The sequence below is a fragment of the Bradyrhizobium sp. 14AA genome (genome assembly GCF_054185205.1).
Genome location: NZ_JAVAYM010000001.1, coordinates 513,558 through 626,780, shown reverse-complemented (window position 1 = coordinate 626,780; position 113,223 = coordinate 513,558). Strand labels below are relative to the sequence as shown.

Below are 113,223 nucleotides of genomic sequence, written 5' to 3'. Positions count from 1 at the left end.
CGGCAGGTGCATTCGGGTCCGGCTGCTGCTGCGCGCCCTTGTACATCTCGCGCGGCACGCCCTGCTCGAGGCCCGGCACGCCCTCGGGGAAGACTGGCTTGCGGTCGCCCGGAAGCTTCTTCTTGGTGTCGAGGAAGTCGAGCATGTCGCTTGGATCGAAGCTGGAGCAGCCGCCCAGGACGCCCGTGAAGGCGATCAGGACGGCGGCTGCGATCAAGCGTGGCGTGCGGCGCATCTTGGTGTCTCGTCTCGTGTCAGAAGACCGTCGTCAGCTTTTGGCAACGGGCGGCAGCAGAGCCGCCAGCGCCTCGGCGCGCGAGCGCAGGCCCGGCGGCGTTTCACCGTCCTCGGCGATCACGTCGAGCCATTTGCGGGCCGCAGTCATGTCGTTGTTGCGCCAGGCCGACAGCGCCAGCATCTCGCGGGCGCTGTGGCGGAACGTCGATTTGGGCGCGGCGGAAGGCTCCAGCCGCTGCTGCATGTCGGCATAGGACGCGCTATCGACCAGCAGGCCGGCGGCGCGGATCTTCGCCATATCCTGCCACTCGCCGCCAACGCTGCGGTCGGCAGCGATGTCGTCATACATCTTGGCGGCGGCCTTGGCGTCGCGGGGCGCCGCCTCGGCCGCGGCACGCAGCCGCGCCAGGGTGCGATAGCCCGAGGGAGCCTTGGCGGCGAGCTCGGTGAAGGCCTTCTCGGCCTCGGCATGCTTGTCCTGGTCGGACAGCTCGGCGGCCTTCTCGAAGGCCGCACCGGCCTCGGCGGCCTTCTGGGCCTCCAGGTACCGATAACCCTGCCAGCCGGCGGCGGCGGCCACCACCAGCACCATCAGGGCGATGAAGTAGATCGAATACTTGTCCCACAGCTTCTTGAACTGTTCGCGACGTACTTCCTCGTCGACTTCGTCAAATAATTCAGACACTTATGCTAATCCCATGCCCGTCCGGGTGCGCGCGCCAAGGCGTTCGCGTCAGGAATCCCGTCCCCCACGTGGCGGCGAGGTACCCTAACGATATGGCGGTGGCAAGGCAAAGCCAGCCCGATCAAGGCGTTAACCACCCGGAAGAGCCCGGACCCATCGGCCCGGGTCAGGTTGCCAGGAGCTCCCGAAGCTGCCGCTTCAGCACCTTGCCATTGGCGTTGCGCGGCAATGGCTCGGCCGTAATCGCCATGGTTTCGGGGACCTTGTAGTCGGACAGACGCTCGGCGCACCAGGCCCGCAACGCGGCGTCGGAGACCGGCGCACGCGTCACCACCACGGCGTGGACGCGCTCGCCCAGCACCGGACATGCCCTGGCGACGATCGCGCTCTCGACCACGGCGGGATGACCGGCCAGCACGGATTCGACCTCGGCCGAGTAGATCTTCAGACCGCCGCGATTGATCATGTCCTTCTGCCGGTCGAACACGCGGACAAAGCCTTCCGCATCGACCGAGCCGAGATCGCCCGAATGCCAGAACCCGCTCGTGAAGCTTTCGGCTGTGGCTTTCGCGTTGTTCCAGTAACCCTTGATGACGGAGGCACTCTGGATCCAGAGCTCGCCGATCGCGCCATGCGGCAGCTCGCGCCCGTCCGCATCCATCGCGACGATGCGCGCGCCGGGGCACGGCAGGCCGACGCTATCGATATGGCTCGCAGTCAGCTCGCCCGGCATGATCGTCGACGGCGACGTCGTCTCGGTCGCGCCGTAGCAATTCATCAGCTTCAAGCCGGGAATCGTCGCCTTGAGTTTCTCGATGGTCGCGACCGGCATCGGTGCGCCGCCAAAACCGCCGATGCGCCAGCTCGACAGATCGTAGCCGTCGAAATCGGGCTGGAGCAGACAGAGATTGTACATCGCCGGCACCATCACCGTGTAGGTGACGCGTTCGCGCGCGGCCAGCTTGAGGTAATCGACGGCCTTGAACTCGGGCATGATGATCAGCGCGCCGCCGCAGCGGATCATGGTCGTGATGTTGGCGACGACACCGGTGACGTGGCCGAGCGGCACCGCCGCGATCGAGCGGTCCGCGTCCGTCAATTGCAGGCAGGACACGAAGATCATAGAGGAATGGACGATGTTGCAATGGGCCAGCATCGCACCCTTCGGCTTGCCCGTCGTGCCCGAGGTGTAGAGGATCATCGCGGTGTCCTCTTCGTCGACCTCGACCGGGGCCGGCGCCGGCGGATTGTCGGCGAGCAGCGCGAAGCGCGACAGATGCGGATCGTCATCGACCGCGATGCGGTGGATCACATCGGGGACGTCCCGCGCCTCGGGCAGCCGCTCGGCGAGCCCCGCTTCGTGGATCAGGATCTTTGCGCCGCAATCGGAGAGCACATAGGCGATCTCCGGCTTCTGCTGGCGCGTGCCGAGCAGCACCGTGACCAGCCCCTCATGCGCGGCGGCAAACAGCAGCAGCGGAAACTCGATGCGGTTGCCGAGCAGGATCGCGACACGGTCGCCGCGTTGCAGGCCGAGCCTGCGAAAGCCCGCAGCGATCCTCGCCGCCTGTTCCACCGCCTGCCGCCAGCTCAGGCGGACATTGCCTGCGATCAGCGCTTCGCCATCGGCGTTGCGCGCGCAGGCATCCGCGATCATCGCCCACAGGCTCGCCGGCCGATCGCGGAAGGCGGGCACCATGCGGTCACCGAAGCGCGACTCAAGCCGCATCGACGGAAGTGCGTGCTGCGACCAGTCCATGGGCGGCCTCGTCAGCTCTTCTTCATCTCGTAGACGTGCTCCGGGCCCGGGAAGGCACGGCTTCTCACATCGTGCGCATAGCCCGCGATGGCTTCCTCGATCGCCGGCCCGAGATTGGCATAGCGGCGCACGAATTTCGGCGACCGCGGCGACAAGCCGAGCATATCCTCCAGCACCAAGATCTGGCCGTCGCAAGCTGCGCTCGCGCCAATGCCGATGGTCGGAACGGCGATCGATTGCGTGATCTTGCGCGCCAGCGGCTCGGCGACCGCCTCGATCACGATCGAGAAGGCCCCCGCCTCTGCGATCGCCCGGGCGTCGTTCTCGATCGGAGCCCAGTTCGTCTCCTCGCGGCCCTGTGCGCGGAACGAGCCAAGCGTGTTGATCGACTGCGGCGTCAGCCCGATATGGCCCATCACGGGAATGCCGCGCTCGGAGAGAAATGCCACCGTCTCCGCCATCCGCGTGCCGCCCTCGAGCTTGACCGCGCCGCACTGCGTTTCCTTCATGATCCGCACCGCCGACTGGAAGGCCTGCTCCTTCGAGCCTTCGTAGGAGCCGAACGGCATGTCGACGACGACGAGCGCCTGCCGAGAGCCGCGCATCACCGCGCAGCCCTGGAGGATCATCATGTCGAGCGTCACGGGCACCGTGGTCTCGAAGCCATGCATGACATTGCCCAGGGAATCGCCGACCAGGATCGCGTCGCAGTGCCTGTCGACCAGCGCGGCGGTGTGCGCGTGATAGGAGGTCAGCATCACGATCGGCTCGCCATTCTTGCGAACGCGGAGGTCGGGTGCGGTCTTGCGCTTGATGGCGGATTGGACGGACATTGTCAGGACCCCATGACGGGCACGCCGATCACGACCGGGTGGAACGCAAACGCCAGCGCCAAATAAGCCACGATTCCGACCGCGACCGCGATCAGATCGTTGGTTGGGCCGCCCACCGGGATCGGCGGCGCGCCGGCGTCCACGCGGTGCTTCAGCGAGATGCGGTCGTACACCGCCCAGCCCAGGAACGAGCCGAACAGGATGATGGAACCGAGATCGCCATTGGCGAGCAGATGCGCGGCGGCCCACAGCTTGATGCCGGCGAGCATCGGATGCTTCAGCGTCGCATAGATGCGGCCGCGCAAGTAAGAGGCGACCACGAGGATGACGGCGGGCAGCATCAGCGCGAGCGTGATGTGCTTCATTGCTTTCGGCGGATACCAGACGTCGATCCAGCCGGACGCGCGATAGTGCGCGAAGCCCCAGATAATCAGCGCGAGCCCTGCAAGCGAGACGGCCGCATAGAGGATCTTGTAGGTCCCCTCGCCCAGTCTCGCGATCGCCTGCGCGCGCGCGTCACGTTTCGTCGTGAAGGTATGGGCCGCGAAAAACAGCGCAAGCCCCAGGATCATGACCAGCAGACCCACGACATCCTCCCCTCAAGCAGCCCCAGCCTCTGAGGTATCATCGATTGGCCGCTGGTCGCAACTGATGGGCTACTTGCCGAGCTCGCGATTATCGACATAACGGATCGCGATCGGCCGTCCAGCCAAGGCGCCGCCGAGGCCGCCAGTGAATTTCAGCGGCAGGCAGGCCTTCAGCGATGAATTGATGGCGTTCAGATAGGTCGTCCGCGTGTCGGCCGGAACGCCGGCGGTCGCAAAGGTCAGGCGCGGCGGGCCGATCAGGCCGCCCGCCTTGTTGAAGCTGAAGCGCACCGCCATCTGCATGCCCGCGCGCGCGTTGTCCGCTGGCGGCGACCAGCAGGTGCGCAACTCGGCGAAGAGGTCGCCGATCGTATCGAGATCGTGATCGGGCTTCTGGTATTTGGCGCGATCGGCCTCCGCCGGCACGCTCTCGATGGTGAGCTGAAGGTTCTGGCCGTAGGGATAATCGATCTCGGGAATGCAGGGGCCTTCTTCGAGGGGACTGCAATAGGACGGCGTGCAAGGACGATAGTCGAGCACGCTGCACGGCTCGTGCGAAAATGGGATCGGATTGATCTGGCGGCGCTGCGCGTCGGCGACGCTAGCAGCCACGAGGGTTAGCAATAGAACCAAGATTGCGCGCAGCATGAAGAACACCGCGTTGAGTGACCACAATCAAATCGGGAGGCATTGAAGCGGCTTCAAGCCCATTTCACGTTCACATGCTCGCGTTCAACCCCGGTGTCGTCGTCCGGCTTGACCGGACGACCCAGTACGCCGGGGCGGTTGTGATGAGTCTCGATGTCTCTGGAATACTGGATGCCCCGCCTTCGCGGGGCATGACAGCGGAGGGTGTGGTTACGCACCCGAGTAGGCAGCTCCTACCCCTTCTTCTTGACGTCCTTGACGTTGGTGAACTCGATGCCCTCGGCGCGTTCCCTGGTGTAGCCGAGATAGAACTCGTTCCGGGCGAGATACACGGGATCGCCGTCGACATCGTCGGCGATGCTGGAGGTGTTGGCGGCGATGAAGGTATCGAGCTTCTTGCGGTCCTCCGAGGAGACCCAGCGGGCGAGTTGGAACTCGCTCACCTCGAACTCGACCGGCAGCGAATATTCCGCTTCCAGCCGCGCCTTCAGCACGTCGAGCTGCAGCGCGCCGACGACGCCGACCAGCGCCGGAGCGCCGTCGCGCGGGCGGAACACCTGCACCACGCCCTCTTCCGACATCTGCTGCAGCGCTTCCTTCAGCTTCTTCGCCTTCATCGCGTCGGTGAGCCGCACGCGGCGGACGATTTCCGGCGCAAAGCTCGGCACGCCGACGAAGTTGAAATCCTCGCCCTCGGTCAGCGTGTCGCCGATCCGCAGCGTGCCGTGATTGGGGATGCCGACGACGTCGCCGGCGAAGGCCTCGTCCGCCACCGAGCGATCCTGCGCGAAGAAGAATTGCGGGCTCGACAGCGGCATGCTCTTGCCGGTGCGCACGAGCTTGGCCTTCATGCCGCGGCTGAGCTTGCCCGAGCAGAGGCGCGCAAACGCGATGCGGTCGCGATGGTTCGGATCCATGTTCGCCTGGATCTTGAACACGAAGGCGCTCATGCGCGGATCGGTCGCCTCGACCTTGCGCTGGTCGCTGTCCTGCGCGCGCGGCTCGGGCGCGAACTTGCCGAGGCCTTCCAGGAGGTCGCCGACGCCGAAATTGCGCAGCGCGCTGCCGAAATAAACCGGCGTCAGATGGCCCTCGCGAAACGCGTCGAGCTCGAACGGTTTTGACGCTTCGGTAACGAGCTCGAGCTCGTCCTTCACCGCGGAGACGTCGAGATTGGCGTTGAGCTTGGCGAGCTCTGCGATCTCGATCTGCTGTGCCGCGCCGGTCTTGGCGCCGCCGCCTTCGAGCAGGCGCACGCCCCCATTGGCGACGTCATAGGTGCCGAGGAAGTCGCGGCCGCGGCCGACCGGCCAGGTCATCGGCGTGGTGTCGAGCGCCAGCGTCTTCTCGATCTCGTCGAGCAGCTCGAAAACGTCGCGGCTCTCGCGGTCCATCTTGTTGATGAAGGTGATGATCGGGATGTCGCGCAGGCGGCAGACCTCGAACAGCTTCCGGGTGCGCGCCTCGATGCCCTTGGCGGCGTCGATGACCATGACGGCGGAATCGACCGCCGTGAGCGTGCGATAGGTGTCTTCCGAAAAGTCCTCGTGGCCCGGCGTATCCAGCAGGTTGAACACGAGGCCCTCGAACTCGAAGGTCATCACCGAGGTCACGACCGAGATGCCGCGCTCGCGCTCGATCTTCATCCAGTCCGAACGCGTGTTGCGCCGCTCGCCCTTGGCCTTGACCTGGCCGGCCAGGTTGATGGCGCCGCCGAACAGCAGCAGCTTTTCGGTCAGCGTGGTCTTGCCGGCGTCAGGATGCGAGATGATCGCAAAGGTACGCCGCCGCGACACTTCAGCGGCAAGCGGGGAACGGGCCGGCGATTCGGCAGTGGTGGCGGCAATGTCGGACATGGCGGGAGCGTTTGGCAGGGAAAATGGGCCGGATCAAGCCTGATTTGGTGATTGCGGAGCCCTCTGGCCAGCCCCATATCGCCCTTTGGGAGGGACGGCCCTCCTTTTCACAAATCATTGCCCGCGGGGACGACCCTGCCTTGAATGGAGGGTTGTCGTGGCCTGGAGCATCCTGTTCGTCGCCGGTCTTCTCGAGATCACCTGGGCGATTGGCCTGAAATACACCGAGGGCTTTAGCAGGCTCGTTCCGTCGGTTCTCACGCTTGCCGCCATGGCCGGCAGCGTCATCCTGCTCGGCCTCGCCCTCAAATCGCTACCGATTGGAACCGCCTACGCGGTCTGGACCGGCATCGGCGCGGTCGGCACCGCGACGCTCGGCATCGTCCTGTTCGGCGAGCCCGCCACGGCCTTCCGGCTTGCCAGCATCGGGCTCATCGTCGCCGGGATTGTCGGGTTGAAGCTCGTTACTTGACGAAAATCTTGACCGCCCACCAGGTCAGCGCGGCGACCATCGCCGAGGCGGGCATCGTGATGACCCAGGCATAGACGATCGAACTGGCGACGTTCCAGCGCACCGCCGACATGCGGCGGGCGGCGCCGACGCCGACGATAGCGCCCGTGATGGTGTGGGTGGTCGAGACGGGAACGCCGAGGAAGGTTGCCATGAACAGAGTCGCGGCGCCGCCGGTCTCGGCGCAGAAGCCCTGCATCGGCGTCAGTTTCGTGATGCGCAGCCCCATGGTGCGCACGATGCGCCAGCCGCCCATCAGCGTGCCCATCGCCATCGCGGCCTGACACGACAAGACCACCCAGAACGGCACCGAGAATTCGCTGCCGAGATGGCCCTGCGAATAGAGCAGCACGGCGATGATGCCCATGGTCTTCTGCGCGTCGTTGCCACCATGGCCGAGCGAATAGAGCGAGGCAGAGGCGAATTGCAGGATGCGGAAGGCGCGGTCGACGGCAAACGGCGTCGACCGCACCGATGCCCAGGAGACGATCGCGACCAGCACCATCGCGAGCAGGAAGCCAACCAGCGGCGACAGCACGATTGCGATCACCGTTTTGGACAATCCGCTCCAGACAGCCGCAGAGATCCCGGCCTTGGCCACGCCGCCACCGAATAAGCCACCGATCAATGCGTGTGATGACGAGGATGGGATGCCCATCGCCCAGGTCACGAGGTTCCAGACGATCGCGCCGACGAGGGCCGCGAAGATCACCTGGGCATCGACGATCGCGGGATCGATGATGCCGGTGCCTATGGTCTGCGCGACGTGCAGCCCGAACACCATGAAGGCGACGAAATTGAAGAACGCGGCCCAGAGCACCGCGAATTGCGGCCGCAGCACGCGGGTCGAGACGATGGTCGCGATCGAATTCGCGGCGTCGTGCAGGCCGTTCAGGAAGTCGAACAGCAGCGCGACGGCGATCAGTCCGACCAGGACGGGAAGACCCAACGCAGCATCCACGGCGGCCCTGCCCTATACTTGCTCGATGACGATGCTGTTGATCTCGTTCGCGACGTCGTCGAAGCGATCGGCCACCTTTTCGAGATGGTCGTAGATCTCGACGCCGACGATGAAGTCCATCGCGCTGCCGTCGCGATGCTTGAGGAACAATTCCTTCAGCCCGATGTCGTGGAGATCGTCGACGCGGCCCTCGAGCTTGCCCAGCTCTTCCGTGATCGCGGTCAGCATGGCCACGTTCTTGCCGATCTCCTGCATCAGCGGCAGCGCACGCCCCACCAGATTGGCGCATTCGATCAGCAGCCCGCCGATCTCGCGCATCGGCGGCTCGAAGGCGCGAACCTCGAACAGCATCACGGCCTTCGCCGTCTGCTGCATCTGGTCGATGGCGTCGTCCATCGAGGTGATCAGGTTCTTGATGTCGCCGCGGTCGAACGGGGTGATGAAGGTGCGGCGCACCGCCGTCAGCACCTCGCGGGTGATGTTGTCGGCATCGTTCTCGAACTGGTTGACGCGCTGGCAATAGACCGGCGTCTCCTCGCCCCCGTTCAGCATGCCCTGGAGCGCGATGGAGCCCTGGATCACGGTCTGGGCGTGGCGGTCGAACAGGTCGAAGAACCGTTCTTCCTTGGGCAGGAAGGCGCGAAACCATCGCATCATGGGGATAGGCTACCGGTTGAAAATGGCCCGGCCCGAACGGGCCGTCATGAAACTGTCATAGACCATTTTCGATCCGCGCGCGTGTCATCTCACGCCCGCGGAGCCGGATCATCCACCACTTTCACGCACCAATGAAATTGGTGCGATATCAAGGGTTTAGAGCGATCTACGGAAGTAATGCGCGATTTCACCGATGACGCCGCGGCGGAAGGTGAGCACGCAGATTACGAAGATCGAGCCCTGGATCACCGTGACCCACTGGCCGAAGCCCGCCAGATATTGCTGCATGGCGATGATGGCAAAGGCGCCGACCACGGGGCCAAAGACGGTGCCGAGACCGCCGACCAGCGTCATCAGCACGACTTCGCCCGACATCGACCAATGGACGTCGGTGAGCGAGGCGTTCTGCGCCACGAACACCTTCAGCGCACCGGCAAAGCCGGCCAGCGTGCCCGACAGGATGAAGGCCAGGAACTTGTACTGGTCGGTCCGGTAGCCGAGCGAAATCGCGCGCTGCTCGTTCTCGCGGATCGACTTCAGCACCTCACCGAACGGCGAGTTGATGATGCGGTAGATCAGCAGGAAGCCGGCGAGGAAACCGACCAGCACGACGTAATAGAGCACCGTCGGCTTGGACAGGTCGAACAGGCCGAACATGCGCCCTTGCGGAATGCCCTGGATGCCGTCCTCGCCATGGGTAAACGGCGCCTGGAGATAGATGAAGTACAGCAGCTGCGACAGCGCCAGCGTGATCATCGAGAAATAGATGCCCTGGCGGCGGATCGAGATGTAGCCGGTGATGATCGAGAGCACGAAGGCCGCCGCGACACCGACGAGGATGCCAAGCTCCGGCGGCAGCGCCCACACTTTCAGCGCATGCGCGCTGCAATAGCCGGCCGTGCCCAGGAACATCGCGTGTCCGAACGACAGCAGACCGCCGTAGCCGATCAGCAGATTGAAGGCACAGGCAAGCAGCGCGAAACACAGCGCCTGCATCACGAAGAACGGGTAGATGCCGCTGAAGGGCACCGAGGCCAGCAGCAGCGCCATCACCACGAATACGATCATCTCGTCGCGCACCGCGCGCGGGGTTGCCTGCAGCGTGTCGTCCGTCAAGGCTGTCATATCAGGCCGCCCTTCCCGTCAATCCCGTTGGCTTCACCAAGAGCACCAGCACCATCAGCACGAACACGACGGTGTTGGAGGCCTCGGGGTAGAAATATTTGGTCAGGCCCTCGATCACGCCGAGCGCAAAGCCCGTGATGATCGAGCCCATGATCGATCCCATGCCGCCGATCACGACCACCGCGAACACGACGATGATGAGGTCGGCCCCCATCAGCGGCCGCACCTGGTTGATCGGTGCCGAGAGCACGCCGGCGAGCGCGGCAAGGCCGACGCCGAGCCCGTAGGTCAGCGTGATCATGCGCGGCACGTTGATGCCGAAGGCACGCACCAGCGTCGGATTTTCGGTGGCAGCGCGCAGGTAGGCGCCGAGCTGGGTCTTCTCGATCAGGAACCAGGTGGCGATGCACACCACCAGCGAGAAGACGACCACCCAGCCGCGATAGACGGGCAGGAACATGAAGCCCAGATTCATGCCGCCCTTGAGCTGGTCCGGAATGGCGTAAGGCAGGCCGGAGGAGCCGAAATAGTTCTGGAACACGCCCTGCACGATCAGCGCGATGCCGAAGGTCAGGAGCAGGCCGTAGAGATGGTCGAGCCCGGTCAGCCATTGCAGCATGGTCCGTTCCAGGATCATGCCGAAGATGCCGACCACGATCGGCGCAATGATCAGTGCCGGCCAGTAGCCGATACTGAGGTAGTCATTGTTGAGCAGGAAATAGGCGACGAACGCGCCCATCATGTAGACCGCGCCATGGGCGAAATTGATGATGTTGAGCATGCCGAAGATCACGGCAAGCCCGAGACTGAGCAGCGCGTAGAACGAGCCGTTGATCAGTCCCACCAGTAGCTGAGCGTAAAGAGCCTGCATCGATCCCGCACCCGGTCCCTTCGGCGTTCCCTGAAAGTCGCCCGCAGGCCTGATGGCCTGCGGGCGGTTATCTTACTTCTTCAACAGCGCGCACTTGCTCTCGGACAGCGGCGTGAAGGCCTGATCGCCCGGCACCGTGCCGACCAGCTTGTAGAAGTCCCACGGTCCCTTGGACTCCGAGGGCTTCTTCACCTCGAACAGATAGGCGTTGTGGATGGTGCGGCCGTTGGGCTGAATCTCGCCCTTGCCGAACAGATCGTCCTCGGTCGGCATCGACTTCATCTTCTCGACGATCTTGACGCCGTCATGCGGATTGCCGCCGAGCGCTTCCAGCGCCTTGAGATAGTGGCGTACGCCCGCATAGACGCCGGCCTGCACCATGGTCGGCGGCGCGTTGTTCTTCATCTTCTCGGCGAAGCGCTTGGAGAAGGCGCGGGTCTTGTCGTCCATGTCCCAGTAGAACGTCTCGGTGAAGTTGAGGCCCTGCGCGGTCTCGAGGCCAATCGCCTTGACGTCGGTGAGGAACAGCAGCAGCGCGGCGAGCTTCTGGCCGCCCTTGCCGATGCCGAACTCGGCCGCCTGCTTGATCGTGTTGGTGGTGTCGCCGCCGGCATTGGCAAGGCCGATGATCTTGGCCTTGGAGGCCTGCGCCTGGAGCAGGAAAGAGGAGAAGTCCGGCGTGTTGAGCGGATGCTTGACGCCGCCGACCACCTTGCCGCCATTGGCGGTGACGACCGCGCTGGTGTCGCGCTCCAGCGCCGCTCCGAAGGCGTAGTCCGCGGTCAGGAAGAACCAGGTGTCGCCGCCGGCCTTGACCAGCGCCTGGCCGGTGGTGTGGGCCAGCATGTAGGTGTCGTAGGTCCAGTGCACGGTGTTGGGCGAGCACTGCGCGTTGCTGAGGTCCGATGTCGCCGCGCCTGAATTGATGTAGACGCCGTTCTTTTCCTTGATGACGTTGTTGACGGCGAGCGCCACGCCGGAATTCGGCACGTCGACGATGACGTCGACCTTCTCGACGTCGAACCACTGCCGCGCGATCGCGGTGCCGATGTCGGGCTTGTTCTGGTGATCGCCCGAGATGATGTCGATCTTCCAGCCCTTCGCAGCGAGACCGGAATCTTCAGCGGCCATCTGCGCGGCAAGCGTCGAGCCGGGACCGCCGAGGTCGGCGTACAGGCCGGACTGATCGGACAGCGCGCCGATCTTGACGGACTTGTCCTGCGCGGACGCGACGCCTGCTGCGGCGAAGGTGAGCGCGGTGGTCAGCAGCAATGACGCAATCGACCTGGTCTTCATGCAACTTTCCTTTTTTTGAAGTCTTCTCTTTGGCAGTTCTAGACGCCGAGATAGGCGTGGAGCTTGTCCATGTTGGCGGCAAGCTCCGCATTGGAAAATCCGTCAATGATCTTGCCGTGCTCGACCACATAATAGCGGTCGGCAACGGTCGAGGCGAACCGGAAGTTCTGCTCGACAAGGAGGATCGTGAAGCCCTCCTTCTTGAGCCGCGCAATGGTGTGGCCGATCTGCTGGATGATGACGGGCGCAAGACCCTCGGTCGGCTCGTCCAGCATCAGGAAACTCGCGCCGGTGCGCAGGATGCGCGCGATCGCCAGCATCTGCTGCTCGCCGCCGGACAGCTTGGTGCCCTGGCTGTAGAGACGTTCCTTCAGGTTCGGAAAAAGATCGAATATCTGGTCGAGCGGCAGCCCGCCTGCGCGGACCACCGGCGGCAGCATCAGATTCTCCCGGACGTCGAGGCTGGAGAATATCCCCCGCTCTTCCGGACAGAACGCGATGCCCATCCGCGCGATCTTGTCGGAGGTGGCGCGGATGATGTCCTGGTTGTTGAACTTCACCGAGCCGGTACGCTTGCCGATGATGCCCATGATCGACTTCAGCGTGGTCGTCTTGCCGGCGCCGTTGCGCCCGAGCAGGGTGACGACCTCGCCCGCATTCACGTCGAAATTGATCCCGTGCAGGATGTGAGACTCGCCGTACCAGGCCTCCAGGTTGCGGACTTGAAGGATGTTTCCGCCGGTCGCGGCCTTGGCCGGAGCCTCGGCGATCGCAGTGTCAGGCATGACCGGCTCCCAGATAAGCTTCCTTGACGCGCTCGTCCTTGGTGAGCTCGCTGTAATGGCCCTGCGCGAGCACCTGGCCGCGCGTCAGCACGGTGATGATGTCGGAGAGATTGGCCACGACACTCAGATTATGCTCGACCATCAGGATGGTATATTTCGCGGAAATACGCTTGATCAGCGCCGCGATCTTGTCGATGTCCTCGTGGCCCATGCCGGCCATCGGCTCGTCCAGCAGCATCATCTCGGGGTCGAGCGCGAGCGTGGTTGCGATCTCAAGTGCGCGCTTGCGTCCATAGGCCATCTCGACCGCGGGCGTATTGGCAAATTCGCTGAGGCCGACATCGTTCAACAGTTCGCGCGCGCGTTCGTTGAAGCGGTTGAGCACGGACTTGGAGCGCCAGAAATCGAAGGAGCTGCCGTGCTGGCGCTGGAGCGCGACGCGGACGTTTTCCAGCGCGGTGAGATGGGGAAACACCGCCGAAATCTGGAACGAACGAACAAGTCCCATGCGGGCCACGTCGGCCGGCGCCATCGCGGTGATGTCCTGTCCCTTGTACAGGATCTTCCCGGCCGACGGCTTGAGGAACTTGGTCAAAAGATTGAAGCACGTCGTCTTGCCGGCGCCGTTCGGGCCGATCAACGCGTGAATGCTCCCACGGCGAACCTTGAGCGCAACGTCGCGGACGGCGAAGAAGCCCGCGAACTCCTTGGTCAAGCCTTCCGTTTCGAGAATGAACTCATCGGCCAAACAATTTTCCCCCTGCCCGCGCTAACCGCGTGGCTGTCCTTGTTGCTTCGGCTTTCCGGAGGCCTTGGAGCCTATCCGGAACGCCGCCTCCGGGCGCGGAATATGCCGGAGGTGACGGGGGTTAGGCAAGGCGGAAAGCTGAGCAGATCAGGCCTTCGGCTGGGATACAAATGCTCCCTTAGTCGGAGGTGTTTCGATGTCGTGCCTGCCCGGCCTCCCGGTTCGCGAAAGCACCGGTCATCAAGCCGTCGTTAACGGTCTTTCGTTCCGCGCGCCAGCCTTCATCAAAAATTTTCCGGCAAGCGGGATCATGCGCTGCCTTTCTACGTTCCGGGAATGTTGTTTTGGATTTCGCAAGCGCCGCCCCTTCCGTCGTCAAGTCGATCAGGCAGCGTGATCTCCTGAACACGTGGCTGCGACTTTATGCGCGTCAGCAGATCGCTCCGGCGATCTGGGAGTACCAGCCCGCGCGGCTCGACGATGAGCTGTCCGATCTCATCTATTATACGGTGGACATTTCGACGCCGACGCCGCGCCTCACCATCCAGAGCGAAGGCACGCGCATCTCGCGCGCCTATGGACATACCGGCAAGGGCGTTCTGCTCGAGGACTATATCGGGGCGCGACTCGCGCCGCTCGTGATGCCGATCTATCATGAATGCGTGGCGCGCGGACTGCCGGTCTACAGCGTGGCCGACGTCGACGACATCTACGGGCGTATCGTCGCCTATGAACGGCTGCTGCTGCCGTTCCAGACCAGCGGCCAGGTCTGCCACGTCATCGCTTCGGTCAAGACGTTCTGCGAGGACGGCGGCTTCGAGATCAAGGATCTGATGCGCGGAAATGACGCTCTGCCGCGCCCGAAATTGCTCGCCGTGATCGATCGCGATCTGTTTCATCGCGCCCCCGGCCGCATCGCGGCCGCCGAACTGGTCGAGTTCACGGACCAGCCGGATTCCGGCGTCGCCACCGAGACCATCGAGCTGAACTAGCCGTCGGCGCGACTTGTCAACGAGACTTGTCAGCGAGATTTGGCGCCGACTTCCTTGGCATAGATGTCCGGCTTGAAGCCGACCAGCAGCTTGCCGCCAATTTCCAGCACCGGGCGCTTGATCATCGATGGTTGCGCTAGCATCAGCGCCAGCGCCTTCTTCTCGCTCAAGCTTTCCTTGTCGGAATCGGGAAGCTTCTTGAACGTCGTGCCGGCGCGATTGAGCAGCGTCTCCCAGCCGACCTTGTCGCTCCACTGCTTGAGCTTGTCCTTCTCGACGCCCGCCGCCTTGTAGTCGTGAAACGCGTAGGCAACGCCGTGGGTGTCGAGCCAGGTCCGCGCCTTCTTCATGGTGTCACAGTTCTTGATGCCATAGATGATGTTGGGCAAGACCAGTTCCTCGCGCATGCGTGATGCTTCGGCTGCGGCGTTGTACGAAACTCCGGTTCGCGCGACAATATTGCGAACGACGTCAACTCGCCGAACGGACACATTATGCACGCCACTCACGATCCTGCTGCGGCTGCCTCGCCGACCATCGACTTCAACGCCTTCCTCGCGGTCGACATCCGTGTCGGCACCATCGTCGATGCGAAACCGTTTCCGGAGGCGCGCAAGCCGGCCTGGCGGCTGTGGATCGACTTCGGCCCCGTGATCGGCGTACGCAGGAGCTCGGCACAGATCACGGAAAACCATCCGCTCGAGGCTCTGGTGGGACAACAGGTCGCGGCCGTCGTCAATTTCCCCCCGCGCCAGATCGGTCCCGTCGTCTCGGAGGTGCTGACGCTCGGCTTTCCCGATGCCGAGGGCAAGGTCGTGCTGGTGCAGCCGAGCAAGCCCGTGACGAACGGCGGACGGCTGTTCTAGCGGCGCACGATCGCGGGCCGCAGCGTCGCCGCCGTCGAGGTGTTCGCAACGACATAATCCTCCTGTTTCCCGGCTCCGCACGGCCCGGACTTGACTGAAATCCCTTTTGGAAATAAAAATGACTGACTGATCGTTTTTTTATTTTCAGGCTTCTGTTGCAGGCCATCGCCGGTCAACAGCTAAAGCGATCGATCTGTCAGTTATTTATGGACGGCCAAAATGCCCAAGATCAGCGACAAGAAGCGCGAAGGCCGGCGGCAGCAGATCCTCGAAGCGGCTCTCGCCTGCTTCGCTGAAGACGGTTTTCACCAGACCGGCATGGCCGACATCGTCAAGCGATCCGGACTGAGCCACGGCGCGGTCTATCTCTACTTCCAGAGCAAGGACGACCTGATCGAAGCGCTCGCGGACGACCGGCATCGCCGTGAGGCTGTGCTCAACTCGGTCGCTCAAGGATCGGGCGATCCGATCGAAGGACTGCACGCGCTGGTCCGCGTCTATGCGCAATGGCTCACCGATCCTGCCGGCGAGGCGCGCCGCCGCGTCGGCATCCATGGCTGGGCCGAAGCGCTGCGCAACCGCCGCGTCCGCAACAGCGTCGTCGAAGGCATCGACATGCCGCGCGCGCTGATCGTCGCCCTAGTCGAGCGAGGCCAGCACGACGGCCTCATCAAGCGCGATCTCGGGGCGGAGGCCATCGCGCGCGTGCTGATCGCGATCTTCCAGGGCTTTGTGCTGCAAAAATGCTGGGGCGAGGAATTTGACGTCGAGGCCTGCATGGCGGCCGTGGCAAGCGTGATCGAGGGATTTCGCACCGCCAAGCCTGATATCAAGCGACGAGCCAGGACATGAACGATGTCCTGGATTCATGAACTCCTTGCCGGCACCGGCGTCGGTCTTGTCGCGGGATTGGCATCGGGCTTCACGGGGACGAGCCCGGGTGGCGGCCTCGTCATCTTCTCCGTGCTGCTGCTCGGAGCGGAGCAGCACGTCGCCCAGGGTACCTCACTGATCACACAGATCCCACCGACAGGCCTTGCCGGCGTGCGCCGCTACCGGCAGAGCGGAAATCGCAGTCCCTTGCAGTGGATCGTCTGGATTGGCATCGGATTTCTCATCGGCGGCGCGGGCGGCGGCTATGCCGCGGCCGCGGTATCCGACGCGGTGCTGCGATGGACCTACGTCGTCTATCTCGTCGCACTGATCGCAATGCTGGTTCTGCGCGGCGACCGCAAGGACGGCGGCAGCGAGGCTGGCGCTCGAGACGAACTGCCATGGCTGCCCCTGCTGCTCATCGGCATGCTGGCCGGCTTTTCCTCCGGCTTCATGGGTATCGGCGGCGGCCTCGCGATCACCGTCGGCCTCGCTGCGGGCCTGCGCGTGCCGCAACATCAAGCGCAACTCGCCAGCCTGATCTTCTCGGTGATCCCGACCAACATTCCGGCCGCCTGGATCTACTGGAGCAAGGGACTCATGATCGGCTGGCCGGCCATCATGGGCATTCTTGCCGGCCTCTGGATCGGCACCGATCTCGGCGCACGCATGGCCAACGGCGTCAGCAAATCGGTGCTGCGCCGGGCCATGATCGCCCTTATCTCGCTGATGGCGCTCTACATGACTTACAAAGCGGTGAGCTAGTCTTACGGCCGTTTCGGAATGTTCAGCCCGCGCTGCACGGCCGGACGTGCCAGTCCGCGCTCGAGCCATGCAGCGACCGACTTGAACTGGCTGAATTCGACGAGATCGCCGGCGCCGTAGAAACCGACGAGGTTACGCACCCAGCCGAGCATCGAGATGTCGGCGATGGTGTAGTCGTCATCCATGAACCATTGCCGGCCTGAAAGATGCGACTCCATCACATCGAGCAGACGCTTGGCCTCGCTGACGTAACGATCGCGGGGCCGCTTGTCCTCGAAATCCTTGCCGGCGAATTTGTGGAAGAAGCCGACCTGGCCGAACATCGGCCCGATGCCGCCCATCTGGAAATGCAGCCACTGGATGGTCTGGTAGCGGCGCGCGGCATCCTCCGGCAGAAGCTTGCCGGTCTTCTCCGCGAGGTATTGCAGGATCGCACCGGATTCGAACAGCGGCAGCGGCCCGCCGCCGGGACCGTTGGGATCGAGGATCGCGGGAATCTTGCCGTTCGGATTGAGCGAGAGGAATTCGACCGTCTTCTGATCGTCCTTGCCGAAATCGACGAGATGGACTTCGTAGGGAAGCCCGATCTCCTCCAGCATGATCGAGACCTTAACGCCGTTCGGCGTCGGCAGCGAATAGAGCTGAAGCAACTCGGGATGCGTGGCCGGCCAGCGCTTGGTGATGGAAAAGGCGGACAGATCAGACATCAGGACCCCGGTTGCGTTCGTGGAACGTCGCCTAATTTAGGCGGGGCTCCGAACGACGCAAGGTCGACCTGTTGGCAAGTTCACAATGGATGCAGCAGGTGGCTGGTGGCGTACGCGATATCGCGCTGTACACGTTGCTCGATGAAGAGCTGTCCGGTGACGAGCAGTGTTCCGGTGAAAACGAGCGCGAGCATCGCGGTCGCGAACTGACTGGCATCATTCATCGCAAGGGCTTCTCTGTCATCGGGTCGAATGGGAAACGCGGGCGAACCATCGACAGTTCCTGCACACCTCGAATAAATTGCCTATTTTTCCCGGATTACATCCGCTGGCAGGCCGTCTCAGTAATTGATCTCCATCCGCAGTCCGCGCGGATCGATCTCCTCCCCACCGACACGCTGCGTGCTGTCGCGTGCCGCGACTGCGCATGCGCAGGCATCGATGAGATCGTCGCGACCGATGCCGGTGCCGTGGCGCTGCGTCAGCCATTTCGACAGGCGCGTGAAGCCGCGTTGCTCCAGCAGTGCGATGCGCTGCTCGCGGCCTTCCGCCGATGTCTTTCTTGCGAGCTGGACTCGTCCAGCGAGATTCCAGAAGATCAATTCCGGATGCGCTTCGCCGATCGTCGCCTGCCGTGCCGGCGTCATGATCTCGTCGACATCCCTGATCTTGTCCCTGATGTTCCAGAGCTGCGCCGACACGCCCCTGCCCTTGCCTTCATGCTCCCAGTAGTGGCGATTGGCCGCCGCCATGTCGGGAAACCTCCAGAGGTCGCGGCGCGCGCCGAGAAACACGGCGGGGCCCACGAGCTCGCGTGCACGCAGGTCGCAGGCGCGATAGCCGCCCGGCTTCAAACCGATCGGCATGTCGATCATCGCGCGCGCATGCGGTAACGCGAGCAGGCGCGTGAGCCCCGGTGAATAGTCGAAGCCGTGATCGCCGCGCTCATCGATCCACGCCGCGACCCAGCCAAAGCGAAATCCATCGAGGCCGAGATAGTTGTTCACACGTACGATCCAGCCCCCGGGCCGATGCTCGCTCATCCCGTGCTCTCGCCTCCATGGCCCTCGAACAGGCGCTGCGCCAGCAACGCATGGCCGAGCGTGCCGCCAGCGCGCACGGCTGCCGCGATCAACGCGGCTTCCGCGACCTCCTCGCACGTGGCGCCGGCCTTGGCCGCCTGCGCCGTGTGAACGTCGAGGCAATAGGCGCATTGCGTGGTGAGTGCGACCGCGAGCGAGATCAGCTCGCGGTACTTGGGCGGGATCAACCCGTCCTTGCGCTCAACCGCGTGGTTGAAGGCCAGGAACGCGTTGGTCTCGACCGGCGCGAGCGCCACGAAAGCCGGTATTGACTTCAGATCGTCAGAGCTTTGATAATCGGTCATGTCTCACTCGTCAGATATTCGCGCATCAAAGCGCGGGCGCGGTGCAGCCGTGCCTTCACGGTCTGCCTTGACGCACCGAGCGCGGTGGCGATCTCCTCGATGGTCATCTCCTTGACGTCGCGCATCAGCGCGACATCGCGGTAGTGCGGCGGCAGCGCCTCGAAGGCTGCGGCCACGTCCAGCCGCAGATCGGCCTCGGGGCGCGACAGCAGCAGCGCTTCCGCCTCGCCGTCGTCGATATCAGGCGCAAGGCCAGCTTTGCGCGCAAGCCGCAGGCATTCGCGGCGGACCACGCTGAACAGCCAGGCCGAAAACGCCAGCCACGAGCGGATCGTGCCGACATGCCGGAACAGGATCCACAACGCTTCCTGCGCGGCATCCTCGGCATCCGCCGAACTTCGACAGGTGGCGCGTGCATAGCGGCGGATGTCCGGCTGCGCCGTCTCGAGCAGTGAGGCAATCGCCTGGGGATCGCCGAGCCGCGCCGCCTCGAACAGATTGGGTGAGATTGCAGCCGCCCTCACGACACGCCTCCCCGTCCGATGCCGGCCACCGCGCACATCGGGCAATAGCCGACGAGGCCGGTCAGCGCGAAGCCGGCGCCGCCGAGCGCGACCAGCCACGCCGCAGCGCCGCCGAGGTACACGAAAGCAGCTATCGCAGCCGCAATTCCCAGCACAACCCGCAACGCCTGGTGCAGGCCGCCGATATTCTTCCTGTAGAATGCCATCACATCCTCCGCCATGAGCGAGGCGAAATGCCTCGACGGACAAGAGGGCGCGAGGTGCGGAAAGGATTCGCGGCGGCCGGCAATTTTTTGGCGGGTCAGCCTCCGACCGCCTGGTAGGCCAGGCGCTTGAACTCGAAGAAGAACGGATTCCAGAAACCCATATAGCGCTGGGTCATCAGCACGCCGGCGGTATTGGCCTCCGGGCAGATCCACCAATGGGTGCCGGCGAGGCCGCCCCACTGGAATTCGCCGATCGAATTCGGCGGATCAAACGGCATCGGCGCGAAGGTGACGGCGCCGCCGAGGCCAAAGCCCTTGCCGGGGATCGGGCCGAGATTGGCGAAGCGGATGGTCTGGCCTGCGGGCAGCTCGTTCGTCATCATCTGCCGCAGCGTCTCCGGCTTCAGCAGCGCGTCCGACCCCGGCAACAATGCGCGCACCAGCGCGAGCATGTCGGGCAAGGTCGAGACCAGACCGCCGCCGCCCGAGAGCCGCGGGAACGGCCGCCGATAGGCCTGCGGAAACGGAAGATTGTCGGCCCGCGTCAGGCCGGGCTGGGTGGGGTCGAGCACGTCAGCGCCGTTGTAGAGCGCAACCAGCCTGCCCTGCTGCGCCTCCAGCACGTGGAAGCCGGTGTCGATCATGCCGAGGGAATCGAAGATGCGCGCCTTGAGGAAGGTATCGAGCGGCTTGCCCGAGACAACCTCCACAACGCGGCCGAGGACGTCGGTCGCCACCGAATATTCCCATCCGGTGCCGGGATGATAGGACAGCGGCAGATTGGCCAGTTGGTCGATCATGTCGGTCAGCGGCGTCAGCGGATTGAGGATGCGCGCCTCGTTGTAACCTTTGAACAGCACCATGCCGGGATCGAAGATGCCGTAGCTGAGGCCGGAGGTGTGGGTCAGGAGCTGGCGGATCGTGATCGGGCTCCTTGCCGGCTCGACATCGGCAAGACTTGCCGCGCCCTGCTTCAGCACCTTGCGATTGCCAAGCTGCGGCAGGAATTTTTCGACGGGGTCATCGAGCCCGACGCGGCCTTCCTCGACCAGCAGCATGACCGCGCATGTGACGAAGATCTTGGTGTTGGAAAACGCACGGAAGATATGGTCGGGCCGGAGCGCCGTCTTCGCCTCGCGATCGGCAAAGCCCACGCATTGCTGATCGACGACCTCGCGCCCCCGCAGCACCGCCCAGGACGCGCCGGGAATGATCTCCTGATCGACGTGGCGCTGCATCGCCTTCCGCGCGGCGGAAAAATCTGTCGTTCTGGCGTCCATGTGTTTCCCCAATTATGGTTGGGATGGATATAGCGCGCTTTCGCAAGAAATGAAGGCCGCAGCGCCTAACCCTGCTTCATGAACGCGGTGACGTGCAGGCAGCGGCGGATGCGCATGCCCTGCCGCTGGTACAGTGCAATCGCCGACGCGTTGCTGGAAAACACGTGGAGAAACGGAATTTCGCCGCGCGCCTCGATCCGGCGCGCGACGGCCGCAAGCAGCGCCTGCGCATAGCCGCGGCCACGATAGTCGGGATGCACGCAGACGGCCGTCATCTCGACGAACTTTCCCGGCTTCATCCGCTCGCCGGTCATCGCGACCAATTGGTCCCCGGCGCGAATGCCGAGGAACGTGCCGAGCTCATGGGTCCGCCGCGCGAACGGACCGGGCTTCGTCAGCTCGGTCAACGCCGTCATCGCGGGCACGTCTGCGGCCCCCAGCGTGACGATCTCGGCATCGCGGAGCGGACCGTCCGCGGGCGAGCCGATCATCTGCTCGCAGGGCCCGGCGAGCACGACCTTGAAACCGGCGGGAACGTCGACGGCCTCCGGCGTAAACAGCGCGGCGACCTGCGACCCCGACAGGAGATCACCGAGCGCATCAAAGCTTGCCGCCGACATGTCGACCATGTCGGCAAAGGGCGTCATGTCCACGGGATAGCGCAGCGCTTGCGGGCCGCCCTCCGCCAGATGCTTATGGCTGGTCGTCAGCGCGCTCCAGATCGGACGATCCAGCAGCGCCACGTCGCTGTCGGACACCGGGCTAGTCCTTGTCGAAGCTGACGATGACGGCGGCGTTGGCGATGAGGATAGGATCATTGGCCACTTCCGTGGCCGAGGGAATCTCCAGCCCACCCTTGACCGCAGTCACGGTCACGGTGCCGTAAGGCAGCTCCTTCGCAACGGCTTCCTTGTCCACCGCCTCGGGGTTGGGCACTCCAATCGTGACGTCGACGAACATGTCGTTCGCGGTCTTGCGGATCATCCGGAAGAACCCGAGGCTCGAATGCCTGATGGCATCGGACACCGCGCGTTTCGCTGCCTTGGTGGCGTCCCTGCCGTGAACGTCGACGCCCATGCCCATCTCGGTGATACAGCGAACGCGAGTCATTTCTTATTCCTGTGGTTGGTTAGGTGATGAGTGTCGGCGATCGGGAGGCGTGGCACAAGTTGTTATCGTCGCGAGGGCGGAGCATGGGGCACCCGTAGCCCGCATGAGCGAAGCGACATGCGGGAACACTTTACCCGGATATCGCTACGCTCATCCGGGCTACGAAGCTGGATTGCCTCGCTACGCCTTCGACTTCTCGTGCGCGCGCAGTTCGTCGACCAGCACCCGCACGTTCTCCGAATAGTCGATCGGGATCACGACGAGGTGCACGCCGCCCTCCTTGAAGGCTGCATCGAGCGTCGGCCCGAAGCTATCGATGCTCTCGATGCGGTGCCCCTTCGCCCCATAGGCCTTCGCGTAGAGGACAAAATCGGGATTGCCAAAGGTCATGCCGAAATCGGCGAAATGATCGACGGCCTGCTTCCAGCGGATCATGCCGTAGGCGTTGTCTTCCAGCACCAGCACGACCAGGTTGAGCTTGAGGCGGACGGCGGTCTCCATCTCCTGGCTGTTCATCATGAAGCCGCCGTCGCCGGCGACCGCGAGCACGCGGCGGTCCGGATAGAGCATGGCGGCCATCATCGCCGACGGCAGGCCGGCGCCCATGGTCGCCAGCGCGTTGTCGAGCAGCAGCGTATTGGCGACGCGGGTGCGGTAGTTGCGCGCAAACCATATCTTGTACATGCCGTTGTCGAGCGCGACGATGCCGTTCTCCGGGATCACCTGCCTGATGTCGTGCACGATGCGCTGCGGCGTCGGCGGCCAGCGCGCCTCGGTCGAACGATCGGCGATGTGCGCGAGGATCTTTTCGCGCAACGGCAGAAGCGCGGCCGCCTGCGGCAGCTTGCCTTCGAGGCGGTCCGCCAGCAACTCCAGGCTCGGGCCGACATCGCCGACGACCTCGGCATCGGGAAAGTAGACCAGTTCCACGCTCGCCGGCGTATAGCTGACATGAATGACCTTCGGCCCCGCCGGGCCCATGATGAAGGGCGGCTTCTCGATCGGATCATGGCCGATGGCGACGATCAGGTCGGCCGCATCGATGGCATCGTGGACGTAATCGCGCTCGGACAGCGCGGCGGTGCCCATGTAGAGATTGGTGCCGCCAGGCACGGTGCCCTTGCCCATCTGCGTGGTGAAGAACGGAATGCCGGTCCGCCGCACGAAGCTCGCGATGCCGTGGGTCGCGCGCGGCCGACTGGTCGCAGCCCCCATCATCACCAGCGGGCGCTTCGCGGCCAGGATCATCTCGGCGGCGCGCTCGAGCGCGGCGCGGTGGGCGATGGGGATTTCGATCGGATGGACCGGGATCACGGGAACGCCAGGCACTTCATCGCCGGCGATGTCCTCGGGCAGTTCGAGATGCACGGGCCCCGGCCGCTCCTCCATGGCCACGCGAAAGGCATCGCGCACCACGGTCGGGATGCTGGAGGCGCTGATGATCTGCCGCGACAATTTCGTCAGCGGCTTCATGGTCGCGACCACATCCACGATCTGGAAGCGCGCCTGCCGGCTGCTCATGATCGGCTTCTGGCCGGTGATCAAAATCATCGGCATCGCGCCGAGATGTGCATAGGCCGCGCCGGTCGACAGGTTGAGCGCGCCCGGGCCGAGCGTGGAGAGACAAACGCCGGGCTTGCCGGTCAGCCGTCCGTGCGTGGCGGCCATGAAGGCAGCGGCCTGCTCGTGGCGGGTCAGGACCAGCTCGATCTTGGAGGTGCGAAGCGATTCCACCACATCGAGATTCTCCTCGCCGGGGACGCCGAAGATGCGGTCGACGCCCTCGTTCTCCAGCGCCGCAACGAACAGGTCCGATCCCTTCACCTTGCGCTCCTGCCCGCTCATGTCGCCTCCCGGTTCGCTGTGCTGGCTCCCGTGTTGCACGGAAGCGGGCGCATGGTAGCGGTCTGCGGCGCGGGCACAACTCACAATGAGGCGCGCAACTGGCTTCAACGTCGTCATTGCGAGATGTGGCCATGACGTGTCCCGGACGCGTTGCAGCGTTCCTACGCTGCCGCGCAGAGCCGGGACCCAGGAAGCCAGAGCACTTGCTGCTGCATGGGCCCCGGCTCTGCAGCGCATCACTTCGTGCTGCATAGCGTCCGGGGCACGAGATGGCTGTTGAACGCCCGGATGAGCGAAGCGACATCCGGGCTACGGCCTCTATGCTGACACCCTCACCGTCACTTGCCGAGGATATCCGCGGCGGCGCGATCCAGGATCGCGGCGATGCGGCGCGCCTCGGCGGAGTCGGCGCCGTGCTTGGCGCGTAGCGCGCGCTTGAGGTTGTGGCGGGCGCGGTGCAATTCATCGGACGCATCGCCGTCGAGATCGCCGACGCCGGCGAAGGCCTCACGCACCTCGTCCATGCGGCGTCCGATCCGCGACAGCGCCTGCAGGATCGCATCCGCGGTTGCGCGGTTCTCGGCGAGATGCGCCTCACCCTGCTGCGTGATGCTGTAGAGCTTGCGGCCGCCGTCTTGCTGCACGCTGCTGTGGCCGACCTCTTCGAGATAGGTCAGCGCCGGATAGATCACCCCCGGGCTCGGCGTGTAGAACCCGTCGGACCGCTCCTCGATGATCTTGATCAGCTCGTAGCCATGCGCGGGGTTTTCGGCGAGCAGCGCCAGGATCACCAGTTGAAGGTCCTGCGAGGACAGCCGCCGTGCGCCGGGAAAGTCGCCGCCCGGGCCGCGCCCGAAGAAGCCATGCCCGCCGCGGCCAAAACGCCTGCCACCGCCGTGTCGGCCCATCGCAAGAGCAAACTGGAATTCCCGATCGTCCCGGTCGTGTCTGCCGTGGTGTTTATCACGAAACATATCTTACGTCTCCATTGTTAGATATATCGCAAGATATGTTTTGAGATCCGAAGCGCAAGGCACGAGTCCGTGATTTTGTCTCAAGAGCTATTTCACCAGTAAAATCAGCGTGCAGGCTTGACACACCACTGACATCCGCTGGTATGTCAGTTATGACCACAACCTCTCTCGACCGCGACCGCGCCTATTCCCTGCTCCGCGACCTCGTCGTCTCCGGGGAGTTTGCGCCCGACGAACCGCTGTCCGAGCGCAGCCTGTCGAGCCGGCTGGCGCTGGGACGCACGCCGATCCGCGAGGCGCTGAAGGCGCTCGCCCAGGACGGCCTCCTCACCATCCACCCGATGCGCGGCACCTTCGTGCGGCAGATGTCGTTCGACGATCTGCGTGAGATCCACGAACTGCGGCTCGCGCTCGAGGGCATGGCCGCCTATCTCGCCGCGACGCGCGGGCCGACCGAGGCGCTGCGCCAATGCGCGGAGGAGCTGCGCAACATCCAGTCGCGCGAAAACCTCGATGTCGAGGAGGCGCAACAGGTCGGCTGGGCCTTCCATGACGAGCTGTTTCGCGCGGCCGGCAATGGCCGGCTGGCGCAGTCCTACGACAATCTGCGTGCGCAGAGCGGCCTCGCGCTTCAGAAGATGCGGCAATACAGCGTCGAACGCACGCGCCAGGCCGTCAGCGAGCACCTCGACATCTACGCAGCCGTCGAAGCGCACGATCCCGACGCCGCACAGCAGCGCATGTGGCGCCATCTGTCGTCCGCCTTCGAGGCGCGCCTCACCGCGCTCGGCGCGATCCGCACGCAATATCCGGGACAAGGAGACCATCACGCATGATCCGGCCACTGCTCAAATTGCCGCTCGTCGTCCAGATGCTGCTCGGATTGGTGCTGGGCCTCGGCGTCGGCCTGCTCTGGCCGGATGTCGGCGCAAGCCTGCGCCCGATCGGTACCGCTTTCGTCGAGGCGGTGAAGATGATCGTCATCCCCGTGGTGTTCGCGGCCGTGACGCTCGGCCTCTATCGCATGGGCAGCGAGCTGAAAGTCCTCGGGCGCGTCGCCGCGATCAGCCTAGGCTATTTCTACCTTGCGACCGTGATCTCGATCCTGATCGGTCTGCTGCTCAACGCCGCCTTCCATCCCGGCGCCGGCGCGCCACTGGCCGCCACCGGCAAGGTGCCGCAGAACCTCGCCGTGTCCGTGGACTGGATCAAGTTCTTCATGGACATGATCCCCTCCAACATCGTCGCGGCGATGGCCGAGCAGAAGATTTTGCCGACGCTCGTCTTCGCCATCCTGTTCGGCCTCGCCCTCGCCTCCGTCGGCAAGGTCGGCGAGCCCATGGTCGCCGTGCTCGAAGCGGTGATGGCGGCGATGTTCAAGATCACCAAATGGATCACCTCGCTGGCGCCGATCGCGATCTTCGCGGTGATGGCCTGGCTGTTCGCGACGCAAGGGCTCGCCACCGTGGTCGCGCTCGCAAAGCTCGTCGGCGTCATGTATCTCGGCCTCGCCATCATGGTCGCGATCTTCTGGCTGATGCTGCTTGCAATCGGCGAGAAGCCGATCGCCGTCACCAAAGCGGTGATGGAGCCGATGATCCTGGCCTTCTCGACCCGCTCCTCCGAGGTCACTCTGCCGTTGCACATGGAGAAGCTGCGGGCGATGGGCGCTTCCGAGCGCATCGTCTCGGTGGTGCTGCCGCTCGGTTATGCCTTCAACCGCGACGGCGCCATCATGTATTTCGCGCTCGCCGTCACCTTCCTCGCGGAAGCCTATGGCGTGACGCTGACCTGGTCGACGCTGTTCACCATCGTGATGGTCACGACCATCGCGAGCAAGGGCAGCGCCAACGTTCCCTCCGGCGGGCTCGTCGCCATTGCCATGGTGCTGTCGGCGATCGGCCTGCCGATCGAGGCGCTCGCGGTCATCGCCGGCGTCGACGCCTTCCTCGACATGGGCCGCACCGCGATCAACGTGTTCGGCAACACCGTCGCGGTGAAGCTGGTCGAAAAGTTTGCCGGCGACCTCGCCACTGATGAAGCGCAGCCCGCCACGGCCGGCCTGCAAGTGCAGGACGCCTGATGAATACGCAAGACAGCAGCCGCGACGACATCGTCGATCTGCGCAGCGACACCGTCACGCTGCCGACCGCGGCGATGCTGGAGCGCATGCAGCGCGCTCCGCTCGGCGACGACGGCCGCGAGGGCGACCCGACGGTGCGCGAACTGGAGACGCGCGGCGCAGCTTTGATCGGCAAGCAAGCGGCCCTGTTCGTGCCGAGCGGCACGATGGGCAATTTGCTGGCGATGCTCGCGCATGCCGAGCGCGGCACGGAGGTGTTCGCCGACGCTGGTGCGCATCTGCTCAATTCCGAGCGCGGCAGCGTCGTCACGATCGCGAGGCTCGTGCCGAAGCCGATGCCCGGCCGTCGCGGCGCGATGGACGAAACGGCATTGGCCGACGCGATCCGCACCTCTGATAGCCCCGGCCTGATCGCGATGGAGACCACGCATAATGGTGCCGGCGGTGCCGTGCTGTCCCTCGCCCATATGATGCAAATCCATGCGCTCGGGCGCGCTCGCGGGATTCCCGTGCATCTCGACGGCGCCCGCCTCTTCAATGCCTCGGTCGCGCTCGGAGTGCCGGCCGCGCAGATCGCCGAACACGCCGACAGCGTGATGGTCTGCCTGTCCAAAGGCCTCAGCGCGCCGGTCGGCAGCCTGCTCTGCAGCAGCAGTGACTTCATCGCGAAGGCACGAGCCCTGCGAAAGCTCGTCGGCGGCACCATGCGCCAATCGGGAGTCGTCGCAGCGGCAGGCCTCGTCGCGCTGAAGAACATGATCGAACGCCTCTCCGAGGATCACGCGGCGGCCAAGCGGCTCGCCACCGCCTTGAGCTGGCTCGACCCGGCGCTCGCCGATCCCGATCATGTGCAGACCAACATCCTGCGCGTCGACGTCTCCGCGAGCGGACGCGAGGCCGCCGCATGGGCCGAAGGCATCAAGCAGCACGGCATCCTGGTGCAAGCGAGCGGCCCCGCGCAGCTCCGGCTCGTCACCCATCGCCACATCGACGCGGCGGCGGTAGATCGCACCATTGCCGCTTTTGCGGCGCTTCGTCCCTAGCGCAGCGTTGCAACCCTCACGCAGCGTGGTATCGCTCGCGCCATGACTCCGAAAATCTTCGAAGCGCGCTGCCTGCGCCTGCCCGCCGTCACCAAGGTGGTGCAGTGGGAGGGCACCTCCGTGTTCAAGGTCGGCGGCAAGATGTTCGCGCTCGGCGGCGGCTTTGCCGCGGCCTCCGGCGGCTACATGTTCAAGGTCTCGAACATGGCCTATGGCATGCTGATCGAGCACGGCCTGGCGCGGCCGGCGCCGTACCTTGCGCGCGCCAAATGGGTGCAGCTTGTCGGCAACAACGCCCTGCCCGATGCCGAGCTCACGGCCTATCTGGCGCAGGCCCATGCGCTGGTCGTGGCGAAGCTGACGCGGAAGATCCGCAGGGATCTCGGGCTCGCCTCGCCGGAGCGCCCGTCGCGATGACCATCCCCGCGTGCAGCATAAGGCTCGCTCGCGGCGACATTGAGCTTTCATCCGTCCCCGATATACTGGCGGTCCTGGATTCGATTTAGGACATCGGCGTGGCGATTGATCTGAAGGCGGTCGAGCAGCTCGCGACCGATCAATCCTCGCTCAAGGCCGCCGCCGGCCTTGCCAAGCCCGCAAAATGGTCCGGCGTCGGCGGCAGCCCCGATGGCGCGCTGATCTGGGGCGAATGCGCGGGCTCCGGCGCCAATCCCTACCGCGTGATGGCCGACCTCCGCGACCTCGGCAACAAGTGCACCTGTCCCTCGCGCAAATTCCCCTGCAAGCACGTGCTCGGCCTGTTGTGGCTGAATGCGGAACAGGTCGTGCCGTTCACGCCCGCCGACACGCCCGCCTGGGTCAGCGATTGGCTGGGCCGCCGGCGCGGCTCATCCGCGGCAAGGCCTACAAACACTGCGCCGCCCGCCGGCGACAAGGACCTGGGCGCCGCGCGCGCCGCCGAGCCTGAAGTCGCCGAGGACCCGAAGGACGTCGCACGGCACGAAGCCCAGGCGGCCAGGCGCAACGAGGAGACCGAGCGCGCCATTCTCGATGCGCTGGAGGCGCTCGAGCAATGGATCGGCGATCAGCTTCGCATGGGATTGTCAGGCTTCATCGACGATGCCACGGCACGCTGCCGGCGGATCGCGGCGCGGCTGGTCGACGGCAAGGCCGCGGTGCTCGCCGGCCGCATCGACGAGCTGCCGTCCCGCCTCCTCGCGCTCTCCGCAGGCGACCGTCCGCGCGGCGCCGTGGTCGAGCTCGGCAAGCTGGTTCTGCTCGCGCGCGCTTTCCGCGCCACCCCGCGCAATACCGAGATCCGCCGCGCGGTGGCGGCATCGGAGACGCGCGAGACGGTGCTGGCGGATCCGGATGCGCTGCGGGTCGATGCGGACTGGGAGGTCCTCGCCGAACAGGTGCAGACGCGCCGCGACGGACTGGTGTCGCAGACGACATGGCTGCTCAATCTCGCCGCCGCCGGTCCGCGCTTCGCCATGCTGCTCGATTTTTTCCCGGCCAGCGCCGGACGGCGCGGTTCGGTCTTCACGCCCGGCGAGCGCTTTCGGGCCGAGCTCGTCTTCTATCCGTCGGCGCAGCCGCTCCGCGCCCTGCTCGTCCGGCGCGACGCCGCACAGGAAATGCCGGCGCCGGCATGGCCCGTGCCGGATGGCACGCTCTCCGAGGCGTTGACGCGACCGTTGCTGGCACAGCCCTGGGTGATCGACATTCCGCTGCTGCTGCCGCAGGGGCGCATCGCGCGCGACGCTGCCGGACACACATGGTGGCAATCGGCCGATGGCCTCGCGACGCTACCGGTCGCCTCCGAGGTCAACGGCATCCTGTGCGGCACTGACCTCACGCGCACCGCCGCGATCTGGTCCGGCAATCGGCTCGCGATCCTCGCCGCGCAGACCCCTTGGGGGCGGATCGGCGGCCATGACTGAGACGACCGGGACCGAGACGATCTTTGATGCGATGGGCGCAGTCCTCACGCGCTGGACGATGGGATCGGCGGCCGCGCCGGCAGCCACCTTCTGGCGCACCGAGCTCGGCGACAATCCCGCCGAAGCGGAACTGCGGCTGCTTGCGCTTTCAGGCCAGTTTCTCGGCACCTCGGTGACCATGGAGCCGGCCTCAGTGCTCCGCGTCCTGCCCGACATCCCGACGCTTGCGCTGCCGACGGTGCCCGAAGACCTGCGCCCACTCGCCCGCCGGATTCTTGCTGCGAAGAGGCAGGCACAAGCCGGAACCGAACTCGTCCACTTCCTCGCGGCGCGTGGCTGGACCACGCATCCCGCGGACTGGATGCCCGCCGCCGACGATGATGACGCGCCGGACGTCTATGCCATCTGGCGCGACTGGGCGATGCTTGCTGCATCCGACGGCGCAGCGCGGCAGCAGACCAGCGACGATCTCACCGCCGAGAACTGGGACGATTTCTGGCCCGCTGCGCGCAAGGCGGCACTGGCCGAACTCAGGCGGCGCGACCCGTCCGCTGCACGCGCGGTGCTCGAGGCCAAGCTCGCGAGCGAGACGGCCGACACAAGATTACGCCTGCTGTTGCTGCTGTCGGAGCGGCTGTCCGACGACGACATCGCCTTCCTCGAACGCATCGTGGCCGACGATCGCGCCCCCAAGGTCAAGGCGCTTGCGGCCTCGCTGCTCGCGCGTCTCGGCCGCGGCCCTGCGGCCGGCGAAGACGTCGCTGAGCTTGCCGGCTTCTTTTCGGTCAAGACCAAGGGGCTGTTGCGCCGCTCGCGCGTGATCCAGGCCGAACCACTCAAGACGCCGGCGCAAGTGCAACGCCGCAAGGCGCTGTTCGACGACGCCGACCTCGCGTCGTTTTCCGCAGCGCTGGGCCTTGCGCCGCAGGAGTTGATCGCCGCCTGGGATTGGAACGTGGACCATGCCGCCGACATGGCGCTGATCAACCTGATCGTCGCGACCGGGACCGATGCGCTGGTCACGCAAGCGGCGGACGCCATCGGCGAACGCGATGCCACCGGCCTCGTTGCCGCGCTCGCGCCACGCCTTGCGCCCGCCGAACGCACAAGGCATGCCGAGGCGGCGCTGCGCATCCACGGCATCAGCTTCGAACTCGCCCAACAGCTCGCAGGCGCAGCGGCACGGCTGGACGATCCGCTCTCGGCGCCCGCCGGCAAGACCCTGCTCGCCGCGCTTCAGCGCGATGACGCAAGGCCCGGCGATCAGGTCTCGGAGCTTCACGCGCTGGGCCTCATCGCCTCGCGCGAAGGCGCACAACGATCACTGCAACGACTGACGGCTGCGGGCCTGCTGCAAGGCGACCCGCGCCTCGACATGGTGCGGCTCAACGCCGCGTTGGACGACAAGGGAGCGAAGCCATGAGCGAGAAACTGCGCTTGCCCGCCGAGGACAGCTATGCCGCGGAGCTGAAGGCGCTGGCCGCGGGCGACGGGCACCGGCCGCCGGGCTGGGCGCTGTCGCCGCGGCAGGTCGTGACTTACCTCATGGGCGGCAACGCCGCCGACGGAACCGTGATCACGCCGAAATATGTCGGAGACAAGCGGCTGATCGAGACCGCCGTCGCGACGCTGGCGACCGATCGCGCCTTGTTGCTGCTGGGCGTGCCCGGCACGGCCAAGTCCTGGGTTTCCGAGCATCTCGCCGCGGGCATCACCGGCAATTCGACGCTCGTGATCCAATGCACGGCGGGGACCGACGAAAACCAGATCCGCTACGGCTGGAACTATGCCCAATTGCTCGCACACGGGCCGAGCCGCGAAGCGCTGGTGCCGACGCCGCTGATGCGTGCGATGGAGAGCGGCAAGCTTTGCCGCTTCGAAGAGCTGACGCGCATGGGCAGCGACGTGCAGGACACGCTGATCACCGTGCTGTCCGAAAAGATGATGCCGATCCCCGAGCTCAACACCGCCGTCTATGCCCAGCGCGGCTTCAACATCATCGCCACCGCAAACAACCGCGACAAGGGCGTCAACGAATTGTCCTCCGCGCTCAAGCGCCGCTTCAACGTCGTCGTGCTGCCCCTGCCCGACAGCGCCGAGGAGGAAGTGGCGATCATCGTCAAGCGTGTCGGCGAGATGGCGCTGAACCTCGATTTGCCGGCACCAAAGAACGTCGCCGACGAGGTCGCACGGGTGGTCTCGATCTTCCGCGAGCTGCGTTCGGGCTCGACCGAGGACGGCAAGGTCGCGCTGAAATCGCCCTCGGGCGGGCTGTCGACGGCCGAAGCGATCGCGGTGATGATCGGCGGCATCAGCCAGGCGACCTTCTTCAACGACGGCAAGCTGACGCCGGAGACGCTCGCCAGCAACATGATCGGCGCCGTCGTGAAGGATCCGGTGCAGGATACGGCCGTACTCGGCGAGTATCTCGAGACCGTGCTGAAGAAGCGGCGTGGCTTCGAAGGCTACTATGCTTCGCTGACCGACCGGATCTGACAGCGCGGCGCGAGCGATGGCAGGCCAGGTCTCCCTCTTCGGCATCCGGCATCACGGCCCCGGCTCCGCGCGGCGCCTGGTGGAAGCGCTCGACGCGCTGAAGCCGGTCGCGGTGCTGATCGAAGGCCCGGCGGATGCATCGGAGCTGCTGCCGATGCTCGCCGACCCTGACATGGTGACGCCGGTGGCGCTGCTCACCTATGCCGAGGACAATCCGGCGAACGCCAGCTTCTTCCCCTTCGCCGACTATTCGCCGGAATACCAGGCCGCGTGCTGGGCGGTGCGCCACGGCGCAAGCCTGCGCTTCATCGACCTGCCGGCATCGGACAGGTTGGGGGCGACCGCCGGCGACATCGCGGAGGAAATCGCCGCAAGGGCCGACGCCGATCCGGTCAGTCACGATCCGATCGGCGCGCTCGCGAACGCCGCAGGCTATGACGACGGCGAGTCCTGGTGGTCCGACGTGATCGAGGAGAACCCCGCGACGGGTCCGGTCTTCGCGGCCGTCGCTGACGCGATGACGGCGCTACGCGTGGACGAAAAATCGCTGTCGCCCCGGGAAGCCGCGCGCGAAGCGCATATGCGGATCGAGATCGCGAAGGCAGCAAAGGACTGCGATGGTCCTGTCGCGGTCGTCTGCGGCGCGTGGCACGTGCCGGCGCTCGCCGAGCACCGCAGCCTTGCTGCCGATCGCGATTTGCTGAAGGGCCGGCCGAAGACCAGGATCAAGGCGACCTGGGCGCCATGGACGGCGCCGCGCCTGTCGCGCGCGAGCGGCTATGGCGCGGGCGTGGTCGCGCCGGGATGGTGCGCGCATGTCTGGGACATGCGCGACCGCGATCGGGCTGCCGAGTGGCTGACCAAGGTGACGCGCGTGCTGCGCGATCGCGGCCATTTCGTCTCGACCGCCTCGGTGATCGAGGCCCAGCGGCTGGGCACTGCCCTCGCAGCACTGCGCGGCCGCCCTGCGCCCGGATTCGCAGAGCTGCGCGAGGCAGCCATCGCCTGCCTCTGCAACGGCGAGCGCGCCATGTGGGAGGATATTTCAGCCGAGCTCCTGATCGGCGCCGGTGTCGGCGCGATCCCATCGACGACGCCGCTCGCGCCGCTGCTCGAAGATCTCCAGCGGCAGCAGAAGGCGACGCGGCTCAAGCCGGAGGCGCTCGAGCGCGCGCTGACGCTCGATCTGCGCAGCGAAAGCGGACTGATGCGTTCAACGCTCCTGCACCGACTGAACGCACTCGACGTGCCCTGGGGACGGATGATGGATGCGGGGCGCAGCCGCGGCACATTTCGCGAGAACTGGCAGTTGCGCTGGGAGCCTGAATTCGCGGTCAGGCTGGTGGAAAATCTGCTCTACGGCTCGACCATCGCGGAAGCCGCGAGCGGACGCCTGATCGAGGCGATGGGCAAGGAAGCCGAGCTTGGCGCGCTGGCGAGCCTGGTGCGCAACGCCATGATCGCCGACCTGTCCCGCGCCACCGAGTTCGGCATCGCGGCGCTGGAGACCAAGGCGGCGCTGACCAGCGACGGCCAATCCCTCCTTGATGCGCTGCCGCCGATGACGGACATCCTGCGCTATGGCGAGGCGCGTGCCGGCACGGTCGAGCATCTGGCGGCCCTGATGCCGCGCATCGTGGTGCAGGCCGCACTCGCTTTGCCCTATGCCGCGCGCAATCTGGACGCGCCCGCGGCCGCCAAGCTGCGCGGCGCGCTGCTCGCAGCCGACGCCGCGATCCAGCTCGCCCAGATCGAGACGGATGTCGTGGCAAGCTGGCGCGATGCGTTGAGCGCGTTGCTGAACGACGACCAGGCGACCCGACTGATCACCGGCACCGCGGCCCGGCTGCTCTACGAGGCCGAGTTGCTCAGCGCCGATCATGCCGCGGACCTGCTGACGCGAATGCTCTCGCCCGGCACGCCCGTTGCAGAAGCGGCCGGCTTCTTCGAAGGCTTCTTCGAGGGCGCCGGCCAGCGGCTGATCCACGATGCAACGCTCCGCGGCGCCGTCGACGGCTGGCTGATGACGCTGGACGAGGACGCCTTCACCGCCAGCCTGCCGCTGTTCCGCCGCGTCTTCTCGGCGCTGGACCGGACCGAGCGCAGGCGCTTGATGGACGCGCTGTTCGCGCGGAGCACCGATGCTGCCAAGGGGTATCGGCTGATCACCGGCGCAAGCGAGATATGGCCCGAGCATCAGGCCCGCGTGCTTGAACTCCTCACCTCGGGAGCTACGCGATGAGCGAGGCCGACGAACGCAACCGTCGCTGGACGCTCGCCCTCGGCGTTGACGCCGAAGGCGCCGAGGACGGCCCTGCCCTGTCCGCCAGCGATCGCCGCATGTCCGAGGCGCTGACGGCGCTCTATGGCGACGGCGGGGAAGCGCCGAAGAAGGGCCGCGGCGGGCTCGGCGGCTCGGCGCCCCGCGTGGCCAAATGGCTCGGCGACATCAGGGAGTTCTTCCCCGCCCCCGTGGTGCAGGTGATCCAGAAGGACGCCTTCGAGCGCAAGGGGCTGCGCCAGATGCTGCTCGAGCCCGAATTCCTCGCGACCGTCGAGGCGGATGTGGGCTTGATCGCCGATCTGGTCGCGCTGCGCGGCGTGATGCCGGAGAAGACCAAGGACACCGCCCGCATCGTGATCGCCAAGGTGGTGGCCGAGCTGATGGAGCGACTGGAGCGGCGCACCGCGGACGCGGTCCGCGGCGCCTTGAATCGCTCGCTGCGCACCCATCGCCCGCGCTTCGCCGACATCGACTGGCCGCGCACCATCAAGGCCAATCTGCGCCATTATCAGGCGGAGCATCGCACGGTCGTGCCCGAGCGGCTGATCGGTTTCCTGCGCCAGCAGCGTCGCATCGTCGATCTCGAAGAGGTCACCCTGTGCGTCGACCAGTCGGGGTCGATGGCAACCTCCGTCGTCTATGCCTCGATCTTCGCGGCGGTGATGGCTTCGCTCCCGGTGGTCGCAACCAAGCTCGTCTGTTTCGACACCGCCATCATCGATTTGACCGAAGAGCTCGCCGATCCCGTCGAGGTGCTGTTCGGCGTCCAGCTCGGCGGCGGCACCGATATCAACCGCGCCGTCGCCTATTGCGAGGAGCGCATCGAACGGCCCGCAAAGGCGCATCTGATCCTGATCACCGACCTCTATGAGGGCGGCGATGCGGATGCGCTGGTCGACCGCCTGGCGCGGCTCGCAACGCGCGGCATCAACGTGATCGTGCTGCTGGCGCTGACCGACACCGGCCACCCGTCCTACAACCCCGTGCTCGCGGCGAAGGTCGCAAGCCTCGGCATTCCCGTCTTCGCCTGCACGCCGGACCAGTTCCCGGACCTGATGGCAACCGCGCTGAAGCGCGAGGACGTTGCCGGTTGGGCCGCCGACCAGGACATCAAGCTGATCCGGCCTGAAACCTAAGGCTCATCGACGCGCGCGGCAGCGTTGCGTCGGTGCGAGCGCAAGTCCCATTGACTGCGAGCAATATCTGACTAAAGTCAGACATCATGCTCGATCCCGTTTCCCGCGTCCGCCGCTTCAACCGTGCCGTCACCTCCGCCGTCGGCGCGCTCGACAATTCGTTCCTCGGGCGCGGGCGGCCGCTCGGCGCGGCGCGCGTGCTCAATGCGATCGGGCATGGACGCTTCGACGTGGCGGAGATCCGCGACTATCTCGGCCTCGATTCCGGGCTGATGAGCCGGCTGCTGCGCAGCCTCGAGGACGACGGGCTGGTCGAGACCAACACGCATGAGGACGATGCGCGCCGGCGCGTCGCAAAACTCACGCGTGCTGGCCGGCGCGAATTCGCAGCCTATGAGGCGTTGTCGAACACGCAGGCAGAAGGGTTCCTCGCACAACATTCGCAAGCCGACGCCCTGCTGGCGGCGATGGACATGATCGCCTCCGCGCTGACGCGCGAACGCATCGCGCTGGACGAGATGGACCCGCGAACTGACGAGGCGCGCTATTGCCTCGCCGAGTATTATGCCGAGCTCGGCCGCCGCTTCAAACAGGGCTTCGACGTCTCGCTGTCGCGCGACCCTGACGCCAAGGACATGCGCCGCCCGCGTGGCAGCTTCATCGTCGCGATGTCCGACACCTTGCCGATCGGCTGCGTGGGCTTGAAGGGAACCGATTACGGCTATGCCGAGATCAAGCGCCTCTGGGTCGCCCCCGCCGCGCGCGGGCTGCGGCTCGGCCGGCGCCTGATGGGCGCGGCCGAGAATGCAGCACGCGAGCTCGGCATCACGCTGCTGCGGCTCGACACCAACAGCGCGCTGCCGGAAGCGGCCCAGCTCTATCGCAGCACAGGCTGGCGCGAGATTCCGCGGTTCAACGACGATCCCTATCCGGACCTGTTTTTCGAGAAACGCGTCTGACGCGGGGCGCGGTCAGGTGGTCCGGGTCGGGCGCACCACGATCTCGTTGACGTCGACGTCATCGGGCTGCGCGACGGCGAAGCGCACCGCGCGGGCGATGGCATCCGGCTGAATCGCAATGGCCCGATAGGTCTTCATCGCCTCCGCGGCCACGGGATCGGTGATGGTGCCCGCGAGCTCGCTTTCGACCACGCCGGGGTGGATGCAGGTGACGCGGATGTTGTCGTGCTCCTGGCGCAGGCCATCCGAGATCGCCCGCACCGCATATTTGGTCGCGCAGTAGACGGCCGCCGTCGGCGACACGCTCAGGGCACCGATCGAGGCGATGTTGATGATTTGGCCCGAACCGCGCGCCACCATCTCCGGCAGCACCGCGGCGATGCCGTAGAGCACGCCCTTGATGTTGACGTCGACCATCCGGTCCCACTCCTCGACCTTGAGCGAGGCCATCAGCGAAAGCGGCATCACACCGGCATTGTTGACGATCACGTCCACCCGGCCCCAGACGCCGCGCGCGGCGTCCGCAAAGGCCGCAACGCTGGCGCAGTCGGTAACATCGAGCGGATGCGCGAGCGCCGTTCCACCCCGCTCGTTCAATTCGGCTGCCAGCGCCTTCAGGCGATCGGCGCGCCGCGCGCCGAGCAGGACCTTGGCGCCAGCCGCAGCCAGCTCGCGTGCGATGCCTGCGCCGATACCGCTGGAGGCGCCGGTGATGAGAACGATTTTATCCATTGGCATGAACGGTCCTTCTTCGCGTTCGGATTGATGGCGGGAAGATGGACCGGAGCCGCCGTCGTGATAAGACGACGATCCCTAACCAGCCTGACAAGACAATCTAACCAATGGAAACCGACCTCAACGCCCTCGCCGTCTTTGCGCTGGTCGCCGAAGAACGGAATTTCCGTGCCGCCGCCGACCGTCTCGGCGTGACCCGCTCGGCCGTGAGCCAGACCATCAGGCGGCTGGAGGAAAATCTCGGCATCGCGCTGGTCCAGCGCACGACGCGCAGCGTCAGCCTGACCGAGGCCGGCGAGCGGCTGCATGCGGAGATCGCCCCCGCCATCGCGGACATGCGCGCCGCGCTCGGCAGCACGCAGGCGCTGCGCGGCCAGCCGCGCGGTCTGTTGCGGCTCGCGGTCTCCTCGATCGCCGAGCATTTTCTGTCGGGGCCATCTCTCGCGGCGTTCGCCGCGGCCAACCCCGAGCTGCAGCTCGACATCACCGTGACCGATGCGGAATTCGACATCGTCGCCGCCGGCTATGATGCCGGCGTCCGCCTCGGCGAGGTGATCGAGCAGGACATGATCGCGGTACCGATCGCCGGCGACGAACGACAGCTCGCGGTCTGCGCGCCATCGTTTCGCGAACGCTTCGGCGTCCCCGCGCATCCGTCCGAGCTCGCCTCGTTTCGCTGCATCGGCTGGCGGCCGGCGCCGAACGTCGTGCCCTATCGCTGGGAGTTCGCGGACGGCGGCAAGGAGTTCAGCGTCGCGGTGGTGCCCGAGATCACGACCAACGACATGGCGCTGATGATCAAGCTCGCCGTCGCCGGTGCCGGCATCACGTTCGGCATGGAGGCGAGCTTCCGTCCCGCCATCGACCGCGGCGAGCTGGTGCCGATCCTCGAAGACTACTGCCCCTCCTTCGCCGGCTTCTATCTCTATTACCCGAGCCGCCGCAACGTCGCGCCAAAACTGCGCGCGCTGATCGAGCACGTGCAGCGGCGCGGCTAGGCCTGCGCCGTCGCCACCGCCACCTCGCCTTGCGGCTTCGCGAACGGCTTGAAATTCATCGCCATCAGGAACGCGCCGAGGCCCATCGCCCAGGAGGCGATGTAGAGCCAGGCGTAGCTGGAGAAGGCATCGTAGATCAGGCCGCCGGCAAGCGGGCCCGTCGCCATGCCGAGGCTGCCGGCCATCGCGGTGCCGCCGATCACGGTGCCCATCATCCGCAGCGGAAAGTTTTCGCGGACCAGCACCGCATAGAGCGGCATGGTCCCGGCATAGATGAATCCGAACACGGCACCGACCGCGTAGAACGTCGCAAGCTGGTGCGCGAAGGCATAGGCGAGCGCGCCGAACGCCTGCAACAGCAGCCCCGAGACCAGCACGCGCTTGGCGCCGAAGCGATCGCCCATCAATCCAAAGGCGATGCGGCCGCCCATGCCCGCAAACCCCTCGATGCTGTAGATCGTCACCGCGGCGATCAGCGGGATGCCGCAGCTCACGGCATAGCTGACGGTATGGATGATCGGCCCGGAATGGGTCGCGCAGCAGAAGAAGTTGGTCGCGAGCAGGATCAGGAATTGCGGCGAGCGCAGCGCCTCGCTCCGCGACATCTCGCCTTGCACGGCGCCCTCGCCCATCGGCGCGGCCGCGGCCTGCGCGAGCGCGGGCGGACGGCGCACCAGGAACGAAACCGGGATCATGATGGCGCCGACCACCAGCGCCACGATCTGCATCGAGGTGCGCCAGTCATGGCCGGAGACCAGCCATCCCGCGAGCGGCGCCATCGTCATCGGCGCCATGCCCATGCCGGCCGACACCAGCGACACGGCGAGGCTGCGATGGGTATCGAACCAGCCGGTGACGGTCGCCATCATCGGCGCGAAGATCGCAGCGCAGGAGGCGCCGACCAGCAGGCCGAACACGAACTGGAACGCGATCAGCGAGGTCGCGTGGCTCGCAGCGAACAGGCTGAGCGACAGCACGGTCGATCCCGTCAGCACCACCGGCAGCGGCCCGAACCGGTCGGACAGCGTGCCCCAGGCCATGCTGGTGCAGGCCATCGCCAGAAAGCCGATCGTCATCGCGCTGGAGATGCCGGTCACTGACCAGCCGGTGTCCTTGGCGATCGGCTGCAAAAACACCGGCAGCGAAAACATGCCGCCGATGGCGACGCAGCCGAGCAGGCCGCCGGCGGCGACGATCACCCAGCGATAAGGGATAGCGGTCATGTCTGTCTCCCGTCAGGTCTGTCTGGGTGGAAGACGAATGGGAACAGTGCGGGCCGACAGCGTAACGCAATTTTTCGCGGGCGGCTCTCGTGTTCCGCCGACAAGAAGGTCGAAAACAACCCCATGCACAGTAGCCGGCCCTAGCGGGATCAATGACTTACGAGGCGAGGAAAATGACGATGCCAGTGACTCGCGGTGCCACGCCGTGATTTGACACGTCGGGCAAAACACCGGCATGATGTCATCATCCCGCCGAGCTCGATTTCATCACCACCGGACGTCCGTTCACCTCGACGCGCCGCTGATCCTGCGCGCGGTGATGCTCAGATCCCGCCAAGATCTCGCCAAGCCCCCGCATGACACTGGCCGTCACTCCAGTCGTAGCTCCAGCGAAGTCGCGGTGGCCGTCCTCACGTCGACCTCGGCACTCCACACACCAGATCGCGCGTGTGCACGCCCCTATCCGGCCTTGCGGCCCGCAACGCCGGTCGCGCAGCCGAAAAAGTATCTGGTGAATTCGACTTCGAGGCCCTGATTTTGCAGAAGGCCTGCGATCTCGGCGGCGCTGCCAAAATTCGTGCTGTAGGTGCCGATCATCGAAAAATCCTGTGCGCCGCGCAGCAGGGTCCGCTCGACCAGGGGCAGGACCACCCTGAGATGGAACAGGTAGAGCGGCCGAAGCCACCATCCTTTCGGGTCGGACGCCTCGATCATGGAGAACACGCCGCCGGGCTTCAGCACCCGCGCGATCAGGGCGGCCAGACGCGCATGCTGCTCGGGATTGAAGGTCTTCAAGCCAGTGCGGCCGCACCGGCGCTACGCAATTCCGCAGGCGGCAGCCTCTGGCACAGCCGACTTGCCCCGCATAAGTTCGATGTGAAATCCCGGGGACGCGTTCATGCCCAAGATCGATCTTGCCACTGTCCCGGCCCGGAAGGGCTCGGGTTATCCGGCCCCCTTCAACGCCCCGTGCGCCGAGCGCATTCGGCAGCGGCTCGGCAATGCCGGCGGCCTTGCCGATTTCGGCGTCAATCTGATGCGCCTGCCGCCGGGCAACTGGTCGAGCCAGCGGCACTGGCATTCGCATGAGGACGAGTTCGTCTATTTGCTCGAAGGCGAAGTGGTGCTGGTCGAGGACCAGAGCGAAACCGTGCTGCGCGCAGGCGACTGCGCCGCCTTCCCGAAGGGCAGCGGCAACGGCCATCACATGATCAACCGCTCCAATGTGACGGCGGTCTATCTCGAAGTCGGCTCGCGCGCGCCTGACGATCTCACGACATGCTCCGACATCGACATGATGAGCGCCAATTCCGACGGCCGGTTCGTGCACAAGGACGGCACGCCCTATCTAGGCCGTGTACCGACGTGATTTATGACTACGTCCACTTTGCTCCTACAGCGAGACCAAGTTCGTGCGGCAGCGCAGTATGTCGCGATGGGCCAATTGGCGACATAGGGGCGTCCACTGAACAATCGGTCAGGGCAGCTAACGTTTTAGCTATGGGGCCGGTCTTGGTGGACATCGCGCGGTTGGCATGGTCGCACATCCGTCGTAAAAATGAGCATGGAGAGCCGACCATGGTGCAGGAGCGGGCAGCCCGGGTCGCACGCAGGCTGTCGGCGATATTGGCCGCCGACGTGGCCGGCTATTCGCGGCTCATGCACAATGACGAAGAGGCTACGCATGCCAAACTGACTGCGCTCTTGACGCACGCAGTCGCCCCAGCAGTTGCCGAACACGGTGGCCGCATCGTCAAGAACACCGGCGATGGCTTCTTGGCGGAATTTCCGAGCGCGGTCGAAGCGGTTCGAGCTGCTGTACAATTTCAGGCCCGCGTCAGGGAACTTACAATCGATGATCCAGAAGCCAAGCGCATAGTCTTCCGTGTGGGAATTAATATCGGCGATGTGATTGTCGAGCCGAATGACATCTTTGGCGATGGCGTGAATGTCGCGGCGCGGCTTGAAGGCATCGCGGAGGCCGGCGGCATCTGCATATCTTCCGCCGCCTACGATCAAGTCCGTGGCAAGGTCGGGGTTGAGTTCGCTGATTTGGGCGAGCAGAGCCTCAAAAATATCGCTCTCCCAGTCCGAGCCTATGCTTCGCAGCTCTCCGATACGCTGCCGGTCGTTTCGGGCTTTCCGTTTGTCCAGTGGCTTGCGCATGGTTGGCGGCGAGCTCGGATGGCTCTAACGATGGCGCTTCTCCTGTTCATGGCTGGCGGCGGTCTTGGTTACTGGTACATGCGTTGGAATGAGCCGCAACTGGTGAACCATCGTCTATCGATTGTCGTGCTGCCATTTACAAATTTGAGTAACGAACCCGAGCAGGAATACTTTGCGGAAGGTGTCGCTGACGATCTAAGCGCTGATCTCTCACGTATCGAGGACAGCTTCGTGATCGCGCCGAGTACAGCCCGTGCCTATAAGAACGTTGACCCAAAGCGCGTTCGCCGCGAACTCGGCGTCCGCTATATCCTCGATGGTAGCTTGCGCCGAACGGAGTCAATAGTTCGGATCAATGCCCGGTTGATCGATACGCGAACCGGAGCACAGATCTGGTCGGAGGGAGTCGACGGTGAGTGGTCCAAATCGTTGCAGCTTCAGGATGTCATCACGGGTGGATTGGCGCGGCGGCTTGATCTCGAGCTGACTAACCACGAAAGCCGCGACGCCGAGGTTGCGCGGCCCAACAACCCCGACGCGGTCGATCTTACCATGCGGGGACTGGCCGTGCTCAATCGGCCCTATTCCCGCGAACAGGTGGCCCTGTCGGGCGGCCTCTTCGAGCGCGCGCTGCAGATCGACCCCGGCTACCCTAAGGCCCTCGTGGGGTTGGCAGATACGTTGGCAATACAAGTCAATTATCGTTGGACTGATGCACCCGCCGATAAGCTGCAGCGCGCTGAGAATGCGGTAGATCAGGTTTTGGCGCGGTTTCCCAGCGACGCAATGGCACATTTTGTCAAGGGCGAGATCCAACGGGCCAAGGGCAGGAATCTCGACGCTGCTGTTAGCGCGTATACGGCGGCAATCGGCATAAATCCTAGCCTCGCCCCGGCTCATGGCGCGCTGGGCGCTGCCAAGATACGTGTCGGCCGATCTGCGGAGGCATTTGCCCCTCTCCAAATGGCCATCCGGCTGAGCCCCCGCGATCCGCTCCTAAGCACGTGGTACTTCTACGCCTGTCATGCGCACAGCCATCTCGCTCAATATGATGAAGCAATAGACTGGTGCAGCCGCTCCATCACGGTGAATCCCTTTTGGATTGCGTACGCAGATCTCGCCGCCGCCAACGCATGGACGGGACGTGAGCCCGAAGCTCTTGCCGCCATCAGCGAGCTTCGTCGGCTCAGGCCCAACTACACGGTTGCCCTTTGGCTGCAGGATGGGTCTGCGTGGTCCGATAACGTCGTTTTCCTTGCTGAATTTGAGCGTATCGCTGAGGGTTTGCGTAAGGCGGGCCTTCCTGAACGGTGAACGAGCAAAGGACCGAGCCGATCCTCGCACTCGCGGCGGGGCCCAGCCCCCTGTGATCCAAGCTTTCGTTATGAGTCCACGCACCAGTCTCCAGCCGCGGCTTCCCGATCCAGCGTTGACCAATCTGGCGACGTCGTCCGAATTGCGGTCCATCATCAGCATGAAAGCGATTTTGACGCGTCGGGGAAAACGCCGGCAGGATGTCATCCTCCCGCCGGTCTCGATTTCTGCACACACAAGACTCTGCCGATCAGGGCCGCGCGCATCGCTCCCGTTAGAAGGCGCGCCTTGCGCGACGCCTCCACGCGCCGACGGCCAGCCAGATCGCCGAGACCAGGAAGTAGAGCGCACCGACCGCAGCGTAGCCTGCAACATTCGCGATCGACGGAATCGCCGGCATTGCGGCTTGAGCGATGAAGAAGCCGCCTGCCAGGGCCGACTGGCCGCCGCTGAGCACCATGGCCCATTGCGCGCCATTGCGCTTCCAGCGCCGGACGGCCGTCCCTAGCTGGAGCAGTCCGGACAGGATGGCCCAGGCGCCGAACACGGCGAGCACCCAGTTCATGCTGATCTGCAAGGTGAGAATGACGGCGGCAGTCGTTGCCAGGCTGACCAGGACGTTCAGGGCCTGCGTGCGATTTTGATCGAGCCCGCCGCTGCGCGTCGCGTCGAGGAAGTTGGCTGCGGCATCCCATGCCGGATAGACGACGAGCAGACCTGCGGCGATCGGGGCAGACGACCCTCCGGCGACAAACGCAGCGGCGACCCAGGCGACGGAAAACGCCGCGCGCGTGAAGTAGTAGAGCTTCAGCCATTGCTCCTGACCGGCCTGTTCCTGCAGATGATCTCTCATTTGTCGCTCCTTACCTACTAGTTGGTAGTTTGATGGGTGAAGCAGATCCGTTCACCGGTCGGATTGCTTGCCTGCTTGCGGGATGTCGGCTTCGACGATTGTCTCAGTGCCTGGCGGACAGCCGCTCCAGCAGCGGCCGGGTGATGGTCCCGAACATCCTGGGGTCGCCATAGGCGCGCGCCGACAGCATCGCGCCGTGAACGGTCGCCATGAATGCTTCAGCCTCGACCCTGGCTGAGTTGGAGAGGTGAAGCCGCCCCTTCCGCTTGCCGCGCTCCATCACCGAGGTCAGCCAGGTCGCCAGCGCGCGGAAGTGAGCCCGCACTTCAAGTGCGACCTCATCGGGCAGAATCGGAAGCTCGCTGGCGAGCAGCGCGCAGACACAGAACGGAGCGGTCGCGTCCTTGATGCACGCTTCCCAATAGGCGAGATAGTTTTTGAGCTGTTCTCCGGCGTCCGGGACATTGCGTTCGAGCGCCGCCAGTCCCACTGCAGCCTCCTCGCGGTACCGCGACACGAGGGTGCGAACGAGATCGACCTTGCTGGCGAAATGGTGGTGGATGCTGGGCTTGCGGATACCGACGACTTCGGCCACGTCGGCATAACTGAAGCCGTTATAGCCGCCGGCAATGATCAGCGTGCGTGCGCAGGCGAGAATGTCGTCGGATGTCGAGGAAGCGTTGCTCATGAATGTTGGCTACCTTCCAGTTGGTAGGTAGTCAACGACAGGATGCTTCAATGATCCGTGAGCGGTGGGGGCCTGCCCGCCAGCCCGACCGACGGGCATTGGCGCGTCAGGCCACGCTTTACCCGCCGCGCTTCACCCGCTGCCCTTGCCTCCCGCAATCATCTCGACGATCCCCTTGAAAGTGACGAAGACCGGTGAGGTCAATGCCGGCCCCAGAATGGCGAGGGTACTCGTCACGGCAGCGGGAACGCCGAAGTCCAGCTTGTCGGCATCCTGCTTTTGACCCGCGGGCGCGGGCGGCGCGTCAAGACGATAGCGCTTCACGTCCTGATACCAGCCGGCCAACGCAGGTGCCGCCGCGGCGAACAGGGCTATCGTTCCTGTCATGCCGAGGTGACTGGTCAGGGCATTTGCCAGGGGCCTCAGGGCGTCAGCTTGCGACGTGACGATCAGACCGAGCGGCCAATCCATCACCACCTTGCTCGCGAGCGTCGCAACCACCAGGATGGCCGAGCTGAGCATGATCATCCGCTGAAGATTTGACTTTCGCTCCTCGAGACTTGGGAGTGAGGGCTTCTCCTCGGGGCCGGAAAGCACCGCAAACGCCAACAGCGCGACACCGACCGCCAGCAGTCCGACGAATGTATTGATGTCGATGATCAGCCTGATGGCGTCGCTGACCTTGAAGGAGGCGTTCTTGTAAGCCTGGAACAGCGGCCCGAAGACGCCGGGGTTCTGATCGGCCTGATCCAGCAGAAGCTTGAGGAACGTCTGGCCCGCATTGGCATAAGCCGTCGGGGCTTTCGTAACGGTCCACGCGAGAATGAGGGAAAGCACCAGCCCCACGACGAACAACGTCCTGCTGCGGCGGAAAACGATCGCTCCACCCAGCAGCAAGGTCGCTGCGCTGACGAGGTACAGCAGGCCGCTCGCCGCCGCGTAATTGTATCGCGCCGTCAACGTATCGGCGATCTGCCTGGACTGGGCGATGGTCCGATCCGTGTCCCGGCTCCGTTCCGCCTTCTCGATCTCGACCTTGGCGGCCGCTTCCGCCGCCTGTGCAGTCTCGACCGCAGCTTTCGCGTCCTTCTGCTTGTCCTCGGCAGTACCCGCCGCGACCAGCCGATCCAGCGCGCCCTGCTTCTCGCTCACCGTCTTTTGCTTCTCGGCAAGGGTGGTCTTCAGCTTCTCGATTTTTGCGATGGACTCGGCGTCGGGGTTTGGGAGGACGAAACTGACGACGGCCTTGTCAGCCAGCAGTGGCATGAGACTGTCGGCAACCTGATTGGGCGCCAGATAGCCCAGCAACAATGGTCCAATCACACAGCAGATCGCCAAGGCGTACTTGGTCACGACATCCGGCACCAGCCGCAGCCGGTCTTCCTTGCCGGCCGAATCGACGACGGTCATGTTCCTTCCCCCCAAAAAACCAGGTGCAAAAATGAAGAAAGGTGTATCCCGTGTCCGTCCATGAAAACTCCGGACACAACTCAAGGTTATGACAGACTGATCATGCACACAATCACGAACCGCGCCTGGCGGCCTCCGGAATCGCCGGTCCTCGCTGCAGGGGTCCGGCCGCACCGGCCGGTCCGATCGTGACCATCCGCCCCATCGTCCGGTACCCCGATCGCCGCCTCGGGATGCCGGCCCGCCCCGTCACCGTGTTCGACGATGGCTTGCGTGAGCTCGCGCAGGACCTGCTCGACACCATGCGCGCCGCGCCCGGCATCGGCATCACCGCGCCGCATGTCGGCGTGCCACTGCGCGTCGTCGTGCTCGAGCTCGACGCCAAGGACGGTGCGCAGACCTACGTCAATCCGGTCGTCGCGTGGGCCTCGCCCGAGATGATCATGCACCGCGAAGGCAGCGTCTCGATGCCCGGGGTCAACGACGAGGTCCAGCGCCATGCGCGCGTGCGCATCAGCTATCAGGATATCGACGGCAATGCCCGCACCGAGGAGTCGGAGGCCCTGCGCGCCGTCTGCCATCAGCACGAGATCGACCAGCTCGACGGGATGTTCTGGATCCAGCGCCTGTCGCGGCTGAAGCGGGAGCGGCTGGTGAAGAAGTTCGAGAAGATGGGGCGGAATTCCTAAATTGGCTTATCCGCAGGCCTACCCCAGCTCCTTCGCCGCCGCGGCCACGGCGGTCGCAGATCTCGTGGCGTTGATCCGAGCCATGCTCGACAGCTCTGGCCAGAAGCGGCCGACAATACACGACAAAAAACGCCTTTCGGGGGTGGGGAGAGCCAGGCGAAACCGACCTTGATCGACGCGCGGTATTGATGGGCTTCGCTGCGCGAAGCTCAGGCCCTCTTCCCGCTCCGCTTGGCGACCGGCGCGTTACGACGCTCCCGCTTGCCGCGCGCGATTTCGGTCGCCAGCGCGTCGAGCTTCGGCTCCCAAAAATTCCTGAACTGAGCGATCCACGCGTCCACCGCGCGAAGCCCCGCGACGTCGACCGAATAAAGGCGCCTTTGCGCCTCCGGCCGAACCGTTGCAAAGCCGCTCTCGCGGAGCACCTTGAGGTGCTGCGACACGGCCGCCTGCGTGATTCCGAACTCGGCCCCGATCATCTCGACGACCTCGCCGGACGTCATTTCGCCAGGCGCGATCAGTTCGAGGATGCGACGGCGCACAGGATCGGCGAGGACCTCGAAGACGTGCATCAGCTTCCGGTGCCCGGATGTGCGACATCGGGCGGCATCTCGCCGCGATAGAAGGCGATGGTGCGGTCCGAGCGCTGCTTCGCCGTGTCAGGATCGACCCCGCTTGCGATGTGCGCCGCGCACCAATATTCGCCGCTTCTCGTCATGAATTCCTTGCCGGCAGGAGATCCCATCCACGCCTCGGCCGTTTCATGGTCGACCGATGCCCCGGTCGCAACAAATCGCTCAAGTCCCGCAATGGCGAGGTCCCAGCCAATGCCCACCGCGCCCGGACCGAACTGATTCCAATGGTCCTCGATGATCGCGGTGTGCTCCAGCGTCAGACGGGCCTGATGCCGTTCTGCCGCCAGCTTGACGTCGATCCAGCTGACCGCGCCGCCGAATTCCCACGTCGCTGCGAAACGGTCCGGCGGCGTACACGCCGTGATGGTGCCGCCCGCATTCCCCTTCAGTTGGTACGTTCCGCCGAGTTGGAGGTCCCCCTCGACCGGCAGGAACCAGCGCGGAATGCGGTGCCGGCTGGTCACGGCGTCCCAGAGATCGTCGACGCTCGTGTCGTAGAGCCGCGTCAGTGTCACCGTGCTGGCCGCTTTTCCATCTTTCTCGAAATTCTTCACTGAACGCGTAACAAGCCCCAGGACCCTGGCAACGTCGATCTCCATGGCGTTCCTCCCGACTCGTTTGGTGCGAGGATTAATATCGATCAGAGCTAATATAAGTCAATCCTTATATTGCCGCGTCAAACGGCCTCGCAGCCGGCGTGAACAAAACACCTACTCAAGCGTCTATCGATCTCCCATCCCGCAAGACGGAAGGAATTCATGAAAGTTCGCAAATTCGCCATCTCCGAGGCTTCGCTCGAACGCTCACCGGCACAGGACGGCGATATCTTCGTCGGCAATTTGGTCGACCAACGTCACGGTGGAGCGATCACGATTGGCTTCGGCCGCTACGCGCCAAACCAGAATCTCGAGGAGACGATCAGGGTAGACGATGTCATGATCGTCCTTGAGGGCAAGCTCTCGGTCACGAGCGACGGCAGCACCGTTACCGCGGGTCCCGGCGAGATCGTCTACATGCCGAAGGGCGAGACGGTCACGATCCGCTCACACGAGCATGGCGCCGTCACGGCCTACGTCACCTATCCGCATTGGCAGGAGGCGCGTGGGTGAGGCGCGAGCTGCACCGTCTCGGATGTCGGTCTGTCCGGTTGTTGCGACCGAGAGGCAGGGCTATCGCACTTGAAATGAAGTGTGGCCCTCATGGTGAGGAGCCCGCGTGAGCGGACGTCTCGAACCATGACGGCCGAGGTCGCTATTTCAGCGGCAAAAACAAATCCGCAACCGCTTCATGCTCCGGCACCTCCGGGAAGAAGCTCAGCCGCTGGCAATAGATCGGGAAGTCGCGCGCTTCCTCGCCGCTGGCCGGAAGCCAGTCGCGGTAGAGGTAGAGCGCGGCCGGCTCGAGATTGTCGGTGTGGCCGACGACGCGCAGCACGGCGCAACGCCCGCCGGGGATCTCGCCGGCCTTGAGCTCTTCATTCGCCGCGATCGGCCGGTCAGTGCCGACGCAGAGGTCCACGCTGTAATCGGCAGGCGAGGCAGGACGGCGTTCGGAACGCCAGACATTGAAGGTCGGACTTGTGCTGGGGTGCAGGCCGGTTTTCTTGCGCCAGGCGATGAAGCGCTGGATGGTGGCGGGAAGCGTCGCAGGGCTCCCCCGATGCTCCATGATCGCGACCTTCGTTGGCGGCACGTCGCGGGTCGTCACGTCGTCAGTGGTAAAAATCTTCTGCATGAGCTTGCTCCTCGCAATATCGAGAGGCCCGAAGGCCGACAGCCACGGTTCCCACACCGGCGATTTCCGGAACGACGACGGCGATTGCCCGAACCGTTGCCGAAAGGCGCGGGCGAAAGCATCCGGTGCGTCGTAACCGGCATCCATCGCAATATCAGTGACAGGCTCGTCGTCCCTGTAGGCCAGCCGGTATGAAGCGCGCTTCATGCGGGCGAGCTGGACATAGCGATGCACCGACAACCCGAAAGTCGCCGTGAACTGCCGGTGGAAATGAAATTTCGAGAAGGCCGCAACAGCGCTCAACCTGTCCAGGTCCAGATCATCGTCGAGATGCCGGTCGATGTGCTCCAGCACCCGTCGCATCCGATCCTGATAGTTTTGCAGCGCCGCCTTCATCGTCCCTCCTCCGTGGCGGCTCGAGTTAGACGGTGATGGCCATGATGCGCTCGACCGATCTTGCGGTTTGGCCCTCTACCCGCCCGCCATCAACGCCTTCGCCAGCGCCATGTAGGCCGGCAGCGTCACGGGGTCGTTGGCGGCGTTGCCGGCGACGGGGTGCGAGGCGTAGCGCGCGATCACCATCTCGCACCTGGGATCGATGTAGATGCCCTGGCCGTGAACGCCGCGCGCCATGTAGGCGCCGTGCGCGTTGTGCGTGACCCACCATTGATTGCGATAGGACGCGCCGGGCAACGTGGTGTAGCCGGCCGGCCTGAACTTTTCGGGGTCGCCGCCGCGCGCGATGTCCTCGACGACCTGCGACGGGACGATCTGGCGGCCGTTGAAGCGGCCGTGATTGCGGATGGTCTCGCCGAAGCGGGCGAGATCGCGCAGCGTCGTGGAGAGGCCGCCGCCGCCGCTCTCGGTGCCGATACGGTCGACGTGATAATGCGCGTCCTCCTCCGCCCCCATCGGCTGCCAGATGCGCTCGGAGAGACAATCGGACAACGTCATGCCGCTGGCGCGCCTGATGATCCAGGCGAGCACGTCGGAATTGACGGTCTTGTAGGCAAACGTCTTGCCGTGCTCGCCCTGCTTCTTCTGCGCGATGAGGAAGTCGAAGATGTTGGTCGCACCCTCATAGTCCGGCGGGATCGGCGCCATGCCGTTGGCGCGCCGCAAGCCCCACACGTCCGAATTCTTGTCGGTGTAGATTTCGGTGTAGACGAGCCCCGTGGTCATATCCATGACCTCGTGCACGCGCGCATCGCCAAACGCGCTCGCCTTCAGCTCCGGCACATAGTCTGTGACTGGCGCCTGCGGATCGATCTTGCCTTCCGCGACCAGAATGCCGGCAAGCGTGCCGGTGAACGATTTCGTCACGGACATGCCGATATGCGGCTTGTGCGGCTTCAGCGCACCAAAATAGCGCTCATAGATCAGCCTGCCCCGATGCAGCACCGCGATGCCGTCGGTGTAGGTCTCCTCCAGCATCTTCGCGAAGGTCATGGGCCGCCCGTCCATCGTGGTCGAGGCAACCGAGCCGATGTCGTGATCCGCACGCGGCAGAGGTGATGCGGGCCCCGCCCCGCGCCAGACGTTCACGGTGGGCACGAGCTGGCGGATGTTGCTCCAGGCCCAGCGGAGTTCTGGGAAACTGCGGAAGGAGCCGTCCTGGAAGGTGATGGTGCGGTCCGGGGATGGTGGGAAGCCCTGCATCCAGCCGAGGGTTTCGGGGTCGGATTCGTTGGAAGTGGCGGCGGGTTGGGTGTTGGCGGCGGACATCAGCACTGACTCCAGAGGCGCGATACGCAAGCCGTATCATGCCAGAGCGCGGTCCACATCAAACGCTTGTGCCGAGCTGAAGCGCGTGACTCTCGGGGCTCGCCTATTGCTTGAAGCAATATTCGCGGTGCCATTGGAGGAAATGTGGATGAGGTCGATCCGATGGTCTTCTTGGCTCAAGCGCACGGCCAGTCTTGTTGATAACCGATCGAACCCCTTCCAGGTCGTTTGTGTGGCGCGAGATCAGTATTTCCAGATCGTCGGCCAAGCTGATCAAACCACGATCGAACATCCAATGCGCGGTACCGGAGAGAGCGATCCCATTGCTTACGATGTCCGGCCCGTTTGCCTCCACTGGGCGAATATGCGCCGCCGCGACCTCTGCGCGTCCCATGCCATTAATGAGCTTTAGCCCGGTAATGGCGCAGCGCTCGTCGTAGGCGCGCAGTACGATACGACGAAAAACGCGGTCGCGTAAAACTCGCGATACGGTAAGGCTGACGCGATCTCGCTGTTGCTCAAAGGTGAATAGCGCCTGCTCCATTTCACCAATTTGAGACAATCGAACATCGGCGTCGACCCGCGGCAGCAGCGGCGCGCTCTCCGCGAAACCGAGTTCGAATATTCTATTGAAATCGTCGGGCGAGATTGGGCGGACTGCTGACTGAGCACGTCCCGAAATTTGGCCCTGCTCATTCAAGACGCCGCGTTCCACGAGACCCATGGGTCCGCTGAAAGGAACCGGATTGGCAAAATCAAGATAACTTCCGGGCTCAATTAGAGCGAGATACATCCCTGAAGTATTGGGGTCGGGAATGACCCGCTGAACCCGAGCAATCGCAAAGTAACCGCGCGTTTCGGCGACCTTGCGCGGTTCATAGTAGATGATCCAGTCGCCGATGCAGGCTTCAACGCGACGCAAATACTGGCTGGGAAACTGATATCGTTCAGCCGGGCTGTCATCGTAGATCGAGTCCGATCGATGGATGAATACCCCAAATCCCATGATTCTTGCCGCGCCGCCTCTCCGGGAAGTAACGACCTAATTCAGTGTTATTGAACCTGAGGAGGAGCTCCCCTACTCCCACTCTATCATTTCGAACGGCCCTTCGTCGTTGATTTGCAAGCAAAATTTCTCGATTCTGACGGACAAATGCCGACGGTATACCCGCCGCATTTTCTCGGTCTTGAATTCACAGAATAATTTATGCCTCTCGGAATACTGCCAATTCCGTTATCTATCGGAGTCAATCGACTGAGTAGCTCTGTATACGTGGCGGAAATCGACACTGTCGCACCCGCAGCCTAGCTTCCTATACCGTCAGAGATCAGAAAGCGCTGCTTTGGTCGTCCGATGGTGCCCTACGCCGCTGGCCCGATCGCGCGCTATCGAAGAAGGTCCGCTTTGCACTAAGACCTGGCAATGCCGATTCTGCGAAGCGGTTCGAAGCACCGGTACTTTGACGAGGCTGTGACGGTGTGACACTCAAGCTATCGGATGAGCAGTTTACCAGCATTGTTCGAAAGTCTGGCACGGCAATCGCGGCCATCACCAAGGAAGCCTCAACTTTGAAGTAGGGAATAGCCCGCCCCCGAGCATATAAAAATGAGCTTTGCTTCGCAGTTCAGCGAGGCCATTGATTTGGTTGTTGGCGCATTCTGAGGCCGGGTCCTCAAGTCCGAGCGCGCACGACTGCTCCCCCAGCACGAGCGGATCCGATAGATATGGCCGACAATCGATAACCTACCCCGCGGCCGTTGATTCTTGCCGATTCCTAAAAGCCGAAATCGCCATATGAACCAGGTGTAGTTTGCCTTTAACTGCCGGGGAAATGTCGAACGGGTACGCGTCGGCAAGACCTAGTGAACGGTTGAGACGGTTGATCGTCAGCGCGAGCGGGCTCCACAACTCCAAAAGTGCACCAAAATCGCTTTCGAGATAGGGATCGCTAAGTGTGTGCTGAGCGCGCGCGTCCAAGGACAGCGGAAGTCCTGCCAACGAATCCAGGGTCGAAACGATATGTAAGAAGTGGGCGAAGGTTTCTGCCCAGTCTTCCCAGGGATGAGATGTCGCATACATGCTGATGTGACTTGTCCGGTCGTCAGACCGATCTTGACGGGCGTAATAGGCGGCAAGCGCAGCCTGATAATTCTCGGTCTCGTCGCCGAACACCAGCCGAAAGGGTGATTGGAATCCTCCTTCGTGTATCAGGGCATTCCAGTAGAAGTGCCCTATTTCGTGTCGAAAATGACCAAGAAGGGTGCGATAAGGCTCACGAAAGGAAACGCGCCTGCTCTCGCGCTGCACATCGTCGGCCTCCGCAAGGTTAACCGTTATCAGGCCGGATTCGTGCCCCGTCAGGACCGGTCCATGCTCGTCGGACAGAATCTCAAATGCCAGCTGAAATCCACCTGCGGACGCGATGGGTAGGCGGAGCCGTCGCAGGTCGTAGATCAGTCTGCGCTTTGCTTCCTCCACGCGCGTCCACAGCGACACATTTTGCTTATTCTGCATGCTGGGAATGACCTGGGTCAGGGAGCAGGACAGGCAGTAGGGAGCCGGCGCAACAGCGCACCAATTGCAACCGATGATATTTCGATTGACGCATTCCAGGGCGCTTCCCGCGCCAACCATTGCCATCCTCTCAGGATCGAACGTCAAGGGCTGCTTACACCCATTGCATTCGGAGTTCTCGAAAGCCGATAGCTGCCCACAATGAGGACATTTGAACTCTCTCATTGTCGCGCGCGTTTATTGAGAGTGCCTATCAACGCGCGCTGCTTCTTTAATGCGCACTTCCTCAGAATGTCAGCGTCGGCTTCACTCACAGTGCGACGCGCCCCCTGATAGGACGCCCTGTCGGACACTGGCTGGGCCAGCCAGTCTTGCACCGGCTGAACCGACATAGGTTTGACTCCGGATCGCATTTTCATCCTTTAGTAAGCCCTCAGTTAGAAATGGGTTCCGGTCAGGAATTGGACGGTTGGTCCGTCGCAAACGAGCATGCTGCTGGCGATCGTAGCTGCGATGTCATACCATTCGCGCCTGAGCGCTCGCGGCATTCGTCGGTGACGATGCGCAGACAGTTCATGCGACGTTCTCAATCGTCTCATTGGAGTCAGATCCATGAAAATCCGCGTCGGCTTCGAGATGATCTACGACTTTCCGCAACCGACGCCGCTGATTGCAGTTGTCGGCACCCACTTCACGCGGGCATCCGACATCGTCGTGCCAGATCATCTTGTCAGCGAGCCGTCAGTGCACATCTCGCCCTATCGCGACGGTTTCGGAAATTGGTGTAGCCGTCTTGTTGCGCCCGCCGGCCGCATGCGCCTCACAGCGGACGGCATTGTACGAGATAGCGGCCTGCCCGACCTGATCGTACCATCAGCGCAGCAACATGCGGTGGAAGATCTTCCTCCGGACACCATCGTGTATTTGCTCGGCAGCCGATATGTCGAGACCGACCGACTTACCGACGTAGCGTGGAAGTTGTTCGAGAAGACCGCGCCCGGTTGGGCACGGGTCAAGGGCATCTGCGACTTCGTCCATAACCACATCGCTTTCGGCTACGAACACGCCCGTCCCACCAAGACTGCCTGGGAAGTGTTTAACGAAGGCAACGGCGTCTGCCGGGACTATGCACATCTGGCTATTGCGTTTTGCCGCTGCATGAACATTCCCGCGCGCTACTGCACGGGCTATCTCAGCGACATTGGCATGGCACCTCCATATGCCGCTGGCGACTTTGCCGGCTGGTTCGAAGCCTATATCGGCGGGCGCTGGTACACATTCGATCCGCGTAACAACATTCCGCGGATCGGTCGCGTGCTAATCGCACAGGGCCGCGATGCCGCGGACGTTCCAATCACCCAGACATTCGGCCCCAACACGTTACTCAGCTTCAAGGTTTGGACCGGCGAACTCGTCTGTTGATCGCCGCAGCGGCGAGTTGGGCAATGCAACGGCCGCCCAAACGCGGAACAGAATCTCCAACAGTCCAAACGCGCAACAAGGAGAGGTCTGTTACTTGGATTTATTGGCTTCGAAGATCAGTGCCGCCTGAAACAAGCGGCCCGCCTCCGTTCGGACGTCCACTGCAACGTCCCGGCGGTCTTCCTGACCCGCCAAATCACGTGCCAATCCTTTCAACGTGTGAGCCGCCTCTATCTCCGCCTCTCGCTGCGTGGAAAACTCTATTCCATCTTCGTCAGGGTAGAGCTCCTGATCGTCTCTGATATCGAAGAAATATCTGATCATCATGAGCGCCCCGTTTAGAGAATGTCGGCGTCAGCGCGAGAGGACCTGAACGCATATCTAGGTCTTCGCGGGTCGACGTCGTGCTTGGCTCTCAGCTACGTGATTGGGACCCGGCACGGCCCTCCAATCATCGTCTGTGGCTGCCTTCCGCTTCCCGGTCAGGCCGAGAGTGCTAACGGCCAACGTTCGCCTCAGATCTCCCCCGACAGCCGGGCGAAATCGCCGAACAGCGCTGCCACCAGTGCGCGATGGCGCGTATCCCCGGCGGGCCGACTTGCAGCATAGAGGTTGAGCAGATGGCGTGCCTTCACAGCCGCCTCCGGCCAGGACGCGGCAGGAACGCTCATCATGCGGTTTTCGAGATCAGCCTCGCGCTCACGCACCTCACGGAGATTGGCCTCGACGTCAGCCAAGGTGCGGCGCAGGTCGGTGGCCTTCTGCGCGGCCATGTCGCGGCGCTTGTCGAGATCGACCGGCAGGTCAGTCATGGACGATACTCGCGTCCGCAGCTTGTGCGTTCGCAAGATCAATCGAGCCGATCGACAACATCTCCGTCGTTCCGCAGCCGGCTTCAGCGGGAACGGTGATCATTGTAGCAATACGGCGATAGGCTGAGAAGGTCAGTCCCTCGATCGTCTCCTCATCCGTGACGACTTCATAAGCGCCGGCTGGCAAGACGCGCTCGACGCCGCGGATTCGGAACGGATGTTTGAAGGTGACGGTTTCTCGCCGCGAGCGGATGGTCATGCACGCTGCCTTTCGCAAGTGAAGCCCCAACCGTTGCTGGCAGTCCCGACCATGCGCCGCTCGCGCGGCAATAGCCAGCACTATTGTGACCTGCCCGCGGACGAAGTTGTCACAGCGGAGCCGGCACCCGCGCGGCACTTAACCCTCGCTATTCGTTCAGCACTGGCGTAGGGTTGCTGGCATCACCGCACTTCTCAACGGCTTCGACCGGTGACTGAGGGTCACGTGTGCTCCCGCCGAAGGCTTCGCAGGAGCGTTCGATGTCGCATGGTCGCATCTCTGAATGGATCGTGCCGCCGGTGATCGTTCCCTTGTTTCTTCTACTTCTTGTGTGCGCGGCCGCCATCCTCAATGGCTAGGGCAACACGCGTGCCGTATCTGGTCAGCGGGACCAACGAATACGGCAGCTCGAACCTCGGCCGCGGCACGGCAAAGGTCGCATTGCGACTTGCGCGAAAATTGCTGCGCGAAGGCTACATGGACGTCAGGGTCTGCACTCCCCGTGGGCGAGTGTTGCAGCCCAACGAACTCGACGAACTCGAACCATCACAGGAGAGCGACATGGCGAAGGGCCAGCAACGCGGCAATCGCGAAGCCAAGAAGCCGAAGAAGGAAAAGGCGAAGGTGATCGCTGCGGCGCCGAGCCGAAAAGATGCCGCTTGGCAGCCGGATTTGGGGTCCGCAAAGAAGAAGTAGCAGGGACCTGACACGCGGCAAGTCGAATCGGAAGGACTGGTGTGGCCCCCGGTAAGCCGCTTTCGAACATGCGCCCGGCAAAACCCGATCGAGCAGACATCAAATAGAAGGGCGTTCAGCATGATAATGGCTCGAACAGGTATGTGTACGGCCGCGCTTTTCCTCGCATCAGCGTTCGGTACAGCACCAGCGGCTCTCGCGGCGGAGCCGAATTGCCGTTCGATCGAGAGCACCAGCGCGCGCCTGTCCTGTTACGACGCAGCCTTTCCTCCAAAAGCGAGGGAGCGCTCCGCGAGCAGTACTGACTCATCGCCTGTCCATAAGGATCCTTTCCTTGCGGAAGAAGCTCGCACCGCAGCGAAGCTAAAGAATATTTGCCGCGGTTGCTGAGTTTCACGGCTGCCGTTCGTTGCATTCCAAATAGCTCCAACTCAGGGAGTCAGTAGGATGATGCAAGAGGATGTCAAAGGTCGTCGCGTGGGCCGGCAGCGCAAGCGTGCTCTTCACTTGGCTGGCACTGCGATAGATGAAAGAGCTGACACCTCCGCGAGCTCCAAGGTCCAATCGACGAGAAAGAGGCGACTGCTTGACGGGCCTGCGGAATTTCGAGCGGACCGCGTTGATCGTTCTGATAAGAGGTCCAGAGGCGACGAGTGATCTACCCAGCTGCGAAACCCTGGGGCCAGTTTGCACATCCTGTGCGAGGAAATAGAACAAAGCCCTGGCTATGTCGCAGATAAAGGCGCAGGCTCCCATCACCGCCGACCGGCCCGTAGCATCTATCGGTGGTAAGGACGCGAATAGCGCTCCCCTCAACCTTACAGCGGAGCACGAAGCATGTCGGCCCAACCTATCCTGAAACAATCATCGACGTTCGAGTACCGTCTTGCGCAAGAGGCAATAAATTTGCGCCAGCAGGCCAACGGGATGCCCCCTGGCATCTGCCGCACGGAACTCTTGCGAAAGGCCAGGCAGATCGATGCTGCCGGGGAGGTTAACAAGTGGTTGGCCTCGCCGGGTCTACAGCCACCTCTCTAAGCGTTTTGTCAAAGCGATGAACCTCGGCACGGCGCTGGATACTCATTCTCATCGGGATTTACTCTCACCCTCCCGGGGCTGGTAAGCCGCCGCCTGCGCTTTATTTAAGCGGGCGGCGTTTTTATTGGTGTCCGCGTCCAATCCTCTAGTGTTCAGTTAGCACGTCACGCCAGCGCTCCGTTACCAGTCAGCCGACCTTCTCCGACTACCAGCCTTGCGCAGAAAGATAGGCAATGATTTCAACTGATCGCTTCAGGAGGGAGATTCGGGCTCGATTGGACGTCGCCTCAGCTGGGGGATGCCGCAATCTTATCATCGATGCCAAAGAACTCTATCAGGCCATCTGCAAGGGGCAGGCGTCCAATCGATGGATGGTCTTCTGCTGTAATGCAATGCGGGCCGAAATGGCAGAAGTCGATAATCTGATTTTCGACTACGCGAACGACACGTTGCTGACCGTGAACTATAAGCTACCGCGCAATTCGCTTTGTGGGTGAGAGCGGAAGCGCCGGAGCTTCGGTTGGAGCAATACAACAGGCGCAGGCTTCCTCATCGATGCTGCGCCTCACTGCCGCCGCGGCTCAGCCTCTTTGTGAAACAGCTTGCTCACCACTAATGGCGCGATCCAGCGCATCGACAAGAATCTGCATCTCGACGAACTTGTTGCGTGCCCGCTCGGCCTTATCCCGGTCAAAAGGAGCGGCCAGCACCTTCGCATGTGCATCCCTGTCCTCGATCATGCGCTCACGGGCTTTCTTCAGCGTTTCAAGTCGTTCGCTCATTTTGGCTTCCTGATCTTTCAACGGACGAAATGACGCCGCGCAAGCGGCAGTCAACCTTTTAGCGCCTGCATCAGCGCCGAAATCCTGATGGTCGCGAAATTGGAGAAGGTGTCCGAGACCGCATATGGCAGAATGATGTGGTCGTTATGCCGCATCGCCCCGCAGGTATACACGACGTTGGGGACGTATCCCTCGCGCTCCGACGGTTCGGGCCGCAGCAACGGCTCGCGGGAGCGTGCCAGCACTTTCGAGGGGTCGTTCTTGTCCAGCAATGCGGCCCCAATCGAGTATTTGCGCACGGGGCCGACGCCATGTGTCAGTAGCAGCCACCCCTCATCGAGCTCGATAGGTGATCCACAATTGCCGATCTGAACAAACTCCCAGGGAAATTCTGGCTTCAGGATGGCCTGACCGCCGTTCCAGGTGTACAGGTCGTCCGAGTAGATCAGATACAGGTTCTCATTATCCTGTCGCGCGATCATGGCGTATCTGCCCGCGACCTTGCGCGGAAACAGCGCCATTCCCTTGCTGCGTGCCGCGGCCCCTCGCAACGGCACAAACCGGAACGACATGAAATCGCCGGTCTCAATCAGTTCGGAGCGGATCGCCCGTCCGCTGTAGGCGGTATAAGTGGCATAGTAGGTTTTTCGGCCGCCCTCGCTGAACTCGACAAAGCGGGCGTCCTCGATGCCGTTCGACTGGGATTCGGTGACCGGAAAGATGACCCGCTCGCTGAGGTCTTCCTCGGGCTTGAAGACCAGTTCGACATGATCGCCGTCCGGTCCGGGTGCGCGCTGACAAACCCGGGGGCTCGAGGCAAGGCGCGCCGTCGGATCAATAGTTACACTGCCGTCGGCTGCGAATGTGCCGGTCCGAAACGTCAGTGACGACACGTGGCCTTCACCGATGGCGCGGAGGCTGAGAATGAAGCGCAAGCCGTCCTTCGGCGCGCCCGATTGGTCGGGATGCGGCACGATGCTGGGGTTGAACAAGGCAGAGGCTTCGAACGAATACTCATTGAGAAAGTAGGCTCCAATTAGCTGACGCTGGATATTCGAGAAAACTCCATGCGTGGTGAACGCGTCCTCCATTTCGTCTGCGCGAGCCTCGAACTTCTCCAGAAGATTCCGATGCCGGCCAAGAAAGTTTTCAAGCACGTCCGCGAGCTGCGAGGCAACGGCTTCGGGGTCGAGGGCGAGAACCCGGTCGACGATATGATTTGCGCGCGTCTTGTCGGTCGGGTTGAGATCGCGCGGTTCGGTCGCCGGTTTGAATGGGCGAACGATCACCCGCGCGGGGTCGGGACGCAAATAGAGCGCCTGCCGGTTCAGAAAGGTGGCCGGTGACACGGTGTCCTCGATCGCTTGAGCAGGGGGCAAGGTCTATGCGCCCATGGCGCGCAGTGCCGCGGGCTCGGTCAGGTCGGCGTTGACGCGCGCAAGCTGGCGAATCTCCGCAAGCCCAAGCAGATAGCACACCACGGACTCGCCGCCGCGATTTTGATTGACACGGTCCGGGTGCAAGCCATCGCGGCAACTGCCGGTGCTCGGATCGACCAGTGCGATAGACAGGTCGTTCCTGCCGAGGAACCAGCTAAAGGCAAGGGTCGCAAGCGCTTTCCACTCGGCGTCGCCATCCGCCCGCCAGGCCGTAAGGCAGGCAGCGATCGTGGCCGTCGCTTCGACGGGCTGCTGATCAAAGGCGCGGGGAGGTTGCCGCAGTTCGCCGAAACCTGAGGTGCCGACCGGCCGGAAGTGCCCCGCCGGCGTCGTTTGTCGCGTCATCAGCCAGCGCAGAGACTTCAAGCCGGCCTGCACGTATTCAGGCGTTTGCGTCGCCGCGCCTGTCATGATCAGAGCCTGCGGCAGACGCGCGTTATCGTAAGCCAACCCTTCCTCGAACCACACCCAGTCTGGTGTTTCGACCGAGGCCAAACAAGACATCAATTTGTTGGCAAGAGAATGCCGGGTCTCCTGAGCGTGGAGATCATCCGGAGCCACGGCGCAATAAGCGCGCAAACCCAAAAGCGTGAACGCCCACGCCCGAGGTGAACGAAAGCTCTCCACAGCCGCTAAAGCCTCGGCGAACAAGGCTGTCGCCCACTGGCGCCGCGCCGGAGTTGCGTCGCTGCGCGCGGTCTCGCCGAGGGCCCAAAGCGTTCGCGCATGACTGTCTTCGGAACCGCTGGCTTCGAGCCAGGCTCGATCGAAGCCCATGAAGTTGCGAAACCGGCCGGTGTCAGGATTCCACGCATGTTGAACGAAAGCGGCAAAGCGGGCCGTCAAGACTTCCGACAGCGGCTGTTCGCCTGGATTATTGAGGGCGCAGGCCAAGAGCAGCGCGCGAGCGTTGTCATCGACGCAATAGCCGTGCAAGCGATCGGGCACTGAGTGCACGGCGTGCTGGAAAAGTCCGGTATCGTCGCACATTGATATGAAATGACCGATTCGCATGTCCGGGACCGCAGGGCCGCGTGAGTCGAGCCCGCTGGCATTGGACGGCGAAATGACCTTGAGCCAGTGCCTCTGGGCCGCACTCTCAAATATCGACATGTAGCGCTCGGCAGCGCGCTCCCACGTCATTGTTCGGCTGATCGCATAGGCACGCCGGCACATCGCCTGACGGCGAACGTCGTCGGTGAGCAGCTCCGCGATCCTGCCACCGATCGCCGCCGAATCGCCGAACGGCACCAGGACCCCTCGCCCATCGGCCAACAGCTCGCGGGCATGCCAGTAAGGTGTCGAGACCACAGGCTTCCCCAGTCCGAAGCTATAGGCCAACGTTCCCGACGTCATCTGCGCCTCGTTAAGGTAGGGCGTGACATAGACGTCGCACATCGAGATGAATTCGAGCAGTGTGGGCAGGTCGACGAAGCGGTCGAGAAACACAACGTGGTCCTCGACACCCAACTCGCGGACGCGCCTCATCAGGCGATTGCGATACGCCTCGCCCTCGTCTCGAATCAAATTCGGATGGGTTGCGCCGAGCACGACATACACCGCATCCGCTCGACGCTCCAATATCGACGGCATGGTGTCGATCATGACTTCGATGCCCTTGTTGGGGGACAGCAGGCCGAATGTCAGAATGACCGACCTTCCGTCAAACCCGAGCCTGGCCTTCGCCGCATCGGGCGCGACAAACGGGACGTCGGGAATGCCGTGGGCTACGACTTCGATCTTGTCATCCGGCACCCGGTAGACGCTGCGGAGCAGTTCGCGGCCCTTGTTGGCCATCACGACAACCTTCGAGGACGCGTCGACAATGCGCTCCATGACCGCCCGTTGCGCGGCCGTTGGACTGCCCAGCACGGTGTGGAACGTCGTCACGACAGGCATGGTGAGGCGCGACAGCAATTCGAGGACGTGGCCTCCGGCTTCGCCACCGAAAATTCCGAATTCGTGCTGCAGACACACAGCGTCGAACCGGCCGACGTTCAGAGAGTCTGCTGCATGGATGTAGTCTTCGATCTTGTCATCCTGGATCTCAAAAGCGACTGCCTTGGGATAATCATAGCTTTGACCGTGATCGGTCATCGCCACGATGCAGGCTTCGAGATTCGGACGCGACGTAAAGATCGCCTGCTGCAGGTCGGTCGTGAAGGTTGCGATCCCGCATCGGCGAGGCAGCGAATTGCCGATAATGGCGACGCGGCGGAGTGACGTCATGCTTGTACCTCGACAGTCTCGGCTGATTTCGGCGCGGGACCGGCGGACATGCCGGCAGGTTTGGCCAGCTCTCCGGCCTCCTGCAGCAAGGCAACCACGGGATCAGGTCCCGGATAGGCCATCAGGCCGCGCATGCCCTCCCCGCCGACCTCGATGACGGTTCGATCGCGCTCGATGAAGATAGCGTCACCGACCGACACGTCCGTCGATCCGATGCGCGCCCCGCCCTCGATTGCAAGAATCCAAGTCTCCCGATCGGCATTGAGTGACCAATTCGAGCTCGCCGGCAAATTGATCCGCTCAATGATGAAATGCCGGTCTGTGATCAGGGCTGTTCGACCTGCAGTGAGGCGTTGTGGATCGGATTGGGTCCGAACAGGCCCGGCGTCGGCAATAGCGACGGCGCTTTCTTCATGCAGTTCGCGCTGCCTTCCATGATCAAACAGGCGGAATGTCGTATCGCTACGCTGCTGAATTTCAGCGAGCACGATACCGGCGCCAATGGCGTGGATCGTACCGGCGGGGACGAAGACGATGTCGCCCTTCGCGACGGGCCGCCATTGCGTGAGATCGGCGATCGATCCGTCCCTGATCGCCGCGCGCAATGCTTGCGGCGTGAGTCGCCGCCTCAGCCCCAGTGCAACCCGCGCGCCTGGGGCTGCTGCGAGAATGTACCAGGCTTCAGTCTTGCCGTTGGGCAAGCCGATTGAGCGTGCATATTCATCGTCCGGATGAACCTGAATCGACGAGGGCTCGCTGGTGAACAGCAATTTGAGCAGCAAGGCGGGGATGGGTGCAGGCTGATGCGCGCGCTGGAACCATAACTCTCCGACCAGGTCACCGGCAACGTCGATGCTACTCCATGGATGGAGATCGCCCATTCCCCACGGTTTGCGCGCAACCTGCACTGTAGCATGCTCGATGGCCATAGATTCTCCTGACCAGACGCGCATACCGAGGCGATATGCCGTTGGTCGATACAGTCGACATGATTTGGCGCGAGCCAAGGCGGCGCGACAGGATGTGCAACATTGTCGTGATTCTCTTCATCCAACCGGTCAGATGGATGCTTCGGCGTCAGATCTTAATCCTGCTGGTCGGCGTTAGGGTTTGGTCGCCCAAGACGGACGAACGCCAGTCCAGGCGGGGAGCGAATTCCATTCGGCCCACCGCATGCGGCGCTCCTCGTCGCCAACCCTGATAAACACAAAGGCGGCATCGTCCTTGCCGGTTTTCGAACCGACAAACATCGCCGGAACGCCGTAGGCATCTCTGATGATCGCGGTATTTGCCATTCCTCCCCTGCTTTCTTTTCAGACTCCATTACCGTCACGTCACTTGGGACGGACTACCACTGAACAATCACGGCGGCAGCGATCAGCAGCGCAAAGAAGATCGGCAACAGCACCGGAGGCACCAGCCAATCGCGAAGATCAAATTTGAGGGTATCTGACATGTGACCGCCTTGTTGGTTGAGGCGGGAGCGCAACGCTCTCAGTCACCGATAACAGCCCGGGGCGCACGCGGTGATGTGTTAGATATAGTGGCTATCTGCCGAATAGCGAGCAGAATCGCAATTTTCTTTTGGGCTGGACCCTGACAAGGCGGCAATGCGACGCGCTTAGCCATTTGAGCGCCAGCGCTGCACCGTCTCCTTTGCAGCCGGGCGTGGCTTCGAGTCCGACACGTCGTTAATGCATTGACCGACGAGGCATCGCTTCGATGTGCGCGGCGGTTGCGTGGGTCTACCAGCTGGAAGCCAAGAACGTGCTGTACAGCATCAGGATAACAGTCTACGGTTCAACTACGGGTGGCCATTGTCACCTTGAAGCTGTCCATGAAGCGGCGACGTCCGACGTCGCGGCTCGTCGTCGTAGCGGCAGCTAGAGTGCCATCGGAAGGCGCAATCTTTTCGACCAGATGCTTTGACCAAGCGCGGATGCAAGCGGCGTCCGCGGCTGTGAACGCGCTTGTGTGCGCGACAAAGGAGATATTATGAGAATACCCGCAATCCTGCAGGGTGAGGCCCGGACTCGCTTCCTGCAAGGTATCGCTTTCGGCGCTATTGCAGCAATGACGATCGGATTTGGGTGGGGCGGCTGGGTCACCGACGGCACTGCCAGAATCATGAACGCAACGGCAGAAAGCAACGGCCGCATGTCGATCCTGGTCCCCATGTGCGTCACGCAGTTCACTGCGGCTGACGGCGCCGTCACCAAATTTAAGGCGGCCGGCCCATACTCAAGAGACAACGTCATCACCGAATACGTGAAGGCCGTTGCCTCCACGAGCATGGACTATTCCTTCGCCAAGGCATGCGCAGCCGGCGTGGAAGCCGAACTCTTGAGGACCCCCACAAAGAGCTGAGTGATCGGTTCGTAGGATTGGGGATCCAGCGAACCTGGCGCCACTGATCTGCTTGCCACGCTCTCACCCGATATCGAGCGCCGATGAGCGTGCCGAACTGACGCTGACGACGCGTCGGAAGACCGCGCAGGCGCTGGCTCTGAGAGCCCGGATCGTGCTGAGCTGTCGGAGGGTGGTGAGAACCGGAAGTCGCACCAAGCTGGCCTGGACCGGCGGACCGCAGGCTAATGGCAGCGTCGTTTTATGGAGCAGCGCGTGGCCGGGCTGCACGACGAGCCGCGCTCCGGCGCGCCGCGCACGATTGACCGAAGCCCGCATCGAAACCGTGATCGTGAGAACTTTGGAGAGCTGCCCTGACGAGGCCACTCATGGGAGCTCCCGCTATAGGCAAGACCAGGGCCTATTGGTGTCGGCGGGCTTTCTGCTGCAGCCGCACCGGATGGAGATACTCAAGCTCTCAACCGATCCGAATTTCGTGGACAAAGTGCGCAATGTCGAAGGCCTCTACGTCTCACGGCCGGAGCCGCCGAATGTCCCGTCGATCTAAGACGTGACAAGAACTTCCACGGACATCCCAGCGAAAGCGCCGATGCTACCGACGAAGCTGCCAGACACTGGGATCTTCTGCCGGATATCGCGCGCGACCGCGACTGGGATTAGATTGAAGCCGCCGAGGCTACGATTTGTGGGGTCGAATGTGATCCAGCCAGCTCCCGGTACGAAGATCTCCGCCCACGCATGGGTTGATCCCGCACCGACCGATCCGACGTTGTCGTGTTCTGGATTGTAAAAGTAGCCGGAGACGATTCTGGCTCCGAACCCGAGCATGCGTGCTGCTTCGCTGAACAACACCGCATAATCTCGGCATGACCCCCAGCCACGATTCAGGGTTTCTACCGGCGTCTGGGTGCCCTCATCCTCACGGATACCGGATAGCTTCGGAGACGCCGACGCTGAGATCCTTCAGCAGCGATAACGTGTCAGTCCGACTTCCTCGCACGAACATTTGCGCCCAATTTCGCAGGAGCCCAACCGTGTCCGAAAACTGGGGGAGAGCCAAGGCGCCGAGATCGGTCCAGTCTTCATCAGAATAGCGGAATGGATAAGACATGGCCGAGACAGCGATATCGAACACCGGCCATTCAACGGCGTCGAGTTGAAGCTCCTCCGTGGCGCAGGCGATCACCAGGTTGGAGGCTGTCATCTGAAACGTGGCCGTGGCGATGGCATCGCCAAACACATCGTGGCCCCACGTCAAGGCCGCATGCGGCGTCACCGAGACGTTGCTGGAATCAACCGAAGCTCGCGGGCTTGGCGCGGACGAAGCATCAAGCGGTGCGGCAACAGCCGAACGTGTTCGCTGAAACGATAAGTCGTCGCCTCGAGAACCTTCACCGTACTCAACGAAAGCTCCAATCGAGGAAGCCTTTGATCAAACCCTTCATCCGGTGGTCCGCTTCTGAAGCATGGCCGAATAGAACGTGCCCATGCAAATGTCGATCCAGACCGTGACCTGGACGATTGCAGTCGAGGCATCGGGCAGAACGCTGTGGTTCATCCATATGAGCGCGTTGCCTACTTTCCTCCTCGGTTCAGACCAGATGGACAACCTCCTGAGAGACCACACCTAAACGGCTAATTTGCAAGTTACCCACACGACCTGAAGCCAACCGTCGGCAGATAAGCTGGTCGCCAAAATGTTTCGCCCATGAGGGATTGACGTGACAAACGCCCCGAAACCCTTGCGCCTTCGAGTTTCGGGGTTATGTAAAGGGCGCTAGCACTCGTTCATTACGACTGCCAATCCAAATAATCACAAAAAGCGAAGGAGGACGCCATGAAGTTCCGTCCGCTCCACGACCGCGTTGTAATCAAGCGTATCGATGCCGAAGCGAAGACCACCGGCGGCATCATCATTCCGGATAGCGCCAAGGAAAAGCCCTCGCAGGGCGAGGTCACGGCGATCGGCCCAGGCGGCCGGGACGAAGCTGGCAAGCTGATACCGATCGATCTGCAGGTCGGCGACCGCGTGCTGTTCGGCAAGTGGTCCGGCACTGAAGTCAGGATCGACGGCCAGGATCTGCTGATCATGAAAGAGAGCGACATCATGGGCATTCTCACCGATCTTCCGGCCGCCAGAAAGAAGGTCGCGTAAGGGCCAGCCAGATTCCTAATCCTAAGGCGTCGTCGCAGCGGACGTCTCGAAGGATGTGGCCCGCAATCTAGATCTCAGCCCTCAAGAACGTCGCCCAATTGCGCGGCCTTCTGGGGATCTGACCAGTCAAACGGAGATCATCATGTCATCCAAGGAAGTTAAATTCGGCGTCGAGGCCCGCGATCGCATGCTACGCGGCGTCGACATTCTCAACAACGCGGTCAAGGTGACACTCGGCCCCAAGGGCCGCAACGTCGTGCTCGATAAGTCGTTCGGCGCTCCCCGCGTCACCAAAGACGGCGTCACCGTCGCCAAGGAAATCGAACTCGAAGATAAGTTCGAGAACATGGGCGCCCAGATGGTGCGCGAAGTCGCTTCCAAGTCGGCCGACGCTGCTGGCGACGGCACCACCACCGCGACCGTACTGGCCGCGGCCATCATCAGAGAAGGAGCCAAGTCGGTTGCAGCCGGCATGAACCCGATGGATCTGAAGCGCGGTATCGACTTGGCTGTGGAAGCCGTCGTCGCCGACCTCGTCAAGAACTCCAAGAAGGTCACCTCGAACGAGGAAATCGCCCAGGTCGGCACGATCTCGTCCAACGGTGACGCCGAGATCGGCAAGTTTCTCTCCGACGCCATGAAGAAGGTCGGCAACGAGGGCGTCATCACGGTTGAGGAAGCCAAATCGCTCGAGACAGAACTCGAAGTCGTCGAGGGCATGCAGTTCGACCGCGGTTATATCTCCCCTTACTTCATCACCAACGCCGACAAAATGCGCGCTGAATTCGAAGACGCCTATGTCCTGATCAACGAGAAGAAGCTTTCTAACCTTAACGAGATGCTTCCGCTCTTGGAAGCAGTCGTGCAGTCCGGCAAGCCGCTGGTTATCATTGCGGAAGATGTTGAAGGCGAAGCTCTCGCCACCCTCGTGGTCAACCGTCTGCGTGGCGGCCTCAAGGTCGCGGCCGTCAAGGCTCCGGGCTTCGGCGATCGCCGCAAGGCCATGCTGCAGGACATCGCGGTTCTGACCGGTGGTCAGGCGATCTCGGAAGATCTCGGCATCAAGCTCGAGAACGTCACCCTAACCATGCTCGGCCGCGCCAAGAAGGTGATGATCGACAAGGAGAACACCACCATTGTCAGCGGCGCGGGCAAGAAAGCGGACATCGAAGCGCGCGTTCAGCAGATCAAGGCGCAGATCGAGGAAACCACCTCGGACTACGACCGTGAGAAGCTCCAGGAGCGGCTGGCCAAGCTCGCAGGCGGCGTCGCGGTGATCCGCGTCGGCGGCGCAACTGAAGTCGAGGTCAAGGAGCGCAAGGATCGCGTGGATGACGCGATGCATGCGACCCGTGCGGCGGTTGAGGAGGGCATCCTTCCCGGCGGCGGCGTCGCCCTGCTGCGCGCATCCGAGCATCTTAAGGGCCTGCGCACCAAGAACGACGACCAGAAGACCGGCGTCGAGATCGTGCGCAAGGCACTGTCCTGGCCGGCCCGCCAGATCGCGATCAATGCAGGCGAAGACGGCTCGGTTATCATTGGCAAAATTCTGGAGAAGGATCAATACGCCTATGGCTTCGACTCGCAGACCGGCGAATATGTCAACCTGATCTCTAAAGGCATCATCGACCCGACCAAAGTCGTACGTGTAGCGATCCAGAACGCAGCGTCGGTTGCGGGGCTCTTGATCACGACCGAGGCTATGGTCGCCGAGTTGCCGAAGAAAGGCGCGGGCGGCGGTATGCCAGCTGGCGGCGGTGGCGGTATGGGTGGCATGGGCGGTATGGACTTCTAAGTCCAATCGTTTAGCCGCCATCGGGTGGAAAGGCCCGGCAACAATGCCGGGCCTCTTCGGTCCAGTTGCACGATAGCGACGCGGCGTTGGTAGAGCCAGATCAATCATGAGCACGGATGGCATTTTGCCACTGAGCCCCATAGTGTGAGTGCTGATCGGGCTTTGACCCCTTAATCAGCCGCACTGCGGCGCTAGAGACCTGATTTTACTACGTCGAGAATGACCCCGGCGCTGATTGTCGTCCGACTCCCCGCCGAATGACTACACGTACGCGTTGAAGGCAAAGTCGTCTTTAACGGCAGACGCTTTGTCGAAGGCTATGTTGTATTACCCCGGCTGACGGCAATCTTCCGCTGGGTTCTCAATATTTGTCCGACGCACTTCAATATCGAGACGCCTGTTCGCGCTAGCGCGCGCAAACAGCTCAATATCGTAGGCTGGCGTACAAACTCGTGGAGATGGCGGAGAGAGTGGAAGTCAAACCCATGATTGTCGATTGTCCCACAACTGACACGGCTCGTAAGCACTCGCCGGCCTCCTGGCCTCGGAAAACCCCAGACCTGCACATGCGCCACAAGCCCGCACACGTTGCCTTGCCGCGATTTTTCTTGATGTGCCGGTGCACACGTCGTGCACACGCCGCCTCATAATTAATTTGAACAATTTAGCTTTCGCTCCAATCCAACATGTGCCAATTGACTAGCTCCGGCCAACGCGATCGAGGCAGATAATGAGTGGCCGGCTCGCGCCAAAACCTGTCGGTGCTCCGAGCCAAGCTTTAGGCGCCCGACCCTTGTGTACGATCGAGCGCGCTGCGATACTCCATCAGTGAAGACGCAATGGATCTCGGACCTCAGCTGGGATATCCGCTTCCCCGGAGTTAAGTCGAACGGGTAACAGGCCAGACCCATCAAGAACACGCCTGCGCCAATCTAGTTGATCACCGCCGGGGGCACTACTCCCACTCAATCATTTCGAACGACGTTTCGTCGTTGAGTTGTAAGAACAAATCTTCAAATCTGACGGACAAATGCCGGCGGTATACCCGCCGCAACTTTTTAGTCTTGAATTCACAGGAAAATTCGCGCCGCTTGAAGTATTGGCGATCCCGCTACCTATCGAAGTCAATCGACTAAATGGCCCTGCGAGCGCATCTGGGATGACCGCCCCTAGTACTAGCAAGGTGTGGTTTCAGATACCGTCAGAGATCAGGAAAGCGTAAAATAGCGTCATTCGAGGGTACGTCGCACTGATGCCTGCGGACTAGGACGCGGACTCATAAAGACGCAGCCATAGCCTGATTGACGCGAGCTGAACGAATGCAAGATAGTTGGCGGCCAGCCTGTCGAAGCGCGTCGCCACCCGACGACATTGTTTGATGCTGTTGAAGAACCGCTCGACTTGGTTGCGAGCACGATAGAGATAGGGGCTGAAGCAGATCGGATCGCTGCGGTTGCTTTTCGGCGGGATGTTGGCCCACGCGCCCTTCTTCATGGCAAGCTCCCTGATCCAGTTCGCATCATAGCCACGATCGGCAGGCAGCATTGACCCGGATTTCAGACGAGACAGCAGTTTTCCGGCGAGTCGAACGTCATGGGCCTCACCCTGGCTCAGCGCCAGCCGTACCGGCAGACCATTGCTATCAACCACCGCATGGATTTTGCTCGTCAAGCCGCCGCGGGACCTTCCCATCGATTGACCCTGGTTTCGTGTGATACAGGCTCCATGCTGATGCACGCGGACAATGGAGGTGTCGATCATCTGGACAGCGGCATCTGTGCAGTGGCAAGCGCTTCAGTGATACGGCCCCAAACGCCGGCCCGCCGCCACCTAACGAAGCAGTTATAGCAAGTGGTTATGGGCCAAACGCAGTCGGCAGATCTCGCCTGCGGCTAACCTAGTGCCGTTTCTAGGTGGCCGGAAAACACTTGAGCAATGAGATCGGGCGCGCGATCAGCGCTTGTCTACCGATGGACCGTTGGCCTTCTTCTCGAGTTCATCGATTCTGTCGAGCGCGTTGCTAAGGAGCTCGCCTAACACAAGCAGTGTTGAGTAGAGCTGCTGCGACATACCGGGTGTCGCAGCATGTATCACTCGCTTTATTTCCTCTCGCATTGGCATAGCCGTTCTCGCAGTGCCTTTCGTGATCGGAGCAAAGATGGACGCGACTTCGTCGGCTCTGTGCAAGTCGAAATCACTTGCGGCGATCGTGCTCGACCCGGTTGGCGCGATATACTGCTTTAGATCACCGACCTCTTTCTCAAGGGCGTCTCGCGGGATGCTTTGAATCTTGGCCCCCTCAACGAGGCGGTCAACCAATACGTCCACGCTTTGTGAAGCGCCCGGCGTCCCATATTGCTCCGCGGCGTGAACGCTGTTCTCGACCCAAAATCAATGTACTCGCGTGTCGTCGTTGGCATGTGAAGTTTCTGCCAGTATCGAATTGAGCTTCGCGTGGAGGGTAGCCAGTGGAGAGTAACTATATGCACTGCTGCGGGCAAGGCGGCGCACGCACAGCGGGCCAGACTTAGCCATCGAACATTCCAGTTGTAGGCCTGTATCTCCCGGCTTCACCGGCCATCCTGCTTCCATCCTCAGCAGCCTAGTTCTATCTTCGCAGTGGCCCGTCTCGCCTTTTAAGCGCATAAATGGGGGATGTCCGATTCCCACTACCGAACCTGCCACTGTGGAGCGGTCTATAGCCGAACCGAGGCGATGGCCCCGGGTCGGCAGATCGCCAGCTTCGAGTGCTCGGTTTGCGGCGCGACCATGGAATCGTGGAACACCGCTTGGGTGCCCACCTATAAACTGATTGCTGGCCCCGTCCGCCTTCCGCGACCCAGCTAGTTATTACAACTCTTAGCAATTCCGCGGTTAGCCATTGATGGCAGAGTCGTTCGGCACTTCATTCACGATCGTTGAGGTGACCTCGGACGACGCTCCGCGGCCGACGAAGCAGATGTGGCTCGCCTTAGCCAAGCCTAATCAGGCATTGACGCTAGTCCTTGCGGCCGTTCCCGAAGGCTGGAGTGCGGAAGTTGTGCCGGCGGTCCTCACTGAAAAGCAACAGAGGATGTTCGAGGAACTCCACCTCGAACCCGGTGATGTTTACAGGATCGCACCAGAGTAAGGCATCCTCGGTCGGGCGGGCGGCGTCTGCATATTACTCCAGGCCGAACATGGCTCAAACGGGGTTCTCTTTTCGGCCGCTTTCCTACATAGTTCGGCATGGCAAAAATAAAAGTAAGCTTCAAACCAGTTCGTAAATCCGAGGGCGCATGGGCTATCATCGCCGAGTACCCGGGCGCAGAAGCGCGAGAGATTACGGGCTTCACGAGCAAAGCCGATATTGACGAATGGATGAACGGAGAGCGTCGGATCGCTTGGCTCCGATCACAGGGTTACGCGAAGTGACTGGATGACCCCGTCCGGGCTTCTGGCGTGCACTGAAGGATCGCAGCTCTTTGGCAGCATGTGGCCGGCCGGAGTCGACCCTACGCAAACGGCGGGACCTCGACCAGCGTTCCGATCAATCGCAACAATGCTTGCTGTTCGGGCCCCTTCCCGTCACGCAAGAACTCGCCCAGCTCGACGTGAGATAGCCGGCCACCAGAGGGCGCATTGGGCTGGTGGATGATGAAAGCGTAACCGTTTGTGGGCTCGCGTGCGATGAACCATGCGTCGCCGTTTGGGCTCCGATAGAGCTCTCGCCGGTCTGACATTTTTCCTCCCTGCTGCCTTCGGGCACTATCTGCTGAACGCTTGCGGGAAAGATGAGAGATCAGTGAAAATACGAAAGCTGATCTTCCGTAACGACGCGCTCAATGTTCTCGGAACTGCACTTGATGCGATATCTTACTCGTCCATCGGACTCGATCGGCATGCACTGTACGATCGTGTAGATCCTTGGCAGTCCAGTTGCGGCGCGTCCTTGGGGACCTTGAGCGTGGTGCCGAACCTCTTCATTTAGCTTATAGGCGTATGGCATATTTGCTTTCTCGACGTTAGGGGGTCTATCGGCGGTCTTGCTAGTCTTCAAGAATGGATTTTGTAGCCTCGAATATCTGTTCCGCGGTGCCCTTGATCGTACCCTTCGCCCAGGCTTGGAACACCGTGACGTATGCGTTCTTGTAAGCCGCTTCGTCCGCGGAGAAGTAGACTTCGTCTGTGGCGGTATCCAAGACAAGCGCTCCTGTATCGATGCAAATCTCCCATGCGTTCTTCTTGCTCGGCCAGATGACGTTTTATTATGCTCATTGGATCTCCTGCTTGGCATTGAGGAATCACGTCCCGATGCGGCTGGTGAACATGCTGACGTAGTCATCGGGCACAGGCGCAACAGTCAAAGAAACCGCAGTGGCGCCCGCTGTTCGCGTTCTTACCTGCTTGAATGAAAAACCCCGCCCCCGATAACCCGGGAGCGGGGCAGGACCACAAGCTCTGCCAGTACATCCGTGGCCAGAGCGACAGGTCTGTCGTGCTCTTAACTAAGCAGCACGAAGATTTTCGGCAGCGGACTTGCCAGTACGACGGTCCGCGACGACATCGTAAGATAGCGTCTGACCTTCGCTCAGAGTTCCCATACCGGCGCGTTCGACCGCGCTGATGTGAACAAAGACGTCGTTGGTGCCGTTTGATGGCTGGATAAAGCCGAAGCCCTTTTGGGTATTAAACCACTTCACTGTACCGGTTTTCATCAGGTTTTCCTTCTTATGCGCGCAGGACCTGGCGCGCAGAGTTGCGGCCAGCCGTCCGGTTAGTCGATGATGGAGAATGTCTGAAACGTGCGCGCCGTCAGGATCTGAGGCGAAAGCGGAACAGTTGTTCGGCCAGTATCGATAATTGAGATCATACATCAGCAGTTCGCAAACTTCAAGAAAAAGCGAACGGTACTTCTGGTCATTTGTCTTCGAACCAGCGACTGATTACGGAACCGAGCTTGATTCATCGAAAATGTAAAGGATTGCTCGTTGGCATGGCAGAACGATAACCACCTTCGGTGATTGTTGCGGAGCGCAGAACTCCGGGAAATCACGCGCTTCGCGAGCAAAGCCGGAATTGACTTTCGCGGGTCAGAAAGACGCAGCGCATTCCAACAGGATGCCTGCCAGTGACACGGGACCCACGTAGCTCAGCCAGTGCTACAACGGCATCTTGAAAGTGAAAGTCGTTTCGTTCGGAGTAGACACCGCGTCCAGCTTACCACTGTGGGCACGCGCGATTTCCGACGAAATATACAGACCCAGACCCAGACCGTTCTGACTGGGCCTGTCGCCGCGCGTGTAGGGCTGAAACAGATGCGTCATTGCTTTGTCAGAAATCGGCGTCCCGTAGTTCGTTACGGTGAGCGCAAACTCGGCCTCGTTGGTCCAAGCTGTCACCATGACCGCCATCGCCGGGTCACCATAGGTGATGGCGTTGCCCAGCAGGTTGGAGAAGAGCTGACCGAGTTTACTTCGATCGCAACGGACGGGTTCTTTGATTTCTATGACTGTCTCGATTTTTCTGTCAGGCCACGCCAACCTGACTTCGTTCACCACTCCCTCAAGAACCGGGGTTAACGACTGTCGAGCGTCGGGCTTGATCGTCAAGCCTCCGCCCAACCGCCCGCGGGCAAAATCCATGATGTTATCGACGAGGCCGGCCATCCGCAGAACCGATTTCTGCATTTCAGTGATAATGGCCTGAGATCGACCATCATCGATATCCCTCAGGAGGATGCGCAGACCCGCGTCGATCGAGGCCAGCGGATTGCGCAGATCATGGCCCAGCACTCCGATGAACTGTTCGCGCAACTCAGCCGTTCTCCTCTCATCCACCAGATCGGCCTGGCTAAGCCTAAGGCTCTCTTCGGCCGACATGCGACCGTGCTCGCTCTTGCGCAGACTGGACTCGCGTATCGACAGATCAGATTGGCTCTGCTCGAAGCGCGCGTTCATACTTAGCTGAGCGGCTATCAGCTCACCGAACAGTTCGAACGTGCTGATCACTTCAGGCCGGTCCAGATCGCGAGGCTCGGGATCGAGAGCGCAGAGCATGCCCCAGACCGCGCCATCAACAAGCTTGATGGGCGCCGCAATATAGCTCCGAAAGCCGTATTGCTCAGAAGACGGGTGATTACAATAAGCACCGTCGGTCTGAACATCATTGATAACGACGACCTCGCTGTGTTCGCTGGTCTTGCGGCCTGTCGTCTTCTCAATGCGAAGCTCGCCGCCTAGTGGCAAACCAAAATTGGTGGGGTCCCGCACCGCACAGCAGACCCAATTGCCCGTTCTCACCCTCGCAATTGCGACAAAACGCATCCCGGTGATACGGCCAACCGAGTCAAGTATTTTGGGAACTGCGTGGATGTGCTGGACCTCATCAACATCCGCTCGAAGGCCAGTGACCCGTTATAACGGTTCAATCGGAACAATGTTCGCCGGAACCTATCAAGTGGCTGATTGTTAAGGCTGATTAATCGAAAACTAAAAACGCATTGTGAGTAGCATGCCCGTCGTCTTGATTGTCGAGGATGATTTCCTCCTCCGTTCTGGCGCAGCCGATATGGTCAGGGATCTGGGTTTTGAGGCGATCGAAGCCGCTGACGCCGACGAGGCGATAGAGCTGCTCGAGCGGCGGAACGACATCGACATTCTGTTCACTGATATTCAGATGCCGGAATGGACGGGCTAAGGCTCATCGCGGTCGTCAGGGACCGATGGCCACCGATTTTGCTCCTTGTGACTTCGGGTCAAGTCACACCTCCCAGCGACCAGATGCCTTCGGGAACGCGGTTCTTGTCCAAACCATACTTGCAAAACGAACTTAAGTTTCATTTTGAGGCGCTGCTAAACTAGCCGCCCGGCTGAGCCGACCGATCGGACGGCACCTTGCAAGGCGGCAACTTCCCAGTCTGCGCGAGCCGCTGGAAAGCCGGCTCGGCGGGCGCACTTCGCACACCGTCCTTTGGGCTTATGGCTACGCTTGCAATGTGACTTTGGGGTTGGCCTCCGTCATCCTCCATACGAAACAACCGTGCCGCCTTTAGGAACCAAGACTGACCGAGCGGCGTTTCATCGAAATGTGTCCCAACCCACTGGGGCTGGGATAGGATTTGTATGGAAGTCTCCAACCGCTTCGAAGCCGCACAGACGAGCGACGGCCGTTACCGGCTGCTCGTCGAGGCGATCACTGACTACGCGATCTACATGTTGGACCGCGAGGGTCGCGTGACCAGCTGGAATCCAGGTGCGAGGCGCTTCAAGGGATATGAGGCGGATGAGATATTAGGTCGTCATTTCTCGACCTTTTACACCGACGCTGAGAGGTCGCAGGGTGTCCCTGCGCAAGCGCTGGCAGAGGCCGAGCGTACAGGCCGCTTCGAGCGCGAAGGTTGGCGTGTCCGCAAGGACGGCACGCAGTTCTGGGCCCATGTAGTCATCGACGCGATCCGCTCGCCCGAAGGGCACTTGGTCGGCTTCGCTAAAATCACCCGCGATTTGACCGAGCGACGGGCCGCCGAAAAAAAGCTGCGCGAAAGCGAAGAACAGTTCCGCTTGCTCGTTCAAAGTGTGACCGACTATGCCATCTACATGCTGGATGCCGGTGGCCACGTGGCAAGTTGGAATCTAGGTGCGCAGCGCATCAAAGGCTATGCCCCCGAAGAGATCATTGGCCGACATTTCTCCGATTTCTACACGGAAGGCGACCGTGCCGCCGGGCTTCCCGGGATTGGCCTTGAGACGGCGACCCGAGAGGGGCGCTGGGAGCACGAAGGTCAACGGGTCCGAAAAGATGGCACTACGTTCTGGGCACACGTCGTGATCGACGCGATCCGGGACGACGCTGGCAAGCTTCTCGGCTTCGCCAAGGTGACGCGGGATATCACCGAACGCCGCGAGGCGGAAGCCGCACTCCAGGCGGCGCAGGCGACCATGATCCGTTCGCAGAAGCTTGAGGCGATCGGGCAACTCACCGGTGGCGTTGCGCACGACTTCAACAACTTGCTGCAGGTAATCAGTGGAAATCTGCAGCTACTGAGCAAAGACATCGCCGGCAACGTCCGGGCTGAGATGAGGGTCCAAAGCGCCCTCGCAGGTGTTGCCCGCGGTTCGAAACTTGCTTCTCAATTGCTTGCCTTCGCGAGGCGGCAGCCGCTGGAGCCAAGAGTGGTGAACGCCGGTCGCCTGATCAAAAACATGGACGAGATGCTCCGTCGCGCCCTCGGCGGGGAGATCGAAGTCGAGACGGTAGTCGCGGGCGGGCTATGGAATAGCCTAGTTGACCCGGATCAATTTGAAAATGCTGTCTTGAACCTCGCGATCAACGCCCGCGACGCGATGAACGGCGAAGGCCGACTGACGATCGAAGCAAGCAATGCCTTCTTGGACGACGAATACGTCAGGCAGCATGACGAATTGTCTGCGGGACAATACGTGATGATCGCTGTGACTGATACGGGCACCGGCATTCCGCCTGACATCCTGGAACGGGTTTATGAGCCATTTTTCACCACCAAGGCCGAGGACAAGGGCACGGGCCTGGGCCTCGCCATGGTTTACGGCTTTCTCAAGCAGTCTGGCGGACACGTCAAAATCTACAGCGAGGTAGGTGCCGGGACCACGGTGAAACTGTACTTCCCGCGATCGGCAGCAAGCGAAGATACTCTGGTCGGGCCTGCGTCAGGCGAGGTGCAAGGTGGGGCGGAAACCGTTCTCGTGGTTGAGGATGACGATGAGGTTCGCGAAGTCGCGGTCTCGATGCTGACCGAACTCGGCTACCGCGTCGTCAAGGCGCGAGATGCGGCCAGTGCACTCGTTGTCGTCGATAGCGGCATCCCGATAGATCTGATCTTCACCGACGTCATGATGCCTGGCAGCCTACGGAGCCCGGACTTTGCGCGAAAGGCCAAGGAACGATTGCCTAATGTCGCTGTGCTTTTCACATCCGGCTATACTCAGAACGCCATCGTGCACGGCGGGCGGCTCGATCCCGGAGTAGAGCTTCTGGCCAAACCTTATACCCGCGAGGCGCTCGCTCGGAAAATCAGACACGTCTTGGGTAATCAAGCTCAAAGACGTGCGGCTCGGGGGGCGCGGCACTCGGCCAATGAAAAGATTCTCAAGGACGCAACCGTGTTGCTCGTCGAAGATGACGACCTCATCCGCCTTACCACGACGGAGATGCTGAGCGATATCGGATACAAAGTAAAAGAAGCCAGAACGGCTCAAGAGGCCCTAAAGCTCCTGGATGAGCAGCTCGTAGACATTTTACTCACGGATGTCGGCCTGCCCGGCGTTTCAGGTCTGCAGCTCGCAAGGGAGGTCCAGGCGCGCCGGCTCGATCTATGCTTGGTGCTCGCGACAGGTGACAACGCAGTGAAAACCGAAGCCGCGCAAGTGGGCGCGATACTCATCGTGAAACCCTATACCGTGGAGTCTCTTCGTCAGGGGTTGGAACACGCGATGAAGAAACATCGCTGAATAGATCTAGTATCGCTTGGAGGTTGAAAGGCGCAATTGAGAGTCGAGACCTCGTCGACCTAGCCCCTTCGAGTTGGTCACTGACATCATTGTTCAAAGTCCGCGCTTATTTGGCCAGGCTCAGCATTTGGCGATGAAGGGGCAAGGCAAGCTATGTGTCCGCTGTTGATGCTGTTGTCTAATCGCTGCTGAGGCGTCAAGCATATAATTCGTTCAAGGGACGCTGCTGGGTGCATGGTTGTCTTCGCGGTCGGCATTGGCCGGTGCGGGTCAGCATGCTGTCGAATTCTTTCACCCGTACCTCACGAAAGAACCCGACTTCTGCGAGCTGCGCCAGACCATCGGCGTCGTTCGCGTCCGTCTTGTTCGCCGCCATATCGAGCGCCGCTTTAGCATGGCGCACATCGATGCAGATCGCCGGCAAACCCTCGGTACGCAGAGAATGATAAAACCATATCGACAGTGGTCCGGTCTCGAAGAACACGCGTTTTACGGATGGCGCCGCTTGCGGATGAGCTCAGCTATGATTCTGGGATCGGATGCGCACTTGCCGCGCCCGTTTACCTGCTCGGCGGATCGAGACCGACGTCTCCTTTATCGACACGTCGAGACCGATATATTCTTCCATGGCTGTTCTCCATTCGATGCTTGGGCCCGGCGTCCAGTCGTGAGCCCGTATTTCCATCCTATCGGGGAACAGCACCCTCCAAGACTAGTGATTGGCTTAGGGCAACTCGCTCCTGCGATTACCCCATGTGGACGGCTCCTCCACGGGCACGAGAGTGCCAAGGAGTGGGCGCCGTTTAAAGCTCCCACGATTCGAAGGAGCAGCCTATGCAGTCAATTTCGACGAATGGTCTGAATATAGCAAAGGCGGTCTTCCAGGTGCATGGCGTCGATGCATCCGGTCAGGTGGTGATCCGCCGGCGGCGGCCCTCATTGCGCGGCCATGGTACCGGACATCGGAACACCCAGCGCTCGCGGTCGAAACGCTGCGGGCGCAGCGACGTGATCAGGCGATAATCATCCGGGCTGGTGTTGACGATGATGTCCGGAATCAAGCTTGGCAGCACCAGGTTTCTTCAGTGCAGTGGCCTGCTTCATGATGTTCTGCCGGGACAGATCGTTAACGTTCCATCCGGTGAGCTGATCCTCGATATCGCCCTCGGGATAGTACCTCCTCATGAAATCCAGCCACTCCAGATAGGCGGGATCGTTGGCCCATTAGGGATCGCCGAGCGACTTGGTCGGCGTCGCAGAGATCGCTCCCTTGGCGTTGTCGAGCCCGGCCGGCTTGAGGATCGTCGGCACGAAGTTGCTGCCGATCGGCAGGAACTGCTGCGCGCGTCAGACGGGCTGGGCCGCTTTGCGGATCGCCTGCGAGGTAAATTTGCCGGTCGACGCATTGAGGAAGACGTTGGCGCTGGTGCTCGCCAGCGCCACGACCTGCGAATCGACTGTGGGCGATGTGACGTCGTAAGTCGACGTCGCGACAATCTCGGGGAACGAGCCGGGCCAGTTCGGCCTTGCTGCGAAGATATTCGCGGCCGTAGTCGTCGTCTGGTACAACACGGCCACGCGCGCACCGGGCGTGGCAACGAACGCTCAGTGCGGCCAGGCTGAGCCCAGGATGATCGAGCAGAAGTTCTGACGGACATAGTTCATGCCCTTCAGCGCCAGGACGTCGGCCTTCACGTTTCCGAACGTCGTCAGCGGCTTCTTGATGATGCCGTTGGCGAAGTGATCAATGATGTTCTCCTTGAAATTTGTCTCGCGCGGATGATGGACGCAGACATGATCGCGCTGTTCATCCGTGAAGTCGTGATAGGCGATGCCGAGCACGTCCATTTCCACGCCGGCGGTCACCAACGCGATGGTCGGGCGCATATGCTCGGGGATTCCGGGCGTGGTGTGGAGCGCGATCGCGGTCCAGACGTCCTCGATGTCGCGCTTGGGCACGCCGTAGCTTTTCATGAAGTCGCGTGCGGTATTGGCGCCGTCGACCTCGAAGCGCAGATCGGGGCTCGAATATTTCTCGGTGAGACCCATGTCGTGGAACATGGCGCCGAGGTAAAGCGGTTCCGGGTCATATTTCAGCCCGCGGCGCTCGCCGGTCAGCGCGCCCCAAAGGAAGACGCGGCGACTGTGGTTGTAGAGCAGGTCGTCTTCGGTATCGCGCACGAGCTGCGTGGCGGCGCGCGCGATAGCACTGTCAGGCACGCGGATGCCGGCGATGAGATCAGACATGGAGCAATCTCCTCGGTTGAGTAGTGGGCTGCTTGCTTGTCGGTATTAGGCAACAGAGCCCGGCGCCGGACAACGAGCGGGATGCTGTGGATCAAGACGACGGTACGTCGTTTCCTGACAAAAGGCCGGCTGTGGCTTCGCGGCAGCGGGAGACAGCGGTTCGTCGCGGGATAGCCCGCGATCTATTCCGATTCTGCCCGCCGGAAGCTGGCACGATATTGGACAGGGGTCACGCCAAGACGGGTGCTGAAGACGATCCTCATCCGGTCCGCCGACCCGAACCCGCAGTCGAAGGCAATGGCCTTCAGCGGCCGATCGCTCGCTTCCAGCATCATGCGCGCCGCATCAACGCGGGCGCGCTCTATAAATTCGTGCGGTGTGGTTCCGGTCACCTGCCCGAAATGCCGCGCCAGATTCCGGGCGCTCATGCCAACGACAGCGGCCAGCGACTCCAGCGTGTGGCGATCTCCAATGTTCGCCATGACATGGTCCTGGATGCGTGCGATCGGCGATTCCGGATCGGCAGGTGCCGTGAGATAGGGACTGAACTGCGATTGTCCGCCCTGGCGCTGGGCAACAACGACCAGCCGCTTGGCGACCTTGAGCGCCGTTTCGGCACCGTGGCGCTGGCCGACGAGTGCCAAGCCTAGATCTATCCCCGCCGTCACACCGGCTGCGGTGATCAGCCGTCCATCGCGCACATAGATCAAGTCCGGTTCGACTTTCGCCTTCGGGAATCTCGCCGCCAGCGCCTGTGCATCCTGCCAATGGGTCGTGACTCGCCGATCGTCGAGGAGTCCGGCATAGCCGAGCACAAAAGCCCCTGTGCAAATCGATCCATAGACGCTCGAGCGCCACGGCAGCTCCTTGACCCACTGAAGCAGGCACGGTTCGGGCTCCGCGTCCGGTGGCGTCGGAGTGCCGGCCACCAGAACGATGTCGAAGCCGCCCGCCGCCTCCTCGAAGGTCAGGTCGGCGACCATGCGTATGCCGTTCGACGCGCGCAGCGGATCACGGTGAGCAGCAACCAATACAGTTTCGTAGCGATCCGCGCTGCCGAGAAACGTGTTCGCCTCGCTGAACACGTCCATCGGCCCTGCCACGTCCAGGGCCTGGACCCCCTCACAGACGACAATCGCGACAGCTTGTACCGGCACCTGCCTCTCCACTCTGGAGCCCTATTATGCAGGTAGTCCGGACCCTGCAAAAGGCCTGGCGCGATCCGAGAGGCAACAGAACGAACATCCGCGCATCCGGGGTCAACCAGGGGCTATAGACTTCTGGTTTCGCTGGCGTAGCCTCCAACTAAGCGGTCCTTGCCGCTCCCCAAAAGGACCATTACAGCCATTGGCGAGCTCGTCGCGCCATTATTGTGATCCCGGTGCCTTGTCCGGCGTCGTCAAGGGCTCGTCCTTGGAATCCACAACGAAGACCGCCAGTAAGCTGGCGGGCTCCTTGTCACTCGCGTTCTCACTGACCCTGTGATGCGAACCGGGCATTTCGTAAAAGCTTTCGCCTGTGTGATAGATCTTCGCGGGTTCGTCGCCGACTTGACTACGGATTGCCCCGGACAGCACGTAGGCGTAGATAAAAGCCGATGCTGCGTGGTGATGAGCGAGCGATTTGGCTCGGGGAGGATAAGTCACCGTCACAGCAACCAGCCTCTTTCCTTCGACATTCGGCAGTGCGTGCGCGAAGGCGACTTTCACCTGCTCCCGGTCCTGCGCGATCGCCGGGGAGGCTCCCATGACGATCGCTGCTGCTATCAGCGGGACGGCGGCCGTTCGCAGCGCTCCTCTCGCTACTTTTGCCGACATACGTCGAGGGTTTGATACAGCACCAATCCGATAGGCAAATCTACTGATCGACATCATCGCATCTCCTCTTCTAACGAGTTCACGCAACTGCCTGAAACCAGAACGCAGAGCCGAACCGATGGTCATGGTGAAGCTTCCGATGAGAGGCCATCGCCGCCGCCATCACCTTCCGCCCGATGTGCCGCTGCCGCTGAGCAGCACCGACAACAGAGCTGCCAGGGCGAATCCCGCAGCTACCCAGCCGAGCCGCTCCACCGCGCCATTGGCAATGACCACAGCGCCCGCCGCAGCACCCATTGCGCTGCCGAGGTAGATGGCCGAGGAATTCATCGAGAGACTGATCGGCGCCAGTGCCGGAGCCAATGTCACCAGCCGCGCTTGCTGCGCCGTTATCAGCCCCCAACTGGCGAACCCCCAAATCAGGATGGCCGGCAGCAGGACAGGCATTGCCCGCGCCGGCTGGAGGGCCGCGCTGAGCGAGAAGGCAAGATAGGCCAGCAGGGAAAGCCCCCCACCAACGATCACGACACTGCGCGCGCCCCAATGATCCGCCGCGCTGCCGCTGAGCTGGGTGCCGACCGCACTGGCCAGGCCAAAGCCCAACAGGACCGGCGCCAGTGCCTGCGGAGCAAGGCCGCCGACGCCTGCTATGAACACACTGAGATAAGTGTAGACGGTAAAAGTGCCGGCCACGGTCAGCACGCTCGTCACCAGCACCCCGAGGATATCGCGGCGCTTGGCCAGCGCCAGACGCTCACCAAGACCAGCCGTGACGCCAGGCCGTTGGCGCGGCAGCCGGATGAGAATCCCTAACAACGAGAACACCGCCAGCCCCGCCACGCCGAAGAAGGTGGCGCGCCAGCCGAAGCCCTGCCCCACCAGTACGCCCAGCGGCACGCCAGCGATGATGGCCAAGGTCAAACCGGTGGTGATCGTGGACAGCGCGCGGCCACGCCGCTCCGGACCGCCCAGCGCGGCGGCATATCCGCTGGCCGCCGGCATGAAGCTTGCTGCGGACAGGGCCAACAGCAGCCGCGCGGCCAACAGCCCGGCATAGCCCGGCGCCAGCGCGGCGAGCAGGTTGCCCAGCGCGAAGCCGCCCATGGCGACGACCAGCAGGCGACACCGCTCCAGCCCGGCCGTCAACACGGCCATAACCGGCGCGCCAATGGCATAAGCGAGGGAGAAGGCGGTGACCAGATGACCGGCGGCTGGCAAACCGACGTTCAGGTCTCGCGCCAGGGCCGGGAGCAGCCCGGCGATCATGAACCCCTCGGTACCGATGGCAAAAGCGCCGAGAGTTAGCCAGATGAGAGAGGCCAGCGAGTCGGCGCTGGTAGCTTGCGCGCGACCGGGATTGAGTTGCTGGAGCACAGGATAGGTCCTAGTCATGATGGTGAGACTTGTGCTGGGAATCCGGGAAGGGCGACGCAGCGATCAGGTCGCAGGCGTTGGGACTCTTGAACCCTGGGATGAAACGTTCGCAGACGGCGGCGTTGACGGTGCCATACGTCGTCGACGGCTTGTGCGCAAAACCGGCGAAATACTCCTGAATGAAGCCTTCCTTGAAATTTGTGCGCGGGTACTTGGCGACAATTTGCTCGCGCAGCTCCGCGGGAAATTGGTCGAACCCCACCCCGACGACATCGAGAAGAACACCGGAATTGAGGAGCGCGACTTCGGGCCCCATGTACTTGGGGATGCCGGGGGTGGTGTGCAGCGCGATTGCTTCCCAGACGGTCTGCACCTGATCTTCAGCGATGTTGTGGGTGCCAAGAAACTGCCGAGCAGCATTTGCGCCATCGACCTCGAAGCGCTCGTCTGGGCTCGAGAACTTCTTGATCAGGCCGAGATCGTGAAATGCGGCAGCGACGTAAAGGAGCTCACGGTCGAAGCGCAGATTCCTCTGACGACCCTGCTCAGCAGCGAACAGGTAGACGCGGATCGAGTGATTAAACAGCAAATCGGTGGAATGTTCGCGAAGGATGTCTGTCGCCTCTTTCACAAGCAAGGAATCGGGAATGACGAGAGAATGGGCGAGATTTGGGGTTGTCATTGTTTCTTCCTTTCAAGAGTTAGTGTGGCCTTGGCTGCGCGTTGCGTGCGAGCGCAACGACGAAATGATGCTGATCAACTCGCTCCGACGTCGAGCACGATCTTTCCTTTCGGCTGAGGCCGCACACGTTCCAGCATCAAATGAGCCTCGCGCGCATCCGCGAGGGGTAAGACAGCTCCGACGTTTGTTCGCAGCTTTCGACCATCGATGTAGCGCGCGATCTTCGTCAGGTATTGGCTCGTGACGTCGACCAAAAAGAAGGTGGCTTCAACACCGTAGCGCTTTGCAAGAACCTGATCCGGGCTGGACACTGCCGAGATCAGCTTGCCGCCGCGACGAAGGACCTGGAATGAGCGGTCTTGAGTTTCGCCGCCGACCAGATCAATGACAGCGTCCGCGCTCTGAACTTCTTCCTCGAAGCGCTGCGTCCGGTAGTCGATCACCGTGTTTGCGCCGAGGTTGCGCACAGCGCAAACGTCGCCCGTCGATGCGGTTACGACGGTGTGCACACCCGCGTGATGGGCCAATTGAACCGCATAGGATCCAACGTTGCCGGCCGCACCGTGAACGACCACCGTTTGACCCGCCTTGAGATGAGCATGATCAAACAACGCCTGCCATGCCGTCACGGCAACAACAGGAACGGACGCGGCTTCAACGTGGGTTAGCGAGATTGGCTTGTTCGAGACCATGCCCGCGGACGCCACAGCGTACTCGGCGTAGGCCCCGACAAACTGCGGATTCGTAACACCATAAACCGGATCTCCCACACGTAGTTCACTGACTCCGGGCCCCATCGCGACGATTTCGCCGGACAGATCCGAGCCCAGAGTGAGGGGGAGCGGTTGCGGCAAAACGCTCTTGCCAGACCTGATCCACCCATCCCATGGGCCAACTCCAGCGGCCGCAACCTTGACCAGGACCTCGCCGGGACCTGGCTCGGGTCGTGGCACGCGCTCGAACTTCATGGTCTCCGGTGACCCAAACTTGTGCACGCGCCAGGCCATCATTGTTGAATGAGTTCGCTCTTCACCAACTTGAGGAACGATGCTGCTGGGGGTCATCTCATGCTCCTTGCGCTCAGTTCGCCATGCTTGCCGTCGACCGTTCGGGGCGATTGATAGGACGGGCTCATCCGTATGTCGCAAGGAGCCGTGTCCGGGACAACGAGCACGGTCCTACGGATCAGGACAGCCGTACGTCGTTTTCTGACAACGACCGGTCAGAGCCTTGGGGCCGACAAACACAGTCCCGCCATTGATGCTGCGACGGATCATAGCGTCTCCTGCCGACTCGGTCTTCCACCGAAATAAATCAGCAACGTGCTGGAAAGCTCGCAGGAACCTCAGGCATCGTCTGAGAATCGAACCAGTTAAGCCGCAGCGACCTGCGGCTGGCGCGCGGCCTTACACCCTGTTTGAGAGAAAGCCGATCCCTCGGGAGCAGTCTTGGACCTGCTGCCGAGTCCGAGTATCGGCGGCTTCATCAAACACAGCGGATGCATTAATACCTGATCGCTTGGCTTGGGACTCGGCCCTTCTGCACGCTGCAATTCGCTGCTGTACTCTGTACGCGAGAGCGCCGTGGAATGCCGGCCTCGATCGGGTTAAGTGGAGGCCAACAACCATAGGCACGCCCAATGTTGAGGAAGTTGAAACAATCCCACCAAGCCTACGCCTAACCACTCGATAGCAACCGGTACCACTACTCCCACTCGATTATTCAAATCGCACTAGCGTGTTGAAATCCTTCCGATTTTCTTCTTACGGCTGCTGATATTCCGACGACGGGGCCGTCAAAAAGCTACGCTGTTGATTTTAATACGGAAATTTCCTCGAAAATTTTTCTGTGAGTTCACCAACTATCGGCATCTTTCAGTCGATTGCAATATGCAAAGGTGAGCGTCGCATCGCTCGATATCACTCCGCAATGTGCCGTCATTACCAGCGCATTGAAAACCGTGATCGCACGGTCAAGATGCTATGCTCATGAGTTCGCATGCATCGCGATGCCTCAAGCCGTCTTTATTGATGACGTGACGAACGGTCTTGGTGTGCGCGTCGACCCAGTAAAACACGTCGATCTTGCGAGCGTCCTCCCAGAGCTTTTTTTGCTTTTCAAAGGCCTTATTGAAATTCTTCTCATGTGGATCGACCAGCAGGAATCGGCGACTCCCGTCGGGCATGGGCAGTCCCCCGATTGCCAGATGCAGATCAATTGGCCCGCGTAGCCGCGCGTGGCTTACAATCACCAGGATGTTGGGCTGCGCACGATCAGGGTTCACAGCGTCAAATTGCCCTGCAGCCTTGCCAATGACGCGGGCTAACGCATGCGCTGTCGGATCCTCGCGAGTGTCCTCCCGAATCTCTCCCGACTTGAGATCTTTTGGAACGGCAAAGATCCAGTCGTCGCGCGGCGATTTCAGCTCACAATAGCCTTTCAGTTCCCCGTCTTTCATCAACTTGAAATCGGGGCTTTTGTTTTTTCCCTCCGGCAATCGCACCAGTTCCAAGCCGCGACCATTGAAGACGAGCTGACGCACGAGCGCTTCATCTGCTGCTTCGTCTTGCGGCTGCGGCAACACCAGACGATGCTCTTCGAACAACTCTTGATCCGGAAAGCGAATGAGGTGTCGCACCTTCTGGATCATTCCCCACATCGGAGCATTGAACTGGACTGATACGGTTCGACCGATCTTGTTCAGTCCCAGGCCCTTCAGTGTGCGACGTTGCGAATGATGGCGCCTGATCGGACTTCGAATCTGCTGTATCCGAATGTAGTCGGCCACAATCCGCTCCATCGTCTAGAGAAACGCGCCGTTAGTCAAAAGGAAGTAGTGACGGCCGCGCAAGCCCGATTTTCATTACGTTGCCTTAGCCAGCAATTCGAACGCGTTCTGCTCACTCTGATCCCTTAAAACCGCTAACCGTCGAAGCCCTCTTTTGGCAGCCATCTTCGGGTTTCCAGTTTTCGTGGGCGAAACGGATCGCCCAGCAGTGCCAGGCCATCGCGAAACAGCGCGTAGTTGTAGTACTCTTCGCTATCCGCTCGCCGGCCAGGGCTTCCTTCTCCAGTGCCGAAGCCAACCGGCTCGAAGCTGGGGAGAGCGAGGCGCTCAGGAAGGTTTTCGCCGCCGCTCCGGATCATACCGGTGAGGTCGTTCAGAAAAGCCCTGCAAGCTGTCTCCTCCATCACGAACCAGCCGACGGAGTCGCCCAGGAAACCTCGGGAGATTACATCCCGGACAATGTGGCGCCTCCAGACAGGATCGTCCCAGAGCCCGTCGTGCCACCAGCGTGCAAGCAGGGCCGGCCAGATTGAAAAGGCGCTTCCGAGATACCAACGCCCCGCATAAGGCAATCGAACGAACGCCACCGGGCCGGCGTCGGACGGGAGAGGACCGGTTCTCGCGACTCCATCGATCCAATCGACCACCTGCATCAAGCCCATCAAAATGAAATTGGACCGTTGTGTCGCGAGGGCCATCGGTGTCGAAACCCCACCGCTGCGAGCGGCGTGTTCGGCCGGCGGCGACGGAGGCTTCTTGCGTGGCTTGGGAACAAGCGTTTCAGCGACACTCAGGAATGCGCCTGTTGTTCCGGGCTGCGAACCGAAAGCAACCGAGTAACCATGGACGACGTGGCCAAAAGGCGATCCTTTGTTCGCGTATGGCTTCACCTGCCGGGCATATTTTCGCGTTGCTTCAGCTGCAACCGCTTTCTCCGTCGCGTTTGCAGCGAACGAACCGTGCGCCTCGGCCAGCACGACGCCAAGTCCCTCGGCGTTGCCCCCGCTATAAAGAAAGTCGGCGTGGGGACGTAGCACACTGGCCAGGCAGGCCGCGTTCCCACGCCAGACATACCCCAAGGCGTTCATGTAGAGATCTGTTATGCCGGCTCCACAACGAGCGGCAAAGAGAGTTCTTTCGGCGTCGGCGAGATCGATGAAATCATCGGTCAGTGCGAACACCGGCTCATTCGAGACCAGGCATTCCAGTTGCGCAAGCGCACTCTTTTGCAAGCCAGCGAGCAGCCGCGGCTTGCCCTGACGCGTCGTCGCCGTTCTTCCGATGGCTGCTGCAAGCGCGATGGGTCCAAACGTCAGTGCGGACGCGGGCGCCGGCACCTGGAAAAGAGCTGAGACTGGACTGGGAACATGCCGATGTTTTGTGTGGGTAGACAGGCCGATCGTTACATCGACATCCCACAACCCGGTCTTCGAGATTACGGTAGTCATGCGCTCCCCCGAACGCCGCCGGCGCTATCGGCTGCTCGGCTTGTCGGTAATATCGAAGCGAGGAATCGTTAGACCGACAATCTGGTTGATAAACGTCTTCGCCTCAATCATTTAGGACGACAATACCGCGTTGATTTGCAAGCACAAACTCTCGACTAGTGACACCAAAGGGGTCAAACTGTGTCGTCCCTCGGACGCAGTCCTGGATCTGCTGCCTAATCCGCAAATCGGCCGCTTCGTCAAGGAGGACGGCGAAATCGTTGATACCTGATCAACTGGTTTGGGATCCGGCCCTTCGGTTAACCGAATCTACGCCGCGGTGAAGACGGCTTTGGCGCTCGAAAACAAGCCGCCGCTCGAAGTCGTCGACCTGCACGGTGCTCCGCAGGGCAGCGTTTTCAGGATGCCCTCATTCAGTGGAACATGGGCACGCTGTCTCGAAGGACTCGCTCATCCCCACACAGGCAAGATACGCCCCGTGACCTTCGACCACGATGTAGCGAAGGGTCGTGACGACGTGGTCCTGCTACACCTCAACCATGTCCTCGTGCAGATGAGCTTGCGCCTGTTGAGGGCCGAGGTATGGGCACAGAGCGACGTGAAGAAACTGCACCGCGTCGACGTTCGGTTCTTACCTGCCGACAAGATCGACGATCTTGCGGTCGTCGTCGTCTCTCGCTTGGTCGTGACAGGCGGAAACCATCATCGCCTGCATGAGGAGTTGACTTTATCGGGCGGCTACACGAGCGGCGAGGACAAGGATTGGCCCGATACACTGGATTTGAATACGGGGCAGTTCGTCTACTACGGTGACAACAAGTCGCCTGGCCACGAACTTCACGATACCCAACGTGGCGGGAACACGATCCTGCGCCGTGTCTTCGAGCTTCTCCATTCGTCCCAGCGCTCGACAATCCCTCCCTTCTTCGTGTTCAGGAAGTATCCGACGCCGGCCAGCGCACGGTCCGTCCAATTCAAGGGCGTTGCGGTGCCGGGATTTCCGGGCTTGCCTTCTACCGCCGATTTGGTCGCTGTGTGGAAGACGACCGACGGTGAGAGATTTCAAAACTACCGTTCGGTGTTTACGGTCCTCGATGTTCCGATGATTCCGCGTGCGTGGTTGAACGAACTCAACGCCGAACAGCCGCAGAACTCCGCGCCGCAGGGTTGGAACGAATGGGTGAAGACCGGGCGCTATCGCCCGCTCGCGTCGGAGAGCACGACCGTCATCCGCAGTCCGGACGCGCAGATGCCAGGCAGTCCCGTCAAAAAGGCGATCCTTCGAGCGATATACGAGCATTTCAAAGAAGCGCCGATCGCGTTCGAAGGCTTTGCTGCACGCATCTTCCAGATGCACGATCCGCGCGTGATCGTCGATGCCATCACGCGTGGCGTTGTGGACGGCGGCCGGGACGCGTATGGCCGCTATCTGCTGGGGTTGCCGGGCGACCCCGTCTATGCCGAATTTTCCTTGGAAGCGAAGTGCTACCGGCCGGGAATGGACGGCGTCAAACCGGTAACGGTCGGAGTCGAGGATGTATCCAGGCTCATTTCCCGAATTCGCCATCGCCAATTCGGGATATTGGTGACAACCTCCCTCGTCGCCCGGCAAGCTTATCAGGAGGTCCGGGAAGACCGGCACCCGATCCTTTTTTTCAGCGGCGGGGACATCGCCAATATCCTCGTCGACAACGGTTTCAATACTGCGGCGCTCGTCGCCGATTTTTTATCGAAGGAATACCCTTTGCGGGCGAGTGAAACATGACCGACACAGCGATCGCCCCCGTCACCGCCAACGCTTGGACCGCCCGCGAGCCCGCTGTAGGCGGCATTCGCTCACTGATCGAGAAGTACGGCGTCGCCTTCGCGGCACCCCGCGCGTCGCTCGCCGACGTCGACGAGAACGATTGGATCGTTTTGCTCGGCGACAAAGGCCAAATCACGCGGGCCGGTCGCGTCTTGAGGGTTCGGTCCGAACTCGACCGGACGATCGTCTATTTCGATCGAATGATCACGGCGCCTGTCGGGTTCGCGAGCGCTGCCGGGCTCGTCATGCCAAAGGCATCGCTTCCGGTCCGTACGCCCTGGAATGACTTCGTGGACGCCATGACGAAGGCGTTCGGGGTGGCGCCCGACGCTGTGCCGCCAATCGAAGACACGCCCTACATCCGCGAATTGCTTCAACTCGCCGTCATCGACGACTTGCTGGGGCCCGCAGGTGGACCCTATGAGCGAATTCTCGATATGGGCGTTCGCGATCGCTATTTGGTCGGCAAGTTAGCCCCGCGCGAAGAAGAGCGAGGCGGCATCGAAGGCCTTGCGGGACCTTTAGCCGCGGAAGACGAAGAAGAGCCGGAGGATTTGGAGACGGATCGGCGCCGCCACGACCCAGGCGGCGAATTCGAGAGCGCGTCTGACCGTCATCATGCGCTACACGCTGCGGCTCTTGACGCTGCAACAGTTCCAGCGCGCTTCGACGCTCATCTGTGCCATGGAGCTTTTGCGGCAGGAAGCGCTTGCCAACGGAGACCCGAAATGGGGCGAGACCCCGTTCACGATCGGTCTGTGGGTCGGAAACAAGGTCACGCCCGGGACGACTGCGGACAGTCACAAAGCGATTCAAGACATCCGTAATCCCGACACCTACGACGCGGGGCGCACCTCACCCGCGCAGCTCACGAGCTGCCCATGGTGCGGCTCGGAAGTTTCCGCACGACGCGACGTCGAAGTGAACACGAGCGTGGGCCGTACGACGCTCTATTGCAGCGACAGCGTGGGTGGCTGCGAGTTCTCCAAAGGCAAATCGAGCGGGAAGCCGCATCCCGGCATACCCGTCTTGGTCGTCGACGAGGAAATCTATCACCGTCCGCCCTCGATGATGATCGCCACGGTCGACAAATTCGCGATGATGGCATGGCGAGGCGAGACTCGTACCTTGTTCGGCCGCGCGACCGCCGAATGCCCGCGACACGGGCTACTGTGGCCGGATGCCGATTGCACCGGCACACACAATGCGCGTGCCGGGCTTCCCCGCACGTCCGCCAAGACCATAACCTCGATCCGGCCGCCGGATTTGATTATCCAGGACGAGTTTCACCTCATCAGCGGACCGCTCGGTACCATGGTCGGGCTCTACGAGACCGCCATCGACGAGCTATGCAGTTGGTCGCTCGACGGAAAAACGGTTCGGCCGAAGATCGTGGCTTCCACCGCGACGGTTCGCAAAGCGGCCGAGCAAGTCAACAACGTCTTCATGCGCCGTGTCGCCGTCTTCCCTCCGCACGGCCTCGACGTCGCCGACAACTTCTTTTCTTTGCAACGGCCGATCGAACAACTTCCGGGCCGACGCTATCTCGGCGTTTGTTCGCCCGGCAGTTCGCGCCCGGCGATGCTGATCCGGGTTTATGTCGCGTTCTTGACCGCGTCCCAAGCCTTGTTCGATCGTTTCGGACAAGCGGCCGACCCCTACATGACGACGGTCGGATACTTCAATTCATTGCGCGAGTTGGGCGGCATGAAGCGTTTGTGTGAGGACGATGTGCAAACGCGCTCCTACCGCGTGGAAATGAGCGAAGTGAATCGGCCGGGCCTGGCACAACGGAGCGTCAGCAATGTCCGGGAACTGACCTCCCGTGTTTCCAGCCGCGACATTCCCAAATATCTGGATCAGCTCGAAGTAAAGTTCAACGCGACCTACGATCCCGCCGAAGGAGCCTTCGTAACCCGGTGGGCCGACGGCGAAGCGCGTGCAATCGACGTGGTACTTGCTACCAATATGCTTTCGGTCGGCGTGGACGTGAATCGCTTGGGGTTGATGGTCGTGAACGGCCAACCGAAGGGAACGGCCGAATACATCCAGGCCACCAGTCGCGTCGGGCGCGCGTCACCGGGTATCGTTTGCACCGTGCTCACCTGGGCAAGGCCGCGCGACCTTTCACACTACGAGACGTTCGAGCAATACCATGCGACATTCTATAAGCATGTCGAAGCTCAATCCGTCACGCCGTTCTCGCCGAGGGCTATGGATCGTGGCTTGACCGGCACGCTGCTCAGCGTGATGCGCCTCGACCATGCGGCCTTCAATCCCAATCCGGGCGCTGGCGCGTTGGACAAACCGGACAAGGCCGAAGCCGCCGAAGCGCGGGACCTCGTCGTCGCGCGTGCCTGGTCGGTCTCGCACGAGGACGCATCGCGTGTTCTCGCCACGAATGAATTGAAGTCGCGCCTAGACGCGTGGGCCGCGGAAGCCAACGTTCCCGGACGTACGCTCGCTTACGAAAAAAAGGGGCCCGCCCGGGCGACGACCGTGGCTCTCCTCAGAAAGCCGGGCGCTCAACCTTGGGACGACTTCACCGTGCCCATGTCCATGCGTGAAGTGGAGCCCGGCGTGCGCCTCGTGATGAACACGGCTCGGTTCACCGGCGGAGATCCTCCCTGGACGCCGCGACCGCCCGTTACGGATGCGGGAGACGATAGATGAGCACTCCCGTAGGTGAAGTACGGCCGAGCCAGCTCCTGTGGACTTATGGCCCAGGAGCCCTCGTCGATCTGCCGAACCTTTCCGTCGTGACGCTCGGGATCGACCGTTGGGACGCGACTCTTTGCCGGCCGATCCGTGAAGCACGCTTGTTGGCGGCTGTTCGACGCGAATTGGGACAGCAGGTCGACTCGCTCCGCCTTCCGCCCATTCAAACGAACGACAGTCCCAATCCGTTTTCCCCTGAAGCGAACCTCGGCGTTCCGGTGAAGCCGTTTCCACGTTGGCTTCGGTGTGTGAAATGCGGTCTCTTGTCCCCCTACGACAGCGCGCTCTTCGAATGCAAAGAGAACCGCTTTCGCCTCGAAGACACCAAGTTCGTGCACCGCCAATGCCGGGGGTCGAGGAACGACCAACCGGCGCGAGACGCCGACGCGGTCCCGGCGCGCTTTCTTCTGGCCTGCCGTAACGGACACATCGACGATTTTCCGTGGCATTACTTCGTCCACAACGGACCGTCCGCTTGCGCGGGCACGCTCCGGTTCTTCGAGAGCGGCGCTTCGCTCCAAACCGAAAACCTATGGGTCAAATGCGATAGCTGTGGTGCCTCTCGCAACATGGCGCACGCCTTCGGCAAGTCGGGCCGAGAGTCGCTCCCGGCTTGCCGCGGCCGTCATCCGCACATGGATCGCTTCGATGCGACGTGTGAGGAAGAAGCACGGCCGGTCTTGCTGGGGGCCACCAATAGCTGGTTCCCGATCACCTTGTCCGCTTTGGCGATCCCCGTGACCGGCGATACGGTCACGCAATTGGTGCAAGACGGCTGGGACTACTTCGTGGACGTGGAGTCCGAGGCCGAGATCGTGATCACGGTGCGGACCTTGAAGCGCACGGGCGTTCTACCCGGAATCGACTCGCATTCGACCGAAGCGATTTGGAACGCGGTGCAAGCCGTGAAAAACGGCACCACCGCCGCAGCCGTCTCCGTGGCCGACATCAAAGGTCCCGAGTGGAAGGTGCTCACCTCGCCAAATCCTCCGACGGACTGGCCGCACTTCCTGGGTAAGAACGTGGCCGTCCCGGCTGCGTTCTCGCAGGAAATCGCGGGCGTGTTGCTTCTCGAACGGTTGCGCGAAGCGAACGCGCTCTTGGGTTTCACGCGGGTCGATGCTCCGGAAGAGACGGCCGTGCCGGCAGATCGCTCCCCGCGCGCGCCCTTGGCTCCCACGCCGCCGACATGGGTTCCAGCGACGGAAGTACATGGCGAGGGCATTTTCCTCACCTTCGACGAAGCTGCGCTACAGCGCTGGGAAGCGACCGCAGGTGTCCAGAAACGGGCGCGGCTGTTGCTCGAAGGGCATCGCGGTTGGCGCGCGGCACGAAAATTGGACGCCAGCGAATTCCCCGGTGTGCGCTACGCGATGCTCCATACGCTTTCGCACCTTCTGATCCGTGAACTCGCCCTCGAATGCGGCTACAACGCTGCGAGCATTCGTGAACGGATCTACGCCGATGTCGAAGGAGCCGATCCCCAGGCCGGTATCCTCATTTACACCGCAGCCGCGGATTCGGACGGCACGTTGGGCGGTTTGGTCGAGCTGGGCCGGCCGCAGAACCTGGGACGGCTGCTTGCGCAAGCCCTGGGCCGGGCCGGTATCTGTTCCTCCGATCCCCTTTGCTCCGAGCACGACCCGGGCAAAGACCGGTCGCTGCATGCCGCGGCTTGTCACGCTTGTTCGTTTGTATCCGAGACTTCCTGTGAAAAGGGCAATCGCTATATCGATCGAGCGCTTCTGATCCCCACGTTGGAAGCGGACGATGCCGCTTTCTTCGCAAGAGCGATCGCATGACCGCGCTGCTCAATGCCGTCTTGCGCTTGGTCGCCGAGACGCCGCCGGACCGCGTCGATCAGTTGGCACGCGCGATCGCCAAATCCGGGGGTGCTTCGATCGCCTCGGGTCTCGACGAATGGCCCCTGACGCCCAGCGCTCGGGTACTCCTGACCTCCATGGTCACCGCCTGGCGCGCAAACCCTGTCGAACCCGCAGGTCTCGCAGCGTTGCTCGTCGGTGCCGGCGCGGGCTACCGCCGAGCGAAAGCCGAGCAGGAATTGGAGCTGGTTTGGACGGGACCGCCGGGACCGACCATCGCTACCCGCCGTACCGAGCAAGCGCTCCTCGAAGTCGTCGATGCGGCCGTAATGCGCTTGTTCGTGACCAGCTTCGTTGCTTACTCCGTTCCCAGCGTCATGAAAGCCTTCGAGCGCGCGATCGCACGTGGCGTCCGGTTGTCCATGCTTCTGGAACTCAGCGAGCAGGACGGCGGCGGCATCTCTTTCGACGCGATCGGCAAGATGAAAACGGCGTTGCCGACCGCTCACATCTGCTCGTGGACGAACCAAGGCGAGAAATTCGCAGGCGGCAAAGTTCACGCGAAAATCGCCGTCGCCGACGAGACGATTTGCTTCGTTTCCAGTGCTAACCTGACCGGCCATGCGATGGAAAGAAATATGGAGGCCGGCGTTTTGATCCGCGGCGGTTCCGTTCCGCGCGATCTGCATCGCCATTTGGAAGCCCTCGAAACTTCGAACGTCATATCGAGAGTTTGATGGATAGGGTCACACCCGCGGTTCGCTCGAGGATCATGGCGAGTGTCGGCCAGAAGAATACTGGCGCCGAGGTCTTGTTACGCAAAGCCCTGCATCGTCGTGGCCTTCGCTATAAGCTGCACGATCGGGCGCTCCCCGGCAGTCCGGATTTGGTGTTTCCCCGCTTCGAAGCCGTTGTGTTCGTGCACGGGTGTTATTGGCATTCGCATGGTTGCTATCGCTCGACGAAGCCCAAGACCCGTAAAGCGTTTTGGACGGCGAAGTTTGCGGCCAACAGGGCGCGAGATACCCGCAATCGTAGCGAGCTTCTCGAACGAGGATGGCGCGTGCTGACGGTTTGGGAGTGCGGTTTGCGCGGCAAAACGGCGAAGCCATTGGACAGCTTGGCGAAACGAGTGGAAGCGTGGCTCAAATCCAGAAGGCGATCCGGCGATATCGGATGATGCATCGACGTTGATTTCCGGAAGGCGCATGCCCTAGATGGCCTGCCACTTGAGCGTGCTTTGATGAATAATAGTCGTCTAAACGATGATTCGAACGAGATCGTATGGACAACAATAATTTCCAGAGACCGGGAGTGCTCAGCAACGCACACGCGGGAAACGATTTCGAGGCGGCGGCGCGCGCATTTTTTGCAGCGCAGGGTATCGTTCTGACGAAGAACTTCGCGGTGCCTGTCGGCGTCGGCGAGACGAAGAAGTTGCACCGCTTCGACCTCGGCAGCGAAAGCCCTCCCGTGCTCGTCGAATGCAAGTCGCACACGTGGACGCAAGGTGGGAACATGCCGAGCGCGAAGATGACGGTGTGGAACGAGGCGATGTACTATTTCCACGTCGCACCATCGTCGTATCGAAAGATATTTTTCGTCTTGAAGCATTACCGCAAGGAACAGAGCCTTGCGACCTATTACCTCAAAACGCACGGCCATCTGGTGCCCGCAGGCGTAGAACTTTGGGAATATGATCTCGAATTGTCCACCGCAGAACGTTTGCGCTAGCCGCGCGGCCAGCGCCTCTCGCTTTCCAACGAGGGGGCGACGGCTTGTCCGCGTGTGGTACGCCGCCGACAAGGGGGCGAACCACCCATGAGCATGCCGGTGCCAGACTGGGTTTCGTTGAACGCCGACGAGACCGGAGGCCTCGATTTGCTCGGGCTTCGCGCGCCGGTGCAGTTCATCGGAAACGGCCTGTTCGACGGCGTGACCACGATCACGCCGAAACTGCGTTACATGTCAGTCATTACCTGGATCATTTGGCGGTACGCCGAAGCGAGATTGCCCAAGAAGCGATCTTCCTTCTTCGAATTCGCGGCCGCGCAAGAGTGTGCGTTCGTCATGGCGAACCGGACGTTGGGCCGCAACGTAAACAATCTCGTCGGCGTCGGCGGCGCGGATAATGAACTCGATTCAGGGAAGAATACACTGCCCTTGAGAAAGCTGACGCTGAACATAGCGCTGAACGCCTATATCGCGTCTAGCCGTCAGTTGAACTTGACGAGCCAAGCAGACCATGGGCTCAACACACTCAGTGAAGAGAGAGGCCTCGCGCTGGCGAAGGAATTCGAAAAGGTAGTGCACGGCACCGCGTATGGTGCGCGCCTTGCGAAAACTCCCAGTACCGACAAGATAACCCGCGACGAGCTGGAAGAGCTTGCGCAGGCCATGTCGATCATCGCGATACCGCGAGGCGAGCGTGACATCCTTGTCGACCTCCTTGCTCCTAAAAAGCCGACGGATGCAGCGGAACGGCGCCGCTTGCGCCACTATGCCCTACTACTGTGGTTGACCCAAAAGAACGAACGCCCCATCGAGGAAGCCGACATCTTCGAAGCGGCCCAACGCCCGCCTGAAGACCTTCCTGCCTGCCTGTCTCCGAGTCTGGACGGTTTCCTTGCCTATGTCGCTCGCGATTGCCTCGCGATCTGCCATGAGCATGTATTCGCGGCTGTGATGCGCGAGGTAGATAGTGTTTTCCATGAACGCTCCGCGCCGGCCCTCTCAAGCGACGTCGTTGCGTCTCTCGTCGCTGGCGCCGCGGAAAAAGACGAGGCGCTGCGGACGTTCCGCCTTTTGGTGGACAATGAGTCGGCCCATGAATTGCCTTTTCGGACCGTCTATGAGCGCGTCCAGCGGCGTTGTCGCAGAAACCGCGTGGAAGAAAGCGGCATAGCCCGGTGGCGAGGCGGCCTGTCCGAAACCGAACTATATGAATATGCCGGATCGTCGGGCGATGCGGCGGTCGCTCTCCTTCCCGTAGCATGGTGCCTTGCGTGCGAGCGTGCATTGGCGATCGGTCCTGATGGGGTACAACCGCCGGTCAATCTCGGCGCCATCGGCGGCCCCTTCCAAATCGGCATCGATGCCGTCATACGGCCAAAGATAGCGGAGTTTCTCGGCGAAGATCGTAGCTACCGTGACGTCATGGCCGAATTGGTCATGCGAACCGTGCAGCAACATCTCCGCGTCGCATGGAGTCGCTTCTCGGCGCCCCGCGGCAAGGATGTGTCCGTTTTGATCGCCGACACCGAAGCTTGGTCGCGCAATAACGCCTTCAGGCCCGGCCGTACTGGCTCGCGCCTTCCGATGTCGATCGATTGGCTGGAACAGCTCAAACTCACTTCGGAAGATGGCTTGACGAAATCCGGCAAGCGAATTCTCGACCGGTCTCTCGAGACGCTGGGCAAGCCATGATCAGCGCCCGTGAATTCTGCAAGGAGCCCGGTTATCCCGTCACGATATTCCTCACCTATGCATTCGATCCTCTGTTTTTCGAACGCATTCCGATCGAAGATCTCGGCATCGGCGGAACACGCCGCATATTGGTCATGGGTGACGCCTCGGAACTCAGCGGTGCCATGCAACGCTGCGCAGGGCAAATATTTCATCTGGGGCGGAAGTACACGTTGGCCGAAGCAAGGCCGTCGAACCTCTTTCATCCGAAAATGATCGCCCGCCTCTCGCCCGAAGGTGGCAAGGTCTGGATCGGCTCCGGCAATCTCACCTATACCGGTTGGGGCGGTAATCACGAGCTTGCCGTTGCATGGCCGATCGGCGCCGATTCCGAGGATAACGGCGCATGGCTATTCGATATCCTGCGTTCGGTCGCGAGCTTGACCGGTTCAGAATCCTTTCGGGCGCAGATCGAGGATCTAGGCGCATCTTTCCCCTGGCTGCGCAGGGCGCCGGTCGAGACCGCTCCGCCCCACGTGCTTCTAGGCATGCCGGGCCGCCCCTTGGCACCTCAGTTGGCGCGTCGGTGGGACGGACGCCGCTTTGCAACACTCAGCATGTACACCGGCTCGACGGACGTCGACGGCGCTTTCCTCCGTTGGGCACACGACACCTTCGGAGCGAAGGAGGCGACGATCTGCGTTACGCCGTCTTTCGCTTCGTTCGATGCGAAACAGTTGGCGAAGCTGCCGCTCAAAGTGCGCTTCGTCGAGCGCGATCCGAAACGCCGCGTGCACGCGAAATTCTGCTGGTTCTCGGGACCGGACGGTGATGCCGCGGTGATGGGTTCCGCGAACTGCTCGGCAGCCGCATGGCTTGCAAATCACGCCAACGGAAATGTCGAGCTTATTACCGTGTACGATACGCCGGATCGTGCCGCCTTCGCGCCGCTTCTCGCCGATTTCGACGGTGAGAAGCGCTTACCCGAGGACGTTCTGAAGGCACCGGTCAAGCCGGAGCTACCCGGCGATGAGGGCGACGGCCTGGTCTTTCGCCTGACCAGCCTCCGCTTAAGGGAATCCGGACGCGCGATCGAAGCCATTGTCGACCCAGTTCCGGATCAGGACAGCGCCACGCTCGTCTTCGAAGTCGGCCGGAAAACGTTCCGCGTTGCGATGAGGCGATCCGGCGGCCGTTATTCCGGACGACTTACAGAAGAGATGTCGCTAGGAGCCGAAACCGTCTTCGGAAGGATAGAGATCCTGGTAGGCCCTGATGTCAGCGTGACGCAGTCACGCTGGCTCGACAACGACCGTGCAATCGAAAACGGCGCACGCGGCCGCGAGACCAATTCGAACCACGGCGTATTTTCGGGGCGCGGGTTCGCAGGCGCGAGCGAACAGCGGATTATGGAGGCGATCTACTCGATTTCCACCAGCCTCTTCAATTTCGAAACACCGGACTTATCGGAATTGGGCTCCGAACGCCGAGGACCGAATGAAAAGGAATCGGGTTCGGATGAAGACGACGAGGCGGCAGGCCCCGTCGATCCTTCGAAACTTACCTATCGCTTGAGCGACCGGGCCGCAAAGAGCGGGACAAGCGGGCACGGCCAGCACAACATGCACGGCGTGTCGCTAAGCGGCGTTATGAAGTTTCTTTTTTCTCCGGATGACGAGCCGGAAGTCGACTTGTCCCAGGAACGATGGAGCGCGGAGGAGCCAGAGAAATACGAGGACAACGCGACATCGGCCGGGCTGCGCCCTGGAGCCTCTCCGCCAACGCCACAGCCGCCCGTCCCCAGAAGCGATGCCGAGGCGGCGACTGCCTTGCGCGAGCAGATTGACACCTTTCTCTTTGGCTTGGCCAAGCCGAGCTTTGCCGAGAAATGCCCACCCACCGCGTTGGCCCAGGCGCTCGCTTTTCCGATTTTGCTCGGGACTAAGGGCGTTGAAGAAGGCTGGTTTCAGGAGGATGCGCTCGCATCGATTGCATACCGCGTTGTTCAAATCATGTTTGCGAAGCCTTATGGTCCCGGCAAACCGAAAGGCCTCTTCCGCCAGGTGCAGGCCCGGTACGCAACCGGTGAGCCGCGTGAGGAGTTCCTGAAATGCGTGGGTGACGGCGCGCTTCATACGGTTCTTTCGGCCGCGCTCGCCAAGCCGGACGCCAAATCGCTCGCAGCCCTCGTCCAACAGGCTGACGCTATCTCGCAAGTCGAACGCTGCACAGACCTCGTCACGACGGCTCATCCCGATCAGAAGGCCAGCCTATCGCAGAACGTGATCATTCGCGGCGCGTCTTTTGCGATCAACGAGCGAGCACCTGCGCTGGCTCAGGCGATGACGAAGCTGACCTCTTGGTTGCAGCAGTGGGAACGGGTCAATCCGGGGCGCGCCGGACGTAGCTCGATGCACAAAGCCGGCACGGTTTTGTGGATGCCCCATGGGTGGGAAGTGCTGCCTCGCTCGCCGGCAGAAACCTATTGCGGTGGAGTGAATCTCGAATCCGTCTCGATGGATGCTCCGGAAATCAAGTCCGCTCTCGAAGCGCTTTGGTCGGCGATGCGGCTGGGACGGGCCGAGGGGCATAGCTTGGCGAAGGAACACCTAGCTCAGGCGAATAAATAACCCCGCAAGCCGTCAGGCCTCGTCAAAAGTGATTTGGCCGTCTTTGCCGCGTCGCGCCTGGAACACCGCAATCGCTGGATTGAGGGCCTTCGCCAGTGCCACGATTTCCTCTTTGTCGGCAGCCGTCATCGCCGCACCGAGATAGAGCTCGCCGAGTTCTTCCGGGTGATAAGGTAGAGTTCGGTAGTCCTCCTCGCCTTCGCCGAGGGGAATGGCGAGGCGATACTCGCTTTCGAACTTATAGGGGTTTGTTTTGGCATAGATAATCCCGTGAAGCGTCGCACGTGCACGTTCCGTCTGATTGCCGAACAGGGACTCTGCCGCAAACTCGACGGTCTTTGCGAACACCGGAGGCCGCTTCTCCAGGTAATTCACCGGCGCGAACTTCAAGAACTTGGAATCTTTCTCGATGCTCGGCGTGAGCCGCAAGGCGATGCCTTGGTCTGCTTGGGCATACTCTTTCCACATACGATCCGATGCCTTGTCGGTCGTCACACAAAGTACGCGGTAGTTCTGCAAAAAGTCGTTCGTCTCGTTTACGAACGCGCCGGCACGTTCCTTCCAGCGTTCGAGGCCCAGCCCGGCTTTCTCCGGATCTTTCCTTAAGCCCTCTTTCACGGCCGGGGCGACCTCGGGATGAGCGCGGAGAACGGCCTGCATTTTGACGACGCCCGGCCGCAGGTTCGCAGGGCAGGTCGGAGGCGCGTACAGGTTCGTCATGATGGCATCGACAAAACTGTCGGGCATGGTCGCCAGCGCCTCGTCCAACTCGTCCGAAAACAAGCCTTCCGCCTTCATATCGGTATTGTCTTGGAATTCCGATGGCATGGCGAAGCGAAAGCATTGGTTGCCCAATGTTAGTTTCGCGCCTCGAACGTCGAGATACTTATAGAGAGGCGGCAGTGCCATGAATCACCCGCGCAATTCAATGCGTCGAACAAACGGACGGTAATCTGCCAGTCTTCATGCACGACCGAAAGTATTTCGGCTCGATAAATTCACCCGACCACAGGCCGAGATGCGCCTTCGAGGCCTCGTCCTGCGCGGCCCGGTATTTGCCTTTGGAGTAGTAGGCATATTCGATGGCCAGCCCCCGTCGTACCAGCCAGTCGCCGATGTCGAGGTTCGAGGCAGTACAGATGGCGACCGTTCGCCCGTACTGATCCAATTCGCGCGCGGCGCACGTGACTGTTTTGCCTTCGAGGTAGTCGGCGAGCGCATTCGCGGCGATCTGTCCACAGCGATAATCTTTCCCGCCTGCGTCGCGGCACACCTGCGCGGCTTCCGGAGCGTCGATCCCGAACAGGCGGATGCGATTGCCGTGTATCTAGATCGTATCGCCATCGACGACCGACGCGCGGCCAACCAGATCGGCGCCGCATGCAGGGACAGCGAGCGCAACGAGTGAAGCAAAGATCAAAAGAACGGTCCGACTCATCGTCCGATTAACGGCCAATTCAGAAGTCGAAGCAAGCGAGTTTCGGGGCATCCGGCTTCGCCGGAAACGGGCTCTACCCGCCTTATGAGTCGGCATGATGCTGTCCCTGGGCTGCACGCGAGCAAACCGATGCGCATCGCCTTCGTGTCCGACACTGCCAAACACTTCTTTTTATACGACCCGTTGGCCAGCCGGTTGCCCGGCGGAGCTCGGAGCTTTAGTTGCACAGCACCTATTGGTCTCAATCGCCTGCAGGACAGCAATATGGCACGTCGGGAAATAACACCCATCAAACGCACCATTCGCCGAGATCAGCTTCGCGAGATGGTCCCGCTCGCCGAAAGCACCATTTATGAGATGGAGCAGCGCGGCGAGTTTCCGAGGCGGTTCGCGCTATCGCCTCGGTGTGTCGTGTGGGACCTCGCGGAGGTCGAAGCATGGCTGGCTGCGCGCAGATCGACACCTCCTGCTCGTGCGCCTCATCCTGATGTGAGGCAGCGACGAACCCGGCCGGTCAAAGGGCCGGGTCGAGCTGCAGGAGCGGCATTGAAGGAGGAATGAGGATCGGGATGTATTTCTGGCCACCCACCCAGGCATCAACGATGTTGGACCACTCCTGCATCATGTGACGACGCTGCACCTCGTATTCGGCCTTGTTGTAGACTCCCCTCGATGACCGTCCGTCCTCGTGCGCAAGGCACTTTTCAATCCAGTCGCTGTTGAACCCGAGCTCGTTCAGAAGAGTTGACGCGGTCCTCCGCAGGTCATGAACCGTGAACGCCTGCAGCGGAAGCCCTTCTTTGCTTGCCTGCTCAACGACCGAGTATGTGACCCGATTGAACGTTGCCCGCGACATCGGAGCGTCGGCGTCATAGCGCGACGGCAAGACATACTTTGAATTTCCAGCACAGGTCTTCAGCGCAATGAAGATATCAAGCACCTGGCTCGAGAGATACACGTTGTGCGCCTTCGAACGCTTCATGCGTTCCTTGGGGATCGTCCAGACCGCATTCTCGAAATCGACTTCATCCCATGTGGCATCGAGCAGTTCGCTCTTGCGGACCATGGTGAGCAGATAAAGACGCAATCCCAGCCTGATGGTGGGTAAAGTCGCGACGCGATCAAGTTGCTTGAGCATGATGCGAATTTCAGTCGGTGAGAGCGAGCGGTCTCTCGGGACAAAGCTTGCGATCGACGCGGGTCCCACCTCGTCCGCCGGATTGGAGATCTTCTCACCATGCAGGATCGCAAATCCGTAGATCTGCTTCACGATATCGCGGACGTGGATCGCGGTTGCGGGAGCGCCGCGCTCCACGATGGCAGCGCAATGGACACGAAGGTCGCCAGGTGCGATCTCATTCAAAAGGCGCTTGCGCCAAACAGGAAGCAGTTCGCGTTCGAAGATCGATCGCCGCATTGCCCGAGTACTATCGGCCATGGGCGCCGCGACGAGCCACTTCTCTCCGAGCTCACCGAAACTCCTGGCTTCAAGGAGACGTCGTTTCTCGCGCTGCTTCTCGATAGCGGGTGACCGCCCCTCACCTACTGCACGCTTCGCATCGATGCACTTCTCGCGAGCGCGTGCGAGCGACAACCCTGTCGGGCCGTATTTTCCGAGGACCACAGTCTCGCGTCGACCATGCAGACGGTAGTCGAGCCGGAACGACAGCGTGCCGGCGGGTGACACAACCACGTACATGCCGTCTCGGTCGGTGACCTTGTATGATTTTTCCTTTGGTCTCAGCGCCTTAAGCGCAGCGTCTGTCAGCAAGGACCTTCCCTCCAGGCAAATACCGTCAGCCATTTTTGAGCCCCGTTTGACTGGAGATCTCTTTGTTTTCCAAGCACTTGGGCAAAGAAAAATACCGTCAGACGCAGCATCGCGTATGACGGTATTGATCGGGATCGATGGTTTCAATGGACGGCGACACCGTCAGGCGCTCCGTCTGTCCGGTTTTATGCGCGCCGATAGTTCTCGAATGCAGATGACGATTTAGATCGTAAAATCAGTCTGTTAAGTCGTGCAATTGGACAGAACGGGATAGTCCCGGACGGGCCCGAATTATTCCCACTCAATCGTCCCAGGCGGCTTGCTCGTCACGTCGTACACCACCCGGTTCACGCCCTTCACCTCGTTGATGATGCGCGTGGCCGTCTCGCCCAAAAACTTCATGTCGAACTGGTAGAAGTCCGCGGTCATGCCGTCGGTGGAGGTGACAGCGCGAAGGCCCACGACGTAGTCGTAGGTGCGGCCGTCGCCCATGACGCCCACCGTCTTCACCGGGAGCAGCACGGCAAAGGCCTGCCAGATGTCGTCGTAGAGGCCGTGCTTGCGGATCTGGTCGATGTAGACGGCATCGGCCTTGCGCAGGATGTCGAGCTTGTCGCGCGTGATGTCGCCAGGGCAGCGGATGGCGAGGCCGGGGCCCGGGAACGGGTGGCGGCCGACGAAGATTTCGGGCAGGCCGAGCTCGTAGCCGAGCTTGCGCACCTCGTCCTTGAACAGTTCGCGCAGGGGCTCGACGAGCTTCATGTTCATGCGCTCGGGGAGACCGCCGACATTGTGGTGCGACTTGATCGTTACCGAGGGGCCGCCGGTGAAGGAGACGCTCTCGATCACGTCGGGGTAGAGCGTGCCTTGCGCGAGGAAGTCGGCGCCGCCGATCTTCTTGGCCTCCTGCTCGAACACCTCGATGAAGAGGCGGCCGATGGTCTTGCGCTTCACTTCGGGGTCGGTGACGCCTTCGAGCTCGCCGAGGAACTGCTTCGAGGCCTCCACGTGCACGAGCGGGATGTTGTAGTGGTGGCGGAACAGGTCGACGACCGTCTTGGCTTCGTCGAGACGCAGCATGCCGTGATCGACGAACACGCAAGTGAGCTGGTCGCCGATGGCTTCGTGGATCAGCACGGCCGCGACGGCGGAATCGACGCCGCCGGAGAGGCCGCATATCACCTTGCCCTTGCCCACCTGCGCGCGGATCTTGGCGATCTCCTCCTCGCGGAAGGCGCGCATGGTCCAGTCGCCGGTGAGGCCGGCGATCTTGCGGACGAAGTTGCGGATCAGTTTCGCGCCGTCGGGCGTGTGCACCACTTCGGGGTGGAACATCAGGCCGTAGTACTTGCGCTTCTCGTCCTGGATGATCGCGAAGGGCGCGTTCGGAGAGGTGCCGGCGACGGAGAAGCCCGGCGGCATTTTTGTGATGCGGTCGCCATGGCTCATCCAGACCTGGTTCTTGCCGCCGGACGACCAGACGTCCTCGAACAGCTTGCTCTCGGCCTTGACCTCGACATCGGCGCGGCCGAATTCGCGGTGGTGGCCGCCCTCGACCTCGCCGCCGAGCTGGGCCGCCATGGTCATCTGGCCGTAGCAGATGCCCATCACGGGCACGCCGGAATCGAAGATCGCCTGCGGGGCGCGGGGCGAGCCCGCCTCGTGCACCGATTCAGGGCCGCCGGAGAGAATCACCGCTTTCGGCTTCATCTCGTTGAAGGCCGCTTCGGCCTTGTTGAACGGGACGATCTCGCAATAGACGCCGTCCTCGCGCACGCGACGCGCGATCAGCTGCGTCACCTGGCTGCCGAAGTCGACGATGAGAATCTTGTCGTGCGCCGAGGCCACGGAGGGCGTCGACGCGGAGCGGTCGTTCTGTGCTGCTGTCATGGCCAGCAGATACGCGACGGGGGCTTTTCCCGCAACCGCGCGGGCCGCGCGCCCACATTCTTCTTTGGGCATGGACAGGCGCATTATAGGTAAGTATCATTGACATAATTTGCCCCGCTGCTCAAACTGGGGCCGATCAGGGAGGATCGTCATGCCACAGCATCACCAGCCAGCATCGCTCGCCGCGCTCGGCCGGACCTGGGTCGAGGCCTGGAACGCGCGCGATCTCGAACGCGTGCTCACGCTCTACGACGAGGCCGCCGTGATGACCTCGGACCGCATCCCCGCGATGGGATTCGACGCCAGCGGCACCGTGCGGGGCAAGGATGCCTTGCGCGCCTATTGGGGCAAGGCGCTTGGGTTGTTGCCGGAGCTGCATTTCAGCCTGATCGATGTGTTTGTGAGCCCGGACAGCGTGGTGGTGTTCTATGCGAACGAGCGCGGCAAGAAGATCTGCGAATATCTGCGGGTGAATGACGCCGGGCTGATCGTGCAGGGGTCGGCGAACCATTTGGGGCATTGAGTGCCGCCTCTTGATGAGCACTCGTAGGGTGGGCAAAGGCGCGCTAGCGCCGTGCCCACCACTCTTTCAAGACACGGAAGCATGGTGGGCACGCGTCCGCCTTCGCTCTTCGAGCGAAGCCGGAAGCTTTGCCCGCCCTACGGACTGGAGACTGCGGCGACCGCCTGCGCTAACACAAGCGCTGCCGGCACCGAGACAGGACCCTCCCCGATGAAACTCCCCACCTCCCCCTTCACCGTCACCGACTGGAGCAAGGTCGAGGCGACCACACATGCCGGCGAGACCGGCCAGGCCAAGTGGCGTACGCTCAACATCGGCGACCTCAGGGTGCGGATGGTCGAGTATTCGCCGGGTTATCTGGCCGACCATTGGTGCGATCGCGGCCACGTGCTCTACGTGCTCGCGGGCGAGCTCGACAGCGAATTGCGCGACGGGCGGAAATTCAAGCTGACGGCGGGAATGAGCTACCAGGTGTCGGACTTTGGCGACGCCGCGCACCGGTCCTCCACGGCGACCGGGGCGACGCTGTTTATCGTCGATTGAGGCGCCGCCCGAGGTTAATTTGCACCGCAAAATAGCAAAGTTACGCGGCATCCCGAGCCACGGGTGGTGCCTTGAAGTGGCCCAATTATCTCGCTATATTGTGATCATCGATACTTGGCCGAACGACTGGGCCGCTTCGCTTCGTTTCAGACGGGCGCGCACGCTTCAGATGACTTCTCCAAAATCGACTCATCAGGATCAAGGGCGCATTGGTGCGTACCGGTCCACGTGCGTATCTTCTCAGACAAAGGAAATCCCCATGGCTATGGGCACCGTGAAGTGGTTCAACAATCAAAAGGGCTTTGGTTTCATTCAGCCGGATGACGGCGACAAGGACGTGTTCGTGCACATCAGCGCCGTCGAGCGCGCCGGCCTCTCGACCCTCAACGAGGGCCAGAAGGTCTCGTTCGACATCGTCGCCGATCGTCGCAGCGGCAAGTCCTCCGCCGACAATCTCCGCGTCGGCTAACGCCCGCGCAATGCTCTGACCACGGACGTACCGGCAGAGCAGTGAGACTACAGACCCCGCGACCGGGTTCCGGTTCGCGGGGTTTTTGTTTTGGGTGGAATGACAACGTCGATCAGCGCTGCCGTAGTGCCGTAGGGTGGGCAAAGGCGCGCTCTTCGCGCGCCGTGCCCACCATGTGTTCCAAGACCGCGGAAGTCATGGTGGGCACGCCTTCGTCATCGCTCTCCGAGCGACGACGGAGGCTTTGCCCACCCTACGAGAGCTACGATTTCCTCAGCACCGAGACGAAGAAGCCATCGGTTCCGGTGCGGCGCGGCGTCATCAGCCAGCCCTCCGGCGATTGCAACGCGGCTTGCGCAAACTCCTCCGCCTTGTCCCAGAGCACGCTTGCGGTCTGCTCGGGCGGCACCACCGCGAATTCGCCATGGCGGGCGACGAACGCCCTCACCTGCTCACCGTTCTCTTCAGGCAGTACCGAGCAGGTGATGTAGGCGATGCGGCCACCTGGCTTCACCAGGGGAACCGCCCGCTCCAGCACCTCGGCCTGATCGCGCAGGCGAATCTCCAGCGCGCCCGGCCGCATCCGCCATTTGGCGTCGGGGTTCCGGCGCCAGGTTCCAGTTCCCGTGCAGGGCGCATCGATCACGACCAGATCGGCTGTGCCGCGGATGTCGGCCAGCGGATCGGCCTCGCCCTTGGGCGTGCGAATGTCGGCATTGTGGACGCCGGCGCGCGACAGGCGTTCGTGGATCGGGGCGAGCTGGCGCTTGTCGCTGTCGGTCGCGATCAGCCGGCCCTTGCCCTGCATCATGGCTGCGAGCGCCAGCGTCTTGCCGCCCGCGCCGGCGCAGAGATCGATCACCTGCTCGCCGGGTTTTGCCGCGGTGAACTGGGCCGCAAGCTGCGATCCCTCATCCTGCACTTCAACCGCGCCCTTGATGAAATCCTCCTCGGCCTGGATGCCGGGACTGCGCGCATCGGCGGAAAGCGCGATGCGCAGGCCGTTTGCGGACCAGGGCGTCGGTTTCGCATGAAGATGAGCAAGCGAGCGCAGCACCTTGTCGCGATTGGATTTTAGCGTGTTGACGCGCAAATCCAGCGGCGCCCGGCTTGCCATCGCGGCCGCCTCCGCCGCGCGGTCCTCGCCGAACACTTTTGCAAAATGCGGGTCGAGCCATTCGGGATAGTCGCCGGCGATCGCAGCCGGCGCATTGTCGAGGGAACGCGAGGCCAGCGCGGCCTGCTCGGCCTCGGTCAGCGGTGCCGGCGCAAACCGGCTGCCGTCGAACAGCGCGGCCATGGTGGCCACGTCCATATCGCGTTCGAGGCGGAGCATGCCGATCAGCCTTGCACGCGCGGTGTCTGCATCCATCAGCCAGGCGCTCGAGGCGTAGCGGCGCAGCACGTCCCAGACGAGGCCGGCAATCGCGGCGCGGTCGCCGGAGCCTGCAAAGCGGTGCGCGGTGCCCCACTCCTTCAGCGCCTTCGCCGCGGGCACGCGGTCTTTCTCGATGGTGTCGATCAGTTCGATGGCTGCGGACAGCCGGGCAGCGGGAGTCATTTGAATCTTTCAGTAAAACCTGCAGTGAAGCCTGCAGATGAAATCCGACCAGCAAGAGTCAGATCAGCAACAGCATTCTCAGGGCGAAGTAGATCCACATCACCAGCAGCACCAGCACGCCGGCGAGCCAGATCGTGGAGCGCCGGCCGAGATCGTTCGAGGAGACGAACACGCCGGCATGGGCAAAGCGCGTCACCACGAACACCCAGGACATCAGCACGATGAAGAGATCGGCGTGGCGCAGGGGCATCGCCAGCGCGATCAGGGCGTAGAACAGCACCGGCAATTCGAACTGGTTGCGGTAGCAATTGGCAAATTGCGTGGCGCCCTTCGGCCAGTTCGGCTCGCCGAGCGCAATGTCGCGGATCTTGGTCTCGCCCGAGACCAGCGAACGCCGCCGCGCCAAGGCCATGCCGATCAGCAGCGCGAAGGTGAGGCCGACCTGCACGAAGACCGGCAGCAAGACCATTTGAACGGACATCGGAACTTTCCCGTAAGGCGGAACACCGCGGACCGTCATTAGCCGCGACTTCTGACGCTGACAATCAGCGAGTTGAACCGGTGTTCCCGGTCTTGCGACCAACCACCGGTAGTTAAAGTCATTTCGGCCCCTTTTCGGGGCGTGAGGCGAGAACTGCGCCATGAACACGCGCTTCAGCCAGATCGGTGGCCTGATCGGCTCTTTCGCCGAATCCTCTGACGGCCAGCTCGGCATCCTGATGTCGGCGCTATCGGGTATCGCGGCGGCGCTCGCCGTGGCCCTGGCGATGACGGTGTATTTCCGCCTGAGCTACCGGACCTGGCGCGACGTCGCCAGGCATGGCCTTGCGACGCTGGCTGCGCTCGTCCTGTTCGCCTTTGCCGCCTACGACATGCGCCACGCCGCGCTCGCCTATCTCGGCCTCAACCCGTCAAAACCCGCGGTCGAGTTCGAGATCCGCATGCCCAGGGAGACGCTGACGGCGGTGACCGACACCCAGATCGAGCTGCATACCGACCGCAACCAGACGCTCGCACTGGTCGACGGCGTGCGCGACCTCGCGGACGGCCGCGCGCTGCTGCGCGGCGCGGTCGCGCTCAACCACCGCACCGCGGACCGCGTGCTGGTCGTGAACCTTCCCGGCAAGGGCACGTTCGAATTCCGCCTGCGCCTGCCCGCAGAGCCGCATCGCTCCGAGCAATTCGGCCCCTGGCACCTCGCCGACCGCATCGCCTCGCCGATGACAGGCTCCGTCGCGCCGCAGGATTCCTACACGATCCGTTATCGCGTGCTTTAAACTTTGTTCGATCGCGGACGACGCGCGCGCGTCATCGTTCTGACAAGCCAGCGCGGATATGGTGATCCCATGTCCGAATTTCGCCTCACGCAGATTTCCGACACCCATCTGGGCCAGCGTTTCCCCGGCCTGATCGCGAACTTCCATCGCGTCTGCGAGCACATTGACGGCAGCAAGCCCGATCTCGTCATCAACACCGGCGATGTCTCGTTCGACGGGCCGACCGGCCGCGACGATGTCGCATTCGCCAAAGGCCTGCACGACGCCCTGCCCGTCGCCTGCCGCTACATTCCCGGCAATCACGACATCGGCGACAATCCGACCGCGATCGGACCTGCGCCGAAGCCGCCGGTCGCGGAGGCGCACCGCCGGCAATTCTGCGAGATCATCGGCGAAGACCATTGGTCGTTCGAGGCCGCGGGCTGGCGCTTCATCGGCCTCAACACGCTGGCGATGAATTCCGGCCTCGCCTTCGAGGCCGAGCAGTTCGACTGGCTGTCCCGGGAGGTTTCGCGGACGAATGGCAAGCCGGTCGCGCTGTTCGTGCACAAGCCGCTGTTTCTCAACCGGCCCGACGACCCCGAGACCCCTGAGACCTCGATCCGCTATGTGCCGCAGCCGGCGCGGGCACGGTTGATCGAGATGTTTTCGAACGTCGATCTGCGCCTCGTCGCCAGCGGACATGTGCACCAGCGCCGCGACTTCACCTGGCGCCACACGCGTCACGTCTGGGCGCCGTCGGTCGGCTTCAGGATCAACGACGCGCGCCAGGACCGCATCGCGATCAAGGAGACAGGCCTCGTCGAGTACCGCTTCCAGCCGGACAGTCTCGAGGTCCGCCACCTCAGGGCGGCCGGCCAACTCGACATCGACATCGAGGAAGTCCTCGTCCAGATGGGCGGCGAGCACTAGCTCAATTCGCAGGCACCAATCCCTATCTAAATACCTGATTGCATCAAACTTGTCCCCATAATGGTCGGATTTGGCTAATGACAACGTTGTCATTCGGACATATCGTTCATTCCGGCAGTCGAGAACCGCCGAGGGAGCGCCGATGCAGTTTTTGTCCCGGTGGGATAGCCAACGTCTTTCGACGACCACACGGGGCATTCCCGTGGTCGACGGCGTCGCAACCGAGGACATCGGCGGCCAGCATTGGTCTCCCGCGCGCGGCGATCTTGCCCTGCCTGCGCTCACGCTCGACGAGGCCGCCTTCACCGCCAATCGCGACCTCTTCCTGAAATGGTGCGCGAGCGCCGGCGTCAGCGTCGCACCCCATGCCAAGACGCCGATGTCGCCGGAGTTGGCGCGCGCGCTGCGCGAGGCCGGCGCCTGGGGCACCACGGTCGCCAACATCCAGCAGGCCGCCGTGCTGCTCGCGAACGGCGAGCGGCGCCTGCTGCTGGCCAATGAGATCGGCGGGCTCGCAGCCGGCCGGCGGCTCGGCGCGCTCCTGAGCGCGTATCCCGATGTCGAACTTCATGCCTTCGCGGATTCACCGGCGGCGGTGGCCGCACTGGCCGAGGCGGCACGCGTCGCGGGCCGGCACGAACTCTCCGTGCTGGTCGAACTCGGCGCCGGCCGCGCCGGCGCGCGCGATCGCGCGGCGGTCGAGGCGACGATTGCCGCGGTGCTAGCGGCCGATCGGCTCGTGCTCGGCGGCGTCGCCGCTTACGAAGGTGCGGTCGCAACACAAGATGCCGACGAGACGATGCGCGCGATCGCGGCGCTGATGGAGCGCACCATCGAGGCCTTCGCGCTGGTGCGCGCCGCCGCGCCAAAGCGGCCGCTGATCGTCAGCGCCGGTGGCTCCGCCTATTTCGACATCGTCGCGCGCGCGCTCACGCCGATCGCGCAGGTCGACGGCAACGCCGCCGTCCTGTTGCGTTCCGGCGCGCTATTCTTTGCCGATCACGGCATCTATGCCCGCGCCTTCGCCGAGCTCGACCGTCGCGGTGGTCTCGTCATCGACGGCGCGCGACACTCGGCAGCCGAAGGATTTCGCCCGGCGCTGACGCTCTGGGCCGAGGTGCTGTCGCGCCCCGAAGCCGGGCTTGCGATCGCGGGCTTCGGCATGCGCGATGCCTCCTTCGATCAGGGCTTGCCGGTGCCGCTGCGCGTGTTCCGTGACGGCGTCGAGCAACCGGGGCTCGCCACGACGCTGGCAGTGACGCGCCTCAACGACCAGCATGCGTTCCTGTCAGTCGCGTCTGGCAGCGCGCTTGCGGTCGGCGACATCGTCGCCTTCGGCATCTCGCATCCCTGCACCTGCCTCGACCGCTGGCGCGTGATCTTCGGCCTCGATGCCGACGGCGTCGTGACGCGCGCCCTCCCCACGCAATTCGGCTGAGAGCAGGCGCGATGAATTTCCTGCCGCTGTGGCGCTATCAGAACCAGCTCATCGACGGCGCCATCGTCACGCTGGAGCTGACGGTGATCTCGGCGCTGGCCGGGCTCGTGATCGGCATTGCCGGCGCGGTCGCGCTGAAGGGCCGCATCACGCCGCTGCGCTGGCTGGTGCGCGGCTACATCGAGCTGTTCCGCAACACGCCGTCGCTGATCCAGATCTTCATCGTGTTCTTCGTGCTTCCGAACTTCGGGCTGAAGCTGCCGGCGTTCGAAGCCGCCGCGGTCGCGCTGTCGCTGTATTTCGGCGCCTACTCGGTCGAGATCATCCGCTCAGGGCTCGATTCCATTCCGCGCAGCCAGGTCGAGGCCGGCCAGTGCCTCGGCCTCTCCGGCTGGCAGGTGTTTCGCCACATCGTCCTGCCGCCCGCGCTGCGCAACGCCTATCCGGCCGTGACCAGCCAGTTCGTGCTGCTGCTGCTCGGCACCTCGCTCGCCTCGCAAGTTGCCGCCGACGAGTTGTTTCA

Annotated in this window: 112 protein-coding genes and 5 pseudogenes (2 of these 117 running past the window's edge); 46 read left to right on the top strand and 71 right to left on the bottom strand. The window is 62.3% G+C overall.

All coding sequences use genetic code 11. From position 1 onward, the window contains the following. The 7 genes from RAD15_RS02840 to RAD15_RS02810 form a co-directional block, all read right to left on the bottom strand. Nucleotides 1-235, bottom strand: partial view of a hypothetical protein gene (locus RAD15_RS02840; protein ID WP_458174135.1) — the start only. Its footprint begins 308 nt before the window's first position; only the first 235 of its 543 coding nucleotides appear in the window; it begins with the start codon at nt 233-235; its stop codon lies off the left edge, out of view. Nucleotides 236-268: 33 nt separating this feature from the next. Further along, nucleotides 269-922: a tetratricopeptide repeat protein gene (locus tag RAD15_RS02835; RefSeq protein WP_458174133.1), complete on the bottom strand. Its 654-nt coding sequence runs from the start codon at nt 920-922 to the stop codon at nt 269-271. Between the two features lie 166 nt (nt 923-1,088). Further along, the gene (locus RAD15_RS02830; RefSeq protein ID WP_458174131.1) at nt 1,089-2,681 is read right to left on the bottom strand and encodes a class I adenylate-forming enzyme family protein; all 1,593 of its coding nucleotides are present in this window, start codon (nt 2,679-2,681) and stop codon (nt 1,089-1,091) included. 11 nt (nt 2,682-2,692) lie between these two features. Then, nucleotides 2,693-3,514, bottom strand: a complete 822-nt coding sequence (panB, locus tag RAD15_RS02825; protein ID WP_458174129.1) for a 3-methyl-2-oxobutanoate hydroxymethyltransferase — start codon at nt 3,512-3,514, stop codon at nt 2,693-2,695. A gap of 2 nt (nt 3,515-3,516) precedes the next feature. Next, on the bottom strand, nt 3,517-4,101 hold the full coding sequence (locus tag RAD15_RS02820; protein WP_458174127.1) for an NnrU family protein: 585 nt from the start codon (nt 4,099-4,101) through the stop codon (nt 3,517-3,519). A 69-nt stretch (nt 4,102-4,170) separates the two neighbouring features. Then, nucleotides 4,171-4,749 (bottom strand): hypothetical protein, encoded by a 579-nt coding sequence (locus RAD15_RS02815; protein WP_458174125.1) that lies wholly within the window; start codon nt 4,747-4,749, stop codon nt 4,171-4,173. Between the two features lie 233 nt (nt 4,750-4,982). After that, a complete protein-coding gene (locus RAD15_RS02810; protein WP_458174123.1) occupies nt 4,983-6,605 on the bottom strand; it encodes a peptide chain release factor 3 in 1,623 nt (540 codons plus the stop codon). A 157-nt stretch (nt 6,606-6,762) separates the two neighbouring features. On the opposite strand from RAD15_RS02810, the gene sugE reads away from it, so the two are divergent. Further along, complete coding sequence (sugE, locus tag RAD15_RS02805; RefSeq protein ID WP_458174121.1) at nt 6,763-7,077, top strand: quaternary ammonium compound efflux SMR transporter SugE; 315 nt, start codon at nt 6,763-6,765, stop codon at nt 7,075-7,077. On the opposite strand, the gene RAD15_RS02800 is transcribed toward sugE, so the two are convergent. The 7 genes from RAD15_RS02800 to RAD15_RS02770 form a co-directional block, all read right to left on the bottom strand. Further along, nucleotides 7,070-8,077, bottom strand: coding sequence for an anion permease (locus RAD15_RS02800; RefSeq protein ID WP_458174119.1), 1,008 nt, complete (start codon nt 8,075-8,077; stop codon nt 7,070-7,072). The genes sugE and RAD15_RS02800 overlap by 8 nt on opposite strands. 12 nt (nt 8,078-8,089) lie before the next feature. After that, nucleotides 8,090-8,734, bottom strand: a complete 645-nt coding sequence (locus tag RAD15_RS02795) for a DUF47 domain-containing protein (RefSeq protein WP_458174117.1) — start codon at nt 8,732-8,734, stop codon at nt 8,090-8,092. Nucleotides 8,735-8,890: 156 nt separating this feature from the next. Next, nucleotides 8,891-9,859 (bottom strand): branched-chain amino acid ABC transporter permease, encoded by a 969-nt coding sequence (locus tag RAD15_RS02790; RefSeq protein ID WP_458174115.1) that lies wholly within the window; start codon nt 9,857-9,859, stop codon nt 8,891-8,893. A 1-nt stretch (nt 9,860) separates the two neighbouring features. Beyond that, on the bottom strand, nt 9,861-10,730 hold the full coding sequence (locus tag RAD15_RS02785; protein WP_458174113.1) for a branched-chain amino acid ABC transporter permease: 870 nt from the start codon (nt 10,728-10,730) through the stop codon (nt 9,861-9,863). Nucleotides 10,731-10,802: 72 nt separating this feature from the next. Next, entirely contained in the window at nt 10,803-12,026 is a 1,224-nt protein-coding gene (locus tag RAD15_RS02780) for an ABC transporter substrate-binding protein (protein ID WP_458174111.1), read from the bottom strand. A 38-nt stretch (nt 12,027-12,064) separates the two neighbouring features. Then, on the bottom strand, nt 12,065-12,811 hold the full coding sequence (locus tag RAD15_RS02775) for an ABC transporter ATP-binding protein (RefSeq protein ID WP_458174109.1): 747 nt from the start codon (nt 12,809-12,811) through the stop codon (nt 12,065-12,067). After that, complete coding sequence (locus RAD15_RS02770; protein WP_458174106.1) at nt 12,804-13,559, bottom strand: ABC transporter ATP-binding protein; 756 nt, start codon at nt 13,557-13,559, stop codon at nt 12,804-12,806. The genes RAD15_RS02775 and RAD15_RS02770 overlap by 8 nt, the downstream gene beginning before the upstream one ends. A gap of 344 nt (nt 13,560-13,903) precedes the next feature. Between RAD15_RS02770 and RAD15_RS02765 the strand changes: the two genes are divergently transcribed. Further along, complete coding sequence (locus RAD15_RS02765) at nt 13,904-14,551, top strand: hypothetical protein (RefSeq protein WP_458174104.1); 648 nt, start codon at nt 13,904-13,906, stop codon at nt 14,549-14,551. A gap of 29 nt (nt 14,552-14,580) precedes the next feature. Here RAD15_RS02765 and RAD15_RS02760 read toward each other — a convergent pair whose 3' ends face one another. Then, a complete protein-coding gene (locus tag RAD15_RS02760) occupies nt 14,581-14,940 on the bottom strand; it encodes an ArsC family reductase (RefSeq protein ID WP_458175013.1) in 360 nt (119 codons plus the stop codon). A gap of 105 nt (nt 14,941-15,045) precedes the next feature. On the opposite strand from RAD15_RS02760, the gene RAD15_RS02755 reads away from it, so the two are divergent. Then, nucleotides 15,046-15,417, top strand: coding sequence for a tRNA-binding protein (locus RAD15_RS02755; RefSeq protein ID WP_458174102.1), 372 nt, complete (start codon nt 15,046-15,048; stop codon nt 15,415-15,417). On the opposite strand, the gene RAD15_RS02750 is transcribed toward RAD15_RS02755, so the two are convergent. Continuing rightward, on the bottom strand, nt 15,414-15,593 hold the full coding sequence (locus RAD15_RS02750) for a hypothetical protein (protein ID WP_458174100.1): 180 nt from the start codon (nt 15,591-15,593) through the stop codon (nt 15,414-15,416). The genes RAD15_RS02755 and RAD15_RS02750 overlap by 4 nt on opposite strands. 43 nt (nt 15,594-15,636) lie before the next feature. On the opposite strand from RAD15_RS02750, the gene RAD15_RS02745 reads away from it, so the two are divergent. Then, nucleotides 15,637-16,269: a TetR/AcrR family transcriptional regulator gene (locus RAD15_RS02745; protein ID WP_458174098.1), complete on the top strand. Its 633-nt coding sequence runs from the start codon at nt 15,637-15,639 to the stop codon at nt 16,267-16,269. Nucleotides 16,270-16,272: 3 nt separating this feature from the next. Further along, nucleotides 16,273-17,055, top strand: coding sequence for a sulfite exporter TauE/SafE family protein (locus RAD15_RS02740; RefSeq protein WP_458174096.1), 783 nt, complete (start codon nt 16,273-16,275; stop codon nt 17,053-17,055). 2 nt (nt 17,056-17,057) lie between these two features. Here the strand turns inward: RAD15_RS02740 and RAD15_RS02735 are convergent, their stop codons facing one another. The 11 genes from RAD15_RS02735 to RAD15_RS02685 form a co-directional block, all read right to left on the bottom strand. Next, entirely contained in the window at nt 17,058-17,762 is a 705-nt protein-coding gene (locus tag RAD15_RS02735; protein WP_458174094.1) for a glutathione S-transferase family protein, read from the bottom strand. Between the two features lie 80 nt (nt 17,763-17,842). After that, on the bottom strand, nt 17,843-17,986 hold the full coding sequence (locus RAD15_RS02730; RefSeq protein ID WP_458174092.1) for a hypothetical protein: 144 nt from the start codon (nt 17,984-17,986) through the stop codon (nt 17,843-17,845). 117 nt (nt 17,987-18,103) lie between these two features. After that, nucleotides 18,104-18,769 (bottom strand): DUF429 domain-containing protein, encoded by a 666-nt coding sequence (locus RAD15_RS02725; RefSeq protein ID WP_458175011.1) that lies wholly within the window; start codon nt 18,767-18,769, stop codon nt 18,104-18,106. Nucleotides 18,770-18,801: 32 nt separating this feature from the next. Continuing rightward, entirely contained in the window at nt 18,802-19,149 is a 348-nt protein-coding gene (locus RAD15_RS02720) for a carboxymuconolactone decarboxylase family protein (RefSeq protein ID WP_458174090.1), read from the bottom strand. Continuing rightward, nucleotides 19,146-19,673 carry an RNA polymerase sigma factor gene (locus RAD15_RS02715; RefSeq protein WP_458174088.1) on the bottom strand — a complete coding sequence of 176 codons (528 nt, stop codon included), beginning with the start codon at nt 19,671-19,673 and terminating at the stop codon, nt 19,146-19,148. The genes RAD15_RS02720 and RAD15_RS02715 overlap by 4 nt, the downstream gene beginning before the upstream one ends. Beyond that, nucleotides 19,670-19,879, bottom strand: a complete 210-nt coding sequence (locus RAD15_RS02710; protein ID WP_458174086.1) for a YgaP family membrane protein — start codon at nt 19,877-19,879, stop codon at nt 19,670-19,672. Before RAD15_RS02710 ends, RAD15_RS02715 begins: the two co-directional genes overlap by 4 nt. Nucleotides 19,880-19,974: 95 nt before the next feature. Continuing rightward, nucleotides 19,975-21,159: a serine hydrolase domain-containing protein gene (locus RAD15_RS02705; protein ID WP_458174084.1), complete on the bottom strand. Its 1,185-nt coding sequence runs from the start codon at nt 21,157-21,159 to the stop codon at nt 19,975-19,977. Between the two features lie 65 nt (nt 21,160-21,224). Continuing rightward, nucleotides 21,225-21,917, bottom strand: a complete 693-nt coding sequence (locus RAD15_RS02700) for a GNAT family N-acetyltransferase (RefSeq protein WP_458174082.1) — start codon at nt 21,915-21,917, stop codon at nt 21,225-21,227. A 4-nt stretch (nt 21,918-21,921) separates the two neighbouring features. Then, nucleotides 21,922-22,269, bottom strand: a complete 348-nt coding sequence (locus RAD15_RS02695; RefSeq protein ID WP_458174080.1) for a Lin0512 family protein — start codon at nt 22,267-22,269, stop codon at nt 21,922-21,924. Nucleotides 22,270-22,449: 180 nt separating this feature from the next. Further along, nucleotides 22,450-24,114 carry an acetolactate synthase large subunit gene (locus RAD15_RS02690; RefSeq protein WP_458174078.1) on the bottom strand — a complete coding sequence of 555 codons (1,665 nt, stop codon included), beginning with the start codon at nt 24,112-24,114 and terminating at the stop codon, nt 22,450-22,452. A gap of 338 nt (nt 24,115-24,452) precedes the next feature. Further along, nucleotides 24,453-25,088, bottom strand: a complete 636-nt coding sequence (locus RAD15_RS02685; RefSeq protein ID WP_458174076.1) for a PadR family transcriptional regulator — start codon at nt 25,086-25,088, stop codon at nt 24,453-24,455. A gap of 152 nt (nt 25,089-25,240) precedes the next feature. Here RAD15_RS02685 and RAD15_RS02680 point away from each other — a divergent pair, with 152 nt between their 5' ends. The 10 genes from RAD15_RS02680 (at nt 25,241) to RAD15_RS02635 (ending at nt 36,993) form a co-directional block, all read left to right on the top strand. Beyond that, the gene (locus RAD15_RS02680; protein ID WP_458174074.1) at nt 25,241-25,924 is read left to right on the top strand and encodes a GntR family transcriptional regulator; all 684 of its coding nucleotides are present in this window, start codon (nt 25,241-25,243) and stop codon (nt 25,922-25,924) included. Then, nucleotides 25,921-27,171 carry a dicarboxylate/amino acid:cation symporter gene (locus tag RAD15_RS02675; RefSeq protein ID WP_458174072.1) on the top strand — a complete coding sequence of 417 codons (1,251 nt, stop codon included), beginning with the start codon at nt 25,921-25,923 and terminating at the stop codon, nt 27,169-27,171. Before RAD15_RS02680 ends, RAD15_RS02675 begins: the two co-directional genes overlap by 4 nt. Continuing rightward, entirely contained in the window at nt 27,171-28,214 is a 1,044-nt protein-coding gene (locus tag RAD15_RS02670; protein ID WP_458174070.1) for a GntG family PLP-dependent aldolase, read from the top strand. Before RAD15_RS02675 ends, RAD15_RS02670 begins: the two co-directional genes overlap by 1 nt. 42 nt (nt 28,215-28,256) lie before the next feature. Next, nucleotides 28,257-28,631 carry an MmcQ/YjbR family DNA-binding protein gene (locus tag RAD15_RS02665; RefSeq protein WP_458174068.1) on the top strand — a complete coding sequence of 125 codons (375 nt, stop codon included), beginning with the start codon at nt 28,257-28,259 and terminating at the stop codon, nt 28,629-28,631. Nucleotides 28,632-28,729: 98 nt separating this feature from the next. Further along, nucleotides 28,730-30,118: an SWIM zinc finger family protein gene (locus RAD15_RS02660; RefSeq protein WP_458174066.1), complete on the top strand. Its 1,389-nt coding sequence runs from the start codon at nt 28,730-28,732 to the stop codon at nt 30,116-30,118. Next, entirely contained in the window at nt 30,111-31,541 is a 1,431-nt protein-coding gene (locus tag RAD15_RS02655) for a DUF5691 domain-containing protein (RefSeq protein WP_458174064.1), read from the top strand. Before RAD15_RS02660 ends, RAD15_RS02655 begins: the two co-directional genes overlap by 8 nt. Continuing rightward, nucleotides 31,538-32,614, top strand: a complete 1,077-nt coding sequence (locus tag RAD15_RS02650; RefSeq protein WP_458174062.1) for an ATP-binding protein — start codon at nt 31,538-31,540, stop codon at nt 32,612-32,614. Before RAD15_RS02655 ends, RAD15_RS02650 begins: the two co-directional genes overlap by 4 nt. Before the next feature lie 16 nt (nt 32,615-32,630). After that, nucleotides 32,631-34,856, top strand: coding sequence for a DUF5682 family protein (locus tag RAD15_RS02645; RefSeq protein WP_458174060.1), 2,226 nt, complete (start codon nt 32,631-32,633; stop codon nt 34,854-34,856). Beyond that, entirely contained in the window at nt 34,853-36,034 is a 1,182-nt protein-coding gene (locus tag RAD15_RS02640) for a VWA domain-containing protein (protein WP_458174058.1), read from the top strand. The genes RAD15_RS02645 and RAD15_RS02640 overlap by 4 nt, the downstream gene beginning before the upstream one ends. An 86-nt stretch (nt 36,035-36,120) precedes the next feature. Continuing rightward, complete coding sequence (locus RAD15_RS02635; RefSeq protein WP_458174056.1) at nt 36,121-36,993, top strand: bifunctional helix-turn-helix transcriptional regulator/GNAT family N-acetyltransferase; 873 nt, start codon at nt 36,121-36,123, stop codon at nt 36,991-36,993. A 12-nt stretch (nt 36,994-37,005) separates the two neighbouring features. On the opposite strand, the gene RAD15_RS02630 is transcribed toward RAD15_RS02635, so the two are convergent. Further along, a complete protein-coding gene (locus RAD15_RS02630; protein WP_458174054.1) occupies nt 37,006-37,731 on the bottom strand; it encodes an SDR family oxidoreductase in 726 nt (241 codons plus the stop codon). Nucleotides 37,732-37,835: 104 nt separating this feature from the next. On the opposite strand from RAD15_RS02630, the gene RAD15_RS02625 reads away from it, so the two are divergent. Next, nucleotides 37,836-38,726, top strand: coding sequence for a LysR family transcriptional regulator (locus RAD15_RS02625; protein WP_458174052.1), 891 nt, complete (start codon nt 37,836-37,838; stop codon nt 38,724-38,726). On the opposite strand, the gene RAD15_RS02620 is transcribed toward RAD15_RS02625, so the two are convergent. Next, nucleotides 38,723-39,949: an MFS transporter gene (locus RAD15_RS02620; RefSeq protein WP_458174050.1), complete on the bottom strand. Its 1,227-nt coding sequence runs from the start codon at nt 39,947-39,949 to the stop codon at nt 38,723-38,725. The genes RAD15_RS02625 and RAD15_RS02620 overlap by 4 nt on opposite strands. 459 nt (nt 39,950-40,408) lie before the next feature. Further along, nucleotides 40,409-40,744: a class I SAM-dependent methyltransferase gene (locus RAD15_RS02615; protein ID WP_458174048.1), complete on the bottom strand. Its 336-nt coding sequence runs from the start codon at nt 40,742-40,744 to the stop codon at nt 40,409-40,411. A 103-nt stretch (nt 40,745-40,847) separates the two neighbouring features. Between RAD15_RS02615 and RAD15_RS02610 the strand changes: the two genes are divergently transcribed. Further along, on the top strand, nt 40,848-41,318 hold the full coding sequence (locus tag RAD15_RS02610) for a cupin domain-containing protein (protein ID WP_458174046.1): 471 nt from the start codon (nt 40,848-40,850) through the stop codon (nt 41,316-41,318). A gap of 146 nt (nt 41,319-41,464) precedes the next feature. Continuing rightward, a complete protein-coding gene (locus tag RAD15_RS02605) occupies nt 41,465-43,429 on the top strand; it encodes an adenylate/guanylate cyclase domain-containing protein (protein WP_458175009.1) in 1,965 nt (654 codons plus the stop codon). Between the two features lie 274 nt (nt 43,430-43,703). Here RAD15_RS02605 and RAD15_RS02600 read toward each other — a convergent pair whose 3' ends face one another. The 3 genes from RAD15_RS02600 to RAD15_RS02590 form a co-directional block, all read right to left on the bottom strand. Continuing rightward, entirely contained in the window at nt 43,704-44,282 is a 579-nt protein-coding gene (locus RAD15_RS02600; RefSeq protein ID WP_458174044.1) for a DUF308 domain-containing protein, read from the bottom strand. Nucleotides 44,283-44,385: 103 nt separating this feature from the next. Beyond that, entirely contained in the window at nt 44,386-44,970 is a 585-nt protein-coding gene (locus RAD15_RS02595; RefSeq protein ID WP_458174042.1) for a TetR/AcrR family transcriptional regulator, read from the bottom strand. Nucleotides 44,971-45,102: 132 nt separating this feature from the next. After that, nucleotides 45,103-46,380 carry a hypothetical protein gene (locus RAD15_RS02590; RefSeq protein ID WP_458174040.1) on the bottom strand — a complete coding sequence of 426 codons (1,278 nt, stop codon included), beginning with the start codon at nt 46,378-46,380 and terminating at the stop codon, nt 45,103-45,105. A 188-nt stretch (nt 46,381-46,568) separates the two neighbouring features. Here RAD15_RS02590 and RAD15_RS02585 point away from each other — a divergent pair, with 188 nt between their 5' ends. Next, complete coding sequence (locus tag RAD15_RS02585; protein WP_458174038.1) at nt 46,569-47,069, top strand: peptide deformylase; 501 nt, start codon at nt 46,569-46,571, stop codon at nt 47,067-47,069. Between the two features lie 209 nt (nt 47,070-47,278). On the opposite strand, the gene RAD15_RS02580 is transcribed toward RAD15_RS02585, so the two are convergent. Further along, the gene (locus RAD15_RS02580) at nt 47,279-47,641 is read right to left on the bottom strand and encodes an ArsR/SmtB family transcription factor (RefSeq protein ID WP_458174036.1); all 363 of its coding nucleotides are present in this window, start codon (nt 47,639-47,641) and stop codon (nt 47,279-47,281) included. Beyond that, nucleotides 47,641-48,303: an SRPBCC family protein gene (locus RAD15_RS02575; protein ID WP_458174034.1), complete on the bottom strand. Its 663-nt coding sequence runs from the start codon at nt 48,301-48,303 to the stop codon at nt 47,641-47,643. Before RAD15_RS02575 ends, RAD15_RS02580 begins: the two co-directional genes overlap by 1 nt. Nucleotides 48,304-48,462: 159 nt before the next feature. Here RAD15_RS02575 and RAD15_RS02570 point away from each other — a divergent pair, with 159 nt between their 5' ends. Then, entirely contained in the window at nt 48,463-48,813 is a 351-nt protein-coding gene (locus RAD15_RS02570) for a cupin domain-containing protein (RefSeq protein WP_458174032.1), read from the top strand. 142 nt (nt 48,814-48,955) lie between these two features. Here the strand turns inward: RAD15_RS02570 and RAD15_RS02565 are convergent, their stop codons facing one another. From RAD15_RS02565 to RAD15_RS02550, 4 genes are all read right to left on the bottom strand, one after another. Beyond that, nucleotides 48,956-49,834: an AraC family transcriptional regulator gene (locus RAD15_RS02565; RefSeq protein WP_458174030.1), complete on the bottom strand. Its 879-nt coding sequence runs from the start codon at nt 49,832-49,834 to the stop codon at nt 48,956-48,958. Between the two features lie 75 nt (nt 49,835-49,909). Beyond that, nucleotides 49,910-51,163 carry a serine hydrolase domain-containing protein gene (locus RAD15_RS02560; protein ID WP_458174028.1) on the bottom strand — a complete coding sequence of 418 codons (1,254 nt, stop codon included), beginning with the start codon at nt 51,161-51,163 and terminating at the stop codon, nt 49,910-49,912. Nucleotides 51,164-51,266: 103 nt separating this feature from the next. Beyond that, nucleotides 51,267-52,169 carry an HNH endonuclease gene (locus tag RAD15_RS02555; RefSeq protein ID WP_458174026.1) on the bottom strand — a complete coding sequence of 301 codons (903 nt, stop codon included), beginning with the start codon at nt 52,167-52,169 and terminating at the stop codon, nt 51,267-51,269. A 738-nt stretch (nt 52,170-52,907) separates the two neighbouring features. Next, on the bottom strand, nt 52,908-53,903 hold the full coding sequence (locus RAD15_RS02550) for a zinc-binding metallopeptidase family protein (protein WP_458174024.1): 996 nt from the start codon (nt 53,901-53,903) through the stop codon (nt 52,908-52,910). A 387-nt stretch (nt 53,904-54,290) separates the two neighbouring features. Between RAD15_RS02550 and RAD15_RS02545 the strand changes: the two genes are divergently transcribed. Next, nucleotides 54,291-55,100 (top strand): transglutaminase-like domain-containing protein, encoded by an 810-nt coding sequence (locus RAD15_RS02545; protein ID WP_458174022.1) that lies wholly within the window; start codon nt 54,291-54,293, stop codon nt 55,098-55,100. Nucleotides 55,101-55,190: 90 nt separating this feature from the next. Here RAD15_RS02545 and RAD15_RS02540 read toward each other — a convergent pair whose 3' ends face one another. The 3 genes from RAD15_RS02540 to RAD15_RS02530 form a co-directional block, all read right to left on the bottom strand. Then, complete coding sequence (locus RAD15_RS02540; protein WP_458174020.1) at nt 55,191-55,427, bottom strand: DUF6894 family protein; 237 nt, start codon at nt 55,425-55,427, stop codon at nt 55,191-55,193. A gap of 188 nt (nt 55,428-55,615) precedes the next feature. Beyond that, nucleotides 55,616-55,912 carry a hypothetical protein gene (locus RAD15_RS02535; RefSeq protein WP_458174018.1) on the bottom strand — a complete coding sequence of 99 codons (297 nt, stop codon included), beginning with the start codon at nt 55,910-55,912 and terminating at the stop codon, nt 55,616-55,618. After that, nucleotides 55,905-56,171, bottom strand: a complete 267-nt coding sequence (locus RAD15_RS02530; protein WP_458174016.1) for a hypothetical protein — start codon at nt 56,169-56,171, stop codon at nt 55,905-55,907. The genes RAD15_RS02535 and RAD15_RS02530 overlap by 8 nt, the downstream gene beginning before the upstream one ends. Before the next feature lie 351 nt (nt 56,172-56,522). Here RAD15_RS02530 and RAD15_RS02525 point away from each other — a divergent pair, with 351 nt between their 5' ends. Both RAD15_RS02525 and RAD15_RS02520 read left to right on the top strand, forming a co-directional pair. Next, nucleotides 56,523-56,867 carry a hypothetical protein gene (locus RAD15_RS02525; RefSeq protein WP_458174014.1) on the top strand — a complete coding sequence of 115 codons (345 nt, stop codon included), beginning with the start codon at nt 56,523-56,525 and terminating at the stop codon, nt 56,865-56,867. Between the two features lie 1,271 nt (nt 56,868-58,138). After that, entirely contained in the window at nt 58,139-58,402 is a 264-nt protein-coding gene (locus RAD15_RS02520) for a hypothetical protein (protein WP_458174012.1), read from the top strand. 84 nt (nt 58,403-58,486) lie between these two features. Here the strand turns inward: RAD15_RS02520 and RAD15_RS02515 are convergent, their stop codons facing one another. The 6 genes from RAD15_RS02515 to RAD15_RS02490 all read right to left on the bottom strand — a co-directional run bounded on the left by RAD15_RS02515 (nt 58,487) and on the right by RAD15_RS02490 (nt 63,650). Further along, complete coding sequence (locus tag RAD15_RS02515; protein ID WP_458174010.1) at nt 58,487-58,687, bottom strand: hypothetical protein; 201 nt, start codon at nt 58,685-58,687, stop codon at nt 58,487-58,489. A 50-nt stretch (nt 58,688-58,737) separates the two neighbouring features. Then, complete coding sequence (locus RAD15_RS02510) at nt 58,738-60,036, bottom strand: glycoside hydrolase family 130 protein (protein WP_458174008.1); 1,299 nt, start codon at nt 60,034-60,036, stop codon at nt 58,738-58,740. A 33-nt stretch (nt 60,037-60,069) separates the two neighbouring features. Continuing rightward, complete coding sequence (locus RAD15_RS02505) at nt 60,070-62,355, bottom strand: glycosyltransferase family 4 protein (protein ID WP_458174006.1); 2,286 nt, start codon at nt 62,353-62,355, stop codon at nt 60,070-60,072. After that, nucleotides 62,352-63,284, bottom strand: a complete 933-nt coding sequence (locus tag RAD15_RS02500; protein WP_458174004.1) for a class I mannose-6-phosphate isomerase — start codon at nt 63,282-63,284, stop codon at nt 62,352-62,354. Before RAD15_RS02500 ends, RAD15_RS02505 begins: the two co-directional genes overlap by 4 nt. Further along, nucleotides 63,211-63,387 (bottom strand): hypothetical protein, encoded by a 177-nt coding sequence (locus RAD15_RS02495; RefSeq protein WP_458174002.1) that lies wholly within the window; start codon nt 63,385-63,387, stop codon nt 63,211-63,213. Before RAD15_RS02495 ends, RAD15_RS02500 begins: the two co-directional genes overlap by 74 nt. 71 nt (nt 63,388-63,458) lie before the next feature. After that, nucleotides 63,459-63,650 (bottom strand): hypothetical protein, encoded by a 192-nt coding sequence (locus RAD15_RS02490; RefSeq protein WP_458174000.1) that lies wholly within the window; start codon nt 63,648-63,650, stop codon nt 63,459-63,461. Between the two features lie 679 nt (nt 63,651-64,329). Between RAD15_RS02490 and RAD15_RS02485 the strand changes: the two genes are divergently transcribed. Beyond that, nucleotides 64,330-64,722 carry a hypothetical protein gene (locus tag RAD15_RS02485; protein WP_458173998.1) on the top strand — a complete coding sequence of 131 codons (393 nt, stop codon included), beginning with the start codon at nt 64,330-64,332 and terminating at the stop codon, nt 64,720-64,722. Between the two features lie 543 nt (nt 64,723-65,265). Here the strand turns inward: RAD15_RS02485 and RAD15_RS02480 are convergent. Then, a pseudogene (locus tag RAD15_RS02480) lies at nt 65,266-66,126 on the bottom strand (transglutaminase family protein). A 433-nt stretch (nt 66,127-66,559) separates the two neighbouring features. Here RAD15_RS02480 and RAD15_RS02475 point away from each other — a divergent pair. Further along, the gene (locus tag RAD15_RS02475) at nt 66,560-66,877 is read left to right on the top strand and encodes a co-chaperone GroES (protein ID WP_458173996.1); all 318 of its coding nucleotides are present in this window, start codon (nt 66,560-66,562) and stop codon (nt 66,875-66,877) included. 142 nt (nt 66,878-67,019) lie between these two features. After that, complete coding sequence (groL, locus tag RAD15_RS02470) at nt 67,020-68,672, top strand: chaperonin GroEL (protein WP_458175007.1); 1,653 nt, start codon at nt 67,020-67,022, stop codon at nt 68,670-68,672. Between the two features lie 1,263 nt (nt 68,673-69,935). On the opposite strand, the pseudogene RAD15_RS02465 reads toward groL, so the two are convergent. Continuing rightward, nucleotides 69,936-70,557, bottom strand: a pseudogene (locus tag RAD15_RS02465) (IS5 family transposase); the annotation flags it as partial. 999 nt (nt 70,558-71,556) lie between these two features. Here RAD15_RS02465 and RAD15_RS02460 point away from each other — a divergent pair. Continuing rightward, a complete protein-coding gene (locus RAD15_RS02460) occupies nt 71,557-71,802 on the top strand; it encodes a hypothetical protein (RefSeq protein WP_458173994.1) in 246 nt (81 codons plus the stop codon). An 898-nt stretch (nt 71,803-72,700) separates the two neighbouring features. On the opposite strand, the gene RAD15_RS02455 is transcribed toward RAD15_RS02460, so the two are convergent. The 3 genes from RAD15_RS02455 to RAD15_RS02445 form a co-directional block, all read right to left on the bottom strand. Beyond that, complete coding sequence (locus RAD15_RS02455; protein WP_458173992.1) at nt 72,701-72,853, bottom strand: hypothetical protein; 153 nt, start codon at nt 72,851-72,853, stop codon at nt 72,701-72,703. Between the two features lie 306 nt (nt 72,854-73,159). Further along, nucleotides 73,160-73,369 (bottom strand): cold-shock protein, encoded by a 210-nt coding sequence (locus RAD15_RS02450; protein ID WP_458175005.1) that lies wholly within the window; start codon nt 73,367-73,369, stop codon nt 73,160-73,162. Between the two features lie 444 nt (nt 73,370-73,813). Beyond that, nucleotides 73,814-75,007 (bottom strand): GAF domain-containing sensor histidine kinase, encoded by a 1,194-nt coding sequence (locus RAD15_RS02445; protein ID WP_458175003.1) that lies wholly within the window; start codon nt 75,005-75,007, stop codon nt 73,814-73,816. Nucleotides 75,008-75,164: 157 nt separating this feature from the next. Between RAD15_RS02445 and RAD15_RS02440 the strand changes: the two genes are divergently transcribed. Further along, complete coding sequence (locus tag RAD15_RS02440; RefSeq protein ID WP_458173990.1) at nt 75,165-75,350, top strand: response regulator; 186 nt, start codon at nt 75,165-75,167, stop codon at nt 75,348-75,350. Nucleotides 75,351-75,775: 425 nt separating this feature from the next. Then, nucleotides 75,776-78,139, top strand: coding sequence for a PAS domain S-box protein (locus tag RAD15_RS02435; protein ID WP_458173988.1), 2,364 nt, complete (start codon nt 75,776-75,778; stop codon nt 78,137-78,139). A gap of 262 nt (nt 78,140-78,401) precedes the next feature. On the opposite strand, the pseudogene RAD15_RS02430 reads toward RAD15_RS02435, so the two are convergent. From RAD15_RS02430 to RAD15_RS02375, 12 genes and pseudogenes are all read right to left on the bottom strand, one after another. Then, nucleotides 78,402-78,767 (bottom strand): annotated as a pseudogene (locus tag RAD15_RS02430) (IS110 family transposase); the annotation flags it as partial. 280 nt (nt 78,768-79,047) lie between these two features. Further along, complete coding sequence (locus RAD15_RS02425) at nt 79,048-79,212, bottom strand: hypothetical protein (RefSeq protein WP_458175047.1); 165 nt, start codon at nt 79,210-79,212, stop codon at nt 79,048-79,050. Further along, entirely contained in the window at nt 79,163-79,324 is a 162-nt protein-coding gene (locus tag RAD15_RS02420) for a hypothetical protein (protein ID WP_458173986.1), read from the bottom strand. The genes RAD15_RS02425 and RAD15_RS02420 overlap by 50 nt, the downstream gene beginning before the upstream one ends. 162 nt (nt 79,325-79,486) lie before the next feature. Next, entirely contained in the window at nt 79,487-79,717 is a 231-nt protein-coding gene (locus RAD15_RS02415; protein ID WP_458173984.1) for a hypothetical protein, read from the bottom strand. Nucleotides 79,718-79,744: 27 nt separating this feature from the next. Further along, on the bottom strand, nt 79,745-80,386 hold the full coding sequence (locus tag RAD15_RS02410) for an HD domain-containing protein (RefSeq protein WP_458173982.1): 642 nt from the start codon (nt 80,384-80,386) through the stop codon (nt 79,745-79,747). 182 nt (nt 80,387-80,568) lie between these two features. Next, on the bottom strand, nt 80,569-81,543 hold the full coding sequence (locus tag RAD15_RS02405; protein WP_458173980.1) for a GlxA family transcriptional regulator: 975 nt from the start codon (nt 81,541-81,543) through the stop codon (nt 80,569-80,571). A gap of 210 nt (nt 81,544-81,753) precedes the next feature. Further along, on the bottom strand, nt 81,754-82,176 hold the full coding sequence (locus tag RAD15_RS02400) for a cupin domain-containing protein (RefSeq protein ID WP_458175001.1): 423 nt from the start codon (nt 82,174-82,176) through the stop codon (nt 81,754-81,756). 189 nt (nt 82,177-82,365) lie between these two features. Next, complete coding sequence (locus RAD15_RS02395; RefSeq protein ID WP_458173977.1) at nt 82,366-83,577, bottom strand: MFS transporter; 1,212 nt, start codon at nt 83,575-83,577, stop codon at nt 82,366-82,368. 10 nt (nt 83,578-83,587) lie between these two features. Continuing rightward, nucleotides 83,588-84,259: an HD domain-containing protein gene (locus tag RAD15_RS02390; protein ID WP_458173975.1), complete on the bottom strand. Its 672-nt coding sequence runs from the start codon at nt 84,257-84,259 to the stop codon at nt 83,588-83,590. Between the two features lie 74 nt (nt 84,260-84,333). Further along, nucleotides 84,334-85,323, bottom strand: coding sequence for an NADP-dependent oxidoreductase (locus tag RAD15_RS02385; protein ID WP_458173973.1), 990 nt, complete (start codon nt 85,321-85,323; stop codon nt 84,334-84,336). A gap of 1,541 nt (nt 85,324-86,864) precedes the next feature. Further along, a pseudogene (rpmD, locus tag RAD15_RS02380) lies at nt 86,865-87,059 on the bottom strand (50S ribosomal protein L30); the annotation flags it as partial. A 122-nt stretch (nt 87,060-87,181) separates the two neighbouring features. Continuing rightward, nucleotides 87,182-88,495, bottom strand: coding sequence for a hypothetical protein (locus RAD15_RS02375; RefSeq protein WP_458173971.1), 1,314 nt, complete (start codon nt 88,493-88,495; stop codon nt 87,182-87,184). Nucleotides 88,496-88,661: 166 nt separating this feature from the next. On the opposite strand from RAD15_RS02375, the pseudogene RAD15_RS02370 reads away from it, so the two are divergent. The 9 genes and pseudogenes from RAD15_RS02370 to RAD15_RS02330 form a co-directional block, all read left to right on the top strand. After that, a pseudogene (locus tag RAD15_RS02370) lies at nt 88,662-88,766 on the top strand (arsenate reductase); the annotation flags it as partial. Nucleotides 88,767-88,826: 60 nt separating this feature from the next. Further along, on the top strand, nt 88,827-90,260 hold the full coding sequence (locus RAD15_RS02365; RefSeq protein ID WP_458173969.1) for a restriction endonuclease: 1,434 nt from the start codon (nt 88,827-88,829) through the stop codon (nt 90,258-90,260). A gap of 594 nt (nt 90,261-90,854) precedes the next feature. Beyond that, complete coding sequence (gene drmA / locus RAD15_RS02360; RefSeq protein WP_458174999.1) at nt 90,855-92,975, top strand: DISARM system helicase DrmA; 2,121 nt, start codon at nt 90,855-90,857, stop codon at nt 92,973-92,975. After that, complete coding sequence (gene drmB, locus RAD15_RS02355) at nt 92,972-94,822, top strand: DrmB family protein (protein WP_458173967.1); 1,851 nt, start codon at nt 92,972-92,974, stop codon at nt 94,820-94,822. The genes drmA and drmB overlap by 4 nt, the downstream gene beginning before the upstream one ends. Next, entirely contained in the window at nt 94,819-95,580 is a 762-nt protein-coding gene (gene drmC, locus RAD15_RS02350; protein ID WP_458173965.1) for a DISARM system phospholipase D-like protein DrmC, read from the top strand. Before drmB ends, drmC begins: the two co-directional genes overlap by 4 nt. Next, nucleotides 95,580-96,023, top strand: coding sequence for a very short patch repair endonuclease (locus tag RAD15_RS02345; RefSeq protein WP_458173963.1), 444 nt, complete (start codon nt 95,580-95,582; stop codon nt 96,021-96,023). The genes drmC and RAD15_RS02345 overlap by 1 nt, the downstream gene beginning before the upstream one ends. A gap of 104 nt (nt 96,024-96,127) precedes the next feature. After that, complete coding sequence (locus RAD15_RS02340; RefSeq protein WP_458173961.1) at nt 96,128-96,577, top strand: hypothetical protein; 450 nt, start codon at nt 96,128-96,130, stop codon at nt 96,575-96,577. A gap of 87 nt (nt 96,578-96,664) precedes the next feature. Next, complete coding sequence (locus tag RAD15_RS02335) at nt 96,665-98,269, top strand: hypothetical protein (RefSeq protein WP_458173959.1); 1,605 nt, start codon at nt 96,665-96,667, stop codon at nt 98,267-98,269. Then, nucleotides 98,266-100,878, top strand: a complete 2,613-nt coding sequence (locus RAD15_RS02330) for a hypothetical protein (RefSeq protein ID WP_458173957.1) — start codon at nt 98,266-98,268, stop codon at nt 100,876-100,878. The genes RAD15_RS02335 and RAD15_RS02330 overlap by 4 nt, the downstream gene beginning before the upstream one ends. A gap of 12 nt (nt 100,879-100,890) precedes the next feature. Here RAD15_RS02330 and RAD15_RS02325 read toward each other — a convergent pair whose 3' ends face one another. Both RAD15_RS02325 and RAD15_RS02320 read right to left on the bottom strand, forming a co-directional pair. Then, nucleotides 100,891-101,787: a DUF2971 domain-containing protein gene (locus RAD15_RS02325; RefSeq protein ID WP_458173955.1), complete on the bottom strand. Its 897-nt coding sequence runs from the start codon at nt 101,785-101,787 to the stop codon at nt 100,891-100,893. A 16-nt stretch (nt 101,788-101,803) separates the two neighbouring features. Further along, nucleotides 101,804-102,184 carry a thermonuclease family protein gene (locus RAD15_RS02320; RefSeq protein ID WP_458174997.1) on the bottom strand — a complete coding sequence of 127 codons (381 nt, stop codon included), beginning with the start codon at nt 102,182-102,184 and terminating at the stop codon, nt 101,804-101,806. A gap of 396 nt (nt 102,185-102,580) precedes the next feature. Between RAD15_RS02320 and RAD15_RS02315 the strand changes: the two genes are divergently transcribed. Continuing rightward, nucleotides 102,581-102,877 (top strand): helix-turn-helix transcriptional regulator, encoded by a 297-nt coding sequence (locus RAD15_RS02315; RefSeq protein ID WP_458174995.1) that lies wholly within the window; start codon nt 102,581-102,583, stop codon nt 102,875-102,877. Here the strand turns inward: RAD15_RS02315 and RAD15_RS02310 are convergent. Both RAD15_RS02310 and guaA read right to left on the bottom strand, forming a co-directional pair. Continuing rightward, nucleotides 102,831-104,087, bottom strand: a complete 1,257-nt coding sequence (locus RAD15_RS02310) for a tyrosine-type recombinase/integrase (protein WP_458174993.1) — start codon at nt 104,085-104,087, stop codon at nt 102,831-102,833. The genes RAD15_RS02315 and RAD15_RS02310 overlap by 47 nt on opposite strands. A gap of 291 nt (nt 104,088-104,378) precedes the next feature. Next, nucleotides 104,379-105,977, bottom strand: coding sequence for a glutamine-hydrolyzing GMP synthase (gene guaA / locus RAD15_RS02305; protein ID WP_458173953.1), 1,599 nt, complete (start codon nt 105,975-105,977; stop codon nt 104,379-104,381). 151 nt (nt 105,978-106,128) lie between these two features. On the opposite strand from guaA, the gene RAD15_RS02300 reads away from it, so the two are divergent. The 3 genes from RAD15_RS02300 (at nt 106,129) to RAD15_RS02290 (ending at nt 107,512) form a co-directional block, all read left to right on the top strand. Further along, entirely contained in the window at nt 106,129-106,500 is a 372-nt protein-coding gene (locus RAD15_RS02300; protein ID WP_458173951.1) for a nuclear transport factor 2 family protein, read from the top strand. Between the two features lie 210 nt (nt 106,501-106,710). Next, nucleotides 106,711-107,043 (top strand): DHCW motif cupin fold protein, encoded by a 333-nt coding sequence (locus RAD15_RS02295; protein WP_063684335.1) that lies wholly within the window; start codon nt 106,711-106,713, stop codon nt 107,041-107,043. A 259-nt stretch (nt 107,044-107,302) separates the two neighbouring features. After that, nucleotides 107,303-107,512: a cold-shock protein gene (locus RAD15_RS02290; RefSeq protein WP_007592195.1), complete on the top strand. Its 210-nt coding sequence runs from the start codon at nt 107,303-107,305 to the stop codon at nt 107,510-107,512. Between the two features lie 262 nt (nt 107,513-107,774). On the opposite strand, the gene RAD15_RS02285 is transcribed toward RAD15_RS02290, so the two are convergent. Together RAD15_RS02285 and RAD15_RS02280 are read right to left on the bottom strand one after the other, a co-directional pair. Continuing rightward, nucleotides 107,775-109,073 carry an RsmB/NOP family class I SAM-dependent RNA methyltransferase gene (locus tag RAD15_RS02285; RefSeq protein WP_458173948.1) on the bottom strand — a complete coding sequence of 433 codons (1,299 nt, stop codon included), beginning with the start codon at nt 109,071-109,073 and terminating at the stop codon, nt 107,775-107,777. Nucleotides 109,074-109,131: 58 nt separating this feature from the next. Then, entirely contained in the window at nt 109,132-109,554 is a 423-nt protein-coding gene (locus RAD15_RS02280) for an MAPEG family protein (protein ID WP_458173946.1), read from the bottom strand. Nucleotides 109,555-109,714: 160 nt separating this feature from the next. Here RAD15_RS02280 and RAD15_RS02275 point away from each other — a divergent pair, with 160 nt between their 5' ends. From RAD15_RS02275 to RAD15_RS02260, 4 genes are all read left to right on the top strand, one after another. Further along, nucleotides 109,715-110,350 (top strand): acriflavin resistance protein, encoded by a 636-nt coding sequence (locus tag RAD15_RS02275; RefSeq protein WP_458173944.1) that lies wholly within the window; start codon nt 109,715-109,717, stop codon nt 110,348-110,350. 69 nt (nt 110,351-110,419) lie between these two features. Continuing rightward, entirely contained in the window at nt 110,420-111,262 is an 843-nt protein-coding gene (locus RAD15_RS02270; protein ID WP_458173942.1) for a metallophosphoesterase family protein, read from the top strand. A gap of 142 nt (nt 111,263-111,404) precedes the next feature. Beyond that, entirely contained in the window at nt 111,405-112,700 is a 1,296-nt protein-coding gene (locus RAD15_RS02265; protein WP_458173940.1) for an alanine racemase, read from the top strand. An 11-nt stretch (nt 112,701-112,711) separates the two neighbouring features. Continuing rightward, on the top strand, nt 112,712-113,223 hold the 5' portion of the coding sequence (locus RAD15_RS02260; RefSeq protein WP_458173938.1) for an amino acid ABC transporter permease. Its footprint extends 148 nt past the window's final position; only the first 512 of its 660 coding nucleotides appear in the window; it begins with the start codon at nt 112,712-112,714; its stop codon lies off the right edge, out of view.

Bases quoted from the DNA above. Each gene is read 5' to 3' on its own strand.
- RAD15_RS02755 (WP_458174102.1), top strand. From the start codon at position 15,046: ATGCACGCCACTCACGATCCTGCTGCGGCTGCCTCGCCGACCATCGAC.
- RAD15_RS02280 (WP_458173946.1), bottom strand. From the start codon at position 109,554: ATGTCCGTTCAAATGGTCTTGCTGCCGGTCTTCGTGCAGGTCGGCCTC.
- RAD15_RS02590 (WP_458174040.1), bottom strand. From the start codon at position 46,380: ATGACCGTCGTCGATTCGGCCGGCAAGGAAGACCGGCTGCGGCTGGTG.
- RAD15_RS02520 (WP_458174012.1), top strand. From the start codon at position 58,139: ATGATTTCAACTGATCGCTTCAGGAGGGAGATTCGGGCTCGATTGGAC.
- panB (WP_458174129.1), bottom strand. From the start codon at position 3,514: ATGTCCGTCCAATCCGCCATCAAGCGCAAGACCGCACCCGACCTCCGC.
- RAD15_RS02540 (WP_458174020.1), bottom strand. From the start codon at position 55,427: ATGATGATCAGATATTTCTTCGATATCAGAGACGATCAGGAGCTCTAC.
- RAD15_RS02775 (WP_458174109.1), bottom strand. From the start codon at position 12,811: ATGCCTGACACTGCGATCGCCGAGGCTCCGGCCAAGGCCGCGACCGGC.
- RAD15_RS02345 (WP_458173963.1), top strand. From the start codon at position 95,580: ATGGATAGGGTCACACCCGCGGTTCGCTCGAGGATCATGGCGAGTGTC.
- RAD15_RS02300 (WP_458173951.1), top strand. From the start codon at position 106,129: ATGCCACAGCATCACCAGCCAGCATCGCTCGCCGCGCTCGGCCGGACC.
- guaA (WP_458173953.1), bottom strand. From the start codon at position 105,977: ATGACAGCAGCACAGAACGACCGCTCCGCGTCGACGCCCTCCGTGGCC.
- RAD15_RS02650 (WP_458174062.1), top strand. From the start codon at position 31,538: ATGAGCGAGAAACTGCGCTTGCCCGCCGAGGACAGCTATGCCGCGGAG.
- RAD15_RS02500 (WP_458174004.1), bottom strand. From the start codon at position 63,284: ATGGCCATCGAGCATGCTACAGTGCAGGTTGCGCGCAAACCGTGGGGA.
- RAD15_RS02270 (WP_458173942.1), top strand. From the start codon at position 110,420: ATGTCCGAATTTCGCCTCACGCAGATTTCCGACACCCATCTGGGCCAG.
- RAD15_RS02630 (WP_458174054.1), bottom strand. From the start codon at position 37,731: ATGCCAATGGATAAAATCGTTCTCATCACCGGCGCCTCCAGCGGTATC.
- RAD15_RS02335 (WP_458173959.1), top strand. From the start codon at position 96,665: ATGAGCATGCCGGTGCCAGACTGGGTTTCGTTGAACGCCGACGAGACC.
- RAD15_RS02325 (WP_458173955.1), bottom strand. From the start codon at position 101,787: ATGGCACTGCCGCCTCTCTATAAGTATCTCGACGTTCGAGGCGCGAAA.
- RAD15_RS02610 (WP_458174046.1), top strand. From the start codon at position 40,848: ATGCCCAAGATCGATCTTGCCACTGTCCCGGCCCGGAAGGGCTCGGGT.
- RAD15_RS02535 (WP_458174018.1), bottom strand. From the start codon at position 55,912: ATGACTGACCTGCCGGTCGATCTCGACAAGCGCCGCGACATGGCCGCG.
- RAD15_RS02730 (WP_458174092.1), bottom strand. From the start codon at position 17,986: ATGAATGATGCCAGTCAGTTCGCGACCGCGATGCTCGCGCTCGTTTTC.
- RAD15_RS02265 (WP_458173940.1), top strand. From the start codon at position 111,405: ATGCAGTTTTTGTCCCGGTGGGATAGCCAACGTCTTTCGACGACCACA.
- RAD15_RS02495 (WP_458174002.1), bottom strand. From the start codon at position 63,387: ATGTTGCACATCCTGTCGCGCCGCCTTGGCTCGCGCCAAATCATGTCG.
- RAD15_RS02340 (WP_458173961.1), top strand. From the start codon at position 96,128: ATGGACAACAATAATTTCCAGAGACCGGGAGTGCTCAGCAACGCACAC.
- RAD15_RS02330 (WP_458173957.1), top strand. From the start codon at position 98,266: ATGATCAGCGCCCGTGAATTCTGCAAGGAGCCCGGTTATCCCGTCACG.
- RAD15_RS02675 (WP_458174072.1), top strand. From the start codon at position 25,921: ATGATCCGGCCACTGCTCAAATTGCCGCTCGTCGTCCAGATGCTGCTC.
- RAD15_RS02565 (WP_458174030.1), bottom strand. From the start codon at position 49,834: ATGAAGGCGGCGCTGCAAAACTATCAGGATCGGATGCGACGGGTGCTG.
- RAD15_RS02635 (WP_458174056.1), top strand. From the start codon at position 36,121: ATGCTCGATCCCGTTTCCCGCGTCCGCCGCTTCAACCGTGCCGTCACC.
- RAD15_RS02720 (WP_458174090.1), bottom strand. From the start codon at position 19,149: ATGACCGATTATCAAAGCTCTGACGATCTGAAGTCAATACCGGCTTTC.
- RAD15_RS02680 (WP_458174074.1), top strand. From the start codon at position 25,241: ATGACCACAACCTCTCTCGACCGCGACCGCGCCTATTCCCTGCTCCGC.
- RAD15_RS02795 (WP_458174117.1), bottom strand. From the start codon at position 8,734: ATGATGCGATGGTTTCGCGCCTTCCTGCCCAAGGAAGAACGGTTCTTC.
- RAD15_RS02690 (WP_458174078.1), bottom strand. From the start codon at position 24,114: ATGAGCGGGCAGGAGCGCAAGGTGAAGGGATCGGACCTGTTCGTTGCG.
- RAD15_RS02375 (WP_458173971.1), bottom strand. From the start codon at position 88,495: ATGACTACCGTAATCTCGAAGACCGGGTTGTGGGATGTCGATGTAACG.
- RAD15_RS02815 (WP_458174125.1), bottom strand. From the start codon at position 4,749: ATGCTGCGCGCAATCTTGGTTCTATTGCTAACCCTCGTGGCTGCTAGC.
- RAD15_RS02420 (WP_458173986.1), bottom strand. From the start codon at position 79,324: ATGAGGAGGTACTATCCCGAGGGCGATATCGAGGATCAGCTCACCGGA.
- RAD15_RS02555 (WP_458174026.1), bottom strand. From the start codon at position 52,169: ATGGGATTTGGGGTATTCATCCATCGATCGGACTCGATCTACGATGAC.
- drmB (WP_458173967.1), top strand. From the start codon at position 92,972: ATGAGCACTCCCGTAGGTGAAGTACGGCCGAGCCAGCTCCTGTGGACT.
- RAD15_RS02810 (WP_458174123.1), bottom strand. From the start codon at position 6,605: ATGTCCGACATTGCCGCCACCACTGCCGAATCGCCGGCCCGTTCCCCG.
- RAD15_RS02575 (WP_458174034.1), bottom strand. From the start codon at position 48,303: ATGGAGATCGACGTTGCCAGGGTCCTGGGGCTTGTTACGCGTTCAGTG.
- RAD15_RS02640 (WP_458174058.1), top strand. From the start codon at position 34,853: ATGAGCGAGGCCGACGAACGCAACCGTCGCTGGACGCTCGCCCTCGGC.
- RAD15_RS02505 (WP_458174006.1), bottom strand. From the start codon at position 62,355: ATGACGTCACTCCGCCGCGTCGCCATTATCGGCAATTCGCTGCCTCGC.
- RAD15_RS02595 (WP_458174042.1), bottom strand. From the start codon at position 44,970: ATGAGCAACGCTTCCTCGACATCCGACGACATTCTCGCCTGCGCACGC.
- RAD15_RS02560 (WP_458174028.1), bottom strand. From the start codon at position 51,163: ATGTCCGCCGCCAACACCCAACCCGCCGCCACTTCCAACGAATCCGAC.
- RAD15_RS02645 (WP_458174060.1), top strand. From the start codon at position 32,631: ATGGCAGGCCAGGTCTCCCTCTTCGGCATCCGGCATCACGGCCCCGGC.
- RAD15_RS02550 (WP_458174024.1), bottom strand. From the start codon at position 53,903: ATGAGAGAGTTCAAATGTCCTCATTGTGGGCAGCTATCGGCTTTCGAG.
- RAD15_RS02780 (WP_458174111.1), bottom strand. From the start codon at position 12,026: ATGAAGACCAGGTCGATTGCGTCATTGCTGCTGACCACCGCGCTCACC.
- RAD15_RS02450 (WP_458175005.1), bottom strand. From the start codon at position 73,369: ATGAAAACCGGTACAGTGAAGTGGTTTAATACCCAAAAGGGCTTCGGC.
- RAD15_RS02695 (WP_458174080.1), bottom strand. From the start codon at position 22,269: ATGACTCGCGTTCGCTGTATCACCGAGATGGGCATGGGCGTCGACGTT.
- RAD15_RS02290 (WP_007592195.1), top strand. From the start codon at position 107,303: ATGGCTATGGGCACCGTGAAGTGGTTCAACAATCAAAAGGGCTTTGGT.
- RAD15_RS02735 (WP_458174094.1), bottom strand. From the start codon at position 17,762: ATGTCTGATCTGTCCGCCTTTTCCATCACCAAGCGCTGGCCGGCCACG.
- RAD15_RS02530 (WP_458174016.1), bottom strand. From the start codon at position 56,171: ATGACCATCCGCTCGCGGCGAGAAACCGTCACCTTCAAACATCCGTTC.
- RAD15_RS02460 (WP_458173994.1), top strand. From the start codon at position 71,557: ATGGCAGAGTCGTTCGGCACTTCATTCACGATCGTTGAGGTGACCTCG.
- RAD15_RS02285 (WP_458173948.1), bottom strand. From the start codon at position 109,073: ATGACTCCCGCTGCCCGGCTGTCCGCAGCCATCGAACTGATCGACACC.
- RAD15_RS02745 (WP_458174098.1), top strand. From the start codon at position 15,637: ATGCCCAAGATCAGCGACAAGAAGCGCGAAGGCCGGCGGCAGCAGATC.
- RAD15_RS02315 (WP_458174995.1), top strand. From the start codon at position 102,581: ATGGCACGTCGGGAAATAACACCCATCAAACGCACCATTCGCCGAGAT.
- RAD15_RS02710 (WP_458174086.1), bottom strand. From the start codon at position 19,879: ATGGCATTCTACAGGAAGAATATCGGCGGCCTGCACCAGGCGTTGCGG.
- RAD15_RS02515 (WP_458174010.1), bottom strand. From the start codon at position 58,687: ATGAGCGAACGACTTGAAACGCTGAAGAAAGCCCGTGAGCGCATGATC.
- RAD15_RS02545 (WP_458174022.1), top strand. From the start codon at position 54,291: ATGAAAATCCGCGTCGGCTTCGAGATGATCTACGACTTTCCGCAACCG.
- RAD15_RS02600 (WP_458174044.1), bottom strand. From the start codon at position 44,282: ATGAGAGATCATCTGCAGGAACAGGCCGGTCAGGAGCAATGGCTGAAG.
- RAD15_RS02685 (WP_458174076.1), bottom strand. From the start codon at position 25,088: ATGTTTCGTGATAAACACCACGGCAGACACGACCGGGACGATCGGGAA.
- groL (WP_458175007.1), top strand. From the start codon at position 67,020: ATGTCATCCAAGGAAGTTAAATTCGGCGTCGAGGCCCGCGATCGCATG.
- RAD15_RS02705 (WP_458174084.1), bottom strand. From the start codon at position 21,159: ATGGACGCCAGAACGACAGATTTTTCCGCCGCGCGGAAGGCGATGCAG.
- RAD15_RS02475 (WP_458173996.1), top strand. From the start codon at position 66,560: ATGAAGTTCCGTCCGCTCCACGACCGCGTTGTAATCAAGCGTATCGAT.
- RAD15_RS02295 (WP_063684335.1), top strand. From the start codon at position 106,711: ATGAAACTCCCCACCTCCCCCTTCACCGTCACCGACTGGAGCAAGGTC.
- RAD15_RS02390 (WP_458173975.1), bottom strand. From the start codon at position 84,259: ATGACAACCCCAAATCTCGCCCATTCTCTCGTCATTCCCGATTCCTTG.
- RAD15_RS02665 (WP_458174068.1), top strand. From the start codon at position 28,257: ATGACTCCGAAAATCTTCGAAGCGCGCTGCCTGCGCCTGCCCGCCGTC.
- drmC (WP_458173965.1), top strand. From the start codon at position 94,819: ATGACCGCGCTGCTCAATGCCGTCTTGCGCTTGGTCGCCGAGACGCCG.
- RAD15_RS02385 (WP_458173973.1), bottom strand. From the start codon at position 85,323: ATGACCCCCAGCAGCATCGTTCCTCAAGTTGGTGAAGAGCGAACTCAT.
- RAD15_RS02785 (WP_458174113.1), bottom strand. From the start codon at position 10,730: ATGCAGGCTCTTTACGCTCAGCTACTGGTGGGACTGATCAACGGCTCG.
- RAD15_RS02440 (WP_458173990.1), top strand. From the start codon at position 75,165: ATGCCCGTCGTCTTGATTGTCGAGGATGATTTCCTCCTCCGTTCTGGC.
- RAD15_RS02490 (WP_458174000.1), bottom strand. From the start codon at position 63,650: ATGGCAAATACCGCGATCATCAGAGATGCCTACGGCGTTCCGGCGATG.
- RAD15_RS02670 (WP_458174070.1), top strand. From the start codon at position 27,171: ATGAATACGCAAGACAGCAGCCGCGACGACATCGTCGATCTGCGCAGC.
- RAD15_RS02570 (WP_458174032.1), top strand. From the start codon at position 48,463: ATGAAAGTTCGCAAATTCGCCATCTCCGAGGCTTCGCTCGAACGCTCA.
- RAD15_RS02740 (WP_458174096.1), top strand. From the start codon at position 16,273: ATGTCCTGGATTCATGAACTCCTTGCCGGCACCGGCGTCGGTCTTGTC.
- RAD15_RS02620 (WP_458174050.1), bottom strand. From the start codon at position 39,949: ATGACCGCTATCCCTTATCGCTGGGTGATCGTCGCCGCCGGCGGCCTG.
- RAD15_RS02655 (WP_458174064.1), top strand. From the start codon at position 30,111: ATGACTGAGACGACCGGGACCGAGACGATCTTTGATGCGATGGGCGCA.
- RAD15_RS02580 (WP_458174036.1), bottom strand. From the start codon at position 47,641: ATGCACGTCTTCGAGGTCCTCGCCGATCCTGTGCGCCGTCGCATCCTC.
- RAD15_RS02790 (WP_458174115.1), bottom strand. From the start codon at position 9,859: ATGACAGCCTTGACGGACGACACGCTGCAGGCAACCCCGCGCGCGGTG.
- RAD15_RS02275 (WP_458173944.1), top strand. From the start codon at position 109,715: ATGAACACGCGCTTCAGCCAGATCGGTGGCCTGATCGGCTCTTTCGCC.
- RAD15_RS02435 (WP_458173988.1), top strand. From the start codon at position 75,776: ATGGAAGTCTCCAACCGCTTCGAAGCCGCACAGACGAGCGACGGCCGT.
- RAD15_RS02830 (WP_458174131.1), bottom strand. From the start codon at position 2,681: ATGGACTGGTCGCAGCACGCACTTCCGTCGATGCGGCTTGAGTCGCGC.
- RAD15_RS02625 (WP_458174052.1), top strand. From the start codon at position 37,836: ATGGAAACCGACCTCAACGCCCTCGCCGTCTTTGCGCTGGTCGCCGAA.
- RAD15_RS02410 (WP_458173982.1), bottom strand. From the start codon at position 80,386: ATGTCTGATCTCATCGCCGGCATCCGCGTGCCTGACAGTGCTATCGCG.
- RAD15_RS02525 (WP_458174014.1), top strand. From the start codon at position 56,523: ATGGCTAGGGCAACACGCGTGCCGTATCTGGTCAGCGGGACCAACGAA.